The sequence below is a fragment of the Pseudomonas sp. GW822-FHT01E03 genome (genome assembly GCF_058802985.1).
The window spans coordinates 1-115343 of sequence record NZ_JBXAOQ010000003.1 but is presented as its reverse complement, the minus strand read 5'-3'; the positions used below and the strand labels follow the sequence as shown (position 1 = coordinate 115343).

Annotated in this window: 93 protein-coding genes and 1 tRNA gene (1 of these 94 running past the window's edge); 32 read left to right on the top strand and 62 right to left on the bottom strand. The window is 60.4% G+C overall.

All coding sequences use genetic code 11. From position 1 onward, the window contains the following. Positions 1 to 317 carry the start of a LysR family transcriptional regulator gene (locus AC1RP7_RS06625; protein ID WP_429522260.1) on the bottom strand. Its footprint begins 574 nt before the window's first position, so the window shows 317 of its 891 coding nt (coding positions 1–317); it begins with the start codon at positions 315 to 317; its stop codon lies off the left edge, out of view. A 120-nt stretch (positions 318 to 437) separates the two neighbouring features. On the opposite strand from AC1RP7_RS06625, the gene AC1RP7_RS06620 reads away from it, so the two are divergent. Together AC1RP7_RS06620 and AC1RP7_RS06615 are read left to right on the top strand one after the other, a co-directional pair. Next, positions 438 to 1178 (top strand): SDR family oxidoreductase, encoded by a 741-nt coding sequence (locus tag AC1RP7_RS06620; RefSeq protein WP_493181496.1) that lies wholly within the window; start codon positions 438 to 440, stop codon positions 1176 to 1178. Between the two features lie 166 nt (positions 1179 to 1344). After that, the gene (locus AC1RP7_RS06615; RefSeq protein ID WP_090452496.1) at positions 1345 to 1605 is read left to right on the top strand and encodes a hypothetical protein; all 261 of its coding nucleotides are present in this window, start codon (positions 1345 to 1347) and stop codon (positions 1603 to 1605) included. Between the two features lie 9 nt (positions 1606 to 1614). On the opposite strand, the gene betT is transcribed toward AC1RP7_RS06615, so the two are convergent. After that, positions 1615 to 3570, bottom strand: a complete 1956-nt coding sequence (gene betT, locus AC1RP7_RS06610) for a choline transporter BetT (RefSeq protein ID WP_191626061.1) — start codon at positions 3568 to 3570, stop codon at positions 1615 to 1617. Between the two features lie 375 nt (positions 3571 to 3945). Further along, a complete protein-coding gene (gene epsC, locus AC1RP7_RS06605) occupies positions 3946 to 4872 on the bottom strand; it encodes a serine O-acetyltransferase EpsC (RefSeq protein ID WP_090452493.1) in 927 nt (308 codons plus the stop codon). 190 nt (positions 4873 to 5062) lie between these two features. Here epsC and AC1RP7_RS06600 point away from each other — a divergent pair, with 190 nt between their 5' ends. The 13 genes from AC1RP7_RS06600 (at position 5063) to AC1RP7_RS06540 (ending at position 18397) form a co-directional block, all read left to right on the top strand. After that, on the top strand, positions 5063 to 6055 hold the full coding sequence (locus tag AC1RP7_RS06600; RefSeq protein ID WP_493181495.1) for a D-cysteine desulfhydrase: 993 nt from the start codon (positions 5063 to 5065) through the stop codon (positions 6053 to 6055). A gap of 302 nt (positions 6056 to 6357) precedes the next feature. After that, a complete protein-coding gene (gene tcyJ / locus AC1RP7_RS06595; protein WP_090452489.1) occupies positions 6358 to 7158 on the top strand; it encodes a cystine ABC transporter substrate-binding protein in 801 nt (266 codons plus the stop codon). After that, entirely contained in the window at positions 7158 to 7823 is a 666-nt protein-coding gene (gene tcyL / locus AC1RP7_RS06590) for a cystine ABC transporter permease (RefSeq protein ID WP_007983131.1), read from the top strand. The genes tcyJ and tcyL overlap by 1 nt, the downstream gene beginning before the upstream one ends. 4 nt (positions 7824 to 7827) lie before the next feature. Then, positions 7828 to 8583, top strand: coding sequence for an L-cystine ABC transporter ATP-binding protein TcyN (gene tcyN / locus AC1RP7_RS06585; protein ID WP_108216113.1), 756 nt, complete (start codon positions 7828 to 7830; stop codon positions 8581 to 8583). Between the two features lie 480 nt (positions 8584 to 9063). Continuing rightward, positions 9064 to 9828 (top strand): hypothetical protein, encoded by a 765-nt coding sequence (locus tag AC1RP7_RS06580; RefSeq protein ID WP_493181494.1) that lies wholly within the window; start codon positions 9064 to 9066, stop codon positions 9826 to 9828. A 369-nt stretch (positions 9829 to 10197) separates the two neighbouring features. Beyond that, positions 10198 to 11430, top strand: a complete 1233-nt coding sequence (locus tag AC1RP7_RS06575; RefSeq protein ID WP_057712483.1) for an SfnB family sulfur acquisition oxidoreductase — start codon at positions 10198 to 10200, stop codon at positions 11428 to 11430. A gap of 23 nt (positions 11431 to 11453) precedes the next feature. Continuing rightward, a complete protein-coding gene (locus tag AC1RP7_RS06570; protein ID WP_493181493.1) occupies positions 11454 to 12647 on the top strand; it encodes an SfnB family sulfur acquisition oxidoreductase in 1194 nt (397 codons plus the stop codon). Next, a complete protein-coding gene (locus AC1RP7_RS06565; protein ID WP_493181492.1) occupies positions 12647 to 14005 on the top strand; it encodes an LLM class flavin-dependent oxidoreductase in 1359 nt (452 codons plus the stop codon). Before AC1RP7_RS06570 ends, AC1RP7_RS06565 begins: the two co-directional genes overlap by 1 nt. A gap of 129 nt (positions 14006 to 14134) precedes the next feature. Continuing rightward, positions 14135 to 14944: a MetQ/NlpA family ABC transporter substrate-binding protein gene (locus AC1RP7_RS06560; RefSeq protein WP_057712486.1), complete on the top strand. Its 810-nt coding sequence runs from the start codon at positions 14135 to 14137 to the stop codon at positions 14942 to 14944. Positions 14945 to 14946: 2 nt separating this feature from the next. Then, positions 14947 to 16068 carry a methionine ABC transporter ATP-binding protein gene (locus AC1RP7_RS06555; RefSeq protein WP_493181491.1) on the top strand — a complete coding sequence of 374 codons (1122 nt, stop codon included), beginning with the start codon at positions 14947 to 14949 and terminating at the stop codon, positions 16066 to 16068. Continuing rightward, on the top strand, positions 16058 to 16702 hold the full coding sequence (locus AC1RP7_RS06550; RefSeq protein WP_057712488.1) for a methionine ABC transporter permease: 645 nt from the start codon (positions 16058 to 16060) through the stop codon (positions 16700 to 16702). Before AC1RP7_RS06555 ends, AC1RP7_RS06550 begins: the two co-directional genes overlap by 11 nt. Before the next feature lie 523 nt (positions 16703 to 17225). Further along, positions 17226 to 17582, top strand: a complete 357-nt coding sequence (locus AC1RP7_RS06545) for a DUF6124 family protein (RefSeq protein ID WP_493181490.1) — start codon at positions 17226 to 17228, stop codon at positions 17580 to 17582. Positions 17583 to 17767: 185 nt separating this feature from the next. Beyond that, positions 17768 to 18397 carry a class I SAM-dependent methyltransferase gene (locus tag AC1RP7_RS06540; RefSeq protein ID WP_493181489.1) on the top strand — a complete coding sequence of 210 codons (630 nt, stop codon included), beginning with the start codon at positions 17768 to 17770 and terminating at the stop codon, positions 18395 to 18397. A gap of 99 nt (positions 18398 to 18496) precedes the next feature. Here the strand turns inward: AC1RP7_RS06540 and AC1RP7_RS06535 are convergent, their stop codons facing one another. The 3 genes from AC1RP7_RS06535 to AC1RP7_RS06525 are packed head-to-tail and all read right to left on the bottom strand — an operon-like array spanning position 18497 to position 23708. Continuing rightward, complete coding sequence (locus AC1RP7_RS06535) at positions 18497 to 21547, bottom strand: efflux RND transporter permease subunit (RefSeq protein WP_057712490.1); 3051 nt, start codon at positions 21545 to 21547, stop codon at positions 18497 to 18499. Continuing rightward, positions 21544 to 22608 (bottom strand): efflux RND transporter periplasmic adaptor subunit, encoded by a 1065-nt coding sequence (locus tag AC1RP7_RS06530; protein WP_349734803.1) that lies wholly within the window; start codon positions 22606 to 22608, stop codon positions 21544 to 21546. Before AC1RP7_RS06530 ends, AC1RP7_RS06535 begins: the two co-directional genes overlap by 4 nt. Next, entirely contained in the window at positions 22605 to 23708 is a 1104-nt protein-coding gene (locus tag AC1RP7_RS06525) for an efflux RND transporter periplasmic adaptor subunit (RefSeq protein WP_057712492.1), read from the bottom strand. Before AC1RP7_RS06525 ends, AC1RP7_RS06530 begins: the two co-directional genes overlap by 4 nt. A 177-nt stretch (positions 23709 to 23885) precedes the next feature. Here AC1RP7_RS06525 and AC1RP7_RS06520 point away from each other — a divergent pair, with 177 nt between their 5' ends. Next, entirely contained in the window at positions 23886 to 25082 is a 1197-nt protein-coding gene (locus AC1RP7_RS06520; RefSeq protein WP_057712493.1) for an AAA family ATPase, read from the top strand. A gap of 466 nt (positions 25083 to 25548) precedes the next feature. Here the strand turns inward: AC1RP7_RS06520 and AC1RP7_RS06515 are convergent, their stop codons facing one another. The 10 genes from AC1RP7_RS06515 to AC1RP7_RS06470 form a co-directional block, all read right to left on the bottom strand. After that, entirely contained in the window at positions 25549 to 26331 is a 783-nt protein-coding gene (locus AC1RP7_RS06515; RefSeq protein WP_007972924.1) for a MetQ/NlpA family ABC transporter substrate-binding protein, read from the bottom strand. 178 nt (positions 26332 to 26509) lie between these two features. Beyond that, positions 26510 to 31204 carry an RHS repeat domain-containing protein gene (locus AC1RP7_RS06510; protein ID WP_493181488.1) on the bottom strand — a complete coding sequence of 1565 codons (4695 nt, stop codon included), beginning with the start codon at positions 31202 to 31204 and terminating at the stop codon, positions 26510 to 26512. Between the two features lie 44 nt (positions 31205 to 31248). Beyond that, positions 31249 to 32295, bottom strand: a complete 1047-nt coding sequence (locus tag AC1RP7_RS06505; protein WP_493181487.1) for a hypothetical protein — start codon at positions 32293 to 32295, stop codon at positions 31249 to 31251. A 215-nt stretch (positions 32296 to 32510) separates the two neighbouring features. Further along, a complete protein-coding gene (locus tag AC1RP7_RS06500) occupies positions 32511 to 33437 on the bottom strand; it encodes a sigma 54-interacting transcriptional regulator (protein ID WP_493181486.1) in 927 nt (308 codons plus the stop codon). A 55-nt stretch (positions 33438 to 33492) separates the two neighbouring features. Continuing rightward, positions 33493 to 34074, bottom strand: coding sequence for an alpha/beta hydrolase (locus AC1RP7_RS06495; protein WP_090452457.1), 582 nt, complete (start codon positions 34072 to 34074; stop codon positions 33493 to 33495). 290 nt (positions 34075 to 34364) lie between these two features. Then, positions 34365 to 34766: an ExbD/TolR family protein gene (locus tag AC1RP7_RS06490; RefSeq protein WP_007972930.1), complete on the bottom strand. Its 402-nt coding sequence runs from the start codon at positions 34764 to 34766 to the stop codon at positions 34365 to 34367. Position 34767: 1 nt separating this feature from the next. Continuing rightward, positions 34768 to 35493 carry a MotA/TolQ/ExbB proton channel family protein gene (locus AC1RP7_RS06485; protein WP_493181485.1) on the bottom strand — a complete coding sequence of 242 codons (726 nt, stop codon included), beginning with the start codon at positions 35491 to 35493 and terminating at the stop codon, positions 34768 to 34770. A gap of 44 nt (positions 35494 to 35537) precedes the next feature. After that, on the bottom strand, positions 35538 to 36347 hold the full coding sequence (locus AC1RP7_RS06480) for an energy transducer TonB (protein WP_493181484.1): 810 nt from the start codon (positions 36345 to 36347) through the stop codon (positions 35538 to 35540). Between the two features lie 259 nt (positions 36348 to 36606). Continuing rightward, on the bottom strand, positions 36607 to 38967 hold the full coding sequence (locus AC1RP7_RS06475) for a TonB-dependent receptor (RefSeq protein WP_493181483.1): 2361 nt from the start codon (positions 38965 to 38967) through the stop codon (positions 36607 to 36609). 134 nt (positions 38968 to 39101) lie between these two features. Next, positions 39102 to 40022, bottom strand: a complete 921-nt coding sequence (locus AC1RP7_RS06470) for a TauD/TfdA dioxygenase family protein (RefSeq protein ID WP_057712502.1) — start codon at positions 40020 to 40022, stop codon at positions 39102 to 39104. A gap of 183 nt (positions 40023 to 40205) precedes the next feature. Here AC1RP7_RS06470 and AC1RP7_RS06465 point away from each other — a divergent pair, with 183 nt between their 5' ends. Continuing rightward, positions 40206 to 41126, top strand: a complete 921-nt coding sequence (locus tag AC1RP7_RS06465) for a LysR family transcriptional regulator (RefSeq protein ID WP_218495399.1) — start codon at positions 40206 to 40208, stop codon at positions 41124 to 41126. Between the two features lie 105 nt (positions 41127 to 41231). Here the strand turns inward: AC1RP7_RS06465 and AC1RP7_RS06460 are convergent, their stop codons facing one another. Beyond that, positions 41232 to 42245: an ABC transporter substrate-binding protein gene (locus AC1RP7_RS06460; protein WP_102670652.1), complete on the bottom strand. Its 1014-nt coding sequence runs from the start codon at positions 42243 to 42245 to the stop codon at positions 41232 to 41234. 403 nt (positions 42246 to 42648) lie between these two features. Here AC1RP7_RS06460 and AC1RP7_RS06455 point away from each other — a divergent pair, with 403 nt between their 5' ends. From AC1RP7_RS06455 to AC1RP7_RS06445, 3 genes are read left to right on the top strand one after another with little or no spacing between them, the layout of a single operon-like run. Continuing rightward, complete coding sequence (locus AC1RP7_RS06455; RefSeq protein WP_493181482.1) at positions 42649 to 44247, top strand: ABC transporter permease; 1599 nt, start codon at positions 42649 to 42651, stop codon at positions 44245 to 44247. Beyond that, positions 44244 to 45059: an ABC transporter ATP-binding protein gene (locus AC1RP7_RS06450; RefSeq protein ID WP_057712506.1), complete on the top strand. Its 816-nt coding sequence runs from the start codon at positions 44244 to 44246 to the stop codon at positions 45057 to 45059. The genes AC1RP7_RS06455 and AC1RP7_RS06450 overlap by 4 nt, the downstream gene beginning before the upstream one ends. A gap of 15 nt (positions 45060 to 45074) precedes the next feature. Continuing rightward, positions 45075 to 46685 carry an arylsulfatase gene (locus AC1RP7_RS06445; protein WP_090452443.1) on the top strand — a complete coding sequence of 537 codons (1611 nt, stop codon included), beginning with the start codon at positions 45075 to 45077 and terminating at the stop codon, positions 46683 to 46685. Between the two features lie 130 nt (positions 46686 to 46815). Here AC1RP7_RS06445 and AC1RP7_RS06440 read toward each other — a convergent pair whose 3' ends face one another. Continuing rightward, positions 46816 to 47889, bottom strand: coding sequence for a fatty acid desaturase (locus tag AC1RP7_RS06440; RefSeq protein ID WP_057712508.1), 1074 nt, complete (start codon positions 47887 to 47889; stop codon positions 46816 to 46818). A 100-nt stretch (positions 47890 to 47989) separates the two neighbouring features. Between AC1RP7_RS06440 and AC1RP7_RS06435 the strand changes: the two genes are divergently transcribed. Then, positions 47990 to 48994, top strand: coding sequence for an AraC family transcriptional regulator (locus tag AC1RP7_RS06435; protein WP_057712509.1), 1005 nt, complete (start codon positions 47990 to 47992; stop codon positions 48992 to 48994). A 123-nt stretch (positions 48995 to 49117) separates the two neighbouring features. On the opposite strand, the gene AC1RP7_RS06430 is transcribed toward AC1RP7_RS06435, so the two are convergent. Beyond that, positions 49118 to 49804, bottom strand: a complete 687-nt coding sequence (locus AC1RP7_RS06430) for a Crp/Fnr family transcriptional regulator (RefSeq protein WP_492625134.1) — start codon at positions 49802 to 49804, stop codon at positions 49118 to 49120. An 83-nt stretch (positions 49805 to 49887) separates the two neighbouring features. Between AC1RP7_RS06430 and AC1RP7_RS06425 the strand changes: the two genes are divergently transcribed. Further along, positions 49888 to 50412 (top strand): Mpo1 family 2-hydroxy fatty acid dioxygenase, encoded by a 525-nt coding sequence (locus AC1RP7_RS06425; protein ID WP_090452436.1) that lies wholly within the window; start codon positions 49888 to 49890, stop codon positions 50410 to 50412. 90 nt (positions 50413 to 50502) lie between these two features. On the opposite strand, the gene AC1RP7_RS06420 is transcribed toward AC1RP7_RS06425, so the two are convergent. From AC1RP7_RS06420 to dibA, 6 genes are all read right to left on the bottom strand, one after another. Beyond that, positions 50503 to 51492, bottom strand: a complete 990-nt coding sequence (locus AC1RP7_RS06420; RefSeq protein ID WP_057712512.1) for a sulfate/molybdate ABC transporter ATP-binding protein — start codon at positions 51490 to 51492, stop codon at positions 50503 to 50505. Between the two features lie 3 nt (positions 51493 to 51495). Next, complete coding sequence (gene cysW, locus AC1RP7_RS06415; RefSeq protein WP_007972954.1) at positions 51496 to 52365, bottom strand: sulfate ABC transporter permease subunit CysW; 870 nt, start codon at positions 52363 to 52365, stop codon at positions 51496 to 51498. Between the two features lie 12 nt (positions 52366 to 52377). After that, complete coding sequence (gene cysT / locus AC1RP7_RS06410) at positions 52378 to 53196, bottom strand: sulfate ABC transporter permease subunit CysT (protein WP_007972956.1); 819 nt, start codon at positions 53194 to 53196, stop codon at positions 52378 to 52380. Positions 53197 to 53265: 69 nt separating this feature from the next. Then, positions 53266 to 54279 carry a sulfate ABC transporter substrate-binding protein gene (locus AC1RP7_RS06405; RefSeq protein ID WP_102672718.1) on the bottom strand — a complete coding sequence of 338 codons (1014 nt, stop codon included), beginning with the start codon at positions 54277 to 54279 and terminating at the stop codon, positions 53266 to 53268. 68 nt (positions 54280 to 54347) lie between these two features. Continuing rightward, complete coding sequence (gene oscA / locus AC1RP7_RS06400; protein WP_056726967.1) at positions 54348 to 54530, bottom strand: sulfur starvation response protein OscA; 183 nt, start codon at positions 54528 to 54530, stop codon at positions 54348 to 54350. Positions 54531 to 54819: 289 nt separating this feature from the next. Continuing rightward, the gene (dibA, locus tag AC1RP7_RS06395; RefSeq protein WP_493181481.1) at positions 54820 to 56739 is read right to left on the bottom strand and encodes a phosphodiesterase DibA; all 1920 of its coding nucleotides are present in this window, start codon (positions 56737 to 56739) and stop codon (positions 54820 to 54822) included. 146 nt (positions 56740 to 56885) lie between these two features. On the opposite strand from dibA, the gene desA reads away from it, so the two are divergent. Together desA and AC1RP7_RS06385 are read left to right on the top strand one after the other, a co-directional pair. Further along, positions 56886 to 58070, top strand: a complete 1185-nt coding sequence (gene desA / locus AC1RP7_RS06390; RefSeq protein WP_057712516.1) for a delta-9 fatty acid desaturase DesA — start codon at positions 56886 to 56888, stop codon at positions 58068 to 58070. Positions 58071 to 58272: 202 nt separating this feature from the next. Then, the gene (locus AC1RP7_RS06385) at positions 58273 to 59262 is read left to right on the top strand and encodes a GGDEF domain-containing protein (protein WP_493181480.1); all 990 of its coding nucleotides are present in this window, start codon (positions 58273 to 58275) and stop codon (positions 59260 to 59262) included. Positions 59263 to 59452: 190 nt separating this feature from the next. On the opposite strand, the gene AC1RP7_RS06380 is transcribed toward AC1RP7_RS06385, so the two are convergent. The 3 genes from AC1RP7_RS06380 to gabD all read right to left on the bottom strand — a co-directional run bounded on the left by AC1RP7_RS06380 (position 59453) and on the right by gabD (position 63708). Beyond that, positions 59453 to 60667 (bottom strand): HDOD domain-containing protein, encoded by a 1215-nt coding sequence (locus AC1RP7_RS06380; protein WP_493181479.1) that lies wholly within the window; start codon positions 60665 to 60667, stop codon positions 59453 to 59455. A 136-nt stretch (positions 60668 to 60803) separates the two neighbouring features. Then, positions 60804 to 62081, bottom strand: coding sequence for a 4-aminobutyrate--2-oxoglutarate transaminase (gabT, locus tag AC1RP7_RS06375; protein WP_096513965.1), 1278 nt, complete (start codon positions 62079 to 62081; stop codon positions 60804 to 60806). Positions 62082 to 62265: 184 nt separating this feature from the next. Further along, positions 62266 to 63708 carry an NADP-dependent succinate-semialdehyde dehydrogenase gene (gene gabD / locus AC1RP7_RS06370; RefSeq protein ID WP_493181478.1) on the bottom strand — a complete coding sequence of 481 codons (1443 nt, stop codon included), beginning with the start codon at positions 63706 to 63708 and terminating at the stop codon, positions 62266 to 62268. Positions 63709 to 64057: 349 nt separating this feature from the next. On the opposite strand from gabD, the gene AC1RP7_RS06365 reads away from it, so the two are divergent. Beyond that, positions 64058 to 64134 (top strand) — tRNA-Arg (locus AC1RP7_RS06365). Positions 64135 to 64206: 72 nt separating this feature from the next. Here the strand turns inward: AC1RP7_RS06365 and AC1RP7_RS06360 are convergent. From AC1RP7_RS06360 to AC1RP7_RS06345, 4 genes are read right to left on the bottom strand one after another with little or no spacing between them, the layout of a single operon-like run. Then, positions 64207 to 64515, bottom strand: coding sequence for a type II toxin-antitoxin system RelE/ParE family toxin (locus AC1RP7_RS06360; RefSeq protein ID WP_493181477.1), 309 nt, complete (start codon positions 64513 to 64515; stop codon positions 64207 to 64209). Continuing rightward, on the bottom strand, positions 64512 to 64964 hold the full coding sequence (locus AC1RP7_RS06355; RefSeq protein ID WP_256353276.1) for a type II toxin-antitoxin system Phd/YefM family antitoxin: 453 nt from the start codon (positions 64962 to 64964) through the stop codon (positions 64512 to 64514). The genes AC1RP7_RS06360 and AC1RP7_RS06355 overlap by 4 nt, the downstream gene beginning before the upstream one ends. Continuing rightward, entirely contained in the window at positions 64930 to 65199 is a 270-nt protein-coding gene (locus tag AC1RP7_RS06350) for a hypothetical protein (protein WP_493181476.1), read from the bottom strand. The genes AC1RP7_RS06355 and AC1RP7_RS06350 overlap by 35 nt, the downstream gene beginning before the upstream one ends. Before the next feature lie 56 nt (positions 65200 to 65255). Next, positions 65256 to 65816, bottom strand: coding sequence for a YbhB/YbcL family Raf kinase inhibitor-like protein (locus AC1RP7_RS06345; protein WP_493181475.1), 561 nt, complete (start codon positions 65814 to 65816; stop codon positions 65256 to 65258). Positions 65817 to 65955: 139 nt separating this feature from the next. On the opposite strand from AC1RP7_RS06345, the gene AC1RP7_RS06340 reads away from it, so the two are divergent. Next, complete coding sequence (locus AC1RP7_RS06340) at positions 65956 to 67485, top strand: FAD-dependent oxidoreductase (protein ID WP_218495469.1); 1530 nt, start codon at positions 65956 to 65958, stop codon at positions 67483 to 67485. Positions 67486 to 67557: 72 nt separating this feature from the next. Here AC1RP7_RS06340 and AC1RP7_RS06335 read toward each other — a convergent pair whose 3' ends face one another. The 11 genes from AC1RP7_RS06335 to AC1RP7_RS06285 form a co-directional block, all read right to left on the bottom strand. Continuing rightward, positions 67558 to 69063 (bottom strand): YdgA family protein, encoded by a 1506-nt coding sequence (locus tag AC1RP7_RS06335; protein ID WP_218495471.1) that lies wholly within the window; start codon positions 69061 to 69063, stop codon positions 67558 to 67560. Positions 69064 to 69356: 293 nt separating this feature from the next. Continuing rightward, complete coding sequence (locus AC1RP7_RS06330; protein ID WP_057712526.1) at positions 69357 to 69992, bottom strand: hypothetical protein; 636 nt, start codon at positions 69990 to 69992, stop codon at positions 69357 to 69359. A gap of 94 nt (positions 69993 to 70086) precedes the next feature. Continuing rightward, on the bottom strand, positions 70087 to 71535 hold the full coding sequence (locus tag AC1RP7_RS06325) for an efflux transporter outer membrane subunit (protein WP_493181474.1): 1449 nt from the start codon (positions 71533 to 71535) through the stop codon (positions 70087 to 70089). After that, positions 71532 to 72419: an efflux RND transporter periplasmic adaptor subunit gene (locus AC1RP7_RS06320; protein ID WP_493181473.1), complete on the bottom strand. Its 888-nt coding sequence runs from the start codon at positions 72417 to 72419 to the stop codon at positions 71532 to 71534. Before AC1RP7_RS06320 ends, AC1RP7_RS06325 begins: the two co-directional genes overlap by 4 nt. Continuing rightward, on the bottom strand, positions 72416 to 72625 hold the full coding sequence (locus AC1RP7_RS06315) for a DUF1656 domain-containing protein (RefSeq protein WP_007987399.1): 210 nt from the start codon (positions 72623 to 72625) through the stop codon (positions 72416 to 72418). Before AC1RP7_RS06315 ends, AC1RP7_RS06320 begins: the two co-directional genes overlap by 4 nt. Next, positions 72622 to 74694: an FUSC family protein gene (locus AC1RP7_RS06310; protein WP_493181472.1), complete on the bottom strand. Its 2073-nt coding sequence runs from the start codon at positions 74692 to 74694 to the stop codon at positions 72622 to 72624. The genes AC1RP7_RS06315 and AC1RP7_RS06310 overlap by 4 nt, the downstream gene beginning before the upstream one ends. Next, the gene (locus AC1RP7_RS06305) at positions 74691 to 75119 is read right to left on the bottom strand and encodes a MarR family winged helix-turn-helix transcriptional regulator (RefSeq protein WP_493181617.1); all 429 of its coding nucleotides are present in this window, start codon (positions 75117 to 75119) and stop codon (positions 74691 to 74693) included. The genes AC1RP7_RS06310 and AC1RP7_RS06305 overlap by 4 nt, the downstream gene beginning before the upstream one ends. Positions 75120 to 75251: 132 nt before the next feature. Then, positions 75252 to 75533, bottom strand: a complete 282-nt coding sequence (locus tag AC1RP7_RS06300) for a type II toxin-antitoxin system RelE family toxin (RefSeq protein ID WP_057399135.1) — start codon at positions 75531 to 75533, stop codon at positions 75252 to 75254. After that, positions 75523 to 75768: a type II toxin-antitoxin system Phd/YefM family antitoxin gene (locus AC1RP7_RS06295; RefSeq protein WP_079246689.1), complete on the bottom strand. Its 246-nt coding sequence runs from the start codon at positions 75766 to 75768 to the stop codon at positions 75523 to 75525. The genes AC1RP7_RS06300 and AC1RP7_RS06295 overlap by 11 nt, the downstream gene beginning before the upstream one ends. A gap of 82 nt (positions 75769 to 75850) precedes the next feature. Further along, positions 75851 to 76096 carry a DUF2789 domain-containing protein gene (locus tag AC1RP7_RS06290; RefSeq protein ID WP_015092958.1) on the bottom strand — a complete coding sequence of 82 codons (246 nt, stop codon included), beginning with the start codon at positions 76094 to 76096 and terminating at the stop codon, positions 75851 to 75853. 130 nt (positions 76097 to 76226) lie between these two features. Further along, a complete protein-coding gene (locus AC1RP7_RS06285; protein ID WP_007975646.1) occupies positions 76227 to 76688 on the bottom strand; it encodes an aminoacyl-tRNA deacylase in 462 nt (153 codons plus the stop codon). Between the two features lie 199 nt (positions 76689 to 76887). Here AC1RP7_RS06285 and AC1RP7_RS06280 point away from each other — a divergent pair, with 199 nt between their 5' ends. After that, the gene (locus AC1RP7_RS06280; protein ID WP_493181471.1) at positions 76888 to 77421 is read left to right on the top strand and encodes an NfeD family protein; all 534 of its coding nucleotides are present in this window, start codon (positions 76888 to 76890) and stop codon (positions 77419 to 77421) included. A 2-nt stretch (positions 77422 to 77423) separates the two neighbouring features. After that, positions 77424 to 78182, top strand: coding sequence for a slipin family protein (locus tag AC1RP7_RS06275; RefSeq protein WP_057399130.1), 759 nt, complete (start codon positions 77424 to 77426; stop codon positions 78180 to 78182). A gap of 12 nt (positions 78183 to 78194) precedes the next feature. On the opposite strand, the gene cysC is transcribed toward AC1RP7_RS06275, so the two are convergent. The 4 genes from cysC to AC1RP7_RS06255 form a co-directional block, all read right to left on the bottom strand. Then, the gene (gene cysC, locus AC1RP7_RS06270; protein WP_057712532.1) at positions 78195 to 78800 is read right to left on the bottom strand and encodes an adenylyl-sulfate kinase; all 606 of its coding nucleotides are present in this window, start codon (positions 78798 to 78800) and stop codon (positions 78195 to 78197) included. Then, positions 78784 to 80298, bottom strand: coding sequence for a TolC family protein (locus tag AC1RP7_RS06265; RefSeq protein ID WP_057712533.1), 1515 nt, complete (start codon positions 80296 to 80298; stop codon positions 78784 to 78786). The genes cysC and AC1RP7_RS06265 overlap by 17 nt, the downstream gene beginning before the upstream one ends. Before the next feature lie 44 nt (positions 80299 to 80342). Continuing rightward, positions 80343 to 89399, bottom strand: a complete 9057-nt coding sequence (locus tag AC1RP7_RS06260; protein WP_493181616.1) for an Ig-like domain-containing protein — start codon at positions 89397 to 89399, stop codon at positions 80343 to 80345. A gap of 131 nt (positions 89400 to 89530) precedes the next feature. Then, entirely contained in the window at positions 89531 to 90373 is an 843-nt protein-coding gene (locus tag AC1RP7_RS06255) for a sulfotransferase family protein (RefSeq protein WP_090452404.1), read from the bottom strand. A gap of 310 nt (positions 90374 to 90683) precedes the next feature. On the opposite strand from AC1RP7_RS06255, the gene AC1RP7_RS06250 reads away from it, so the two are divergent. Both AC1RP7_RS06250 and AC1RP7_RS06245 read left to right on the top strand, forming a co-directional pair. Continuing rightward, a complete protein-coding gene (locus AC1RP7_RS06250; RefSeq protein ID WP_218495486.1) occupies positions 90684 to 91271 on the top strand; it encodes a phage tail protein in 588 nt (195 codons plus the stop codon). 54 nt (positions 91272 to 91325) lie between these two features. Further along, a complete protein-coding gene (locus AC1RP7_RS06245; RefSeq protein ID WP_493181470.1) occupies positions 91326 to 91637 on the top strand; it encodes a DUF6916 family protein in 312 nt (103 codons plus the stop codon). 23 nt (positions 91638 to 91660) lie between these two features. Here AC1RP7_RS06245 and AC1RP7_RS06240 read toward each other — a convergent pair whose 3' ends face one another. The 8 genes from AC1RP7_RS06240 to AC1RP7_RS06205 form a co-directional block, all read right to left on the bottom strand. Continuing rightward, positions 91661 to 92158 (bottom strand): GNAT family N-acetyltransferase, encoded by a 498-nt coding sequence (locus AC1RP7_RS06240; RefSeq protein WP_057712538.1) that lies wholly within the window; start codon positions 92156 to 92158, stop codon positions 91661 to 91663. An 11-nt stretch (positions 92159 to 92169) separates the two neighbouring features. After that, positions 92170 to 94266: an efflux RND transporter periplasmic adaptor subunit gene (locus AC1RP7_RS06235; protein ID WP_493181469.1), complete on the bottom strand. Its 2097-nt coding sequence runs from the start codon at positions 94264 to 94266 to the stop codon at positions 92170 to 92172. Then, positions 94267 to 95586: an efflux RND transporter periplasmic adaptor subunit gene (locus AC1RP7_RS06230; protein WP_493181468.1), complete on the bottom strand. Its 1320-nt coding sequence runs from the start codon at positions 95584 to 95586 to the stop codon at positions 94267 to 94269. Beyond that, positions 95583 to 96362: an efflux RND transporter periplasmic adaptor subunit gene (locus AC1RP7_RS06225; RefSeq protein WP_090452395.1), complete on the bottom strand. Its 780-nt coding sequence runs from the start codon at positions 96360 to 96362 to the stop codon at positions 95583 to 95585. The genes AC1RP7_RS06230 and AC1RP7_RS06225 overlap by 4 nt, the downstream gene beginning before the upstream one ends. Before the next feature lie 79 nt (positions 96363 to 96441). Beyond that, positions 96442 to 98019: an efflux transporter outer membrane subunit gene (locus AC1RP7_RS06220; protein WP_493181467.1), complete on the bottom strand. Its 1578-nt coding sequence runs from the start codon at positions 98017 to 98019 to the stop codon at positions 96442 to 96444. Continuing rightward, entirely contained in the window at positions 98016 to 99080 is a 1065-nt protein-coding gene (locus AC1RP7_RS06215; protein ID WP_493181466.1) for an HlyD family secretion protein, read from the bottom strand. Before AC1RP7_RS06215 ends, AC1RP7_RS06220 begins: the two co-directional genes overlap by 4 nt. A 26-nt stretch (positions 99081 to 99106) precedes the next feature. Then, positions 99107 to 100639 carry an MFS transporter gene (locus AC1RP7_RS06210; RefSeq protein WP_493181465.1) on the bottom strand — a complete coding sequence of 511 codons (1533 nt, stop codon included), beginning with the start codon at positions 100637 to 100639 and terminating at the stop codon, positions 99107 to 99109. Positions 100640 to 100846: 207 nt separating this feature from the next. Beyond that, complete coding sequence (locus AC1RP7_RS06205) at positions 100847 to 101776, bottom strand: LysR family transcriptional regulator (protein ID WP_493181464.1); 930 nt, start codon at positions 101774 to 101776, stop codon at positions 100847 to 100849. Between the two features lie 242 nt (positions 101777 to 102018). Here AC1RP7_RS06205 and AC1RP7_RS06200 point away from each other — a divergent pair, with 242 nt between their 5' ends. Continuing rightward, a complete protein-coding gene (locus AC1RP7_RS06200; RefSeq protein ID WP_493181463.1) occupies positions 102019 to 102999 on the top strand; it encodes an RHS repeat-associated core domain-containing protein in 981 nt (326 codons plus the stop codon). A 51-nt stretch (positions 103000 to 103050) separates the two neighbouring features. Here AC1RP7_RS06200 and AC1RP7_RS06195 read toward each other — a convergent pair whose 3' ends face one another. From AC1RP7_RS06195 to AC1RP7_RS06165, 7 genes are all read right to left on the bottom strand, one after another. Continuing rightward, positions 103051 to 103917 carry an ABC transporter permease gene (locus AC1RP7_RS06195; protein WP_057712547.1) on the bottom strand — a complete coding sequence of 289 codons (867 nt, stop codon included), beginning with the start codon at positions 103915 to 103917 and terminating at the stop codon, positions 103051 to 103053. 21 nt (positions 103918 to 103938) lie between these two features. After that, on the bottom strand, positions 103939 to 104799 hold the full coding sequence (locus AC1RP7_RS06190; RefSeq protein ID WP_057712548.1) for an ABC transporter ATP-binding protein: 861 nt from the start codon (positions 104797 to 104799) through the stop codon (positions 103939 to 103941). 5 nt (positions 104800 to 104804) lie between these two features. After that, positions 104805 to 105830, bottom strand: a complete 1026-nt coding sequence (locus tag AC1RP7_RS06185; protein ID WP_493181462.1) for an ABC transporter substrate-binding protein — start codon at positions 105828 to 105830, stop codon at positions 104805 to 104807. An 18-nt stretch (positions 105831 to 105848) separates the two neighbouring features. Continuing rightward, entirely contained in the window at positions 105849 to 106736 is an 888-nt protein-coding gene (locus tag AC1RP7_RS06180; RefSeq protein ID WP_493181461.1) for a TauD/TfdA dioxygenase family protein, read from the bottom strand. A 370-nt stretch (positions 106737 to 107106) separates the two neighbouring features. Then, the gene (locus tag AC1RP7_RS06175; protein WP_090452377.1) at positions 107107 to 108471 is read right to left on the bottom strand and encodes an HlyD family type I secretion periplasmic adaptor subunit; all 1365 of its coding nucleotides are present in this window, start codon (positions 108469 to 108471) and stop codon (positions 107107 to 107109) included. Further along, positions 108461 to 110617, bottom strand: coding sequence for a type I secretion system permease/ATPase (locus tag AC1RP7_RS06170; RefSeq protein WP_057712552.1), 2157 nt, complete (start codon positions 110615 to 110617; stop codon positions 108461 to 108463). The genes AC1RP7_RS06175 and AC1RP7_RS06170 overlap by 11 nt, the downstream gene beginning before the upstream one ends. 42 nt (positions 110618 to 110659) lie before the next feature. Continuing rightward, on the bottom strand, positions 110660 to 112012 hold the full coding sequence (locus AC1RP7_RS06165; RefSeq protein WP_493181460.1) for a TolC family outer membrane protein: 1353 nt from the start codon (positions 112010 to 112012) through the stop codon (positions 110660 to 110662). Between the two features lie 361 nt (positions 112013 to 112373). On the opposite strand from AC1RP7_RS06165, the gene AC1RP7_RS06160 reads away from it, so the two are divergent. After that, positions 112374 to 115343, top strand: a 2970-nt coding sequence (locus AC1RP7_RS06160) for a retention module-containing protein (protein ID WP_493183957.1), incomplete at its 3' end; no start/stop codon positions are given.

Below are 115343 nucleotides of genomic sequence, written 5' to 3'. Positions count from 1 at the left end.
ATCACGAAGTGCTTGGCCAATGTCCCGTGCAAGTCCACCCGCAACCGCCCCTTCGGAGCCACACCGCGAAACGCCAATTCCGCTTCTTCCAGCTCTGCCAGCAGTTGCACGCAACGCAGGTAGTACGCCTCGCCATCCAGCGTCGGACGCACTTTACGCGTGCTGCGCTCCAACAAACGCGTACCCAGCCAGGCCTCGAACTGATTCAAGGTGTGGGTCAGCGTCGCGCGTGGCAGGTTCAGGTCATCGGCAGCCTGCGTGAAGCTGCTGCGCTCGTAGATCCGCACAAAAACCCTCATCGCTTTGACTTGGTCCACAGCTCACTCCAGGCACTCGATTGTTGGCGATTATTGAACAGTCAAGGCAACTCTCGTGCATTTATCGTCCTGAGTAAACATGTGAAATTGGCTTCACACCCCATCAACAGGAACACCAACATGGCTCATCAAACTCCGAAAGTTGCCATCGTGACCGGCGCCTCCCGCGGCATTGGCGCGGTCATCGCCAAACAACTGGCCAGCGAAGGTTTCGCCGTTGCCATCAACTACGCCAGCAGCGCCACCGAAGCCTCGAAACGGGTGGTGGAGCTGCGTCAGGCCGGTTACCAGGCCCTGGCGATCAAGGCCGATGTAGCCAACGCCGACGACGTACGCCGGATGTTCGACGAGGTTGAAACCCAGTTCGGCAAGGTCGATGTGTTGGTGAACAACGCCGGCATCCTCAAAGTGCTGCCGCTGGCGCAACACAGCGACGAACTGTTCGAGCAGAACTTCAACATCCACGCTCGCGGTACCTTCAATACCCTGCGTGAAGCGGCGACCCGCCTGAACAGCGGTGGCCGGATCATCAACTTCTCCAGCAGCACCGTCGGCATGAACCTGCCGGGCTACGCGGTGTACATCGCCAGCAAAGCGGCAGTGGAATCTCTGACCCAGGTATTCGCCAAGGAAATGCGCGGGCGCAACATCACCGTCAACGCGGTGGCTCCCGGGCCGGTGGCGACCGAGCTGTTTTTGCACGGCAAGAGTGAGGAGCAGATTCAGAGTTTTGCGAAGATGGCGCCGCTGGAGCGTCTGGGGCAGCCGGAGGACATTTCCCGTGTCGTGTCGTTTCTGGCGGGGCCGGATTCGGGTTGGGTCAATGGGCAGATTTTGCGGGTGAATGGCGGGTTGGTTTAACTGAGTTCACACTGAGACCGCAGCGCCCCCAATCGCGAGCAAGCTCGCTCCCACAGGGGATCTCCTTTGAGCACAAATTTTGTGAGCAACCAAGATCAATGTGGGAGCGAGCTTGCTCGCGATGGCTGCCTCCAAAGCAATGCACATCTGAAGGGCGGGACAGTTCATGCACACCACCATCATCATCACCTTCGGCCTGATTCTCCTGGCGCTGATGCTCTACATCGGCGAGAAAGTCGGCTTCACCCGCCAGACCCTGGCCTACAGTTTTATCCTGCTGTGGCTGGCACTGACGCTAATCAATGGCGCAGTCGGCATAGTGCATGCCGGCCAGCCATTGAGCAGCGAACTGGTGGTCGGTAGCGCCGTGTTCGGGGTCCCGGTGGCGGCGCTGGTGTTGTTCATGGTGTTGACCTCCGAAACGTGAAGGCCTTGATCAACGCACCAGATGCAGGAACTGCATGTGCCGTTCGTACTGGTCGAGGATGTCGTTGATGATCTGTTCCTTGGAGTAGCCCACCAGATCGTAATCCTGACTGCCCTCGCTCAAATGCACTTCGGCCCGGTAGTAGCGGCGATTGTTGAGTTGCTTGGAACCCATGCCGCCACGGGCAAACGATGGCGTGAAATAGCCGCGCATCTGCACCTGATAAACGAACGGATGCTGGTCGCCATGGCCGATTTCCAGGCTGACGCTGTCATTGGCCGGGTCCGGGTGTGTCGCTACGTGCAAACCCTTTTCGGTGAACACGGCAGACACTTCTTCAATCGCCGGACGCACCGTCGTATCGAGGAAACGGTAGACCTCATCCCGCGACGGGAAATGCACCGCCTGACTCAGGCGCTGGCGCCAACCGCCCCGCCGTGAACCGGACACCGGTGCCAAGGAATGCATCTGCGCAATCTGCTTCTGCGATTCCAGATAAAACGCCTTGTGCAGCCCCCACATCATCAACAGCAAGATCAGCGAGAACGGCAACGAGGTCAGGACCACCGCCGACTTCAACGCATCGATACTGCCGGAAAACAGTAGCGCGCTGGTCACCAATGCGGTCATCGCGCCCCAGAAAACCCGCAGCCATTTCGGCCCGTCTTCATCAGGATTGCCGCCCTTGGCGGACAGCGTCGACAGCACCACGGTGCCGGAGTCGGCGGAGGTGACGAAAAACACGAAGCTGATGAACACCGTGACCGCAATGACGGTTTTGCTCCACGGGTAGGTTTCCAGCAACAGGTAGAGCGTCATCGACGGATTGTCGATGGCCGACATGCCGAGCGCGCTCATGCCGTGGTTGAGCACTTGATCGATGGCGCTGTTGCCGAAGATCGACATCCACGCCAGGGTGAAGCCGAGCGGAATCAACAGCACGCCGAAGACGAACTCGCGGATGGTGCGACCACGGGAAATCCGAGCGATGAACAGGCCCACGAACGGTGACCATGCTATCCACCAGGCCCAGTAGAACACTGTCCAGCCGCCCAGCCAGTCGCTGGGTTTGTCGTAGGCGTAGAGGTCGAAACTCTTCATCGGCAAGGCGCCGAGGTAATCGCCAAGGTTCTGGATCAGGGTGTTGAGCAGGTGCTGCGTGGGGCCGGCGAACAGCACGAACAGCAGCAGCGCACAGGCCAGCAGCATGTTGATGTCGGACATGACCCGCACACCCTTGTCGACGCCGGATACGGCAACGATGATCGCAGCGCCCATCATCAAGGTGATCAGGCCGACCTGAACCCATTGGGTGTGGGCAATGCCGAACAGGTAGTCCAGGCCCGAGTTGAGGTGCAACACACCGAAGCCCATATCGGCACCGAGGCCGAACACCGTGGCGATGATGCCGAAGCCATCCACCGCGTAGCCGATGGGGCCATTGATGCGCTTGCCGATCAGCGGATACAGCGCCGAGCGCAGGGCCAGTGGCAGGTTATGCCGGTAGGCAAAGTAGGCCAGCGCCATGCCGACAAAGGCGAACACGCCCCAGCCATGCAGGCCCCAGTGCAGAAACAGAATCTGCATCGCCTGGCGCGCAGCATCTGCCGTACCGGCCTCGCCCTGGGGCGGTTGCAGCATGTGGGTCAGCGGCTCGGACACACAGAAGAAAAACAGGGTGATGCTGATCCCGGCGGCGAACAGCATGCCGGCCCAGGACAAATAACTGAATTCGGGTTCGTCGTGGTCGGCACCGAGCTTGATCTTGCCGTAGCCGGACAAGGCGGTGACCACCACGAAGACCAGATACAGGGTCATCGCCAGCAGGTAATACCAGCCAACCGTGTTGGCCGCCCAGTTTTGCGCCGCCAGCAACCAGGCACCGGCCTGCTCGGGCATGGCGATGACAACGACACCAAACAACAGAATGAAGCTTGCCGAGAACCAGAACACCGGCGGATTCATGCGGATCAGGCCGCTTGGAGGGATGGACGATGCACTCATGTTCGGTGCACCTCGAAGGGGTAAAACGTGGCTGTAGAAATCGGACTCAGCAAAGGCAAGCCTCCTGTTGTGAGCGGGCAGCGAACCGCCGGTTTAACTTGAATGAACGTTCAAGTTAAACATGGATAGGGGGCTAAGGACTAATCGCAGGGCTCGGCGGTACTGGTATTACGCTAGCTCAAGGGAGGGTTCGGCGCAGGATCAGATCAGGGCCACTGGTTCGATTCGGCTTGAAATCCAATCGCGAGCACGCTCGCTCCCACAGTTGACCGCGTCCCCCTGTGGGAGCGAGCTTGCTCGCGATGAGGCCTGAGAAATCAGTGGAGATTTAGAGGCCTACTTCTGCGCCCCATCATCATGCTGCAGATTTGCCTGGGTCAGGTTGCTGCCCGCCGGCACGCTGCGGGTCAGCCAGACGTTGCCGCCGATGGTCGAACCCTGGCCGATGGTGATCCGCCCCAGAATCGTCGCCCCGGCATAAATCACCACGTCATCCTCGACTATCGGGTGTCGTGGCTGGCCTTTCTGCAACTGACCGTCTTCGTCCGCCGGGAAGCGCTTGGCGCCCAAAGTCACCGCCTGATAGATCCGCACGCGCTCGCCGATGATCGCGGTTTCGCCAATCACCACACCCGTCCCGTGGTCGATGAAGAAACTGCGGCCGATCTGCGCTCCAGGGTGAATGTCGATGCCGGTGGCCGAGTGAGCGATTTCCGCGCTGATCCGCGCCAGCAGCGGCAACCCGGCGCGATACAAATGGTGGGCCAGACGATGGTGAATCACCGCCAGAATCCCCGGGTAGCACAACAGCACTTCATCGACACTGCGCGCCGCCGGGTCACCGTGATAGGCAGCCAATACGTCAGTGTCCAACAGGCTGCGCAACCCTGGCAACGCGAGGGCGAAGTCCTGAATGATCTGGATGGTTTTGGCTTCGACTTCAGTCTCGGCCTGGGCACTGTGGCGCGCGGCGTAGCGCAATTCGAGCCGCGCTTGGGCCAACAGCGCATTCAGCGCCACATCGAGGGTGTGGCCGACGTAGAAATCTTCGCTCTCTTCGCGCAGGTCAACCGGCCCCAGGCGCATCGGGAACAACGCACCGCACAGCGCTTCGAGAATCTCCGCCATGGCTGCGCGGGACGGCAATTCGCGACCGCCCTGCTCGCCGCTGGCCCGGCCGTTTTGTGCACGCCACTGTTCACGCGCCGTGCGCAGCTGGCTGACGATGGTCTGCAATTGCCAATGGCTGGAACGCTCACTCACGGTAAAAACTCCTCACGGGCGGCCGGACTGTCTGGCCGCACTGACGGCGATTACTTTACGGCAAGGGTCGCGAGGCAAATTAAGAACCAATAGTGCTGTGCTCAGTTCGATTGGCTATAAGCGATTGGCGGTTGCCCCAGCTTTTGGGCGTGCCTATAGTCCTGAGATCTTCAACCGCCAGTACGGACTCATGATCAAACAACAGCTCGCCCGCTTTAACCGCCTCGACCTGCTCGGTCAGCCCACCGCCCTGGAAAAACTCGAACGCCAGTCGACCTGGCTGGGCCGCGACCTGTACGTCAAGCGCGATGACCTGACGCCGTTGGCGATGGGCGGCAACAAGCTGCGCAAACTCGAATACCTGGCCGCCGATGCCTTGGCCCAGGGTGCCGACACCTTGATCACCGCGGGGGCTCTGCAGTCGAACCACGTGCGCCAGACAGCTGCCATTGCCGCAAAGTTGGGTCTGGGCTGCGTAGCCCTTCTGGAAAATCCTCTCGGTACTGACGACAGCAATTACACCGGCAACGGCAACCGCCTGCTGCTCGACCTGTTCGATGCCAAAGTCGAACTGGTGGAAAACCTCGACAACGCCGACGAGCAACTGCAAGCCCTGGCCAACCGACTGTGCAGCAACGGCAAGAAGCCGTACCTGGTGCCGATCGGTGGTTCCAATGCCTTGGGCGCCCTGGGTTACGTACGCGCCGGGCTGGAACTGGCCGAGCAGATCAAAGACACCGGCCTGAAGTTCGCCGCCGTGGTCCTGGCCTCGGGCAGCGCCGGTACCCACAGCGGCCTGGCACTGGCCTTGAGTGAAGCGCTGCCGGATCTGCCAGTGATTGGCGTGACGGTTTCGCGCAGCGATGCAGATCAGCGACCAAAGGTTCAAGGTCTGGCCGAACGCACCGCCGAGTTGCTGGGCGTCAGCCTGCCGGAGGCTTTCAAGGTCGAGTTGTGGGATGAGTATTTCGCTCCGCGTTATGGCGAGCCGAATGCCGGCACACTGGCAGCGGTGAAGCTGCTGGCGAGTCAGGAAGGCTTGCTGCTGGACCCGGTCTACACTGGCAAGGCCATGGCGGGCTTGCTGGACGGTATCGGCCGTCAGCGTTTCAACGAGGGGCCGATTATCTTCCTGCACACCGGCGGGGCACCGGCGCTGTTTGCCTACAAGGATTTCCTGTAGGAGCGAGCTTGCTCGCGATGGTCGTCAACGATAACGCTGGCAACCTGACACCCCGCGGTGCCCTGTCGTCCATCGCGAGCAAGCTCGCTCCTACAGTAAAAACGCAAGCCATTCCAAAATGGAATAACCAGAAGATTAATTATTATTTTCCAATCTAAAAACGCCATCATATAGTCATGCTACAGGCGAATTTCCCGAGAGACGCATACGCTGCTTTAAGGCAGGATAGCGCTGTCGCTTAATTCCCGATTTCGCCAAATTTTCGCAAAAGCGTCTTCCATAAGAAAACACAGGGGCTTGTCATGAATTTTTCCGCACTACGTCGCAATCTGCTGGTGGGTTCGCTGGGCCTGGCACTGAGCGCCGGCCTGATTGGCCAGGCGGTTGCCGGTGAGCAACTGCAACAAATCAAGGACAAAGGCGTGATCAACGTCGGCCTGGAAGGCACCTACCCACCGTTCAGTTTCGTCGACGCCGATGGCAAACTGGCCGGCTTCGAAGTCGAGTTCTCCGAAGCCCTGGCCAAAGAGCTGGGCGTGAAGGTCAAGCTGCAACCGACCAAATGGGACGGCATCCTCGCGGCCCTGGAATCCAAGCGTCTGGACGCAGTGATCAACCAGGTGACCATCTCCGAAGAGCGCAAGAAGAAGTATGACTTCTCCGAGCCGTACACCGTTTCCGGTATTCAGGCGCTGGTGCTGACGAAGAAGGCCGCCGAGCTGAACATCAAGTCCGCCGCTGACCTGTCTGGCAAGAAAGTCGGCGTAGGCCTGGGCACCAACTACGAGCAGTGGGTGAAAGAAAATGTGCCTAAGGCTGACGTCCGCACCTACGAAGATGATCCGACCAAGTTCCAGGATCTGCGTGTCGGCCGCATCGACGCCATTCTGATCGACCGCCTGGCCGCGCTGGAATACGCCAAGAAAGCCAAGGACACCACCGCCGCCGGTGATGCGTTCTCCCGTCAGGAAGCCGGTATTGCCCTGCGCAAAGGCGAGCCTGAGCTGCTGGCAGCTGTGAACAAAGCCATCGACAAGCTGCGCGCCGACGGTACGCTGAAAAAGCTTTCGGAAAAATACTTCAGCGCTGACGTCACTCAATAATGGAAGAAGCTTTTCAACTCGCACTGGACTCCGCGCCCTTTCTGCTCAAGGGCGCGTATTACACGGTCATCCTCAGCCTGGGCGGGATGTTCTTCGGCCTGGTGATGGGGTTCGGTCTGGCGCTGATGCGCCTGTCGCGCTTCAAACTGGTGAGCTGGATCGCCCGCATCTACGTGTCGTTCTTTCGCGGCACGCCGTTGCTGGTGCAACTGTTCGTGATCTATTACGGCTTGCCGCAATTGGGTCTGGAACTGGATCCGCTGCCAGCGGCCCTGATCGGCTTCTCGCTGAACATGGCCGCCTACGCCTGTGAAATCCTGCGTGCCGCGATCAGCTCCATCGAGCGCGGCCAGTGGGAAGCGGCTGCCAGTATCGGCATGACCCGCGCGCAGACTCTGCGCCGGGCCATCCTGCCGCAGGCGATGCGCACCGCATTGCCGCCACTGGGCAACAGCTTCATTTCGCTGGTCAAGGACACCGCGCTGGCCGCTACCATCCAGGTGCCGGAACTGTTCCGTCAGGCGCAGCTGATCACCGCCCGCACCTTCGAAATCTTCACCATGTATCTTGCCGCCGCACTGATCTACTGGGTCCTGGCCACGGTGCTGTCGCACCTGCAGAACCAGCTGGAAGCGCGGGTCAATCGGCACGACCAGGAGTCCTGACCCGATGATTGTCGTGGAAAAACTGACAAAGCAGTTCAAGGGTCAAGTCGTGCTCAACGGCATCGATCTTGAGGTCAAGGAAGGCGAGGTGGTCGCGATCATCGGCCCTAGCGGTTCGGGCAAGACCACCTTCCTGCGCTGCCTGAATTTTCTGGAAGAACCCACCAGCGGCCGGATCAAGGTCGGCGATATCGAGGTCGATACCAGCCGTCCCCTGAACCAGCAGCAGAGCCTGGTGCGGCGTTTGCGCCAGCACGTAGGTTTCGTGTTCCAGAACTTCAACCTGTTCCCCCATCGCACCGCCCTGGAAAACGTCATCGAAGGCCCGATCGTGGTCAAGAAGACCCCACATGCCGACGCCGTTGCCCTGGGTAAGAAGCTCTTGGCCAAGGTCGGCCTGGCGGGCAAGGAGGACGCTTACCCGCGTCGCCTCTCCGGTGGCCAGCAACAGCGCGTGGCGATTGCCCGGGCGCTGGCGATGGAGCCGGAAGTGATCCTGTTCGATGAGCCGACCTCGGCCCTCGACCCGGAGCTGGTGGGCGAGGTATTGGCGACCATCCGCGGCCTGGCCGAAGAGAAGCGCACCATGGTGATCGTTACCCACGAAATGGGCTTTGCCCGGGACGTGGCCAACCGTGTGGTGTTTTTCGACAAGGGTGTGATCGTCGAGCAAGGCGAAGCGAAGGCATTGTTTGCCAACCCGAAAGAGGAGCGGACAAAACAGTTTCTCAGCAAGTTCCTGAATAACGCCCACAACTAACAACCCTGCTCAACAATGGTCATCTTCCATGGACGGAAGTGACACCCCCGAAAAAACACCTCATCAATACCAAACTAAACCCATCTATTCCATATACATATTTTGTACGCGCGCGAGGTACATATATATGCATCGCAACAATTAACCCCCCTATCTCCACCATGTTCCTTTCGCAGCACCTGGCCAACAACGCCCGCCGAGCCGCCCGACTTCAGCCACTTTCAGCGGACAAATTCGACGCAGCGGCATGGTTTACTTACTTTGCGCCGTAGGAACTTTCTGAATAACATCACGCATCACCCACAACTAATAAATCTTATTGACACTTGCTCCCCCTGACTCTTATCTAGTCTCCGACCAACATCACTCTTCACGCCAAACTCATTATTTCAATTAAAAATAATGAATGGTTTTGCTGTTCGATATTTAGTTTTTGAATTCCCAGAAACGGACTTCGCTGCAAGACTTCAAGGAGACTTCATGAAAAGCACCTCGAACAAATCCGCGCTTGTGGCCCCGACCTTGGCGCAATCCAACAAGACCGGCATCAACGTCACTTGCGCGGCGCACCTGCTGATCGATGTGGCGCCCTACCCCGCCATGGACGAAGGTGACCTGATCGAACTGTTCTGGGACAACTGCTACGTGGCCTCCCGCGTGCTGACGGCCAGCGCTGTCGGCCAACCGGTGCAGCTGCGGGTGCCTGAAAGTTTTGTCGCCAACGGGACCTCGCGCATTCACTACCGGGTCATGCAGGTGGGTCGAGACCCGGTGATTTCGGCCAGCCGAAACGTGCAGATCAAACTCGACTGCCCAGGCGGCCAACCCTCCGCACTGTGCGGCGATGAAAACCAGTGCCTGGCACCGGTGAGCATTCCCGAGGCGATTCGCCGTCAAGGGGTCAATCCGAGCCAGGTCAAGCGCGGTGTTCCCTTGACCATCGAGCCGTATCTGAACATGGCCGTCGACGACGAAATCACCCTGCGCTGGGGCGATGTGCGCATGGATTTGCCACGGCTCAAGGCCGCCGATGTGGGTCAGCCGATTCAGGTCTGGATACCGCCGGCCATCATCCTCGAAGCCGGCGAAGACCTGCGGTTGGAAGTGACGTACTGCATTCTCGACCGGGTTGGAAACAACTCCCGCTGGGCGCCGGCCCGTACGCTGAAAATCGGTTGCGCCAATCCTTATCTGAAAGTCCCCCCGAAAAAAGTGCTCAAGGCCGCCGAATCCCGCAAGCAATGAATACCGCTTCTGTGGCGAGGGGGCTTGCCCCCGTTGGGGTGCGCAGCGCCCCCCATTTCTGCCACCGCGTTGCGTCATATGAACCACGTTTACAGAACTTACGACTGCTGCGCAGTCGAACGGGGGCAAGCCCCCTCGCCACAGGGATTGCGCTCTCCCTCGAGAACACCCTTCTATACATATTCCTAAAAGTTAGTTCATAAAATATTTATACACGTTTAGGGTATATACACCGGACCACCGGACATCCTTGTTTTCATGCGCCGCCACAAGCGGCGCTTCCATAAGATGTGAGGTAGGTATGGTCCGGAACACAATCACCCCAGTGCAGATCGCCAGGGCATTGCGTGCAGCCAAGGAGCGGCACTGATGTCCAGTCTGGCAGATGCAATCGTCCAGAGTGACCTGGACATCGCCCCGCTGTTGTTGCCCGCACAAATCTTGCGCAACGACGCTCAAGCCATCAAGGCGGCCCACGAACTGGCGCAAGTCGCCCGCCAGCAAGCAGCCAAACGAGACCAGCAGCGCAAGCTCCCATGGTCGGAAATCGAGCAGTTCACCCGCAGCGGCCTGGGCAGTATTTCCATCCCCCGCGAGTACGGTGGCCCGCAGGTTTCGTTCGTCACCCTGGCCGAGGTCTTCGCGATCATTTCCGCCGCCGACCCGGCGCTTGGGCAGATCCCGCAAAACCAGTTCGGCATTCTTAACCTGGTGCTCGGCAGCGCCACCGAAGCGCAGAAACAACAACTGTTCAAAAGCGTCCTGGAAGGCTGGCGCATCGGCAATGCCGGGCCGGAACGCGGCACCAAAAACACCCTGGAACTGAAGGCGCGCATCACCGCTGACGGCGTCCTCAATGGCCAGAAGTTCTATTCCACCGGCGCACTGTTCGCTCATTGGGTCGCGGTCAAAGCGCTGAACGACGATGGCAAGCAGGTGCTGGCGTTCATCCGTCGTGGCACACCGGGATTGCGCATTGTCGATGACTGGTCCGGTTTTGGTCAGCGCACCACCGCCAGCGGCACGATTTTGCTCAACAACGTGCAGGCCGATCCCGAACTGGTGGTGGATAACTGGCGGATCAACGACACGCCGAACATCCAGGGTGCCGTCTCGCAGCTGATTCAAGCGGCCATCGACGCTGGCATCGCCCGAGGCGCCATCGACGACGCCATCGACTTCGTGAAAACCCGCGCCCGGCCATGGATCGACGCCAAGGTCGAGCGGGCCAGTGATGACCTGTACGTGATCGCCGATATCGGCAGGTTGAAAATCGAACTGCACGCCGCCGAAGCACTGCTGCGCAAGGCCGGGCAAGTGCTCGATGACGTCAGCGCCGCACCACTCACCGCCGAGTCCGCCGCCCGCGCCTCGATTGCCGTGGCCGAAGCCAAAGTGCTGACCACCGAGATTTCGTTGCTGGCCAGCGAAAAGCTGCTCGAACTGGCCGGCAGCCGCGCGACCCTCGCCGAATTCAACCTCGACCGTCACTGGCGCAACGCCCGGGTGCACACCCTGCACGACCCGGTGCGCTGGAAGTATCACGCGGTCGGCGCCTATCGCCTCAACGGCACGCTGCCTAATCGCCATTCCTGGATCTGACGACCAGACATCTGGAGAAACATATGACAAGTTCTCACCACGTCGCGGTCATCGCCAGCGATGAACAAGCTCTGATCGTCGCCAGCGACCTCGCCGAAGACTTCAAACGCGACAGCGCCACACGCGACCGCGAGCGCCGCTTGCCACACCCGGAACTGGAAGTGTTTTCCCGATCGGGCCTGTGGGGCATCAGCGTGCCAAAAGAGTATGGCGGCGCCGGCGTTTCCAACGTCACCCTGGCCAAGGTCATCGCCTTGATCGCCCGGGCCGACGGCTCCCTGGGGCAGATCCCGCAGAACCATTTCTATGCCCTCGAAGTACTGCGGGTGAACGGCAGCCACGAGCAGAAGCAACGCCTGTACGCCGAGGTTTTGGCCGGTCAACGCTTCGGCAATGCGTTGGCCGAACTCGGCACTAAAACCGCACACGATCGCGTCACCAGCCTGACTCGCGACGGTAGCGGCTATCGCATCAATGGTCGCAAGTTCTACGCCACGGGCGCGATCTACGCCCAGCGCATTCCCACCTCGGTGGTGGATGAAAACGGCGTGCAGCAACTGGCGTTCGTCCCGCGCAACAGCAAGGGCCTGAGCGTGATCGACGACTGGAGCGGCTTTGGCCAGCGCACCACCGGCAGCGGTTCGGTGGTGTTCGAAGATGTCTACGTCGCAGCCGAAGATGTGATCCCCTTTCAAAGCGCTTTCGAGCGCCCGACTCCGGTCGGCCCGCTGGCGCAGATTCTCCATGCCGCCATCGACACCGGCATCGCCCGCGCCGCGTATGAAGATGCGCTGCATTTCGTGCGCACGAAAACCCGGCCCTGGATCGACGCCACCCACGAAAAAGCCACGGACGATCCGCTGACCCTCAAGAGCTTCGGCCACCTGAGCATTCGCCTGCACGCCGCCGAGGCGCTGCTGGAACGTGCCGGTGAATTGCTCGACAAGGCCCAGGCCGACACGCAGGCCGAGACCGTCGCGGCCGCCTCGATTGCCGTCGCCGAAGCACGCGCCCTCAGCACCGAAATCTCCCTGGCCGCCGGCAGCACACTGTTCGAACTGGCCGGCAGCCAGGCGACCCTGATTGAGCACAGCCTGGATCGCCACTGGCGCAACGCCCGGGTGCACACCCTGCACGATCCGGTGCGCTGGAAGTACCACGCTGTCGGCAATTACTACCTCAACGATGAAAACCCGCCACTGCGGGGGACCATTTGATGGCCGCCGCGAAAAAGAAGATCCTGCTCAACGCGTTCAACATGAACTGCATCGGGCACATCAACCACGGTTTGTGGACGCACCCGCGCGACACATCAACCCGCTACAACACCCTCGAGTACTGGACCGAACTGGCGCAGTTGCTGGAGCGCGGGCTGTTCGACGGCCTGTTCATCGCCGACATCGTCGGGGTCTACGACGTCTACCAGAACTCGGTGGACGTGCCGTTGAAAGAGTCGATCCAGTTGCCGGTCAACGATCCGCTGCTGCTGGTCTCGGCCATGGCGGCGGTGACGAAAAACCTCGGTTTCGGCCTGACCGCCAACCTCACCTACGAAGCGCCGTATCTGTTCGCCCGCCGCCTGTCGACCCTGGATCACCTGAGCCGTGGGCGGGTCGGCTGGAACATCGTCACCGGCTATCTCGACAGCGCCGCCAAGGCCATGGGCCTGAGCGAACAGGTCGAGCATGACCGTCGTTATGACCAGGCCGATGAGTACCTGGAGGTGCTTTACAAACTCCTGGAAGGCAGTTGGGAAAACGGCGCGGTGCTCAACGATCCACGGCAACGGATCTACGCGCAGCCGGACAAAGTGCACAAGGTCGAGCACAAGGGCGAGTTCTATCAGGTCGAGGGTTATCACCTGTGTGAACCCTCGCCCCAGCGCACGCCGGTACTGTTCCAGGCCGGCAGCTCGGATCGCGGTTTGCTGTTCGCCGGGCGACATGCCGAGTGCGTGTTCATCAGTGGCCAGACCAAGGCATCGACCAAGGCGCAGGTGGACAAGGTGCGCGCCAGCGCCGTCGAGGCCGGGCGCAATCCCGAGGACATCAAGGTGTTCATGGGCCTGAACGTGATCGTTGGCGCCACCGAAGAGCTGGCCTGGGCCAAGCACGCCGAGTACCTGAGCTACGCCAGTGCCGAGGCCGGCGTGGCGCACTTTTCGGCGTCCACCGGGATCGATTTTTCTCAGTACGAAATCGACGAGCCAATCCAGTACGTGAAAAGCAACGCCATCCAGTCTGCCACCAAGCATCTGCAAAACAACGACTGGACCCGACGCAAATTACTCGAACAACACGCCCTCGGCGGTCGCTACATCACCGTGGTCGGTTCACCGCTGCAAGTGGCGGATGAACTGGAATCGTGGATCGCCGAGACCGGGCTGGATGGCTTCAACCTGACCCGCATCGTCACGCCGGAAAGCTATGAGGACTTCATCGAGCTGGTGATCCCCGAGTTGCAACGGCGGGGCTCTTACAAGACCGCGTACGACGACGGGACCTTGCGCGAAAAGCTGTTTCAGCGGGAGGCGCATCTGCCTGAGCAACATACCGGCTCGACTTACCGACGCTAAAAGCATCGCGAGCAAGCTCGCTCCCACAGGGATTGTGTGAACACCCGAGATCCACTGTGGGAGCGAGCTTGCTCGCGAAGAGGCCCGAACAGACACCACAAACTTAATGCACTGACTGGATAACTCATCATGAAAAAGAACTACCTCTCCCACCCAGTCAAAGCACTGGCCCTGGCCCTCGGCCTGTTCAGCTCGGTGACCTTCGCCGCCGACGCCCCGCTGAAAATCGGCACTACCGCCGCCTTCGCCATCCCCCTGGAAGCAGCGGTCGAAGAAGCCGGCAAACAAGGCCTGAAGGTCGAACTGGTGGAGTTCACCGACTGGATCGCACCGAACGTCAGCCTCGCCGCTGGCGACATCGACGTGAACTACTTCCAGCACATCCCGTTCCTGGAAAACGCCAAGGCAGCATCAGGTTTCGATCTGGTGCCGTTCGCACCGGGGATCATCAACAACGTCGGCCTCTACTCGAAGAAATACAAAAGCTTCGACGAACTGCCCCAAGGCGCCAGCGTGGCCATCGCCAACGATCCGATCAACAGCGGTCGTGGCTTGCAGCTGCTGGCCAAGGCCGGTCTGATCACCCTCAAGCCCGGCGTCGGCTACAAGGCCACCGAAGAAGACATCATCGCCAACCCGAAGCACATCAAGATCCTCCAGGTCGAAGCCGTGCAACTGGTACGTGCCTATGACGATGCCGATCTGGTGCAGGGCTACCCGGCCTACATTCGCTTGTCGAAAACCTTCGACGCGGGCTCCGCGCTGCTGTTCGATGGCCTCGATCACAAGGAATACGTGATTCAGTTCGTGATCCAGCCCAAGAGCAAAACCGACCCGCGCCTGATCAAGTTCGTCGACATCTACCAGCACTCACCGGCTGTGCGCGCCGCACTGGATAAAGCCCACGGCAAGCTCTATCAAGCCGGCTGGGAAAGCTGAGCATGACCGCCGCCATCCAACGGCGACTGGAGATTCCAGAGCCGCAAAGCGCAGAGCGCACTGAGCTGCATCCCGAACTCAACCATGCCCACGTACGCTTCATCGGCCTGGGTAAAACCTACAACGGCCAGCAAGGACCGGTGGCCGCGTTGCACGGCATCGACCTGGCGATCCAGCGCGGCGAAGTGTTCGGCATCATCGGCCGCAGCGGCGCCGGCAAGTCGTCGCTGATCCGCACCATCAATCGCCTGGAACAGCCAAGCAGCGGTCGGGTGCTGATCGATCAAGTGGACATCGGCGAGTTCGACGAAGACCGACTGGTGGCGCTGCGTCGGCGCATCGGCATGATCTTCCAGCACTTCAACCTGATGTCGGCCAAGACCGTTTGGCAGAACGTCGAACTGCCTTTGAAAGTCGCTGGCGTGCCCAAGGAACAACGCGAGCGCAAAGTCCGTGAACTGCTGGAACTGGTCGGCTTGCAAGCCAAACACAAGGCTTACCCGGCGCAGTTGTCCGGCGGGCAGAAACAGCGCGTGGGCATTGCCCGGGCACTGGTGCATGACCCGGAAATTTTGCTGTGTGACGAAGCCACCTCGGCACTGGACCCGGAGACTACGCAGTCGATTCTCGGCCTGCTGCGCGAGATCAATCAACGCCTGGGCCTGACCATTGTGCTGATCACCCACGAGATGGCGGTGATCCGTGAAATCTGTGATCGGGTGGTGGTGCTGGAGCACGGGAGAATCGTCGAGCAAGGCCCGGTCTGGGAAGTGTTCGGCAATCCACAACATGAGGTCAGCAAGACATTGCTGGCGCCGTTGCAACACGCATTGCCGCAAGAACTGCAAAGCCGTCTGTTGGCGCAATCGAGTGCCTGCGACGCCGCTGTGGTCCTGCGCTTGCAGTTCACCGGCAGCCAACGCGACGAACCGGATCTGGCGGCACTGTTCAGCGCCCTCGGAGGCCGCGTGCGATTGCTGCAAGGTGGCGTGGAACGGATTCAGGGCCATGCGCTTGGGCAACTGCTACTGGCGGTGACCGGCTCGTCCCTCGATGCCGAGGAGTTGTGTCAGCGCGCCTCTCATTGGGCGCAACAGGTGGAGGTACTGGGTTATGTGGTTTGATCGCCTGCTGCAGGGCTTTATCGACACCTTCCTGATGGTCGGCGTGTCGTCATTGATCGCGCTGTTGGCGGGCATTCCGCTGGCAGTGATCCTGGTCACCAGTTCCAAGGGCGGCATCTACGAAGCGCCAGCGCTGAACCGCGCTTTGGGCGCATTCGTGAACTTGTTCCGCTCGGTGCCTTTCCTGATCCTGATGGTCGCTTTGATTCCGTTCACCCGGCTCATCGTCGGCACCACTTACGGCGTGTGGGCCGCGGTGGTGCCGTTGACCATCGCCGCTACGCCTTTCTTTGCGCGCATTGCCGAAGTCAGCTTGCGCGAGGTCGACCACGGCTTGGTCGAAGCGGCGCAAGCCATGGGCTGCCGGCGCTGGCACATCGTCTGGCATGTGTTGTTGCCGGAAGCGCTGCCGGGGATTGTTGGCGGGTTCACCATCACCCTGGTGACGATGATCAACTCCTCGGCCATGGCCGGGGCGATTGGCGCCGGTGGACTGGGGGACATTGCCTATCGGTATGGGTATCAGCGGTTTGATAGCCAGATCATGTTGACGGTGATTGTGTTGCTGGTGGCGTTGGTGGCGGTGATTCAGCTGGGTGGGGATCGGTTGGCGCGGGGCCTCAACAAGCGCTAAGCACGTTGCGAACACCCTTTGTGGCGAGGGGGCTTGCCCCCGTTCGACTGCGCAGCAGTCGCAAAACCGGTGTACTCGTTGTTTCTGACATACTTCATTGCATGGTTATGGGGGCGCTTCGCACCCCAACGGGGGCAAGCCCCCTCACCACAGGTGATCACCACCCCTGACAGGGAAGTTTTCGTACAGGGAAATCAGCCGTTCCGCAGGCCTATTCCCTTTCCTTTGCAGGACATTTCCTAGATCATTTCGCTCGCTTGCGCCTGCCAAAACCGGTGGCTAGTCTCGGTTCGTCACTGCTCATCAGTGATCGGGTTTAGTAGCCCGGAACAATAGGCGCATAGCGATTCCATGCTCATGTCCGGCAAATTTTGCCGCATGCAGAATATGGTGGCTGTGCGTGGGGCACCTTCGGGTGCACCGGTTTTCCTATTGACCGGCCTACTAACCTGCGTACAGCCGCCACCCAATCGTTTAGTAGGCGATAAGTGATGGCTCCCATGCAGCAATAGGAGCAACACTCATGGAAAAATCCGTACCCGATCCACCTCCCGAAAATCCCGACAACGAAACCATCACCGAAGACCCGCTCAGGGATCGCTCCGTGCTTTATCGGGCCATCGATTTCTACCTCACCGGCAAGCAACCCGCACCGCCCGATGAAATGCGCTTCTACAACGTCAGCAAAGACGTGAGTTTTGAAGACACTCAGTTGTATGTTGCCGACCTGCTGCGCTGTGCTTCAGTCACGGCGTATCAGTGTGGCGATCAACTCAAGGGCGCCGACCGTGCGATGGTGTACTCGATCTGGCATTTGCTGGAGATTGCCAAGGCGATGGTGGATCACTCCATTGAATGTCTGGGGATGAAAAAGGGCTGAGCCATCTGTTGTCAGTACCAACGCCATCGCGAGCAAGCTCGCTCCCACAGTTGATCCTCAGTGCAGACCAAATTTGTGCACGGCGCGAATCATTGTGGGAGCGAGCTTGCTCGCGATGGGCTGCGAAGCAGCCCCCGGCATGATGGCGTATATTCGACCCATCCCACTTGCCCGCGCAGCCGACCATGAAGCAAACACCTGACGACCTCGAACAGATCACCTCCACGACCCTCGGCCATTACAACGCAGTGGCCGAAGACTTCCGTGAAGGCACCCGCGATCACGACGTCAGCCAGAACATCGATGCCCTGCTGCGGCACATTCAGGGCGATGCGCCTTTCGACATTCTCGATTTCGGCTGCGGGCCGGGTCGGGATTTGCAAACCTTCACCCGTATGGGCCACAAGGCTGTCGGCCTCGACGGTTCGGAAAAACTCGCGCAGATGGCCAGTGAGGACAGCGGTTGCGAGGTCTGGCAGCAGGACTTTTTGAAGCTTGATCTGCCGGCCGAGCGTTTCGACGGGATCTTTGCCAACGCGGTGCTGTTTCATGTTCCGCGTCAGGAATTACCACGGGTGTTGAAGCAGTTGTGGGGAGCGCTGAAACCGGGTGGGGTGTTGTTCAGTTCCAATCCCCGTGGCGAGAATCAGGAAGGCTGGAACGGGCCGCGTTATGGGTCGTATCACGACCTGGCGGCCTGGCAGCATTTGTTGATCGAGGCGGGGTTTGTGGAGCTGGAGCATTACTACCGGCCGACAGGGCTGCCGCGGGAGCAACAGCCTTGGTTGGCGAGTGTCTGGCGTAAAGCTGTGTAGCCCATTCGGACGCCATCGCGAGCAAGCTCGCTCCCACAGTGGATTGCGGTCAACCTGTGGGAGCGAGCTTGCTCGCGATGAGCGCGAAGCGCTCGCTTTTTAAACAGCGTCTTTCTTCGGCTCGCGAATCTTGTACCAGGCCACATACAGCGCCGGCAAAAACAGCAGCGTCAGCAAGGTGGCGATGACGATCCCGCCGATCATCGCGTAGGCCATCGGCCCCCAGAACACTTCCCGGGCAATCGGGATCATCCCCATGCTCGCCGCCGCCGCGGTCAGCAGGATCGGCCGGCGCCGATGTTCGGTGGCCTGCACCACTGCATCCCACGGCGCATAGCCCTTCAGTTCGTATTCCTCGATCTGGGTCACCAGGATCACCGAGTTGCGAATGATGATACCGATCAGCGCCAGAATCCCGAGGATCGCCACGAAGCCCATGGGCGTGCCTGTCGGCACCAGCGCGATCACCACGCCGATCAGCCCCAGCGGCGCAACGCTGGCCACCAGGAACAGCTTCTGCACGCTGTGCAGCTGGATCATCAGGAAGGTCGCCATCAAGAACAGCATCAGCGGCACAACCTTGGCAATCGGTCCCTGGGCCTTGCCGCTTTCCTCCACCGTACCACCGGTGGCGACCTTGTAGCCCGCCGGCAATTTGGCAGCGAAATCGTCGATGGACGGCTTGAGGATTTTCACCAGGTCCGTCGGCTGGATCTCGTCGCGTATCGCCGCCTTGATGGTGATGGTCGGCAGGCGATCGCGACGCCACACCAGCGGCTGCTCCAGTTCGTAGCGCACCGTGGCGAACGCCAGCAGCGGAATCGACGTGCCGCTTGGCGTGACGATTTGCAGGTTCTGCAGGGTTTCCGGCGTACCGCGTTCGGAATCCACCGCGCGACCGACCACGTTGATCAGGTAAATGTCGTCATCGACCTGGGTCACCGACTGGCCGCTGACGATGCCGTTCATCAGGTTGGCCACATCCTCCGAAGACAACCCCAACTGCCGCGCCTTGTCCTGGGCGATGTCGATCCGCAGCACTTTGCCCGGTTCGTTCCAGTCGTAGATGATCTCGCCAATGTGCGGGTTCTTGTCCAGCTCAGTGGCCAGGTCGATGGCATGTCGGCGTACCTGGTCGACGTCCTTGCCGCTGACCCGGTACTGGATCGGACGCCCTACCGGCGGGCCCATTTCCAGTGCCTGGACATAACTGCCGATGCCGACGAAGTCGTTGCGCAAGCGCTCGCGAAGCTTCTGCATCATGGCTTCACGGGTATGGCCTTTGCTGACGATCACCAACTGCGCGTAGAACGGGTTTTGCAGTTGCTGGTCCAGTGGCAGATAGAAGCGGATGGCACCCTGGCCGACGTAGGTGCTCCAGCGCACGATGTCCGGATCGTCCTTGAGCGTGGCTTCAAGGCGATCGACGGCCCGGCGGGTTTCGTCGATCGAGGCGTTTTGCGGCAGGTTCAGGTCCACCAGGATTTCCGGCCGATCCGAAGACGGGAAGAACTGGTTCTGCACGTAGCGCATACTGAACACCGCCAGTACAAAGCACAGTACGGTGATGCCAATAGCCCACCAGCGATTGCGCATGCACCACAGCAGCCCGCCATTGAACGCCTTGCCGATACGCCCGGGTTCGCCTTCATGGGGTTTCACGTTGGTACTGAGAATGTGCACGCCGATCACCGGCGCAAACAATACCGCCACCACCCACGACACCAGCATCGCGCAGGCAATCACCGCAAACAGGGTGTAGGTGTATTCACCGGCCGAGCTGGCGTTCAAGCCGATCGGCACGAAGCCCGCCACCGTCACCAGCGTGCCGGTGAGCATCGGGAACGCCGTGGAGGTGTAGGCGAAGGTCGCCGCCTGCTCCTTGGTCTCGCCCAATTCCAGACGCGTGACCATCATTTCCACGGTGATCATCGCATCGTCCACCAGCAGGCCGAGGGCGATGATCAGTGCACCGAGGGAAATCCGCTGCATGGTGATGCCGCTGTATTCCATGAACACGAACACCATCGCCAGCACCAGCGGGATCGAGCACGCCACCACCAGCCCGGCGCGCACGCCAAGGCTGACGAAGCTGACCAACAGTACGATCACCACCGCCTCGAACAACGCGCTGGTAAAGCCGCCAACGGCCTCCTCCACCACCACGGCCTGGTCGGAGACGTTGTCAATGCCGACACCGACCGGCAGGTCGGCGGTCAACTGGTCAATACGGGTGTGCAGGGCCTTGCCGAACGCCTGGACGTTGCCACCCTTCTGCATGGCAATCGCCAGGCCGATGGCCGGTTTGCCGTTGAAGCGGAATTCCGGCGAGGCCGGATCGACGTAGCCGCGGCTGATTTCGGCAATGTCGGCCAGACGATAGAAGCGGTCATTGAGCTTGAGGTTGACCTCGGCCAGGTCTTTCTCCGAAGCGAACTGCCCCGAAGTGCGCACCGAAATCCGCTCCGGCCCGGCCTCGATGACACCCGCCGGGGTCACGGAGTTCTGGGTTTGCAGGCTCTGCACCACCTGACGCTGATCGATGCCCAGCGCAGCGAGTTTGCGCGTGGAGAAGTTCAGGTACAGCACTTCGTCCTGCTGGCCGACCATTTCGATCTTGCCCAGCCCCGGCACGCCGCGAATTTCCATGCGGGCCTGTTCCACGTAGTCGCGCAACTGACGCATGGTCAGGCCGTCGGCGGTGAAGGCGTAGATCGACCCGAAGACGTCACCGAACTCGTCGTTGAACGACGGCCCCTGTATGCCTTGCGGGAATTGGTATTTGATGTCGTTGATCTTCTTGCGCACCTGGTACCAGATTTCCGGGATGTCCTTGGCACTGGTGGTGTCGCGCAGGTTCACGTACACCGTCGATTCGCCGGGGCGCGTGTAGCTTTTCACATAGTCGAGGGAGTCGAGCTCCTCGAGCTTCTTCTCGATCCTGTCAGTGATCTGTTCGAGGGTTTCCTCCTGGGTCGCCCCCGGCCATTTGCTCTGGATCACCATGGTCTTGATGGTGAACGAAGGGTCTTCTTCGCGCCCCAGGTTGAAATACGAGAACACACCCATCAACAACGCGACGAACATCAGATACCAGATGAACGACTGATGCTTGAGGGCCCATTCCGAGAGGTTGAAAGGCCCTTTCATTGACTGTCCTCGTCGATTTTCACTTGTTGCCCCGGCTTGAGGCTGTTCACACCGGCACTGACCACCCGCTCGCCGTTCTTCACGCCGCCAGCCAGCACCACGGTGCTGTCGGTACGGCTGATCACGGTGATGTCACGGGGGGAGACGGTTTTACTCTGTGCATCAATCACCCAGATGCGTGGCTTGCCATCGACCTCCTGCAGCGCGGTGACAGGCAACTCGATACGCGGCTTGATCGCCGAGCTCAGGGTGACGCTGATGGCTGTGCCGAGGCGAAAGCCATCTGGTGTTTCAGCCAGGCTCAGGCGGGCGCGACGGGTGCGTGTGGCGCTTTGAGCCTGAGGTTCGATTTCACGGATGATGGCGGTGGTGTTGATGCTCGGATCCAGCTGCGCAGCGACCAGAAACACCACATCGCTGGGCAGTTGATCGACCAGGGTATCGGGCAGGTCGATCACCGCTTCCTTGATGTCCGGTTGCGCCAGAGTCACCACTTGCTGACCGGCCGTTACCACTTGCCCGGCCTCGGCGCTCCATTGGGTGACCACGGCTTTATGGTCGGCGCGCAGCTCGGTGTAGCCCAGTTGGTCCTTGCTCTGGTTGACGGCCGCCCGGGCCTGATCGAGGGAGGCCTGGGTGGTTTTGAGGTCCGTGTTGGCCTCGTCGAGTTGCGCTTGCGCGCCGACCCCACGATCAAACAAGGCTTGCTGACGCAGGGCACTGGCCTTGGCATTTATCAGTTGCGCCTGAATTTTCGACAGGTCGCCCTGGGCCGAACGCAATTGGTTCTGCTGGTCGGAAGGGTCGAGGGTAGCGAGCAGCGTACCCTTCTCCACCTCGGCGCCGACATCGACGTTACGGCTGGCGATTCGCCCGCCCACGCGGAAGCCGGTATTGCTTTCATAGCGCGCCTGGATGCTGCCGGCGAAGCGGCCCAGGTCCTCTTCGCTCAAGGTCTGGACCTTGATCGACAACACCGGCCGTACCGGCGCCGGCGGCGGTTCGTTTTTGGAACAGGCGCTCAGCACCAGCCCGATGGACAACGCCCATAAAGGCTTCATGGCTTGGCTCCCCACGTCAGATCCTTGTAAGTGTTTTCGGCAATTTCGACTTCCATGTCCGGGTGCAAGAGTTGTCCGCCGGCGATGATGACTTTGTCCCCGTCCTTCAACCCGCCGCTGATGATGACCTTGCCGGTCAGGTAGCGGCCGACCGTGACTGAATGCAATTGGGCCTTGCCCTTGTCGTCGACAATCCAGACAGCGGGGGCACTGATGTTTTTGGTCAGCGCCGACCACGGCAACTCGATGACCGACTTGCCCGATCCGCTGGCCGTGGCACTCACCACCGAACCCAACTGCATGCCGTCGGGCAGTTTGTCGAGGCCGACCTTGACCTGCACGGTTCCGGATTGCGCCGACACCGCCGGGGTGATTTCGCGTACGGTGCCAGTGGTTTTGATCGCAGGGTTATCGACCAGGCTGAGGACAATGGTGTGATCTCTCGGCTTCTCGGCCAGCAGCGATTCGTAGACGTTGAACACCGCATCCCGGTCGCCGTCACGGGCCAGGCTGAAGATCGGCATCGTCGCCTGCACCACCTGGCCGACTTCCGCCTGGCGCTCGGTAATGATCCCCGGTGCATCGGCAATCAGCGCCGTATAGCTCAACTGATCCTTGGCATTGGCCAACTGCGCCTTGGCAGCGCTCAGGGCGCTCTGGCTGCTGTGCAAGGTTGCCTGGGCCGAGTCGTATTCGCTCTGGCTGGTGTAACCCTTGGGCAGCAATTTTTGCTGGCGCACGAACGCCGCCGCACTTTGCGTCACCCGCGCCTGTTCGGCGACGACTTGCGCCTGGGCCGAATCGACATTGGTCTGCAAATCCTTGGGGTCGAGCCGGGCCAGCACTTGCTTGGCGGTCACTCGATCACCGACGTCGACCGAGCGCTGGATGATCTTGCCACCCACGCGGAAAGACAGCTCCGTCTGTACCCGGGCCTGGATATCACCGGTGAGGGTAACCGGGACCGCGTAATCGGCCGGCTTGACGACTTGCACGAACACCCGTGGCAGGTATTCCTGCACGGGTTTTTTCTCGTCGCAAGCCGTCAGCAGGGTGACGACACTCAAGGCCATGACTACTTTAAATCCGGGAACCACCATGCAAACTCCTTGGCCTTTTCCATGTACAACTCGACAGAGAGCTTAGAACAGGATTGGAACCTTGCACGAGCGTCTTATGAAGAAAAAGCTCACACTCTTTCAGCCCTGAAACACTTGCCATAGACGCCTGTGCATGCCTGACAATGAGCCCCGGTCGATCCCCCCTCAGGAACCCAAATGCTCAAGACCCTCGCGGTGGCCAATTACCGCTCGATCAACAAACTGGTGATCCCGCTGGGACGGTTGAATCTGATCACCGGCCCCAACGGCAGCGGCAAGTCCAACCTGTACCGCGCGCTGCGCCTGCTGGCGGAAACCGCCCACGGCGGGGTGGTCAATGCCCTGGCCCGTGAAGGTGGCCTGGATTCGACCTTCTGGGCCGGTCCGGAAACCATCTCCCGGCGCATGCGCACTGGCGAAGTCGCCATCGAGCCCACCGTGCGCCAGGGCGTCAAACGCCTGCGCCTGGGGTTTGCGGGAGAGGATTTCGGCTACTCGATCAGCCTCGGCCTGCCCGATTCCAATGGCCATTTCATGCTGCCCGGACGCAGCACGCCGATACCGTCTTATTTCAGCCTCGACCCGCAGATCAAACGCGAATGCCTGTGGGCCGGAGCGTTCTATCGCCCGGCCAGTCTGCTGGTCGATCGTGACGGCCCGATGATCCGTGCCCGCGCCGATCGAAAGTGGGATGTATTGGCGCAGCACACGCCGACTTTCGACAGCCTGTTCGATCAGGTCGGCAGCCTGCGCAGTTCGCCGGAAGTGCTGGAGATGCGCGAGTTCATCCGCCGCTGGCGCTTTTACGATCACTTTCGCAGCGATGCCGACGCCCCGGCGCGGCAACCGCAACTGGGCACCCGCACGCCGGTGCTGCACCACGACGGACGCGATCTGGCGGCGGCCTTGCAGACGATCATCGAAATTGGCGATCCCGAGGCCTTGCGGGCGGCGATCAGCGACGCCTTCCCCGGTGCACGACTGAACATCGAACCTCTGCCGGGTGGGCGCTTCGCCATCGAGTTCTTTCAGGAAGGCTTGTTGCGGCCGCTGTCGGCTGCCGAATTGTCGGACGGAACGTTGCGTTACCTGCTGCTGGTCGCGGCGCTGCTGACGCCACGGCCGCCGACGCTGATGGTGCTGAACGAACCGGAAACCAGCCTGCACCCGGATCTGCTGCCGGCGCTGGCGCGCTTGATCATCCGCGCGTCCGAGCAGTGTCAGGTGTGGGTGGTGTCCCACGCCCGACGTTTGATTTCGGCGCTGCAGGAGGACCCGGAGTGCAATTGCATCGTGCTGGAGAAGAATCTCGGACAGACCGGGATTGTCGGGCAGCGGATGCTGGATGAGCCGGCGTGGTATTGGCCGGAGTGAACGGCGCGTAATTTGACGGGAGATGGAAGACGTCTATTTTCCCTTGCGCCGTAGGAAGGATCTTTTTTTCGAAGCGCCTCTCCAAGGACGAACCACTTTTGGCCAGACTCCCGGCCAAAATCTCACAAGGACGAGAACATGGCAGACGTACAAACGCCGCAACGGCTGGATCCGCAGGACATTCTGAAACTCTTGATGGCGTTGCGCAGGGCCTTGAAGGCCACGCCGGCCTGAGCAATCCAGAGTCAACTGGCTCCCTGTGGCGAGGGGGCTTGCCCCCGTTGGGCTGCGAAGCGGCCCCGAACAGATCTCCCGCGCTCCCCTGGGCAAATGCTGCGCATTCGAACGGGGCGATGCGGCGGCCCGACAAGCCCCCTCGCCACAGTTAAATCGAGCACCCATAAAAAAACGCCGACGCTAAATCAGCCGTCGGCGTTTGAAACCTTGAAGGGGTTTGCTTCGCGAATCAGAACGCAGGCAGTACCGCGCCGCTGTACTTCTTCTCGATGAAGGCTTTCACTTCCGGGCTGGTCAGGGCCTTGGCCAGTTTCTGGATGGCAACGCTGTCCTTGTTGTCCGGACGGGCCACCAGGAAGTTCACATAAGGCGAATCGGCACCTTCGATCACCAGGGCGTCTTTAGCCGGGTTCAGACCCGCTTCCAGCGCGTAGTTGGTGTTGATCATGTCCAGGTCGACCTGATCCAGCACACGCGGCAACATCGCGGACTCAAGCTCCTTGAACTTGAAGTTGTGCGGGTTCTTGGCGATGTCTTTCGGCGTGGCCAGGGCGTTTTTCGGGTCTTTCAACTCGATCAGGCCAGCCTTCTGCAGCAGGATCAGGGCACGGCCGCTGTTGCTGCCTTCGTTCGGGATGGCGATGGTCGCGCCGTCTTTCAGCTCAGCCAGGGTTTTGACTTTCTTCGAGTAGCCGCCGAAGGGTTCAACGTGAACACCGATCACGGTTTCCAGGTGAGTGCCTTTGCCTTCGTTGAAGCTCTTCAGGTACGGCAGGGTCTGGAAGTAGTTGGCGTCCAGACGCTTCTGATCGACCTGCACGTTCGGCTGAACGTAGTCGGTGAAGACTTTGATTTCCAGGTCCACGCCTTCTTTGGCGAGGGTTGGCTTGATCAGCTCGAGAATCTCGGCGTGTGGAACCGGGGTCGCGGCAACCACCAGTTTCTCGCCAGCCTGGGCCAGGCCCGCGGTCAGGGCAGCCGCCAGTGCGGTGAACAACAGAACCTTTTTCATGCAGTGTCCTTATCGAAAATCACAGTCGCTTGTGGCGACGGCTTGAACATGAGAGTGCCAGTGAAGTGCTATCGCTGGCGTGAAGCGGACAATACCGGGATTTTTTATTCCCGAACAATAACTTTTATTCAAGTTGATATTCCATTTTGAAATAATCTAGATCTCTGCTCATCGTTGTTCAAACACCGCGCAGCTTGATGATCTGCTCGCCAATCTCATGGGTGAATGACTCCAGAGCGTCCAGCGCATCGCTTCGAAATTTCTGGGCACTGAAACCCTCAGTCAGTGATGGCCAGTAGTCTTGAAGCAATGCGTCGGCTTTGGCAGCGTACTTTTCCGAATTCGCGACCACGAATGCTGATTTGGCAGCGATACCCACCCCACTGGTGACCGTTTTTGCCGTCAACACGTTGTTTAGCCGGCTTTGTAATTTGACCGTGCTTCTCAATGCCTCATTTGCCGTGGAAACAGCGCCGTGTAGACGCCGCCCCACCGCCACCCGCGCTGCCCCTCGCTGTGCAGCCACCACGTCTGCCAGGGAGCCGACACTTTTCGTCAACGCAAAGCCAATGCCTTTACTGCCAATTTTTGCAACCGCGGTGGCCCCCAACGACACCACTCCCAGCGCCAGCGACGAGTAGGTCAATATCTGGGCGCCAAGGCTATCCGGGGCCAGTTCATCGACAACCGCGGAGGCAATTGAAACTGTCGCGGAAATGACCTCCAGGGTTAAAAAGGCCAAGGCGTTGGCCGAGATCGGCACGAGTGGTGCGGTTGCACCCATGGTCACGACGGTGAGGGCAATCGCGGCGGCGGCCAGGGCGGCAGTCACTCCGATTTTCACCCATCCCAGGGTCGGGATATGCCCGGTGGGATCCTTGAGATTGACCGGATCCCCCAGACAATAGGCATAGGCATTGAGGCCGCCACCCTCAAAGGGGCTCCAACTGTCGGGGCTGTGAAATCGCATCAATCGGGGGTTGTAGGCCCGATACCCCCTGCCGAGCAGGTAACACCCGGTTGAAGGGTCCAGTCGCTCACCCTGAAACCCCAGCAGGGCGCCAAGTCCGCTCGATGCGGGGCGATCACCATAAGGAAGGCAGGACAAAACAGATTCGTCTTGAGATCCAAGGCGAGCAAGGGCGGTGCCCTGACCATCCGTGACAAACAAGACAACATCGTCACCTTGCTGCTCGGCCAAGTACTTGCCGTCGCCTGACAACAGACTGCGTCGATGGTTACCCGCCACTTCGCTGCACAGCGCATGTTCGCTATGGAAAAGCCTGATCAACTCTGCGGATTCGGCAGCCACCGCATGCAATTGATCTTCGCCGTCGAATTGATAGTGCGTGCGACCGCCAGCGCTGGCGACACTTTCGAGCCGACTCAGCGTGTCATACCTGAACGTGCGCCCCTGGTTATCATTGAGCAGATTACCGTTGGCATCGTATTCGAAGCTCACTTGCCCGGGCTGATAGTGCGCGTGACTGTGAGTCATTGAACTCAACTGGGTTTTGTCAGGACGATCGTAGGAAAACCTGCACAGGTTCTCCTCCCCATCGAACCCCGTACGCACCGTCAACAGGTTGTCGAGGTAGTCGTAGGTGAACGCCTGAAAATCAATGCGTTTTCCCCAGGCATCGATCGGTGCCTGCGTGCCTTCACAGTCATAGCGCGTCAGACGCCCGCGGCTGTCGTAGGCGAAGGTTTCTGTACGTGACTGTGCACCGGACACCAGCGATCGTTGCTGAAGTTTGTCATCGGCCCCAAACGCTTGAATGACCTCCAGGCGAGATCCGTCGCCGAACTGCGAAATACGCTGAATCTCACGACCGAACTCATCGTGAACCAAGGTGGTCGTCAGCGAACGTTTCGAGGCGGTGTCCTCGACACTCAATGTCAGCAACTGGCCCCGGGCACCGTAGGCGTACTTCGCCAGAACCGGTCCCTGCCGTATTTCCGCGGGCCGCGCCGCAGCGTCATGGATGTAAGCAGTTTCTACATCGTTGACATCGATAAAGCTGATGGGCAGCCCATTCAATGAACGGGTAGTGGCAGTGCCGAAGCGGCCTTCGCTGGAGATCCACTCCCGGGACTTTTCTTTGCCCGACCTGGAGTACTCAAACCGGCGCTGAATGGCAGGGCTGGAAGTTTCGACGAGTTGCCCGGTCAATGGATCAAATCGATGCCTGGCTGATTCCGCGTGGCCGCCCATCCGCGCGGTCACTGCCCCGTTGAGCATGGGATCAAGGGCGAACCTGAAAACATCGCCCGCCGCCGTCACTTGCTGCAAAGCTTGAGCGCCACCACCCTCATAGGTCCTGGTTTCGGTTCTGCCGCCGACGGTCGTACGAGTGACACGCAACAAACCGTCGTAAGTCCGGGTGCCCAATACGTAGTCATCGGCACTGATTTCGATTGGATGATCACCCGTGCTCAGGGGGTCATACTTTTTTTTTATCGAAGTGCCATCCGGCAGAATCGTCTCGATCAGACGCCCGTAAAGGTCATAACGGAAGCTCGTTTCGAATCCCGCCTCGTTGGTTTGCGTCAGGCAACGCCCAAGTCCGTCGTAGGTAAAAGTCGCGGTGATAGTGACCGCACCTTCGGAGTCGATGCGTTCTTCCCGGTCCGGCTTACCGAACACGTTCAATACAGAACGGGTTTTTCCAGCGCCGTCGAGCCAGCAAGTTCGAGTCAATGAAACCGGGTCAAACACATCGTTTACCGGGACACCGTCAGGACCTACCGTTCTGCATACGCGCCCCCAGCCGTCGTGGCTGTAGGTCGTGGTTGACTCGGTGGCCTTGCCCTCGGACCAGTCCTGGCTGACTTCGCTCACCAGTCGCCCAAAATTGTCGTAGTGGGCCTCATAGGTCAGACGTAATGGTCTGTCGGCTGAATCGAAATCCTGAACCTTGACCTTGGTCGTGCGCCCGACCCCGTCGAGCCAAATCTTGCTCAGCACTCCCCGTATGTTGGTGATGCCGATGGTTGCGCCGTCCTCTGACTGGCTTTCGCCGTAGAATTCAGTGATGCGTGACGCGATATCCGTTCCATCGAATGCCGCTGTCTCGCGAACGACACGGTTCAGATTGTCGTACTTCTTCAACAACTCATTGCCGCCCCCATCCCGAAGCTTGACTTCCTGTCCGATAAATCGGTCATGCCAGACATTGCGATCATGCCTTTCACTACCCACGAACAATCGTTGAAGGGTTTTTACCCAATCTCCATCAATTGAATATTTGAATTCGAGACGGCGGTGACCGTTGTGCCCGGTTTGCGAGCGACTCTTGAGGCGTCCGTAAAATGCATCGCTGGCATCATCGATGTACTCGAATCGAGTATCCACGCATGGCTTGTTGTTCCCGCCTTCAAACAACCTTTCGCTTTGAGGCAACAAAAACCGATGACCGCCTTCGCGCAAGGAGGGCAAGTCGATGTAGGAAAAACGGACAATGACTGTCGGCGCCGGGGCAAAATCAGGTGAAGGCGTGACCGATCGCTCCTTCAATGCCGTGATGAAGCCCAGTGAATTGGGGGGGCAACCCTCGGCACCTTCGGCCGGATAATAGACGTAGTCCTCCCGGGCTCCGCTCGGATTGATCTGGGTTAGCAGATTGCCGAATTCATCATAGGTCGTATGGGTGGTTTCGGTTCGGCGCGTGGCGCTCGCGGAAATATCGACATAACTGACGACAGCTGTTTTCTGCAGTTGGAAATGGGCGGGCTGACCGGAGAAGTCCAGACCGTCAACATCGTGATAAACAACCGTTTTTTGCTGAACCTTGCCGTTGGAAATGGATTTTTCCGAGATCATCAGGTGAAAGCGGTTGTAGGTTCTTTCGATGCGACTCAGTTCAACCGCACTAACACCCTCCCCTGCAACCAGGCGTTCGGTGCAGGAGTAGGTGTAAGGTCCTTTGTGCCCGTGCAGATGGTCCCCGTCCTGCACCCAACGAAGTCCCGATTGATAGCCGAGGAAATTTTTGTCGGAGTATTCATAGACACGGGTGATCGTCGGCAACCCTGTACCCGGCACCAGAACACTGCGCCGCACCGCCGGCAAGGCATTGATCGGCGCCCCGAGCGGCAACCGATGCTTCTGAGGAGCGTACTCGATACGCTCGACACTGCCGCCCGGCGCGCGGACGTCCGTGATGACCAGAAAACCATCGAGTAACTGGTAATTGAATGACCATGCAAGGTGCTCGGCAGAACCGTGATCAAGGGTTATCTGCCGAAGCCAACCATCACGAACCCGCAAAACAAATTTCAAGCGTCTTGGCGGATGATCAGGCCATACGGTAATGCTGGCGGGTTGATCTTTCGTTTCATGACTCAGGGCCACGACGCGTTGTTGCTGATCGTGAATTTCGTGCAGGACGCGACGGCCCCGCACCAACATGTATTTCAGATTGATCGAGCGCCCTTCGTTGGAGAAGACATGTTCGGGCAACCATTCATCATAAGTTTCATCCGGCCTGACCAACCTCTCGATCAGACCGTTTTTATGGCTGACAACCAGGTTGTCGCCGTCGAGCGTGACCCGAGTGTCTTGAAGCTTTTTATCCCGGACGATGAGCTGCCCTCTGCTGATGTAGACACGATAAGAAACTCCGCTAGCAAGGGTCAGCTTACGGGTCTTTCGATTGTAGGAGCTCAAGCCCAATGACCAACCGCGTCCCCAACCGAAATCCGTTGTGCGGAAACTATCGAATGAAATACTGAAGGGTATCAGCGGACCGTTGATATTGTTGGCCACCCACCCCGCGAGATTAATGCTGGTACTATAAGAGCCGGTACGGACGTCCACTCCAGACTGTATAAATTCAGAAAAATTGAACGCGCTGGATTCCACTTCTGGCATAGCTGTACTCATCATCATTCCTTGACGCTGCAGATACAGTAAAATTAAACAACTTCGATCATCGAAGGGCTTTGGGTGTTCATTGCGACGTCGACTTCATGCCCGTTCCCATACATATCCCGAACAAACATCTTCACCGACAATTGATCATATCGAACTGTGGACTCTCCGCCCTTTCTGGCAAAGTGCATCAAAAAAGTTATTTTGCCTTGCTCATCATGGTAGGTCGCAATTTGATCGGCTGTTTCCCACAATGCCTCCGCGCCGTCATTAGACTTGAGCCCATTAAAATAGCCAACGGCGTAGTACCCGAGATAGTCAGGATGTTCACTGCGTGCCCGCAACACGCCGGTAATCGAGCAATCGACGAATTTTATATGGTGCTGGTCCACTAACAGGTCCAGGACATATCGATCAACCTTGGCAACGTTCTCTGTCGGTTTCCAGTTGGCGGACAGGTGTTTGACCCTGAACTGTTCTTTTCGATAGATCGGCGGTGGCACGGTCCTCAGGCTTATTTCACCGAATTCCGAGGTTTCTTCCGAATAGAACACCTTACCGTCCGAACGGGTAATGGCCGCAATCAGCTTGACGGGGTCGGGTGAGTTGCTGCTGACGTAGAACTCCTTGAGAAAGATGCCTTTCCCCCGCACAACCGGGCCATGCAGTTCACCCGTGTGAGGAAACGGCGCGTACGACAAGCGTCGCTCCAGCATGCACTTCCACACCGGTTCCTCGCCGTCTCGAATGGTGTCTATCGGCAGGGCTTTTCCGGAATAGGCATCCAGCAGTTGAATGCTGTCGAGTTCGCTTTCGGAAATTCCAACTACCTTTTGCCCTTCGTCGACAGCTTGTACAACTACCATCAATCTCAACTGCTGGTATCCGTTGGCGTAAATTATGTTTCCGCCCGAAGTCGAGAAAACCTGAAGTCGTTTGAGGTCTATCCACTCAGGAGAATCAGCCTCTTGAAAAGACTGGGGCGCCATCTCCGGGTTAGCAGGCATATAACCGTCGACAAGGAGATTGATATCTTTCAACTCATCGTCGACACTTGGAGCTATCGCAGCATTATTTCCAACAAACTTCACAGAAAAATCCTTTTTCATATGATATTTAACAATGACGGATATTAATGTATCCAGGGAGAAATAAGAAGATATGTCAAAACCTATCAACCCACAAAACAGAAAATTGTTACAGCTACACTGCAAATAGTACAAAATATAACAGCAAGAATCAGCGCCCATAAAAAAACCAGGCAACCATCAATTGCCCGGTTTCGTTATAACGCCAACAAACGTGCTTATATATTGATGCTTGTGAAATACTCTTTCAGCGCCCGGGCTTCAGCGACATCCCCTTGTTGAATAAGTAGATCTATCCATCCTCGTACAAGAACCGCAGATGGACGGACAACCGGCAAATTCAAATGCTCCGGCAAGATCTCGTCGCCGGTACTCACCAACAGCGCAAAGTGGATGACGTTTTCCAGTTCCCGGGTATTGCCCGGCCAACTGTGGCGTTCCAGCACAAGCTGCGCCGCTTCGCTGATCAACGGCACTGGCAAGTCGAGACGCTGGCTGTAGATACCGAGGAAGTATTCGGCCAGCGGCAGGATGTCACCTGTGCGTTCGCGCAGTGCCGGCAACTCGAGTTGGCCTTCGCTGAGGTAGTGATAAAGGCGTTCATGGAATTTTCCGGCGGCAACCGCCTGGGCCAGATCGATGCTGGTGGCCGCCACCAAACGCACATCCACCGGGCTCGGCTGAAGGGCTCCGACGCGGGTGACTTCGTGGTTCTCCAGGGCAGCGAGCAATTTGGTCTGGATCGGCAGCGGCAGGTCGCCGATTTCGTCCAGGTACAGCGTGCCGCCATTGGCCGAACCGAACCACCCGGCGCGGCTGCTCGCCGAGCCGCTGTAGCTGCCCGCCGCATAGCCGAACAATTCGGCGTCGGCGTAGGTCGGGCTGATGGCGCCGCAGTTAACCGACACGAATAACCCGCCGCGATCACTGGCGCGGTGGATATGGCGGGCCAGCAACTCTTTGCCGGTGCCGGTTTCGCCACGGATAAGCACTGACACTGAACGCGTGGCCAGTTGCTCAAGGTCTTCACGTAATTGTCGTGAACGCGGATCGACAAACACCAGCGCCTTGGCGCGGATGCTCAGGGGACTTTTTTCCGCATCGGGAAAGGTCAGCAGCGGCTGGCCGAAGGTTTCAAAGCTCATGGCAGACTCCCGCCCAAAACCGCCGGGAGACGGGGGCGTTAAATAAAGAAAGTGTTCAAGCGCGGCGCAGGGCGTGGTGTTCCATGCGGTTTTGCAGTCGATAGAGGTAGGCAAAACCTTGCTCCCAACGCTGGTGACCGGACTTCACGTTGATGTGCCCGGCCCCCGACAGAATCCCCGCCTCGGCGCCCCAGTTACGCGCCAGCTCCAGGGCCCGCGGTGCACTGACGGCGCTGTCGTTGTCGGAGCTGACAACCTGGCTGGGGAACGGCAGCAGATCCGTCGGTATCGGTGCGAAGTTGCGCAACGCCGGCGCGCAAGCCGGGCGTTCGACATCTGCCGGTGCGACGAGCAAGGCGCCGCGCACTTGACGCAAAAACTGCACGGGGGCACTCGCGGCCCAATGGGCGACGGTGATGCAACCCAGGCTGTGGGCAATGAGAATCACCGGCGTGCTGTCGGCGGCAATCGCCTCGGCCAGCGCCGCGACCCAGTCTTCACGGCGCGGCGTCAACCAGTCGGCCTGTTCCACCCGTGCGCTATTCGGCAGGCTGTTCTGCCAGTGGCTTTGCCAATGATCTTCTGGCGATCCTTGCCAGCCCGGCACAATCAGGTAGCGAATTGATTCGTTGCGCATGGGGGAGCTCTCCTGCTGCGTGTCTGTTCCAGGTCGAGTATAGGGAGAGGATTTATATTCGTTAAGGAATAAGAAGCTATTTATTAAGACCTATATCGAATATAAAAAACTTACCCTGTGGGAGCGAGCTTGCTCGCGATAGGGTCCGGACATTCAACATCGATGTCGTTTGATCCACCGCCATCGCGAGCAAGCTCGCTCCCACAGGGGTACCGCGGCGTTGCGAAAATCGAGGCATAAAAAAAGGGCCGCACCCTGCCAAGGAGACGGCCCCGGAAAACGAAAATCCGTTAACGCGCAGTAATCACCGACAGCTTGGTAATCCCTGCCCGTTCAATCGACGCCATGGCCCGTGCCACTTCGCCGTAATTCACCCCATCGTCCGCCTGCAACTGCACGCGCACCTCGGGGTCCTTGGCCTTCGCCGACTTGAGGTTGAACTCCAGCAAGTCCGGCTGTATCTCGTCCTTGTTGATAAACAGTTTGCCGGCACCGTCGATGCTCACCACCAACGGGTCTTTCTGCTCCACCGGCGCCACCGCTTCGGTCTTGGGCAGGTTGATCGGAATGGCGTTGGTCAGCAGCGGTGCGGTGACGATGAACACCACCAGCAACACCAGCATCACATCCACCAGCGGCGTCACGTTGATCTCACTGAGCACCTCATCGGTGTCTTGCGTGGAGAAGGCCATATCAGGACGCCTCCTTCACTTTCTGCACGCTGCCCTGGGCCGCCACTTTGTGCGCCGTCGGGTGGATCAGCACACGGAACGAACTCTTCTGCGCCAGGCTGTAGAAGTCGTGGGCGAAGTCATCCAGGTCCGCCGCCGTCAGTTTCAAACGACGCAAAAAATAGTTGTAAACCAGCACCGCCGGCACCGCGGCGGCGATCCCTACGCCGGTGGCGACCAGTGCCGCGCCAATCGGCCCGGCGACCGTTTCAAGGCTTGCCGAGCCCGCCGCGCTGATGCCTTTCAACGCTTCCATGATTCCCCACACCGTGCCGAACAAACCAATGAACGGCGAGGTGCTGCCAATGCTCGCGAGTACCGCCAACCCGGTTTCCAGCGACCGGCGCTCGCGCACGATCTGCTGTCGCAAGGCACGCTCCAGACGATCCTGATGATTGATCGCCTGGCTCAAGTCCGCCGCCTGCGGCGCCTCGCCCACCTGGATGGCCGCATAACCGGCCTGTGCAACCCGGGCTGCCGCTCCGGGCCGGGTTTCGCTCAGCTCGGCCGCCGAGTCGAGACTCGAAGCGGCCCAGAACTGTTGATGAAACTTTCGATCCTGTGCCTTGAGGCGACCGAACTGCACGCCCTTGAGCAATGCCAGACCCCAGGTCGCGACGGAAAAAACCACCAGCAGCCAGATCACCGCGCTTTCGATGGATTCAAGTGGAGATGCCAGTAACGTCATGATGTATTCCTCGTGTAAACGTTTCGCGCGAATTTGGTTTCGGTTTAATGAATCTTGAAATCGATGGGCACGCTGACCCAACCGTCCTGGGCGACATCACCCTGCTTGGCCGGTACGAAACTCCAGCGCTTCACTGCGTTCAGAGCGGCTTCGTCCAGTGCATCGCGGCCGCTGCTTTTCTGGATCTGGACTTCGCCGGGCTTGCCGCTGGCCAGCACATGTACGCGCAACAGCACCGTGCCTTCCCAGCCACGACGCTGGGCCAGCGAGGGATATTCCGGTGCCGGGTTTTTCAAGTAGCCCGCGTTCGCTGAAGCAGGTGTCACGGGAGCTAGGGCCGGGGGAGCAGGTGGCGCAGGAGCCGCTACGGGCGCTGCCGGTTTCGGCGGCGCGGGTGGTTGCTCAACGGCCTTGGGCGCCGGTTTCGGTATCGGCTTGGCAACCGGTTTGGGCTTGGGAACCGGCTTCGGTGGCGGCGGCTTCACAGCCAGTTCGTCTTCCACGGGCGCAGGCGGCTCAACCACTGGCTGGACAGGTTGCGGTGGCGGCGGCTCGACCACCGGTGGCGTCGGACGCGAGAACTCGATGGTCATCGGCGGAATCTGCGGTGGCACGATGGGCAGCACGGTGGTCGGTTGCTGATTGACCCAATAGATCACCGCGCCATGCACCAGCAACGCCAGCAAGCCCAGCACGATCGTTTCCCGTCGGCGAAGGACGCCTTGTGGCGCGCGCTGCAAACGCAACTGGCCCAAGGGCACCCGGTGCGGTCGGCCGAGGTCGACCAGCTCACCACCGGGTGCCTGGCGCCACAGCACTTCATGTGCACCGGCGGCGGTCTGGACATTGCCCATTGTTTAACTCCCTGCGGTCTCTTTGCGGATTACCGGAACGTCGTGCTGAACATCCCCCGACGACGTTCTGGTAGAGCAATCATTGGCTTGAACGCTTAGTTCTGAAAGTAATGTTTAAATTTATGTTTAGATCTTTAGCGAATATATAAAACCATCAACCCACCGCCAGAGCCCGCCGCTCAAGGGCTCCGGCGTAGTGGAAAAAAACCGATGCCTTGCCCGCATTGAAAGTATTCATTCAAGGCATGGTTTTTTGCCGTCAGAAGTCGTATCGACCGGTCACGCCCAGCGTCCGCGGTGTGCCGAGCAGGCCTTCATAACCGCCATTGGCGGCCGTCCACAGCGTCGTGTAGTAGGTTTTGTCGAAGGCGTTTTTCAGCCACAGCGAAACGTCCCACTGCCCCTGGTTGAAGTCGCCGCGAAGGCCAGTGGACAAGTTGACCACCGCATAACTCGGGATCTGCCCGAAGTCGGAATCTTCCACCGTGCCCACCGCTTTGGAGCGGAACGCATAACTGGCGGTGACGTACTCTTCGAAGCCGTTGCTCAGGTTCCATTTGTATTCGCCATTGGCGTTGCCGATCCATTTCGAAGCACCGACCACTTGATGACCGCTGAGGTCGCAGGACGCTGGAGCGCCCGGCGCCAGGCTGACTTCCGGTGGGCAAGGCGCGTCCTTGTAGGAGAGGTAGCTGACGTCGTTGTACGAGCCGTTGATGTTCAGCGTCAGGCCACGCAGCGGGATCAGGGTGCTTTCGAACTCCACGCCACGGGAGCGCACGGAGCCGGCGTTCGTCAGGTATTGCACGCGATTGACGGCGTCGTAGGCGTTGGTCTGATAGCCGTTGACCTGGGTCCAGAACAGGTTGGCATTGAGTTGCAGGCGACGGTCCCACAGGGTGCTCTTGAAACCGAGCTCGGCGTTATTGGCGCGCTCGGTGCCGATCAGCAGCGAGTCGGCGCCGGCAACCGCTGCCGTGCCTACCGCCAGATTGACCCCGCCGGACTTTTCTCCATGGGACAAGGTGGCGTATGTGAGCAGGTCGTCGGTGATGCGGTAGCTGAGGCTCAACAGACCCGAAGGGCTGGAGCTGTACTGATTCAGATCGCCGGAATCGAAAGCGCCGGCACGACCGCGCCGTGCTGCGGCGGCCGCACCGGTTACCGCAACGCCACCGACCGGTGCCTCGCGCGTGACATTGGCGTTTTTCTCTTCATAGGTGCCACGTAGCCCGGCGGTGAAATCCAGGCGTTCGGTCAGGTGCCAGGTGCCTTGGGCGAACAGCGCAAAGCTGTTGGTTTCGATATGACCGTTGCCGACGCTGTCGATGTTGTTCAGCGCACCGTTAGGTGTACCGCTCCAGATGTCCGCTTGCGGTCCGTAGAAGGTGAAGGATTTGTTGTCCAGGTCGGAACCGAAGTAGTAGGCGCCGAGCACGTAATCGAAGAATCCACCGGTAGGCGACGCCAGGCGAAACTCCTGAGAGTACTGCTTATCCTCCACCGAAACGCCAGCGTTGTGGAAGGCGGATACATTCAGACCATCATCGTTGCGCGGGGTGAAATTCCACCAGCGATAGGAGCTGATAGAGGTCAAGGTGAAGTCGCTTGGCAGCGTCCAGTTGGCCTCGACCGAAGTACCGCCCTGATGCACGGTGACGTGCTGTTCGTTGTTCAGGTTGACCTTGCGGTGCGTGCCGTCGACCAGTGTCGCGCCCGCTGCGTTGGCCCGGGTCTGATACAGGTTGGTGCCATTGATGGTTGGGCCGGTGTTGTACAACACACGTGTGCCGGCGCTGGAGTCTTCCTCGTTGTAGTCGCCGATCCAGCGCAAGTTGAACGACTCGTTAGGCTTGAACAGCAACTGCCCACGGAAGCCTTCGCGGGAGCCACCGTTCAAATCGTGGCCGTCGAATTCATTCTTGATGTCACCGTCGCTGCGGGTGCGATACGCGGAAAAACGTCCCGCCAGTTCGTCATTCAGCGGGCCGGAAATCGTGCCCTTGGTCTGGAAGTAGCCATCCTCGCCCACCGAAGATTCGATGCTGCGTTCAGGGGTAAAGGTCGGCGCGCGGGTGCTGATGTTGATCACGCCGGCGGTGGTGTTCTTGCCGAACAAGGTGCCTTGCGGGCCACGCAGCACTTCGAGCTGCTCGATGTCCATCAGGTCGAATACAGCCATGCCGGGGCGGCCGAGGTAAACGTTGTCGATGTACAGGCCGACACTGCCTTCCAGGCCATCGCTGGCCGGGTTGTTGCCCAGGCCACGGATCGACACGCTGGATTGGCGCGCATGCATGTAGGCGACGTTGACGCTCGGCACCAGTTGCTGCAGATCCTGGATGCGATAGACCCGCTGGGTTTCCAGAGTCTGGCCGCTGACCACGCTCATCGGCGTCGGCACATCCTGAGAACTTTCTTCGCGGCGGCGAGTGGTGACCGTCACGGTTTCCAATTGCGCGCTGTCGGCCGTGGCGGCCTTGGCCGGAATGGATTCCGGGGTGGCGCTGTCGGCTGCATAGCCTTGGGTCCAACCGGCGCTGCCTGCCAGCAACAAGGCCAGTGGCAGGCGTTTGAGCCGTTGGGGTGAAGAGGTTGAAGCGAGGTGCAACGGACTCATAAGGCGGGGTTCCCGATCAAAGTAAATGCTGTGTTGCTTGCCAGGCCGCCATCGCGAGCAAGCTCGCTCCCACACTGATCCTGTGAACTCCGAAGATCCCCTGTGGGAGCGAGCTTGCTCGCGATAGCGTCAGTTCAGACGCCGTCGATATCCGGCCCTTTCACGGTCTGGCTGACCTGCCCGTTCACCCCCACCGGCACTTCCCCCTTGAGCGTCACCCGGCGCACGATGCGATCCTGGGTCCCGTAGTCATCCACTGCGTAATGCTGGGTGGAGCGGTTGTCCCAGATCGCCACATCACCGGCCTTCCAGCGCCAGCGCACGATGTTTTCCTGGCGGATCACATGGCTCTGCAACAGACCGAACAGGTGCGCCGAATCGGCCTGGGAATAACCCTTGATGCGTTTGACGAAATGCCCCAGCAACAGGCTCTTCTCACCGCTGATCGGGTGCACGCGAACCACCGGGTGTTCGGTCTCGTACACGGTCGAAGTGAAAATCTTGCGATAGCGCTCCAGCTTCTCGGCCGAGACGTCAGGCCTGGTGCCGGCGTAGTCGTATTCGTTGCTGTGCACGGCGACCAGCTTGTCGGCCAGCTCACGCAGCTCCACCGACAACCCGTCATAGGCAGTGGCGGTGTTGGCCCACAGGGTGTCGCCGCCGAAAGCCGGGGCCACCACCGAGCGCAGGATCGAGGCTTTTGGGTAGGCTTCGACGAAGGTCACGTCGGTGTGCCAGGAGCTGGCACGCTGGCCCTCGGCACCGTCCAGCTCCAGCAGAAAGCGCGTGCCTTCGCGCACCGGTACGGTCGGGTGCGCCACCGGTTCGCCGAGCAGATGGGCGAACGCCTCCTGGCGTTGGTCGTCGAGCTGGGTCTGCTCGCGGAAGAAGATCACTTTGTATTGCAGCAGTGCCTGTTGAATGGCTTCAACAGTGGCGGCATCCAGCTCGCCTGAAAGCTGTACGCCACGGATTTCGGCACCGATGCGACCGGCCACCGGATGGATTTCAAGCGCGTGAACAGCGGGTTGTACTGCGAAAGCGGCATTGCTCATGGGTAGACCCTCATCAGACTGCTTGCGGTTGAACCGGCCGCGAAACACTGCTCTATCTATATTCTATTTAGATCTAATAGATATTTACATGCTTCGTTGACGGAATAAGAGGTTGCATTTAAAACCTCAGTCAACCCTCGTCGCAAATGCCTTCGAGCTATTTTTAGGATGCCGGAAAAGCATATGGATCTTCGCCAGTTGCGTTACTTCATCGCCCTCGACGAACACCGCAGTTTCGTGCGCGCGGCCGAGGCCATGGGCATTACCCAGCCGGCCTTCAGCCGCAGCATTCAGGGGCTGGAGCAGGAGTTCGGCTGCGTCCTGGTGGACCGTGGCAACAAGGATCTGCGCCCCACCCCCGAAGGCCTGGTGGTGCTGCAACATGCCCGCAGCCTGGTGCAGGGTGCTGCGCTGCTCAGCTGCGAAGTGACGCAGATGACCAAGCTCGATGCCGGTGAACTGCGCTTCGGTTGCGGCCCGGCACCGGCGGTGAAACTGGTACCGGATGCGGTGGCGCAGTTCATCAACGCGCACCCGAAAGTGCGCACCTGTTTCGAGGTGGATAACTGGGAGAAACTCAGCCGCGCCCTGAGCCGTGAAGAGATCGAATTCTTCATCGCCGACATCCGCCATTTCGAGTCCGATCCGAACTTCCAGACCCAGGCTCTGACGCCCAAGCGCGGCGTGTTTTTCTGCCGGCCAGGGCATCCGCTGCTGGCCAAGGAGAGCCTGTCGACCAACGACATGTTTGATTACCCGCTGGCGACTACGAAGATCCCGCCGGGCATTCGCAAACTGCTGGCGAACCTCAGTGGGCGGGTGGATTTTTCACCGACCATCGAGACCGAACATTTTCCGGCACTGGTGAAAGTGGTGCTGCAATCCAATGCCATCGGCGTGGGGACTGAAGAAGCGTTTGTTGAAGACATTGCCCAGGGCTCGCTGGTGCTGCTGCACTGGCGCAACCTGCCGCAGAACATTGAGAGCATGAATGCGCGGTGCGGGATTGTCAGCCGCACGGGGTTCCGGTTGTCACCGGCGGCGCGGGCGATGATCGAGACGTTGGTGGCGGTGGACAGGCAGCAGATGCCCGTTGCGGTTTAGGGCCTCATCGCGAGCAAGCTCGCTCCCACAGGGGATCTCCAGTGTTCACACGGTCAGTGTGGGAGCGAGCTTGCTCGCGATGAGGCCAATGAATTCACTAAAGATTCAGAGCTTCGCAGCAGCCAACTCCGGCACCACCCAATCACTGACCTTGAACGACTTGCGAATCAGCTTCTGCTGCGAAGCCAGGTCCACGGCATCCTGCAATTTGCCGAGGAACACCGGGTCAAGCGTCGAGGGGAACACCTCGCTCAGTTTCTGATCCTTCAGGTCCTGCGTGAGGATAACCGCCGGATAGCTCGCCAGCCCCGACACCAACTGAATGTAGGCGTCCTTGTTGCTGTCCTGGGTCAGCCACTCCACGGCCTGCTGTTGGGCCTTGAGCAATTTCGCCACCGCCTCCGGATGCGCATCGACAAACTTTCCAGTCCCTATCAGCACCGCCTGCACGCTGCCCGCACCGCCCAGATCCTTAGTGTTTAGCGGTAACTCGGCCAGCCCCTTGGCTTGCAACGCCGTCAGCCCGGAACCGCCCCACGAGGCATCGATCTGCTTCGCCGCCAGCGCCGCGACTGCCGCGTTGAAGTCGAGGTTGATGACTTTCACATCCTTCTCGCTCAACCCCTGGCTAGCCAGCGCCGCGTCGAAGGACAGCTGGCTGGCGGTGCCACGGAAGATGGCCACGCGTTTGCCCTTGAGGTCCTGCAGGGTCTTGATCCCTGAACCCGGCACCACGCCGAGGTAATGCTTCACCCCGCGCGCCGAGGCGCTGAGCAGTCGCGTGTCCAGACCATTGGACTTGCCGATGATGGCCGCCAGATCGCCGAGGTAGGCCAGGTCCACTTGACCGTTGGCGAACGCCTCGTTGATCACCGGGCCTGCGCCCTTGAAGAAGCTCCACTGAATCTTGATGCCTTGATCGGCGAAAGCCTTTTCGAAGATCTGTTGATCACGCAGCACATCCACGACACCGCCACCACTGTGCTGGGTACCGGCACTCAGGTCCGGCACGGCGATGCGGATTTCCTTGAGTTCACCAGCGTTGGCCGTGAAAGCCAGCAGACCCGCCAGGGCCGGTGCGGCGAACAGACTGATGACACGTTTGAAGGGAAGGTTCATGGGTGCGGCTCCTTGAGGCAACGGGCGTTGAGGAGCCGAAAGTAGGCCCAAGTAGAACCAACACTTAAATACTATAAATTCACATTTTTAGACTATTTGGATCTATATCAACGCCTGCGGACCTCTCCGTGGCGTATGCCTTGGCAGCATCAAAAATATTCTTCGAATGCATTGGATGCAGTGGCTTATGGAGGCCTTAAATGGTTTCGCTTATCTCTCAATAGTATTGATTTTAATTTTTATAGATCAATTTTGCATACGCCTTGGACCCTGTGGGAGCGGGCTTGCTCGCGATAGCGGTGTGTCATCCAGTACATGAGTCGCCTGACACGCCCTCATCGCGAGCAAGCTCGCTCCCACAAAAAAGCAGGCCTGTATTGCAACCCGACAACGGAGGTCACCCATGGCCCGTGTTTCCCTTCTGAGCCTACCGCTGGCCGCACCTCGGCTTGATGGTCGACGGCGTTGGCCGACGCTGAGCCAGCGGCTCTTGCCCTGGCTATTACCCCTCAGCCTGTTTGCGCTGTGGTGGCTCGCCAGCCGCAATCACTGGATGAGCGAGCAGATCCTGCCGGCGCCGAGCCTGGTCTGGAGCAGCGCACTGGAACTGTCCCAAGGCGAGTTGTGGAGCCATTTGTGGATCAGCCTGCAACGCTTGTTCTGGGGGCTGCTGGCCGGGATCAGCGCAGGTGCGGTTTTGGGTGCCGCACTGGGCTTCAGTCGTCGACTGGAGCGCCTGGTATTTCCAACCTTTGCCGGGTTGGCGCAAGTTCCGACCCTGGCCTGGATTCCATTGTTCATGGTGTTTTTCGGCATTGGCGAAGTGCTGAAACTGGTGGTGTTGATCAAGGCCATCGTGGTGCCGGTGACCCTGCATACACTGGTCGGTGTGCGCGATGCACAACCAAAACTGCGCGAAGCCGCCGCCGTGTTGCGCCTGCCCAGGCACCTGTTGATCCGACGCCTGGTGCTGCCTGCCGCACTGCCGGCATTCATGGCCGGTGTGCGCCTCGCACTGGCCGCCGGCTGGACTTCACTGCTCGCTGTTGAACTGCTCGCTTCCAGTGAAGGCATCGGCTACCTGATGGTCTGGGCGCGGCAGCTGTTCATGCTCGACATCGTGTTCGTGTGCATCGTGCTGATCGGCTTGATCGGTGTGGCGATGGATCGCGGCATCGGTTTGCTGGACAGGAAACTGGTGCACTGGCCGCACCCGGCCACGGCCGAAATCCGTCGCGGGCCGCGTTATCAAGGTTGGCAGCGATTGCAACCGTGGCTGCTGCCACTGGCGCTTCTGGCGTTGTGGCAACTGACCTCGGATCAGCAATGGATTGACGCGAACATTCTGGTCAGCCCGCTGGCCGTCCTGCAGACCACTCGGGATGGTTTGCTCGACGGCACATTGCTTGGTGGCATGGCCCTGAGCCTAGGCCGAACCCTTGGCGGGTTGCTGCTCGGCGGCGGGCTCGGGTTTGCCTTGGGATTGCTGCTGGGGTTGTCGCGCACCAGTGAACGCGTGCTCGGCCCAACCCTCGCCGCCATCCGTCAGATCGCCATATTCGCCTGGGTGCCACTGCTCACCGCGTGGTTCGGCCTGGGGGAATTGGCCAAGTGGGTGTTCGTTGCCCTCGCCGCCTTTTTCCCGTTGTTTATCGCCACCCAACGCAGCGTCGCCCACCTCTCGCCGCAACTGAACGAGGCAGCGCAGGTGTTGCGCCTGAGTCTGCGTCAGCGCCTGGTTCGACTGGTACTACCGGGCGCGGCGCCAGGGATTTTTGCAGGGCTTCGGCTGAGCCTTATCTACGCCTGGCTCGGCACCATTGGCGCTGAATACTTCATGCCGTCCAACGGCGGCATCGGCAGCCAGATGATCGGCGCCCAGCAACTGCTGCGCATGGACCTGATCATGGCCGGCATGCTGCTGGTGGGCCTGACCGGCGCCCTGCTCAACCTCATTGGCCAACGCCTGGAAATCCGCGCCACTCGCTGGAGACACGCATGAACGCACCGATTGTCAGCTTCAATCACGTGGGCAAAACCTTCGACGTCGACGGCTTCACACTTGAGGCCATTCGCGAATTCAACCTGGACATCGCCGAGGGCGAGTTCGTCGCCATTGTCGGCTCCAGCGGTTGCGGCAAATCCACTTTGCTGCGGCTGCTGGTGGGCCTCGATACGCAGTTTCGCGGGCAAATCAGCGTGGACGGAAAAGCCGTCACCGGCATCGGCGGCGAGCGCGGCATCGTCTTTCAGGAACACCGCTTGTTCCCGTGGCTGAGCGTGGCCGACAACATCGGCCTGGGCCTGGTCAACGAGCCATTGAGCGCTGCGCAAAAGCACAGGCGCATCCATGATTTCATCGAACTGGTGGGCCTGGGCGACTTCGCCCGCGCCTATCCGCACCAACTCTCCGGCGGCATGGCCCAGCGCGTGGCCATTGCTCGCGGCCTGGTGGCCAGCCCACGGATTCTGCTGCTGGATGAGCCCTTCGGCGCCCTCGATGCACTGACCCGCCAGCAGATGCAGGACGAACTGTTGGCGATCCGCGCCCGGGCAAAAATCACCACCGTGCTGGTCACCCACGATGTCGAGGAAGCGATCTTCCTCGCCGACCGTGTCGTGGTGATGGAGCCGCGTCCGGGGCGGATCAAACAAGTGGTCGACATTGCCCTGCCCCATCCGCGCCAGCGCAGCAGTTTCGACTTCCACCAGTTACGCGAGGAACTGCTTCACGAACTCACCAGCGACGATCACTACCAGCCCCCCGTGCCGGTGCAGGTCCGCGATCTGCCGTTGTCCTTCATTGCCTACTGAAAAAGGAAATTCTTGATGCCGCAACGTCCCAACTTTCTAGTGATCCTGGCCGATGACCTGGGCTTTTCCGACATCGGCGCCTTCGGTGGCGAAATCAACACGCCGAATCTCGATGCACTGGCCAACAATGGCCTGCGCCTGACCGATTTTCACACCGCGCCGACCTGCTCGCCAACCCGCTCGATGCTGCTCACCGGTACTGACCACCACATCGCCGGCATCGGCACCATGGCCGAAGCACTGACCCCGGACCTGATCGGCAAACCGGGCTACGAAGGACACCTGAACGACCGCGTGGTCGCCCTGCCCGAACTGCTGCGCGAGGCCGGTTACCAGACCTTGATGAGCGGCAAATGGCACCTGGGCCTGACCGCAGAGCTGGCGCCTCACGCCCGGGGTTTCGAGCGTTCGTTTTCGCTGTTGCCCGGCGCGGCCAACCATTACGGCTTCGAGCCGACCTACGATGAAACGACGCCACGGCTACTGAAATCCACCCCGGCGCTGTACATCGAAGACGACCAATTCATCGATGAACTGCCGAAGGATTTTTATTCATCCGATGCCTTTGGCGACAAGCTGCTGCAATACCTCAAGGAGCGCGACCAGACCCGGCCGTTCTTCGCCTACCTGCCGTTTTCCGCACCTCACTGGCCGCTGCAGGCACCGGCCGAGGTGGTGGAAAAATACCGCGGGCGCTATGACGCCGGCCCTGAAGTACTACGACTAGAGCGTCTGGAAAAACTCAAGAAACTGGGGCTGATCGAGGCCGATGTCGAGCCGCATCCGTTGATCCAGTTGACTGCACAATGGGACGCCCTGAACGACGAGCAACGGCAGATCTCCGCGCGGGCCATGGAGGTTTATGCGGCGATGGTCGAGCGCATGGACTGGAACATCGGGCGGGTTGTCGATTACTTGCGCCAGCAAGGGCAACTGGACAACACCTTCATCCTGTTCATGTCCGATAACGGTGCCGAAGGGGCGTTGCTGGAGGCCTTTCCGAAATTCGGCCCGCAGTTGCTGACCTATCTCAACCAGCATTATGACAACAGCCTGGACAACATCGGTCGCGCCAACTCCTACGTCTGGTACGGGCCGAACTGGGCGCAAGTGGCGACCGCGCCGTCGCGGCTGTTCAAAGCCTTCACGACCGAAGGCGGGATCCGTGTTCCGGCACTGGTGCACTACCCGCAGCTGCCGCTCAAGGGCCAGATCAGCCATGGGTTTGGCACGGTGATGGACATCACGCCGACCATTCTTGATCTGGCCGGCGTGCGTCATCCAGGCAAGCAGTGGCACGGCAAACCCGTGGCGGAAGTTCGAGGCAAGTCGTGGCTTGGGTTCTTGTCGGGCGAGACGGCGCAAGTGCATGACGAGCACACCGTCACCGGTTGGGAATTGTTCGGACGACGGGCGATTCGGCAAGGGCAATGGAAGGCGGTCTACATCCCGGGACCGGTGGGGCCGGCGACCTGGCAGTTGTATGACCTGGGCAATGATCCGGGGGAGATTCATGACCTGGCGTCGAGCCAACCGCAGAAGCTCAGTGCCTTGATCGAACATTGGCAGCGGTATGTGGATGAGACAGGGGTGATCTTGAGTGAGTCGCCGTTTCAGCCGGATTGATTCAACCTGAACCACCGCTATCGCGAGCAAGCTCGCTCCCACACTGGCCGATGTGATGCAAAGATCGCATTCACACCGACACACCCTGTGGGAGCGAGCTTGCTCGCGATGAGGCCTTAACAAACAACCATCAAGCCCGAGCCGTACGCACCTTATCCCCGACCAATTCGTCCTTGCGCTCAAACCGGTTGGCCCGCGCAAACGTGCCGAAATCATTGAACCGCACACCCATCTCGCGCATCACCTTGTGTCCCACCGGCACGGTGAGCTGCCGGATGTAGAACGGTTCCTTCACCACAAAGTGATGGATCCCGTGGCTGCTGCCGAAGTTGAAGCAGAACGCCTGCAACGGCCACAGCCACCACGCGTTCAGCACTTGCGTCTGCTGCATCACGTTGCCCGGCTCCACGTCACCGTAGTAGTGCATGTTCGAGCTGATGAAGTGCAGGCAGAACGTGCGCAACACGTTCGGGCCGATGATCACCACTGCCGCGATGTCGATCACCTGCATCACCGACAACGTGGTCGCCGACCACTCGATCGGTGCACCCATCAGATGTGCAACGCCGTTCGCTGCGTGGAAACCGAGAAACACGTACCAGGCGCCCCAATGCATCAGCGCCAGCGGTGCGTAGACCTTCAGGGTGCGCTGGACGATGCTGATCTTTTGCGCCCAGGTCTTGGCCCGCAGCATGCGGATGAACGACGACATCATGTTGTCGCCAATCATCAAGAATCGCGCGATGCCCCATGGTTCGCCGTTGGTAATGGCGCGTTCTTCCATATCGGTTTCAGAGCCCGACACCTTGTGGTGATTGAGGTGCAGATGGCGGCGAATCCACGGATTGATAGTGCTCGGCCGCGCCAGCCACACCAGCCCCATCATCAGGTTGTGCGGCACCTTCTGCTTGCGGAAGTACATGCTGTGGATCAGGTCGTGCTCCAGCTCATGGGTCAACGAGGCGAAAAACGCGTTGAGCAGCAGGCACGCCCACCACGCCATGTGCCCGCTCATGTAGAGCGCCGCTGAGCCGACCATACCGGCGATGGCGAAGGTCAGAATGCCTGCGCCGAGGGCGTCCTGATGCTTGAGAATCGGGTATTGCTCGCGCAGCTCGACGCCTCTGGCCAGCACCACTTCGCGGATATGGGCCGATCGTTGGGCTGCATTCAGTCGTTGGGGGCTTGCAGAAGTACCGCTCATGCTTCCATCCTCTGGTTATTGATGGTTGCATCCTGCCTTGGAAACCTCTGCAAGGCGGTAGCCGAGAACGCCAACCTGTTGACCGGAAGCGCCAATCAGCATGACTGAACCGACCTCCCTCGCCAGCTGGACCCGCGCCCTGCGCAAGCAACTCGATGCCCTGGGCATCGACAGCACCGCCCTGTGCCAGCAAGCGGGGCTCGACCCGCAACTGATGGACGACCCGAACGCGCGCTATCCGCTGTCGGGCACCACGCACCTGTGGAATCTGGCGGTGCAGACCAGCGGTGACCCGGCGATCGGTTTGCGGGTTTCGCGTTTCGTCAGCCCGACCACCTTCCATGCGCTGGGTTATGCGCTGGTGGCCAGCGGCAGCCTGCGGGAAGTGTTCGAGCGCATCGTGCGCTATCACCAGGTGGTCAGCGATGCCCTGGAACTGGAACTGACCCGTGCCGAGGATCGCTACCGTTTCAGCCTGAAAATCCCGGCCGGTAACCCCGCCCCAGCCTTCGAAGCCATCGATGCGTTCATGGCGATTTACGTGCGCACCTGCCGCAATCGCCTGGGTCGCGACTACGCGCCACTGGCGACCTACCTGCGTCGCCCGGAGCCGACGGACGCGCACCAATGGCATAAGGTCTTCCGCTCGCCCATGTACTTCGGCGCCGACGAAGACCGGCTGGAGTTCGCCCTCGTCGACTTCGACAGCCACCTGGATGACGCCAACCCGGAACTGGCCGAACACAATGAAACCGTGCTCAAGCGCACCCTGGCGCAACTCAAGCCGCTGACCTGGGAGCGCAAGGTTCGCGATGCCATTGAAGAACAACTGCCCGAAGGCGAACCCAGCGCCGAACACATCGCCAAGGCCCTGCACCTGAGCCTGCGCAGCCTGCAACGGCACCTGGCCGATGAAGGCTGCCGGTTCGACACGTTGCTCAACGAAAGCCGCGAAAACCTCGCGCTGCTGCACCTGCGCGACCCGCAGGTGTCGCTGAGCGAAATCAGTTATCTGCTCGGATTTGCCGACACCAGCAGCTTCAGCCGCGCGTTCAAGCGCTGGACGGGGATGACGCCGGGGCAGTTTCGGGATGGGTTGCGGTGATTGATCCGGATCCCCTGTGGGAGCGAGCTTGCTCGCGATTGCGGACGGTCAGTCGACACACCTGGAGACTGACACACCGTCATCGCGAGCAAGCTCGCTCCCACAATGGGCCTGCGTAAACAGTTAAATCGAGGCCAGCTCCCGCAACCGGGCGGCATCGAGGATTTCAATTTCGCCGTAACTCAGCCCGATGATCCCCTGCCCCTGCAACTCCTTGAGAATCTGGTTGGTGGTCTGGCGCGACAGCGACAGCATTGAAGCAAGCTGCTCCTGGGGCAGTTGCAGGACGCGGCGCGCAGGAATGGTCTCGCCATAGCCTTCGGCGATCATCAACAAGCGGTGCGCCAGCCGTGCCGGGGCCGGCAACAGGCTCAGTTGTTCGAGGTTGATGAAGGTCATGCGCAACTTCTGGCTCATCAGCAATGCCAGTTGCCGCCAGTGCTGCGGATGCTCGTCGAGCAGCGCCAGCAAGGTGTTCTGGGGAATGTGCAGCAGCGTGCACTGGCCCACGCCGTACGCATCGTGGGTGCGTGGCTGGCCATCGAACAGGCAGATTTCGCCGAACCAGTGCGGCGGCTCCACCAGGCTCAGCAACGCTTCCTTGCCTTGCTCGCTGACGGCACCGACGCGCACCGCGCCTTCAAGCACCGCGTACAGGCCACAGGGCGGATCGCCACGCTTGAACAGCCGCTGGCCCGCAGACAAGCGCCGCAGCCTGGCCGCCGACAGCAGGCTATCCTGTAGGGAAACAGGCAAATGGCTGAACCACTGACCGCTCATCAGGCGTGGACGCCAGACCTGCATATCCATGAAAACTCCTAGAGATTGTCGCCTGGCTGACAGAGTGGGAAATGGCCCCGGGGCATGATCAATCACCCTACAGGAGAACAACAATGAAAAGCCTGGTCGACCACCTCAGTCAATACGCCGCCTACCACCGTGACCCGCGCAACATCGCCTCGCACTTTATCGGCATTCCGCTGATCGTGGTCGCCGTCGCGGTGTTGCTGTCCCGGCCGGAGTGGTCGCTGGGCGGCGTGTGGATCTCACCGGCGGTGCTCGTCTCGCTGGCATCGGCGTGGTTTTACCTGCGCCTGGAGTTGCGCCTGGGCGTGTTGATGACTGTGTTGCTCGGGCTGTCCGTGTGGGCCGGTCATGCGCTGGCGCAGCAAAGCACGCTGGTCTGGCTGGGCAGCGGCGTGGCGATGTTCGTGATCGGTTGGGCGATTCAGTTTGTCGGCCATCACTACGAAGGGCGCAAACCGGCGTTCGTCGATGATGTGACGGGATTGATTGTCGGGCCGTTGTTTGTGGTGGCCGAGCTGGCGTTCATGCTGGGGATGCGGCATGACCTGAAAGAGCAGATCGAGGCGCGGGCGGGTGGGGTACGGGTCAATCCGAAACGTGCCGCTGTTTAGATAGCAATCGCGAGCAAGCTCGCTCCCACAGAGGATCTATGGTGCACATAGAACCCCTGTGGGAGCGAGCTTGCTCGCGATGCTTTTGCTTTAGATATTCGCGAGTTTCTGCCAGACCTTCGGCTTGAAGAACAGCGTCTCTCCCTTCGCCAACCCGATCAGGCTATCGTGATCCTTGACCACTTCGGCTTCGATCAGATCGCTCTGCCCTTCAACCTTCAGCGTCACCCGTGTTGTCGCGCCCAGCGGACGAATGTCCCGCACTTCCGCCGCGTGGTGGTCTTCCAGTTCATGGCGTGACAGCGACACCTCGTGCGGGCGGAACAGCACGTGCCTGTCTTCGCCCAGGTGCAGACGGTTCGAATCACCGAGGAAGTGATAGACGAAATCGCTGGCCGGGTTTTCGTAGACGTCACCCGGTGAGCCGATCTGCTCGATCACACCCTTGTTCATCACCACGATACGGTCGGCGACTTCCATCGCTTCTTCCTGGTCGTGGGTGACGAACACCGAGGTCAGGTTGATGTCTTCGTGCAGGCGCGCCAACCAGCGACGCAGCTCTTTACGGACCTTGGCGTCGAGGGCGCCGAAAGGTTCGTCGAGCAGCAGCACTTTCGGCTCCACCGCCAGCGCCCGGGCCAGGGCGATGCGCTGGCGCTGACCGCCGGAGAGTTGTTCCGGATAGCGATCCGACAGCCAATCCAGCTGCACCATATTCAGCAGTTCGTGGACTTTGGTGGCGATCTGGCTTTCGCTCGGGCGCTGGTTTTTCGGTTTCATGCGCAGGCCGAACGCGACGTTGTCGAACACCGTCATGTGGCGGAACAGGGCGTAGTGCTGGAACACGAAACCGACGTTGCGATCACGCACGTCATGCCCGGAAACGTCTTCACCGTGGAACACGATGTTGCCCTGGTCCGGGGTCTCCAGGCCGGCGATGATTCGCAGCAGCGTGGTCTTGCCGCAGCCCGACGGACCGAGCAACGCGACGAGTTCGCCGCTCTGGATGTCCAGGCTGATGTTGTCCAGCGCCTTGAACGCGTGGAAGTTCTTGCTGACATTACGCACTTCGATCGACATGAATTATTCCTCCGCGGCGCTGGCGCGCAGGCGGTTAATACGGTTTTCGCTCCACTGCTTGAGCAGCAGGATGAAGAGCGCCAGGATCAGCAACAGGCTCGCCACGGCGAACGCGGCCACGTGGTTGTATTCGTTGTAGAGGATCTCAACGTGCAACGGCAGAGTGTTGGTCACCCCGCGAATGTGCCCGGAAACCACCGACACCGCACCGAACTCCCCCATGGCCCGCGCGGTACACAACACCACGCCGTAGATCAGGCCCCATTTGATGTTGGGCACGGTGACGTGCCAGAACATCTGCCAGCCGTTGGCCCCGAGCAGGCGCGCGGCCTCCTCTTCCTGGGTACCTTGCTCCTGCATCAGCGGGATCAGTTCACGGGCAACGAACGGCACGGTGACGAAGATCGTCGCCAGCACGATGCCCGGCAGGGCGAAGACGATCTGGATGTCGTGGTCCTGCAACCATGGGCCGAACAGGCCTTGGGCGCCGAACATCAGCACATAGACCAGACCGGCGATCACCGGCGACACCGAGAACGGCAGGTCGATCAGTGTCACCAGCATGCTCTTGCCGCGGAACGAGTACTTGCTCACACACCACGCGGCACTGACACCAAACACCAGGTTCAGCGGCACCGAAATCAACACGGCGATGACCGTGAGTTTCAGCGCCGACAGCGCGTCCGGCTCAAAGATCGCGGTGAAAAACGCACCGAGGCCGAGCTTCAGCCCTTGGGAGACCACGATGAACAGCGGCAGCAACAGGAAGAGCGCAAAAATCAGCCAGCCAAGGCCGATCAGGATTCGCCGCGAGGTCGCGCTGCCACGGCGGGCAGCGTTCGAGGAAGCGGCAGCAATAGACGATTGGGACATGGGTGCGCCTCCTTATGGGGTTTCGATGCGCCGCTGCAACAAGTTGATCAGCAGCAACAGGACGAAGGAAACCACCAGCATCAGTACACCAATGGAGGTAGCGCCGGTGTAATCGTATTGGTCGAGCTTGACCATGATCAACAGCGGCAGAATCTCGGTTTTCATCGGCATGTTGCCGGCGATGAAAATCACCGAACCGTACTCGCCGACCCCGCGGGCAAAGGCCAGAGCGAATCCGGTAAGCCATGCCGGAAGCAGTGCCGGCAGCAGGATATGGCGGAAAACCTGCAAGGGTTTTGCACCCAGGCACGCCGCCGCTTCCTCGACTTCACGAGGAATATCCGCCAATACTGGCTGTACGGTACGTACTACGAATGGAAGTGTCACAAAAGTGAGGGCAAGGGTGATGCCCAGAGGGGTGTAGGCGATCTTGAAACCCAGATCCGCCGCAAACTGACCGACCAGACCGGTAGGGGTGTACAACGCCGTCAGCGCAATACCGGCCACCGCCGTGGGCAATGCGAACGGCAAGTCGATCATTGCATCGATCACTTTTCGCCCAGGGAAGGTATAGCGCACTAATACCCAGGCCAGCAGCGTGCCAATGATGCCGTTGATGATCGCGGCACACAGGGCGGTGCCGAAGCTGAGCTTCAACGCGGCCAGCACCCGTGGTGCCGAGATGATTGCCCAGAACTGATCCCAGGTGAGTTGAGCGGCATGCACGAACATCGCCGCCAGTGGTATGAGCACAATCAGGCTGAGGTACACCAAGGTGTAGCCCAGCGTCAGCCCGAAGCCGGGTATGACGGGGGAAATACGACGCGACATAAAAGTCCTTGGTTGAGAACGCACTGAGCCCCGGAGGTGAATCCGGGGCTCGTTGATGGCTATTTAAGATTACTGCGCCTGATAGATCTGGTCGAACACCCCTCCATCGTTGAAGAATTTCGGCTGTGCGGTTTTCCAGCCGCCGAAGTCCTTGTCAATGCTCACCAGCTCCAGTTTCGGGAACTGCTGGGCGTACTTGGCAGCCACGTCCTTATCACGTGGACGATAGAAGTTCTTCGCCGCGATTTCCTGGCCGGCCGGGCTGTACAGGTGCTTGAGATAGGCTTCGGCGATCTGCTCGTTGCCCTTTTTCTCGGCATTTTTGTCGACTACCGCCACCGGCGGCTCAGCAAGGATCGACAGCGAAGGCACGACGATGTCGAACTTGTCGGCGCCACCCTCTTCTTTCAGGGCCAGGAAGGCTTCGTTTTCCCAGGCCAGCAATACGTCGCCCTGGCCGTTGTTGACGAAGGTAATGGTCGAGCCGCGGGCGCCGGTATCCAGCACTGGCACGTGCTTGAACAGGGTTTGCACGTATTCCTTGGCCTTGGCTTCGTCGCCGCCATTGGCTTTCAGGCCATAGGCCCAGGCCGCGAGGAAGTTCCAGCGCGCACCGCCGGAGGTTTTCGGATTTGGTGTGATCACCGAGACATCATTCTTGATCAGGTCGCCCCAGTCCTTGATGCCTTTAGGGTTGCCCTTGCGCACCAGGAACACGATGGTCGAGGTGTAAGGCGTGCTGGCGTCCGGCAGGCGCTTTTGCCAGTCCGCCGGCAGGGACTTGCCAAGCTTGGCGATTTCGTCGATATCGCCGGCCAGGGCCAGGGTCACGACGTCGGCACGCAGGCCATCGATCACCGCCCGACCCTGCTTGCCCGAACCGCCGTGGGATTGCTGGATTTTCACGGAGTCACCGGCGTGGTCCTTTTGCCAGAACTTGATGAATTCGGCGTTGTAGTCCTGATACAGCTCGCGGGTCGGGTCGTATGACACGTTGAGCAGCTCATAGTCCTTGGCAACGGCGGAACCGGCAAAAAGGGCGCTGGCCAGGGCGGCCAAAGCGAAATGACGAATCGACGACATGGTGAAAGCTCCTGGAATTCTTGGTTTGTTGGCTTTTTCTTATGGGATATCGCGTTGCCTGATTCGCCTCAGCCCGACTTGTTGCCCGGCTGCTGCAAACGGAATTTTTCCTTGCGTTCGATCTGCACCACCTGGGCGTTGTGCACGGTGATTTCCACGGCGCCAAAGCGCAGATCGCGCAGGGCACTCTGGATTTCACGCAAGATGGTGGCTTCGTCTTGACCGTCGACGCTACGCAGGGATGCGCTCATATTGCTGCTCCTTCAACTGAGAGGTTGCCTCGCAGTGTCGGCACTGCTTGCGGCTTGAGAGCAATACTAGAGAGGTGTAGATATTCTTAAAAAGACTATTTAAGAATGTTTATATAACCAAAAGAGATTAACTGTGGAGACAAGAGCTTGAGGTGAATCACCCTCTTTCAGGCACACCAAAAAAAACCCTGTGGGAGCGAGCTTGCTCGCGATGAGGGAGTGTCAGCCACCAGAAATGTCGACTGATATTCCGCTATCGCGAGCGAGCTCGCTCCCACAGGTTTTGCTCCTACACGATCACCGGCTCATGCATCCAGTCAAGCTGCTCCGCCGGTACCGGCCGCCCGAACCAGTAGCCCTGACCCAGATCGCAATCGTGCTCGAGCAGAAATTCCGCCTGCTCAGCCTGCTCGATCCCCTCGGCATGGACCTGCATGCCCATGCTCTGGGCCAGCGCAATGATCACCCGCGAGATCGCCGCATCATCCTCATCCCACGGCAATCCGGCGACGAAGCCCTGGTCGATTTTCAACTTCTGCACCGGCAGACGCTTGAGCCGCAGCAACGATGAATAACCCGTGCCAAAGTCGTCGATGGCCAGGCGCACACCCAGCTCGCGCAGGCGATGCATCTGCTCCAGCGCGACTTCCGGGTCTTCCATCACCGCGCTTTCAGTGACTTCCAGCTCGAGAAACGCCGGCTCCAGCCCGGTTTCGCGCAGAACCTGCGCCACCTGCTGATACAGCTCACGACGGGCGAACAGACGCGAAGAAACGTTGACCGCGACGAACGACAGCACCACCCCGTCCTGCTGCCACTGGCACATCTGCCGGCACGCCTGCGCCATGACCCAGGCGTCGATTTCTGCAATCAGACCGGTTCGTTCGGCGACCGGAATGAATTCCGCCGGCGACACCAGGCCCCGCTGCGGGTGCTGCCAACGCACCAGCGCCTCGACGCCGATCAGGCGACGGCTCTTGAGGTCGTGAACCGGCTGGTAATAGACCCGCAGCTCTTGTCGATCCAGGGCGCGGCGCAATTCGAAGGCGATCTCGACCCGTTGCTGGGCGTGGGCCGTCAGCTCTTCGGTGTACAGGGCATAATCATTGCGCCCCGCGCTCTTGGCCTTGAACAGTGCAGAGTCGGCATTGCGCAGCAGTTGCTCGACGCTCAACGCATCGCTGGGGAACAGGCTGATGCCGATGCTGGTGTTTATGGACAGCTGGTGCCCATCAATAAGGAACGGCTCTTTAAGGCCCTCGATGATCCGCTGGGCCAACGCAGCGGCCTGAACCAGTTGCGGACAGCTTTCGGCAAGTATGGCGAACTCATCCCCGCCCAACCGCGCCAGGGTGACGCCCGGACCGAACATGGCCCCCAGGCGCTCGGCCACAGCCTTGAGCAACTGGTCGCCAATGGTATGCCCGAGGCTGTCGTTGATCATCTTGAAGTGATCGAGATCGATCATCAGCAGCGCGCAGCCACGCTTGTGGACCTGTGCCGAGGCCAGGGCCTGTTCGGCGCGGTCGATGAACAGCAGGCGGTTCGGCAGATCGGTCAGCGGATCGTGGTGCGCCAGGTGCATCAGTTCGTGTTCTGAATTCTTGATTGCACTGATGTCGGAAAACACCGCCACGTATTGGCTCGGCCGGCCGTAGTCGTCGTGGATCAGGCGGATCGTTTGCCATTGCGGGTAAATCTCGCCGCTTTTGCGCCGGTTCCAGATTTCTCCACTCCACTCCCCGACACTGGCGAGCGTGGCAAACATCACCTGATAGAACTCAGGAGAGTGTCGCCCGGACTTGAACAGGTTGGGCCGCTGCCCCAGCACGTCCTCACACCCGTAACCGGTGATTTCCATGAACGCCCGGTTCACATGGACGATCAGACCTTCCCGATTGGTGACCAGCACGCCTTCGCGGGTGCAGTCGAATACGGCTGCCGCCTGGCGCAAGCGCATGCGGTCGGCGTCGCGCTCACGCAGTTTGGCGCCGATACCCAGACACCGCAGCAGCCGCGCCCGGGCAATGAAGATCAACCCGGCACTGAACAGCACCCAGACATAACCGTTGATCAGTTGCCATCGCAATCGCTCGGCAGAGCTATCGAAGAAACTGTTTAATAAATAGCCACTCATCTGCAGCCAAACCACAGAAAGCAGCAGATAGAGCAGCGCTGCACGCAAGGCATCGCGATAGGTGGCAGACATCCGGCGATCCATGTCCCTACAAAAAGGTTGGAATTATAGTTTAAAGACACATCCAGCCACTCTTATCTGAAAGGGTGACTGGTTTTCTGTGTGGGCTTAGTGATAATGCAACGGCTGTTTTTTCTTTATCGAGGGCCCTACAGCCTATGTGGTACGAAGGTTTTCTTGGCTTGTCGCCCTGGTCGCTGGTAGCAGTCACCCTGCTGATGACCCACGTCACGATCATCGCCGTCACGGTCTATCTGCATCGTTACTCGGCCCATCGCTCCCTGGAGCTGAATGGCGGCCTTAAGCATTTTTTCCGTTTCTGGCTGTGGCTGACCACGGCGCAGAACACCCGCGAGTGGACCGCCATCCACCGCAAGCATCACGCCAAATGCGAAACCGTCGATGACCCGCACAGCCCGGTCATCAAGGGTTTGTCCACGGTGCTGCGCAAAGGCGCCGAGCTGTACCGCGCCGAAGCGGAAAACCCCGAGACGCTGCGCATCTACGGCAAGAACTGCCCCGAAGACTGGATCGAGCGCAACCTCTACAGCCGCTTCCCGCTGCTGGGCATCGCGATCATGGGCGTTATCGACCTGCTGCTGTTCGGCACCATCGGCATCACCATCTGGGCCATCCAGATGATGTGGATCCCGGTGTGGGCCGCCGGCGTGGTCAATGGCCTGGGCCATGCCATCGGCTACCGCAACTTCGAATGCCGCGATGCGGCGACCAACCTGGTGCCTTGGGGCATCCTGATTGGCGGCGAAGAACTGCATAACAACCATCACACCTACCCTAACTCGGCAAAACTGTCGGTGAAGAAGTGGGAATTCGACCTGGGCTGGGCGTGGATTCAAGTCTTCAGCTTCCTGCGCCTGGCCAAGGTTCAACGGGTTGCGCCGATTGCCCATCGCGTAGAAGGCAAGGGCAACCTGGACATGGACACCGCCATGGCGATCCTCAACAACCGCTTCCAGATCATGGCCCAGTACCGCAAATTGGTGATCGGCCCGCTGGTCAAGCAAGAGCTGGAAAAGGTCGATCACTCGGTACGTCACCAGTTCCACCGGGCCAAACGCCTGCTTTCGCGGGAGACCAGCCTGCTGGATGACAAACACCATGTACGCATCCAGAACATGCTCGAGCACAGTCAGGCGCTGAAGGTAATTTACGAAAAACGCCTGGCCCTGCAACAGATCTGGGTCAAGACCAGCTCAAATGGTCACGACATGCTGGCGGCCATCAAGGACTGGGTACACGAAGCCGAAGCCAGCGGGATTCAATCCCTGCGCGACTTCGCCGATCAGTTGAAGACCTACTCCCTGCGCCCTGCCGCCGTCTGAAAAAACCTGTGGGAGCGGGCTTGCTCGCTCCCACATGGTTATGTGGCGTGCCATCAGTACCGCCCGGCGGGAGCCAGCTTCCTCGCCACACAAGGCGGGAACTTCATCTAAAAAGCCCTATCTCAAAGACACTTCGCCATTCCCGGCAGGCTTGGTGTTGGCCGCTATCGAACACGCGGCATGCCCTTTGAGATTTGTGTCGATGGCCCCAAAAAACCTGCAAGACTCATCTCCGTCGCATTGGCCCGAGGCCGCGCAGCCCCTGATAGCGCTGATGCATGCCCAACGCGAAGTCGCACGCCTGAGCGAACGTGAACAGTTGTTCAGCACCTTGCTGATGAGCGTCAATGCAGTGCTGTGGGCATTCGATTGGGAAACCCGCAAGGTGCTTTACGTCAGCCCCGCCTATGAACGGATCTTTGGCCGTTCGGCCGATCTACTGCTGGCCGACTGCAATCAATGGTGCGACAGCATTCACCCTGACGACCTGGACTATGCCGAACGCAGCCTTGCCGAAGTGCTGGACAAAGGCGCCGTCGAAGACCGCGAGTATCGAGTCATCGCCGCAGACGGCCAGGTGCGCTGGCTAAGCGACAAATGCTACATCAACCGCCAGCCCGAGCCGGGGCAACCGGTGATCATCGTCGGCATCGCCGAAGACATCACCGACAAGAAGCAGATGGAAACCGAGCTGCATCGCCTGGCCACCATCGATGCGCTGACCCAGAGCAGCAACCGCCGTCATTTCTTCGAATGCGCCCACCGCGCGTTCGCACACACCCGGCAACAGGGCGAGCCGCTGTCGTTTCTGATGCTGGACATTGATAACTTCAAGACGATCAACGACACCTACGGTCACCAGGAAGGCGACAACGTGTTGCAACGCATTGCCGAAAGCGGCCGCGCAGCGTTGCGTCGTGGCGACCTGTTCGGGCGTATTGGCGGTGAGGAGTTTGCAGCGGTGTTTCCCGGGTGCACGCCACAGATGGCCCTGCAAGTGGCTGAACGCTTGCAACAACAGATTCAGCGATTGAGTTTCAACCATGAGGGCCAGACGTTCGGCATCACCGTCAGCCAGGGCCTGACCAGCCTGACCGCCGCGGACGAAAACGTGGAAAACCTGTTTTCCCGGGCCGATGCGGCGATGTACCAGGCCAAGCGCGAGGGAAAGAACCGGATTGTGACGGGCTGAGATTTCGCTGGCACCACCGGATACCTGTGGCGAGGGGGCTTTGCCCCCGTTCGGTTGCGCAGCAGCCGTAAACCAGCGAATGCGGTTGTCCTGACAATGCTGGAACACCAAATGCAGGACTGCTTCGCAGCCCAACGGGGGCAAGCCCCCTCGCCACAAAAGCTCGCTCCCACAGGGGTTGGTGGTGTGCTTACTTTTTGCGCAAACGCATCAACTCCGGCAGGCCGATCTTGAGTAACCTCGCCGTCCGGCTCTTCGCCAGCGCCTCGATGCCCTCATGCTCGCTCAGGCGCGCCATCTGCGCCGCCATGTTCATCACCAGCGCTTCGCGCGAGTAAACCCCGCCACCGAGCTGGTAGGCCGCCGCAATCAGTTCGCGCAACTCCAGTGGCAGACGCCAGCGCGTGCGCAGGGCCGAGCCATAGGCCGCGCCAAATTCAACCAGCGCTTCGCCCACTTCCTCCTGCTCGTCCAGTTCGCCACCGGCCTGTTTCCATTCCTGCAAACACCGCAGCAACGCCAGATCGCCGAGACGATGCAACATGCCGGCGCAATAGCAGCGCTCCTGATCCAGATCGAGCAAGCGCGCCAGGGTTCTCGCGTATTCGGCGGTGTGCAGGGACAGATCCCAGTAACGCTCGGCATAGTCGGCCAATTGCGGATCGCTGAGCCGGGCACTGCGCTTGAGCGCCAGCCCGAGAATCAGGTTCATGCTCTGCCCGGTGCCCAGGCGATGCAGCGCCTGGGACAGGTTTTGCACAGCGGTGCCGTGGTGCTGGGCCGCGCTGTTGGCGGCGGCGATCAGCACAGCGGTAACCTGCGGATCGGTGCGGACTTCGTCTTCCAGCACCGTCAAATCGAGGCCATTGGGATTGAGGCTGCGCTTGACCGCCACTTGCACGTCGGTCATCAGCGGCGCACCGTCAGCCAATTCCCGTCGACGCTCCAGAAACACCGACAACGTCATGCCCGGTGCCAGCGACGGCACTTCGCACGAGACTTCTTCGCCAGCATTCAGCAGCAGCCCCTGCAACCGATGGGTCAGGCTTTCCATATTCAGGGGTTTGGTCAGGTACGCGGCCGGCGCCAGCGGCAAGGCCTCGCGCACGCTGGCACTGTCGTTGCGACTGCTCATCAGAATGAACGGCATGGGCGGATTGCGTTTGCGCTGGCGGATGTTGCGCAGGACATTCAGGCCATCGACGCCCGGCAACTCCCAGTCGGCGATCACCAGGTCATAGGGGTTGGCAGCCAATAGCTCCAGCGCTTGCTGACCATCGGCGCACAAATCCAGCCGCGCATCGCAGCGTACGTTCAACAACACTTCCTTGAGCAAATCCCGGGACCAGGGGTCGGCCTCGGCGATCAGGACTCTTGGAACGGCGGGTAAAATGACGGTTGTCATACAGCTCTCCCTGGCAATGCGCAAACCTTAGCCAATGCTGGCCATCCGATACAGCGCTAATGGGCGGGATGTGTTTCAAGGGGCATGAAAAAACCCGCCGAAGCGGGTTTTTTGTGGATCAGGTCACACTGGGTGATCAGAGCTCGGAGAAGCACTCTTCGATGATCGCCAGGCCTTTGTCCAGTTGCTCGTCCGGCGAGGTCAGCGGTACCAGAACGCGCAGAACGTTGCCGTAGGTGCCGCAGGACAGCAGGATCAGACCCTTGTCGCGAGCCTTGGCCACAACGGCTGCCACGGCGGTCGGGTTCGGCTTGTGGCTGTCGCCACCTTCGAACAGCTCGACAGCGATCATCGCGCCCAGGGCACGGACTTCACCGATCACCGGGTACTTGGCCTGGATGGCCTTCAGGCCGGTTACCAGACGCTCGCCAACAGCCTTGCAACGATCCAGCAGGTGTTCTTCTTCGAACACTTCCATCACGGCCAAGGCCGCGGCGCAAGCGATCGGGCTACCGGCGTAGGTGCCGCCCAGGCCGCCTGGAGCGATGGCGTCCATGTATTCGGCCTTGCCACACACACCGGCCAACGGGAAGCCGCCAGCGATGGATTTGGCGAAAGTGGTCAGGTCGGCGGCAACGCCCATCTGTTCCATGGCGAAGAAAGTACCGGTACGGCCAGCGCCAGTCTGTACTTCGTCAGCGATCAGCAGGATGCCGTGCTGGTCGCACAGGGCACGCAGACGCTTCATGAATTCTTTCGGAGCGACGTAGAAACCACCTTCGCCCTGAACCGGCTCGATGATGATCGCAGCGATGTCTTTCGGCTCGGCGTCGTTCTTGAAGATGCGTTCGATGGAAGCGATCGAATCGTCGATGCTCACGCCGTGCAGTTCGTTCGGGTACAGCGCGCGGAAGATGCCGCCTGGCATCAGGCCCATGCCGGCCGAGTAAGGCACGACTTTACCGGTCAGACCCAGGGTCATCATGGTGCGACCGTGGTAGGCGCCGGTGAAGGCGATCACGCCGGCACGGCCAGTGGCGGCACGGGCGATCTTGATGGAGTTTTCCACGGCTTCGGAGCCGGTGGTCACCAGCAGGGTTTTCTTGTCGAAATCACCTGGGACCTTGGCGTTGATTTTTTCGCACACTTCCACGTACGGCTCGTAGGCCAGTACCTGGAAGCAGGTGTGGGTCAGCTTGTTCAGCTGCTCGGTCACGGCGGCGATGACTTTCGGGTGCACGTGGCCGGTGTTCAGCACGGCGATACCGCCGGCGAAGTCGATGAACTCACGACCTTCAACGTCGGTCACGGTAGCGTTCTTCGCGGAATCGGCGAAGATCGGGTGAATCTGGCCAACACCACGTGGAACAGCAGCGGTACGGCGGGCCATCAAAGAAGCGTTAGTCTTGCTCATACATTCCTCATTCACCGCTCATCGGGCGGCGTGGTTCAAGGATAAAGCGACGGGGAGCAACGGCGGCAGCATGCGATGATCGACTGCCACTGCGTTCCCGGCCACCGAGAAAATTCCGGTTTGAAGCGGCGCAAAGGGACAGCGCTCTCGTGCCCTTTGCGCTTGAAACAATGCTCTTCCCGGCTTAGATGCCCAGGCAGAGGTATTTGATTTCCAGGTAATCTTCGATGCCGTACTTGGAGCCTTCACGGCCCAGGCCCGAGGCCTTGATGCCGCCGAACGGCGCGACTTCGTTGGAGATCAACCCGGTGTTGACGCCGACCATGCCGTATTCCAGGGCTTCAGCCACACGGAACACACGGCCCAGATCACGAGCATAGAAGTACGAGGCCAGACCGAACTCGGTGTCGTTGGACATCGCGATCACATCGGCTTCGTCTTTGAAGCGGAACAGCGGAGCCAATGGACCGAAGGTTTCTTCCTTGGCCACGGCAGCGTTATTCGGCACGTTGGTCAGGATGGTTGGCTCGAAGAAGTTGCCTTCCATCGCCTTGCCACCCGCCAGCACGGTCGCGCCTTTGCTCAAGGCATCGGCGATGTGTTCTTGCACCTTGGCCACGGCTTTTTCGTCGATCAGCGGACCAGTGGTAGTGCCTGCTTCCAGACCGTTGCCGATCTTCAGTTTGGCGACAGCCACTTTCAGCTTCTCGGCGAATGCGTCGTAAACACCGTCCTGGATGTACAGGCGGTTGGCGCAGACACAGGTCTGGCCGTTGTTGCGGTATTTGGAAATGATCGCGCCTTCGACGGCCTTATCCAGGTCCGCGTCGTCGAACACGATGAACGGCGCGTTGCCGCCCAGCTCCAGGGACACTTTCTTGATGTCCTTGGCGCATTCGGCCATCAGTTGACGACCGATTTCGGTCGAACCGGTGAAGGACAGCTTGCGCACGATCGGGTTGCTGGTCAGCTCGGTACCGATGTCGCCGGCGCTGCCGGAAACAACGCTGAACACGCCAGCCGGAATGCCGGCGCGCTGGGCCAGTTCGGCCAGGGCGAAAGCGGAGTACGGGGTTTGCGAAGCAGGCTTGAGCACCATGGTGCAACCGGCGGCCAGGGCCGGGCCGGCTTTACGGGTGATCATCGCAGCCGGGAAGTTCCACGGGGTGATTGCAGCGGTCACGCCGATTGGCTGCTTGATCACGATCAGGCGCTTGTCTGGCTGGTGGCCCGGAATCACGTCACCGTAGATACGCTTGGCTTCTTCGGCGAACCATTCGATGAAGGAAGCGGCGTAAACGATTTCGCCCTTGGCTTCGGCCAATGGCTTGCCTTGTTCCAGGGTCATCAGGCGAGCCAGGTCGTCCTGGTTCTCGATGATCAGTTCGAACCAGCGACGCAGCTTGGTCGCACGCTCTTTGGCGGTCAGTGCACGCCAGGCCGGCAGCGCTTTGTCAGCAGCTTCGATCGCACGGCGGGTTTCGGCAGCGCCCATTTTCGGCACGGTGCCCAGAATTTCGCCCGTTGCCGGGTTGTTGACCTTGATCGTCTGACCATTGTCCGCATCGACCCACGCGCCATCGATGAAGGCTTGCTGGCGGAACAACTGGGTGTCTTTAAGCTGCATGTCGGCTTTCCTTAACAGCACCGCAACGAATGCGGAGCAAATTATGATTGTAGAAAGGCGCCTCGATAGGCTGCCGTCAGGGAAATCATTCACCGGGCTGAAGCACATAAATAGCGCACTGATTGAACTCGTGCGGTTCAGCACCCAGACAAGAGCGTTTGAAATCTCAAACGAATCCTAGGATCAAAGGGGGTAAAGGACAATAGCCTGTTCGAAAAAAAGAACGAAAACGACGCTTTTGCCCATTTTTTCTGATCAACGTAGCAAACGCGCGTTACAGCTTTAAAAAAACGCAGGCGATTCAGCAGCATGGACGCCCGCAGCGCATATGAGTATCATGGCGCCCGCTGCACCAGTAGCTCAGCTGGATAGAGTACTGCCCTCCGAAGGCAGGGGTCGTGGGTTCGAATCCCGCCTGGTGCACCATACCGCTGTTACAAGAAAGCCTCGGGCCTTATGGGTCTGGGGCTTTTTTGTGGGTGATTGCAAGCTTCGCGCCTAATAATCAATGCTGCTTTTTTCAAACAGCCGGCCAATGTCTCTCGCGCTATGCAGCACGCGTTCGACCTTGATCTCGTCATCCATCAAACAGTAGAAAATCAGATATCGGCCATGGGGAAGCATTCGCAATCCCTTGGCGCAATCGTCTCTTGAAACACCCAGATTCGGTTGTTCGATTAATCGCGCGCACTGCATGCGCAGCTCGCCCACAAACGTCCGGGCCCGTTCAGGATTGTCTCGGGCGATAAAACGAGCGACTTGCAGCAGATCGTCCCGTGCCAATGCAGAGAAAAGCACTTGCCTCATGGACGGTGTTGCTCTGCTTCTACCTCATCAATCAGCGCATCAAGCTCGGCAAACATTGTATCGGCAGCGACGGCCGGACGCGGATCGTTGCGGCTCGCCGCAATGGCTTCACGAAGTTCGGCAGCGTGCAGCCGATCCAGCAGCTGTTGATAGGCCGCGTGCGGTAAAAGATAGGCGGCTGGACGGTTGTGGTTGAGCACGGCAACAGGCTCGGAACCGGCTTGCTCGATTACAGTACTCGGGCTGCGCTTGAGCTCGGTGATGCTGACCGAACGACTTGCAAGTAGCTGCTCCATGGCGGCTCCAAAGGTACGTAAAAAAGTACCTGATAGTGTGCCATTTTCAGCATGGGGGTCAACGAGTCTCCGACCGGTGCTGTCCTGGCCCACAAAAAAACCGCCGAAGCGGTTTTTTTCATTCTGTAGTCCAGTCGAATTCGTCGTACTCATCATCGTCCTCGTCGTCCTCGAAAAACTCCTCTTCAAGGTCGTCGTCTTCAACAACATCCTCTTCCGGCTGATTCAGCAGAAATTCCTTGCGACTCTCGGTAATCGCTCGCCGCAGTTCTTCACCCTTTTGCGGGCAGTTGAGCATTTGGGCGATGCGGTCGATCTTTTTTGCCACGGCATCCTCCAACGCATCGGCTATAGCCTGATAGTGCGCGCTTTCGGGGGTGGATGCCAAATCCCCGGAATGCCGCGCACTTCAGTTTTCTGCAAATCCGCTGGGGCGATCAGCCTTTAGCGGTGATAGCGCCGCACCACGCTGCTGTTCTTCAGGACGTGGCCTTTGATTTTTTCCAGCAGCTGCGCGCGGGTCAGGCCGGCGGGCAAAGCGTCCGGGGGCAGGTCCAGGGCGTAGATCTGGATGATGTAGTGGTGCGCGCTGTCGCCAACGGGCGGGCAAGGGCCGACATAGCCGGTGGTTGCCTTGCTGTTGGTACCAGCGACGCCCTCGAGGCCGGGTTTGCTCCCGGCGCCGGCCGGGATCTGGTGGGTGCCGGCCTTGATGCCGTAATGCACCCACTGATCGATGCCCTGGCCCTGCTGGCCGTCAGGGTCGTGCATGACGATGGCGTAGCTTTGGGTGGCTGCCGGGCCGGCGTTCCAGTTCAATGCCGGGGAAATATTATGCCCGCCGCAGCCCGCGGAATCGCTGGCGGCGGTCGACGTGAACAGGCGGTCATCGGAGACTCCAGGAATGTTCAGGGTGAAACGTTCCTGGGCCTGCGCCGGGAACTGCACGCAAAGGGCGACTGCCAAGGCCGCAAGCCAAGGGTTCATTGAGGTCAATCGGGGCATACCGGAGCACCTTGTACGTGTTGGGCCGTCGTCGGCGTGCAAACTATAGCCGGACCGTTCACGCCGTGGCAGGGGCAATTGGCTGAACCTCGCGATAAGTACCAGACTCATAAGTGAAACGTCTGTCTGGAGAGCAATCATGACTCTGCATCGCGTTGCGCGTGTCGCCAATGTGCCCGAAGACCGGGGTCTGGAAGTGCAGGTCCAGGACAGCAAGATTCTGCTGTTGCGGGCCGGCGAACAACTGCGCGCTTATCAGGCCGAATGCCCGCATGCCGGAGCCCCGCTGGCGGACGGCGCGATATGCCACGGGCGCCTGACGTGTCCATGGCACAAGGCGCAGTTTCGGGTCGAGGATGGCGGGCTGTGCGAACCCCCAGCCCTGGACAGCCTCAAGCGCTATCCCCTTGAAGTCCGTGACGGCGACATCTGGGTCGGCGACCAGCCGATGCCGGACGCCCACGCGCCACCGGCCGACGATCCACGTACCTTCATCATTGTCGGCGCCGGCGCGGCAGGCACGGCGGCGGCAGCATGTTTGCGCGAGAAAGGTTTCGGCGGCCGGTTACTGTTGATCGACCGCGAAGCCGATGCCGGATACGACCGCACGGCGCTAAGCAAATACGTGATCGCCGGGGAGATGCCGCTGAACGAAGTCCCGCCGCTGCGCGACGAGGATTTTTACCGCGAGCAGCGGATCGAACGCCTGCGAGGCGAAGTGGCAAGCCTGGACGCGCCAAACCGGACGCTGCGGCTGACTGACGGCCAATCACTGACATACGACGCCGCGCTGCTGGCCACCGGCGGCGTACCCAACCCGCTGACGCTGCCCGGCGCCGACCTGCCGCAAGTGTTCGTCCTGCGCTCCAAAGCCCATGCGCAGCAGATTCTGGACAGCGCCAGCGCCGGCCAGCGGGTGGTGATCATCGGCGACAGCTTCATTGCCATGGAATCCGCCTCGTCCCTGCGCCAGCTTGGCCTGCACGTGACCGTACTGGCCCGCCACGAGGTGCCGCTTGCCAAACAGTTCGGCGACACGGTCGGCAAGGCCATTCGCGCACGACATGAAGCCCATGGCGTCGTGTTTCATACCCAGGGCAATGCGGTACAGATCGAAGGGACGGACAAGGTCGAAGCCGTGCGCCTGGACAACGACCAACGCCTGGCGGCCGATCTGGTGCTGGTCGGCATCGGCGTAACGCCAGCCACTGCGGCCTTTACCGGGTTACCGAAGGAGCAGGATCACTCGCTGCATGTCGATGGCGCAATGCGCGTGGCCGACGGCCTCTGGGCGGCTGGCGATATCGCAACGTTCCCGCTGAACAACCAATACCTGCGCATTGAACACTGGCGACTGGCCCAACAGCAGGCGCGGATCGCCGCGGCCAATATGCTGGGCGGTGACGAGCATTACCTCGACGTGCCGTTTTTCTGGACCTGGCATTTCGGTAAAACCTATGACTACCTCGGCCACTCCGAGGCCTGGGACGAAGTCGAGTTCAAGGGCGACCCTTACAACCCGCCGTTCATAGGCCTGTTCGGAAAAAACGGCGTGGTGTCGGCGGCGGTAGCCTGCGAGATGGACCGGGCAATGGCGATGCTCGCCGAGCGGATGAAACAACCGCTGCCATGGGAAGAGGCATGGCGCCTGATCCGTGACGTTCCCTAGAGTTGCCAGACAGCAAAACGCCCGGCGCCTGCGCGATGCAGAGGCCGGGCGTTGCGGGGTAAACGGCCGCCGTTATTCGGTGGCGCCAGCATCCGCAAACTTGCTCATCACAAAACCGGCAAACTCTTCGACGGTCATTTTCTGGCCGTTGAAGTCCACCTGATTGTTGGCGTAACGCAGGTTGGTGACGATGTTATTGCCGTCCAGTTTTGCCAGTTGGCTGCCGACCGCCATGCTGCTGAACATGTCCGCGGTGGCGGTGGCCTGATCGGCAATCAGCTTGGCGTCGGTCTGACCGTCGATTTGCGATTGCACGGTGAGCACATCGACCAGCATGGGTTTGGACACTTGCAGCTTGAAGTCCAGCAGCGCGATCAGCTGTTTGACCAACTGATCGGTCGGCAGATCGATAGCTTGTGGCTTGGTCAGGTCGAGCACCATGTTGGCGCGGCTCTCACCGTTGGCGGTGTTGAACGACAGGTTTTCCAGGGCCACTTGTGGTCCGGCCGCCAGCAGTTTTTCCAGGCTGGACTTGAGCAGCGCCTCTTCGGCTTCGGTCAGTTTCAGCTCCGGTGCCGGCAGACCGGCCGCCGTTGCTTCGGCCACCGCCCTTTCATACGGCTGCAGTTTGCTCTGGTAAATCTGCATCAACGACAGGGTCGCCGGAATGTCGAGGTTCTTCAGGCTCATGGCCAGCGAACCGGAACCAATGGTCTTGCCGTTCAGGGACACTTCGCCAACCTTGTAATCGGCACGCCCTGAGGCGTTGCTGCCCTTTTCTTCAGTCAGGTTTTTCATCTCGAATTTCTTGAAGTCCAGCACCGACTGCTTGACGCCAAAAGTCGATTTGCCGCTGGCCAGTTCAACGACGTTTTCGCCGGTGTAGAAACCGTAGGTACTTTTTGTCAGGTTGCTGGCCAGGGTCAGGCCATTGAATTCAACCTGCACCGGCGTCTGGTCTTCGGACACGGTGGTCACCTTCAGGCTGTCCATGTAGCCGTTGGCCTTGACCTTCTGCGCCTTGGCGCTGGCGTCGACGTCCATTTTCAAGCCGGAGAACTTCATGCTCGACTTGTCATCCAGTGCCATTTCCAGCGGCTGCAACTCGAAGGTGCCATTGGTAGCGTTGTCATAGCCGATATTGACCACGCCGGTCAGCGGGGACTTGTCCTTGGCGGCGGCAAACCACTTCTCGGTGAACGGAGTCTTTTCCAGCTCGTAGTGACTGGTCGCCAGGACCGGCAGCCACTTGAGCGACATCAGGCGCGAGAATGGTAACGGGCCGTGTTCGATGTGATCGACAAACAGCAACTCGACCGGCGCTTCACCGAACATTTCGCCTTCGCCCTTGAGGCGATAGTGCGCGGTGCTGCTGAATACATGCCGCTCCAGCGACACCAGCTCCAGCGACGCCGTGCCGTTGGAACCAACCATCGCCGCCTGCAGTTCCTTGTTGGCATCGGCAATCGAGGTGTTCAGCACACCTTCGATCCTGGTGCTGGTGAACCAGGCCCCACCTGCGCTGATGGCACCGATGGCGACAACAATTCCCAGTAGCACGCCTGCTGATTTATTCATGTATGACCCGTTCAGTATCCGTTGTTGAAAGTGAGGTCGTCTTCCCTGAACCCATGACGGGTTGCGGCTCGACTGTGCTGAAAGTGGAATGGAGATTAGCATCAGGGGCGACGAACGGCCCAATGATTAAAGGTGAAAGAGTGTCTTGGGGGGGCGCAGGATTCGAGATCTTCGCAATCCTTTCGATCGCTATCGTCGGAACGCCGCCCGGAGCAAGCTTGCTCCCACAGGGATCACGCTATACCTGTGGGAGCGGGCTTGCCCGCGATGGCGGCATAACAGCCACCAAAAAATCAGGAATACTGGACTTCAATCTCATCCAGCTGATGATCAAAGCTTTTGAGCCGCGCAGTCCAGGTGTACACCAGCACTTCGAAGTCACGGTTGATCACCGCCCCGCCCGTCACTTCCGCGCGCGGGTCGCAGACGTCCAGTTGATAGCGTTCGCGGGCCATGGCCGTGGCGACATCGGCCAGTTCGCGGGCATTGCTGAGCCAGTGCCGGCCGTCGTCAGCTACCTGCCGGTCCAGCGCCAGGCACTGTTTTTTCAGGCTCTCGAGGCTTTTTTCCAGCGGCGTGCCGGTCAATTCGCCCATGACTTCCTGAAAGGTGCGCCCCGGTTGCCAGTAACTGCCCCAGAAATAGCGGTCGAACACCGTTTCGACACGACGCAACGCCACCTTGGTGTCCCAGATCAGGACCAGGGTCTTGCCCTGTTCGAGTTGTCTTTTCTTGATGCGTTGATTCTGGACCGAGGCCCAGGCCACCACAGCAATGGACATCACGGCAATCAGCGCGGCGGCACTGTCGAGGAACGCCATGGCCTTGTCGATCTGGTGGGCCAGCATGATGCCGTAGAAATAGGTGGCCGACAGCAGCACCAACGCCACGATGGCGCACCAGAAGCCGAGAGCATAAGGGTTTTTCATTATTGGTTTCCCCCTGACCTGCGCGAGCCTTGTGCGAAGAAAGGGCGCTTTTGCACCGGGTGCCCCTCCAACACTTCAAAGCATAGCAACGGCCTCAGGGTTTGCCGGAGTTCGACGCTTGCGTTCGTCCGCTTTCCCAACCGCCGCCCAAGGCGAGGAACAAATCGATCTGGCTGGCGGCAACCTGGGTGTTAGCGGCCGCCAGCTGCGCCGTGACGTCGATGTAGGTGCGGGTGGCTTGCAGGTCGGCCAGGAACGAGGCTCGGCCGGCCTGGAAGAAGCGGTGGGTCTGGTCGGCCGCCAGTTTTGCCGATTGCTCGGCATCGGCCAGTGCATCGCGGCGTTGCAGCAATGCCGTGTACTGGGCAAGACCGGTCTGGGTCTCGCGAATGGCGTTGAGCACCACCCCGTCGAAATGCGCCAGGGTCGCCTGGGTCACCGCTTCGGCTTCGCGGATGCGCGCCCGGGCGCCGTTGGTCGGCACGTTCCAGGTCAGCGACGGACCGAAGCCCCAGCGATTGGTAGACGGGTCGCCGAGATCGTCCAGGATACCGACGGTACCGATGGTCGCGCCGATGCTGATGTTCGGATACAGCTCGCCCGTGGCGACGCCGATACCGGCCGTCGCGGCCGCCAGCCGACGCTCGGCCTGCCGCACATCGGGACGACGCTTGAGCAACGCGGCGCCATCGCCCACCGGTACCAGTTGCGCGATTTTTGGCAGCTCATCGCAGGTGGCGGTGCCGGCCGGCAGTTGGTCCACCGGCTTGGCCAGCAACATCGACAAGCGGTACAACCCTGCCTGGCGCGACGCTTCATAGCGCGGCATGTCGGCGCGCAGGGATTTGAATTGGGTCTGCGAGCGGGTGACCTGGGTTTCGTCGCCACGCCCGGCATCGCGCAAGCGCTGGATCAGCGTGGTGCTCTGGGCTTGCAGGTCGAGGGAATGCTGGGCGATTTCCCGCTCTTCATTGGCTGCACACACCTGGGTGTAGGCGCGAACCACGTCGGCCACCACGGTGATGCGTGCAGTATCGGCAGCTGCCTGTGTCGCATCGGCATTGGCCTTGGCCGCTTCGATACCGCGTTGCAAGGTGCCGAACAGGTCGAACTGGTACGACGCGCTGATGCCGATATCGCCGATGTTGGCCACCGGCACTTTTTCCGGCAGCAGGAATGCCTGGCCAGACTCCTGCAAGCGCTGGGCGCCCATCTGCACGCCGCCGCTCCAGCCACCCGCAGCTTGCGCCTCATCGACCTGAGCGCGAGACCGCGACAGGCTGGCCGCCGCCACACGCAAATCGGTGTTGGAGGCCATGGCCTGCTGTACCAACTGGTCGAGTCGCGGGTCCTTGTACAGGCGCCACCAATCGGCCGGCACCGGCGCGGACACCGCCGTTTTACCGTCGACCGCCAGATCGCCCTGGAAGTCTGGACGATGGACAGCCGCCTCTTCGGGCAGATGATAATCCGGCCCGACCATCTGACACGCCGACAGCAGCAAACCTAATCCGGCGACCGCCAAACCCGAGGCCTTGCTCATTGCGCCGGCCCCCGTTGCTGATCGTCGATGATCGATACCGTGGCGGTGCGCCCGGCGATCATGCGGAAGTCGTCCGGCACGTCATCGAAGGCGATCCGCACCGGAATCCGCTGGGCCAGCCGCACCCAGCTGAAGGCCGGGTTGACGTTGGGCAGCAGGTTATTGCCGCTGGTGCGGTCGCGGTCTTCGATACCGGCGACGATGCTCTCCACATGCCCGCGCAGGCGTGCATTGTCGCCGATCACCCGGATGTCGACGCTCTGGCCGATATGGATGCCGTTCAGTTTGGTTTCTTCGAAATAGCCGTCGATGTGGAACGAGTTGCTGTCGACCACCGACAACACGGGCCGCCCGGCGCTGACGAATTCCTGGGTCCGTGGCGCGCGGTCGTTGACGTAGCCGTCCACCGGGCTGCGGATCACCGAGCGGTCGAGGTTGAGCTGCGCGCTGTCCACCGCCACCTGGGCTTCCATCAACGCCACTTGGGCACGAGCCACTTTCGATTGGCTTTCTTCCAGTTGCTCACCCGGCACCAGGTTGCCAAGACCCTTGTTCCGCTTGGCCTCGCGCTGGGCCTGGGCCAGGGTTTCTTCACGGTCGGCGACTGCCGCTTTCGCCTGGCGCAGGGCCAGCTTGAAGCGGTCCGGATCGATGCTGAACAGCACCTGGCCGCGCTTGACCAACTGGTTGTCGCGCACCTCCACTTGCTGGATCAGCCCGGAGACATCCGGCGCGATTTGCACGATGTCGGCGCGGATGTGCCCGTCGCGGGTCCAGGGCGCGAACATGTAATACATCACCATGCGCCAGACCACGACCACGGCGAAGCTCACGATCAGCAGGGTCAACACCACGCGACCCAGGGTTAGAAACGGTTTTTTCATGTCATCAGGTATCGACTGAGTGAGTCCACGGCGCCAAGCAGCAAGGCGTAGAGGGCCACGTTGAACAATGCCCGGTGCCAGACCAGACGGTAAAAGTGCAGGCGCGTCAGCACCCCGTGCACCAACAGGTACAACACATACGTAATGCCCATCAGCACCAGCAGCGTGGGCAGGAATACCCCGCTCAGATCCAGGTCACCGATCATAAGGGCGCTCCATCAATGCCATGGGGAAGCGGTTCTTCGGGCTCGGCGGAACCGACGAATTCGACGCCGGGCAACAGTGCCAGGCGCAGGCCGCTCAGGGCGTGCAGCAGATGCCGACGGGTTTCATCATCGCCGGCACCGCTGAGGGAGCGCCGCGTGCGGTCGAGGGTCATCAGCAACGGGCTCGGTGCCTGCAAGCGCTCACCGGCCTTGAGACAGGCCTTGAAGTACTCGCCAACCTCGGCCACCACCTGGTGCAGCAGCACCTGCGGCACACCAAGGACCCGCGGCGTATAAGCGAGCAGGTCCAACAGATTCAGCGCCACCCGCACTTCCCGCAGCGCCACGCCGGAGTCCTGGCCGGTCATGGCCAGGCGCGGCAGATGCTGCATCAGCCGATCGAGCATCCGTATGCCCAGAAGCCGATGCTCAGACAACGTGGCCGGCTCGGAGAGGCCGACAATGTCACGCCAGCTGAAACGGGTCAGGCGCTTGGCTGCCAGTTCGGCACCGAACGGCCGGGCGATCAGGGTCCAGATGAACGCGAACAGCAACCCCATGGGGCCGGCCAGGTTGGAGTTGGCGAAACTGAGGAAGTCCGCGTCGTAAGCGCCCTGAATGCTGATGAAGGACGAGGTGTTGACCAGGGTCAGCAGCATGCCCAGGTAAAATTGCGGCTTGACCGTCAGGGTGCCGACACAAATGAACGGCACGGCAAACGCCAGTACCAGCATCGGAAAGTCATGCAGGTTGGGCAGCACCAGAAACAGATAAAGGCTGGCGAACACCACCGACATCGCCGTCCAGAAAAAGAACCGGTAAATCTGCGGCGCAGGGTCGTCCATCGAGGCAAAGAAACTACACGCCACCGCCGCCAGGATCACTGCGCTGCCGCCATCGGTCCAGCCGAGCAGAATCCACAGCACCGAAGCGACGATTATCGCGGTGACGGTGGAAGCAGCGGAATAAAACATCAGGCCGCGATCCATAAACGGGGACAGCCGCCCCAGTCGCCAATGCCGATACACCGCGCGCCAATTGTCCTGGCTTTCGCACTGGATGGCGTATTGCAGGCTGCGGCAGTCCTGCCACAAATCGATCCACTCGCCGAGACGGTAAATCGCGTTGGAGAACAGCAGTTGCTTGCGGTCATCCAGCGCTTCGGGAGCCGGTTGCAGGGCCTCGAGTTTATCCTTCAGTGCCTGCCAGCGGGCGAGGTCGGCATCCTTGTGCTCGAGCCACTCGGTGGTGGCCGTCAGCAATGGCGCGAACTTGTCCACAAGCTCGGGGGTGCGCCGTTCCAGGGCGTAAAGCGCATCGTCGAGGGCATCGATCACTGGCAGCAGGTGAATCATCCGTCCGCGCAACTCCTTGGTGTTGCGCACCGTCTGCGGACGCGAGCCTTCGTGGGGCAACTGGCCGATCATCAACTCCAGGGAGTTGAAGGTAGCGACCATCGATGCCCGCAACGCGCTGACCTCTTCAGGCTGCACGTTGCGGCTGAGGAAGCGCAGGCTGTAGGTCGATGCATCGGTAAACCATTTGCTCACCGAATCATTGAACACCGGCGCCAGGCGCCGGGGCCAGAACATGGCACCGACCACTGCCGCCACGGCGATGCCCAGAAAGATTTCTTCGGTCCGCGCTTCGGCCACGTCCCACACCCCCAGCGGGTTGTTCACCACCGGCAGGGCGATCAGCGGCAAGGTGTAACCGGCGAGCATCAAGGCGTAGTTGTTGGCCGTGCGCAAATGCAGGGACAGAAACAGCAGCGTCCCGGTCCACAGTGCAATCACCACCACCAGCACGTAGGGGCTCTGCACGAACATCGGCACGAACAAAACCGCAGCAGCAGCGCCGATAAAGGTGCCGACCGCCCGGTACAGCGCCTTGGAACTGGTAGGACCGAGAAACGGACTGGAAACGATGTACACCGTAGCCATCGCCCAATACGGACGCGGCATTTGCATGAGCAGGGCGATGTACAGCGCGATCATCGATGCGGCGAAGGTGCGGACTCCGTAGAACCAGTCCCGCGCCGGGGGCATGCCAGAGAAAAATCCGCTCAAGAGTTGACCACCGATGGCGGCGTGGCCGCTTCAAATGCTCTCAGTACCCGCAGCGTAGCTTCCAGATCACACTGGTCAATGCCTTCAAGGACTTCGTGGCGCAAGCGCACCAGTTCCACTTCGACCGCCTGCACCAGCTCCCGACCGGTTTCGGTCAGGCTCAGGCATTTGGCGCGGCGGTCCTGTGCATCTTCGGTGCGGCAGACGTAGCCGCCATGGCACAACTGATCGAGCAGGCGCACCAGCGACGGGCTCTCCATCCCTGCTGCCTGGGCCACCGTCACCTGGCGCACACCCTCGCCCAGCCGCCCGATCATCAACAACGGAACGGCGCAGGCTTCGGAGATTCCATAGTTGGCCAGCGTGGTCTGGCAGATTTTGCGCCAATGCCTGGCGGCCACCACCATGGCGCTGCTGATGTTCATCTGGAGAATGGCAAGGTTATTCGGCACGAGGGAAAATACACACTGTTAGTTTGCTAACTATCAATATCGCATTGGAGGGGATTTTCCGTCAAGTTTTGAAACAATTGCGTAACAGCGACCTGCCGAGAACCGTCAACGTTTCCTGGCACGCTCGTACACTTCACTTCGTTCCCGCTTTCCTACTGCAACGACAGAAACGACAACGCGCTCATCTATCACCTCGTAGACGAGTCGGTAGCCAGATGACTTCAATTTGATTTTGTAGCAGTCGGGCATGCCATGGAGTGAGTCAGACGGGATTCGAGGCATTTCGAGCCGTTCGGCCAACTTCTTTTTGAATTGCTCACGCAGCGTATGCCCCAGCTTGTCCCACTCTTTGCGTGCAGATGGCAGAAATTCGAGCTTATAGGTCATCCAGCGTTACCGGAATTGGCGTTTCATGACGACGAGAACGCACGATTTCCGCCAACTCCAAATCGTCGAGACGCTCCACCATGGCCTCGAAAACATCTGCCGGGACCATGTAGCCCATGACACGATTGTGATTGAGCACTGCGACGGGCCCTCCATGGGCGCCATTCAAAACGGCAGAAGGGTTTTTCTTTAGTTCAGACACGCTGACAGCCATATCAGCCAAAACACTTTGCATAATTAAGACCTCAAATAAGGTCTTAATTCTGGTCAATTACCTTGATCAGAGCAACCTCTGCGGACCGCCGCCTATCAGTTATTTACACCCCCCGCCCCTTCCTCAACATCACATCCAGTTGATCCACCACCTCGGCCCAATCCGCGTCATCGAGAATCTCCTCCCGCAGAAGCTCCGCCTGGCTCGGGCTCCAGAAAAACGCATCCGCAAGGTGCAGCTCCGGTTTGAGCGGTGAATGGGTGGCGATGAATTTATCGATGCTTTCGGCGTCGTCCGGCAGTCCGAGTTGTTTGAACAGGGATGGAAGGTTGTGGGTCGGGCTTTCCATGTCGAACTCCTGGGGACCAATTCAAGGACCGCTGCGCGGTCATCACGAGCAAGCTCGCTCCCACAGATTTATCGCAGTTCCTGTGGGAGGGAGCTTGCCCGCGATGACGTCAGCATTGACGAAACAAAACTCAATGACTCAATTCCCGCACCTCGGCATGCGGCACCATTTTCAGAAACTCGGGCATGTCCATGCGCACCAGGTTGACGTGGTTTCCAGCCTCCAGATAGATGTCTTTTTGCCGGGTCAGCAGCGGATCGATGACCACCTCCAACCCATAGGACTCACCCAGCGCCGGTACGGCACCGCGTTCGCAATCATCGAACAGGTGCGCGAGGTTGCTTTCGCGGGAAACCTGCCACTCACCGCTACTGCGGACTTTGCTCAGGTCAAGGTGACGGCTGGCGGGCAGCACGGCCATCAGGTAATGCCCATGGTGATCGTCGAGGATCACCGATTTGGCCACCCGTTCGGCAGGAATACCTGCGACCCGCGCCGTTTCAAGGCTGCTGGCCGAGTGTGGGTGGCTGACGATGTCATATTCGCATTGAGCCTTTTCCAGGCTTCGCTGCACGGTTCTTGCCATACGCATGATGCACCTCGGTGTCCGCCATGATTGCTTGCGGACGATGATTAAAGCTTGGCTTGCGTAGTAAAAGTCTAGGCCCGTCAGCGCGTTCCGGTGGGAAATCCGCTCATCGGCTGCCGACGGTAATTGAGCAAAATTCATACCGGTCGAGGCTCAACTAAACTGTATTCAGAGCCACTCCACGACTCTCCCGGAGGGTCAAGTGAACATGCGTTGCTGTGCAGTTGCGTTGCTATTGGCGTTGAGCGGATCGGCCTGCGCCACCGACACAGTTGTGTTGCTGGTGCCCAACCCCATCGGGATCTGGCTGATCACCTTCGGCCTAGCGTTCCTGATCGCCGAGGCGGCCCTGCCCAATTACGGCGTGATCGGCCTGGGCGGCATCGTGATGTTCGTGATCGGCGCGGTGATCCTGTCCAACACCGAAGTGCCCGTGCCGTTGATGATCGGCCTGGGCCTGGTCAGCGCGCTGTTGCTGATCTACCTGGTGATTCACGCCATGAAGACACGACCGCGCGACATCGTCAGCGGTGATGCCGGGCTGCTCGGCAGCGTGACGGCGGTGACGTCATTGCAGACCGGTAACGCCTATGGCGGCTGGATTCATCTGCAAGGAGAACGATGGCAAGTGCTTAGCGCGACACCGCTGCAACCCGGGCAGCGGGTGCGGGTGGTGGGGCGCAAGGGTTTGCTGCTGCAAGTGGCCGCGGCTGACGCGGTGCCGGGCGGAGAATAGTCATGGGTTTGCAATTGGGTCTTGTCGCGCTGCTATTGTTGATCATCGCACTGGCAGGGGCGACGTTCCGCATCCTGCGCGAATACGAGCGCGGCGTCGTGTTCCAGCTCGGGCGCTTCTGGCAGGTCAAGGGCCCTGGCCTGATCCTGCTGATTCCGGTGGTCCAGCAAATGGTAAGGGTCGATTTGCGCACCGTGGTGCTGGACGTGCCACCGCAAGACGTGATCACCCGCGACAACGTGTCGGTCAAGGTCAACGCAGTGCTGTATTTCCGCGTGCTCGATCCGCAAAAGGCGATCATCCAGGTCGAAGACTTTCTGATGGCCACCAGCCAATTGGCGCAAACCACGCTGCGGGCGGTGCTGGGTAAACACGAACTGGACGAACTGCTGGCCGAACGCGAACGCTTGAATCTGGACATCCAGCAAGTACTCGACGCCCAGACCGACGCCTGGGGCATCAAGGTCGCCAACGTCGAGATCAAGCACGTGGACCTCAACGAATCGATGATCCGCGCCATCGCCAAGCAGGCCGAAGCCGAACGGGAACGGCGAGCCAAGGTGATCCACGCCGAAGGCGAATTGCAGGCCTCGGAAAAACTCATGCAAGCCGCCGAAATGCTGGGCCGCCAGCCGGGGGCCATGCAGCTGCGCTACATGCAGACCCTGAGTTCGATTGCCGGCGACAAGAGCTCGACCATCGTCTTTCCACTGCCGATCGAGTTGCTCAAGGGCATGGCGGACTTGTCGTCGAAACCTTGAACACCAACCGGTTCAAGGTCGGGGCAGCACCGCGGATTCACCGAGCCAAGTCAACAGTCGATCAAGACAGGCCTCCACAGACTGTATCCCGGTGTCGAGCACCAGCGCCGCATCGACCGGTGCCTGATACGGTGCGGACACCCCGGTAAACCCGGTCAATTCGCCGCGTCGGGCGCGGGCATAGTGACCTTTTGGATCACGTTGCTCGCACACCGCCAGGGTCGCACTGCACCAGACTTCGCGATAATCGTCACCGAGCCGCCGGGCGAACACATCGCGCAACTCCACCAGGGGCGCGATCATCGCCAGGATCACGATTTGTCCGTTCTCCACCAGCAACGATGCCAGTTCGCTGGCGCGACGGATGTTCTCCTGACGATCGCTGTCGCTGAAGCCCAGATCTCGATTGAGCCCCACCCGCAGCCCGTCACCATCGAGCACCACGCTCTGCAGTCCGCGGGCAAACAACTCGGCGTGCAGCGCTTGCGCAAGGGTCGACTTGCCCGCCGCCGGCAGGCCGGTCAGCAGGATAGCCGCGCCGCGATGACCGTTGCGCCGCTCCCGCTGAGCTCGGCTGATGCTGGCGGTCGGGGCCTTCACATCAACGTGCTGGGGCATGGGTCACCGGCACCGTAATATCACCTGCCGCCCAGGCTGCTTCACGATTGGCCAGGGCCGTGGCGATGGACTGGACCTGTGTCGATTGCACCTGATCCGGCAACGGATCGAGGCCGGCGCTGGCGAAAATTTGCCCGTAGGCGTTGCGCAGGTCGGCGTAGGACAGGTCACGACGCAGATCGGCCTGCAAGGTATTGAGTTCGCCCTGGATCAGATCCAGTTCACCGATGCCATCCGCCTGGTGGCGGTTGCGCAACTGACCGACGATTTGCCCGTCGATGTCCGACAATTGCTGGTTGGTCTTGAACTGGCGCAAGGCCTCGCGGTAGTTGGCATTGGCCACATACAACTGCGCCAGCACCGCAATCGACATCGCCTGACGGCGCGCGGTGGCGACTTCCTCACCGGCCTTGGCCACGTCGATCGCCGCAGGCGCCGAGATCACATTGAACAGGTTCCAGGTGACCTTGACGCCGTAATCGGCCCAGCCCTGCTCCACCAGGAACGAGTTGCTGTCGTAATGTCCGCCAGCGGAGAACTCCAGGCCCGGCAGCAGGCGCAACATGGCTTTGCGGGTCTCGGCAGCGCTGATGCGGGTCTGATAATCCTGTTCGCGCAGTTCCGGACGGCTGGTCAGGGCTTCCTGTTCAAGACTGGCCAGATCGACCTTGAGTTCGGGAATCTCATAACCGTTATCGGTCGCCAGGGTTAGCTCCGTGCCCATCGGCAGGTTGATCAGGGTCGCCAGTTCGGTCTTCGCCAGTGACAACGCACGGCGTTGCTCTTCCAGTTGGCGGGTCGCTTCGATCAGCGAGCGTTGATAACCGAGGGCTTGCACCGGATCGCCAATGCGTTGCTGGCTCATGCTCTGGCTGTCGTTGCGCGCGGTTTCCACCCGTGCCATCAGGCTGTCGATCTGCGTGAGCAGGCGTTCGGCGGCCATCGCCCGCCAATACGCCGAGCGTACGTCCTGGACGATGGTGTTGATCACCTTGCGTCGGCGCTCCTGAACGATCAGGCGCTGGTCGCCCTGCTGCTTTGCACTGATGTAACTGACACCGAAATCGAGCACGTTCCAGACCATCGTCAGGTCCGCTACATCACGGTCGCGGTCCTGGGAGGTCGAAGGCTCCAGGGACTGCGTGCCGGTCCGCACGCTCTGGCTACTGGAGGCGTTGACGTTGTTGCGGCCCACGTATCCGGCGTCCAGCGCCATGCGCGGCAGCATGTCGAAACTGGCGAGGTCGAGTTGACGCTTGGCCAGGGCCTCCTCCATGATTTTCAACCGGCCTTCGAGGTTGTACTTCACCGCACGGGCCATGGCCTGGTGCAGGGTCAATGGGCCGCCAAGAGGCTCCTGCCCCTTGTACATGCTTTGCAGGTCACTTTTGGCCCGCTGCTCACTGACACTGCGTTCGATCGGCTCACTGGTGACTGCGCATCCGCTGATCGCCAGTGCCAGCAGGCTGGCGCCGAATAACTTATGACTTCTATTCATCCTTGCATCGCCCCTGGGTGCCGCATCACAAGTGGAGGTTTTCATCAGGCCTGCATTTCGCTGATGCCGGCCAGTTTCAAAGCGGCGGCCAGGTTATCCACCTGCTGCTGCTCGTTGTCTTTGAGCTGTTGCAATTGCTGGCCCAGGGTCGGTGCGCCAAACACCCCGCGCAGGCCCTGGGAAACATCGCCGGACTTGATCGACTGACTGCCAAAGGCGTTCAACGAATCGCGTTCGCTACTGCTGTCCTGATTGAACAGGCTCGATAGCGTGCTGGTGCTGAACACACCGCCATCGCCGCCGCCGAAACCGAGGAAACCATGCCCCGAGCCATCGCCTCCGCTGTCATTGCTGCTGAAAACCTGTGCGATGAAACTCGGGGCCAATGCACCGTGGTTCATGAAAATATCGCCCAACGGCCGGATACCGTTGCCGATCACCCGTTGCTCGAACAACGGCTGGAAGGTCAATGGTGAGCTGAGGTTGCCCGTCGGAGGCGTGAAAATGGTCGGTTGCAGCGGCACGTTGGGCACATCGGACAGCGTCACCGGGGGGTTGCTGCGCAAATCCGGGTCTGCCGACACGAAAACGACCGAGGAAGTTGGCACCGTGTTGATGACAAAATTGTCGGAATAGCTCACGCCGCTGCCACTGTTGCCGGCCATGTCGCTGATACCGGCATAGTCGATGCTGATCACGTTGCTGGCGATATTGACGTTGGCGGTCGGTGTCAGGGTCGCGGTCCAGGTCTTGCCGCCATCGCTGCTGCTCAGGTCGGACAAGGTGCCGTTGGCAATACTGATGTCGGACAAATCAAAACCACTGACCGCTTCGTTGAAGGTGATGGTCACCTGCGAAGTCTGACCCACGCCCAGGTTCGGATTGGCGACCACGACGGTGGCGCTCGGCAGTTCGCTGTCGAGGGTGTAATTGTTCGACACCGCTACCGTGTTGCCAGTGTTACCCACCAGATCTGTGACGTTGCGGGTGTCCAGGGCGATGAAGTTGCTTGGGTCGGTGACATTGGCCGTCGGCGTGAACGTCGCCATCCAGGTCTTGCCGCCATCGCTGCTGGCGAGATTGCTCAGGTCGCCGTTGGTCACGCTCAGATCGGACAGGTCGAAGTGGCTGACGGCTTCGCTGAAGGTGAAGGTCACCGTAGTGGTCTGGCCGATACCGAGGTTCGGGTTGGCAACCACGATGTTCACCGTTGGCCGGGTCGCATCAAGCGCGTAATTGTTGGAGATGGCGATACTTGCGCCGAAGTTGCCGGCAACGTCCTGCACGCGACCGGTGTCGAGCACGATCAGGTTGGTTGTGTCGTTGACATTGGCGGTCGGCGTCAGGGTCGCGGTCCAAGTCACGCCGCCATCGCTGCTGCTCAGGTTCGACAACACACCATTGGCAACGCTGATGTCCGACACATCGAAACCGCTCACCGCTTCGCTGAAGGTGATGGTCACGGTGGTGGTTTCGCCGATGCCGAGTTGCGTGTCGGCAACCACGATGGTCGCGGTCGGCAGCGCGGTGTCGATGGCAAAATTGTTCGAGTCGGTAGTGCCCGTCCCCGCGTTGCCCGATGCATTGGCCACGCCGCTATTGTCGAGCGTGATCAGGTTGCCGGCGTCGGTAACGTTCGAGGTTGGCGTAAAGGCCGCTGTCCAGGTAATGCCGCCATCGCTGCTGCTGACGTTGCTCAATGTACCGTTGGCGATGGTCAGGTCGGCGTTGCTGAAACCGGTCACCGCCTCGCTGAACGTGATGGTCACCAGGGTCGTTTCGCCAGCCTTGAGCGCCGTGTCGGCGATCACGATGCTGGCGGTCGGCACACTGGTTTGCACCAGGTAATTCGCCGAGTTGGTCACCCCGCTTCCGGCGTTGCCAGCTGCATCGGTGACACCGGTGTTGTCCAGGGTGATCAGGTTGGTGGTGTCGGTGATGCTGGCGGTCGGCGTGAAAGTCGCCGTCCAGGTGACGCCGCCGTCGCTGCTGCTCAACCCGTTCAGAGTGCCGTTGGCGACGCTCAGATCGGAACTGTCCAGACCACTGACCGCTTCGCTGAAGGTGATGGTCACCAGGGTCGTTTCGCCTGGACGCAGGTCGGTGTCGGCCATGACAATGGTCGCGGTCGGGCGTTGGCTGTCGATCGCGTAGTTGTTCGAATCCGTGGCCCCGATGCCGGCATTGCCTGCCGCATCCTGAACACCGCTGTTATCGAGCTGGATGAGGTTGCCGGTGTCGGCGATACCCACCAACGGTGTCAGAATGGCCGTCCAGGTGATGCCGCCGTCGCTGCTGCTCACCGCACTCAAGGTGCCATTATCGATGGTCAGGTCGGCGTTGCTGAAACCGCTCACCGCCTCGCTGAAGGTGATGGTCACCAGCGAGGTTTCGCCGACGCTCAGGGCCGTGTCGGCGACCACGATGGTGGCGGTCGGACGCTCGGTGTCGATGGCGTAGTTGTTGGAATCGGTGGTACCGCTGCCCGCATTGCCGGAGGCGTTCTGCACGCCGCTGTTGTCCAGAGTGATCAGGTTGGAGCTGTCAGCGATGTTGGCGGTCGGCGTGAAGGTTGCCGTCCAGGTGACGCCGCCATCGCTGCTGCTCACCGCGCTCAGGGTACCGTTGGCAATGCTCAGGTCGGCGTTGCTGAAACCGCTCACGGCCTCGCTGAAGGTGATGGTCACCAGCGAGGTTTCGCCGACGCTCAAGGCAGTGTCGGCGACCACGATGGTGGCGGTCGGCAACACGGTGTCGATGGTGAAATTCGCGGAATTGGTCGTACCCGCACCGGCGTTGCCTGCCAGGTCCGCGACGCCGGAGTTGTCCAGGGTGATCAGGTTGCTCGTGTCGTTGACCGCGACGGTCGGCGTGAACGTCGCCGTCCAGGTGATGCCGCCGTCGCTACTGCTCACCGCACTCAACGTGCCGTTGGGAACGGACAGGTCAGCGTTGCTGAAACCGCTCACTGCCTCGGAGAAGGTGATGGTTACCAGCGAGGTTTCACCGGCGCTCAGCGTCGGGTCGGACAGCACAATGGTTGCGGTCGGGCGCTGGCTGTCGATCGAAAAGTTGTTCGAATCTGTGGTGCCACTGCCGGCGTTGCCCGCCAGGTCAACAACCCCGGTATTGTCCAGGGTCACCAGATTCGTCGTGTCAGTGATGCTGGCGCTCGGCGTGAAGGTCGCTGTCCAGGTGATACCACCGTCGCTGCTGCTCAAGCTGCTCAAAGTGCCGTTTTCCACGATCAGGTCGGCGGTAGTGAGCCCCGTCACCGCTTCATTGAACGTGATCGTCACCAACGAGGTTTCACCGATGGCCAGCGTGTCGTCGGCCACGACGATGGTCGCCGTCGGGCGCTCGGTGTCGATGGCATAGTTGTTGGAATCGGTGGTGCCGCTGCCCGCATTGCCGGAGGCGTTCTGCACGCCGCTGTTGTCCAGAGTGATCAGGTTGGAGCTGTCAGCGATGTTGGCGGTCGGCGTGAAGGTTGCCGTCCAGGTGACGCCGCCATCGCTGCTGCTCACCGCGCTCAGGGTACCGTTGGCAATGCTCAGGTCGGCGTTGCTGAAACCGCTCACGGCCTCGCTGAAGGTGATGGTCACCAGCGAGGTTTCGCCGACGCTCAAGGCAGTGTCGGCGACCACGATGGTGGCGGTCGGCAACACGGTATCGATGGTGAAATTCGCGGAATTGGTCGTACCCGCACCGACGTTGCCTGCCAGGTCCGCGACGCCGGAGTTGTCCAGGGTGATCAGGTTGCTCGTGTCGTTGACCGCGACGGTCGGCGTGAACGTCGCCGTCCAGGTGATGCCGCCGTCGCTACTGCTCACCGCACTCAACGTGCCGTTGGGAACGGACAGGTCAGCGTTGCTGAAACCGCTCACAGCCTCGGAGAAGGTGATGGTTACCAGCGAGGTTTCACCGGCGCTCAGCGTCGGGTCGGATAGCACAATGGTTGCGGTCGGGCGCTGGCTGTCGATCGAAAAGTTGTTCGAATCGGTGGTGCCGCTGCCGGCGTTGCCCGCCCCGTCGACCACACCGCTGTTGTCCAGGGTGATCAGGTTGGTGGCGTCGGTGATGCCAGCCGTCGGAGTAAATGTCGCGGTGTAAATGATGTTATCGCTGGTGCTGAGATTGCTCAGAGTACCGTTGCTCACCGTCAGATCGGCCGTGGTAAAGCCGGTCACCGCCTCGGAGAACGTGATGGTCACCACCGATGTCTGACCCACCGCCAGCGCCGAGTCCGCGACCACAATGGTGGCGGTCGGGCGCACGGTGTCGATCACGTAGTTGTTGGAGTCGGTGGTGCCGCTACCGGCGTTGCCCGAGCCGTTTTGCACACCGCTGTTATCCAGGGTGATGACGTTACTGGTGTCGGAGATGGCATTGGTCGGCGTAAAGGTTGCGGTCCAGGTGATGCCACCATCACCGCTGGTCACGGAGCTCAAGGTGCCGTTGGCGATGGTCAGGTCGGCGTTGCTGAAACCGCTCACCGCCTCGGAGAAGGTGATGGTCACCAGCGAGGTTTCGCCGACGCTCAAGGCAGTGTTGGCGACCACGATAGTGGCCGTCGGCAGCACCGTATCGATGGTGTAGTTACCGGAGTTGGTAGTGCCGCTGCCGGTGTTGCCCGCCAGATCGCTGACTCCGGTATTGTTCAGGGTGATCACGTTGCTCGAGTCATTCACGCCGACGGTTGGGGTGAAGGTCGCGGTCCAGGTGATGCCACCGTCGCTGCTACTCACCGAGGTCAAGGTGCCGTTGGCGATGCTCAGGTCAGCGTTGGTGAAACCCGTCACTGCCTCGGAGAAGGTAATGGTCACCAGCGAGGTTTCGCCGGCACTCAGGGTGGCGTCGGCCAGGACAATGGTCGCAGTGGGTCGGACCGTGTCGATAGCGTAGTTGTTGGAATCGGTGGTGCCGCTGCCGGCGTTCCCCCCCAGATCAGCCACGCCGGTGTTGTCCAGGGTGATCAGGTTTGTGGTGTCGTTGATGCTCGCCGAAGGCGTGAAGGTTGCCGTCCAGGTGATGCCGCCGTCGCTGCTGCTCACCGCTGTGAGCGTACCGTTGGCGATGGTCAGGTCGGCATTGGTGAAACCACTCACCGCTTCGCTGAAGGTGATCGTCACCAGCGAGGTTTCGCCGATTCTCAGTGCCGTGTCCGCAACCACAATGGTGGCGGTCGGGCGCACGGTGTCGATGGCGTAGTTGTTGGAGTCGGTCGTGCCGATGCCCACGTTACCGCTGGCGACAGCCTGCACACCGGTGTTGTCCAGCGTGATCAGGTTGGTCGTGTCGGTGATGCTGGCAGTCGGGGTGAATGTCGCGGTCCAGGTGATGCCGCCGTCGCTGCTGCTCACCGCTGTGAGTGTACCGTTGGCGATGGTCAGGTCGGCGTTGGAGAACCCACTGACGGCTTCGCTGAAAGTAATGGTCACCAGCGACGTTTCACCGATTTTCAACGCATTGTCGGCGACCACGATGGTCGCCGTCGGCAGCACCGTATCGATGGTGTAGTTGCCGGAGTTGGTGGTGCCGCTGCCGGTGTTGCCCGCCAGATCACTCACTCCGGTGTTGTTCAGGGTGATCACGTTGCTCGAGTCATTCACGCCAACGGTAGGGGTGAAGGTCGCCGTCCAGGTGATGCCACCGTCGCTGCTGCTGACGGATGTCAAGGTGCCGTTGGCAATCGTCAGGTCGGCGTTGGTGAAACCGCTCACCGCCTCGGAGAAGGTGATGGTCACCAGCGAGGTTTCGCCCGCGGTCAGCGTTGTATCGGCCAGCACAATCGTGGCAGTCGGACGAACAGTATCGATGGCGTAGTTGTTCGAATCGGTGGTGCCACTGCCGGTGTTGCCCGCCAGATCGCTGACCCCGGTGTTGTTCAGGGTGATCAGGTTGGTCGTGTCGTTGATGCTCGCGGAGGGAGTGAAGGTCGCCGTCCAGGTGATGCCGCCGTCGCTGCTGCTCACCGCAGTGAGCGTACCGTTGGCGATGGTCAGGTCGGCGTTGGTGAACCCGCTCACCGCCTCGCTGAAGGTGATCGTCACCAGCGAGGTTTCACCGATTCTCAGCGCCGTATCCGCGACCACGATGCTGGCCGTCGGGCGCACGGTGTCGATCGCGTAGTTGTTGGAGTCGGTGGTGCCGCTGCCGGCGTTGCCCGACAGATCGCTGACCCCGGTATTGTCCAGAGTGATCAGGTTGGTCGTGTCGGTGATGCTGGCGGACGGGGTGAAGGTCGCCGTCCAGGTGATACCGCCATCACTGCTGCTCACCGCAGTGAGCGTACCGTTGGCGATGGTCAGATCGGCGTTGGTGAACCCGCTCACCGCCTCGCTGAAGGTGATGGTCACCAGCGAGGTTTCGCCGATTCTCAGCGCCGTGTCCGCCACCACGATGGTCGCGGTCGGACGAAGCGTATCTATCGCATAGTTGTTCGAATCAGTGGTGCCGCTACCGGCGTTGCCCGCCAGATCGCTGACCCCGGTGTTGTTCAGGGTGATCAGGTTGGTCGTGTCATTGACGCTGGCGGTCGGGGTAAAGGTCGCCGTCCAGGTGATGCCGCCATCGCTGCTGCTCACCGCCGTGAGCGTACCGTTGGCAATCGTCAGGTCGGCGTTGGTGAACCCGCTGACCGCTTCGCTGAAGGTAATGGTCACCAGCGAGGTTTCACCGATTCTCAGGCTGGTGTCGGCCACCACAAGGGTCGCGGTCGGGCGCACGGTATCGATGGCGTAGTTGTTCGAATCGGTGGTGCCGCTCCCGGCATTGCCCGCCAGGTCGCTGACCCCGGTGTTGTCCAGGGTGATCAGGTTGGTCGCATCGGTGATGCTGGCGGTCGGCGTGAAGGTCCCCGTCCAGGTGATGCCGCCATCGCTGCTGCTCACCGCCGTGAGCGTACCGTTGGCAATCGTTAGGTCCGCGTTGGTGAGGCCAGTGACCGCTTCGTTGAAGGTGATGGTCACCAGCGACGTTTCGCCGACCTTGAGGGCCGTGTCGGTAAACACGATGCTAGCGGTCGGGCGTACGGTATCGACGGTGTAGTTATTGGAGTTGGTGGTGCCGACGCCGGCGGTGCCCAGACCGTTTATCACCCCGGTGTTGTCCAGGGTAATGACGTTGGTCGTATCGGAAATACTGGCGGACGGCGTGAACGTAGCCGTCCAGGTGATGCCGCCATCGCTGCTGCTTACCGCACTCAAGGTGCCGTTGGCGATGGTCAGGTCCGCATTGGTGAAACCGGTCACGGCCTCGGAAAAAGTGATCGTCACCAAGGACGTTTCGCCGATGCTCAGTGTGGTGTCAGCAACCACGATGGTCGCGGTCGGTGGTGGCGCATACGCGGTGTTGAGTACACCCCCGTCGTTGTAGATGGTCGCGAAGGAGGTCGGCGAGGTGCCGGTTGTACCTCCGCCCTGCGCGGTACCGCCTGCACCACTGGCCGCGGCATTACCGGCCAGGGCGGCGAAGTTGGCGGCCGTCATCAGCAGCGTGCCTTTGTTCCAGATCGCACCGACGCCCCGGCCGCCCAGGCCGCCATTGCTGGCATTGCTGCCTTGGCCACCGCCACCGCCACCGCCGCCACCGGCGCCGATGTTGTTGCTGATGGTCGACGTGCCGATGACGGTGATGGTGCCGCTGCTGGCGTTGTAGATCCCGCCCACCGCGTTGCCGCCGGCGCCACCCACCTTGTCCCAACCGGCCCCGCCGCCGCCGCCGCCAATGGATATCGTGCCATTGGTGGCCGTCGCACCGTTACCGCCGTTGCTGTAATAGGAAACGCCCACCCCGCCAGCACCGCCAGTGGAGGTACCGCCACGACCGCCCATGTGGGTGGCGTCATAACCGCCGCCGTAACCACCGACGCCACCGCTGCCCGCCTGGCCGCCCAACGTGCCGGTGCCTGGCCCTGCCGAACCGCCATGCCCACCGCCCTGTCCGCCCAGACCGCCGCCGCCACCGCCGCCGCCGCCGTAAAAAGCGCCCGTGACACCGCCGCCGCCACCGCCACCGGAAGCCCCGTTGGAGGTCACGGTAACGTTGTTCAGGGTCAGAATCCCAGCGTTGAAAATACCTCCGGCCATCGCGCCCGTGGCACCGTAGCCACCGTTGCCGCCATTGCCCGACACCAGGCCACGGGTGATCACCAGGCCATCGAGCGTGACGATACTGCCTGAGCTCACTTCAATCACTCGGGTCCTGTACTGACCATCGAGAATCACATCCGCCGCACCGTCGTTGTTCAAGTCGCCATCAACGGTGACGTTCTTGTTGATCAGCAATTCGGAGGTCAACTGCACCGTCATGCCACTGCTGAAGGTGACGATATCGCCGTTCTGCGCCGAGGCGAGGGCGGCACGCAACGAGCCGACGCCCGTATTGGCGTTGTTGGTGGCGGTCCAGGTGGCCAGGCCCCACTGATAGTCGCTCATGGCTGTGGTCGAGAGCACGTTGGCGCTTTCGATGTTGCCGGTGGCGATTTCCAGATCCCAGTCGCCGCCCACGCCGGTACGGTTGCTCGAAGCCGCTACATCGCGGCCGGTCATTTGCGCCAGCGAGTCGACAAAGCTCAGGCCACGCTCGCCTTCGGCGGTGTAGCAGCCGTAGATCAGGATGTCGCCGCCAGCGTTGATGTCCTTGCCGATTTCCGCCAGCACCGCGCTGCGAGCGGCGACGTTGTCAGCCGACAGATAGCTGTCGCCCAGCCACAGGTCGCCAGCGTTGCCGTGGGCGATGATCTGCACCGAGCTGATGCCCTGATGCTGATCGAGGTAGTCGGCAATTTGTTGCAGTCCATCCTTGCCCGTGTCCAGCTTCACGATCTGGGTCCCGGGGGCTACGCCCCGGAGCAGGCTGTCGGCATCTTTCACCCGAGAGTCGACGAACACCACGCTCTGCCCTGGCACCGCAACCGGGCTGACAGCCGGCGCGGCATCGGTCTGGCCGTGGGTGTCCTTGCTGATCGTCGGGTGATCGGCAGTCGGTGTCTTGGCGGCATCGGCTGTGGAATGGCTATCGGCCTGGGCCGCGGTATCGGCCACCGTGGCGGCGACGGCGCCGTCGAACAGCATGCGTGGTTCAAGGGACATGATCATGGGCGCCGCTGGCGTCCGTTGACCTTCGGTTGCCCGTGACGTTGCCTTTACCCCGCCAAAAATGGTCCACCACATGCTGCTCACCCGGATTCGAACGAATATACGTAAGGCATCAATGAAAAACGCCGCGATCAAATGTTCGCGGCGTCGGACTTCATACGAATGACATTGGCGGCGCTGGCAGAGCCATCGAGCCAAAAGGACAAGTCTGAGTATTGCTTGAACAGATCCGGCGGCAGGATGGTGCGTCGTGCCTGCACGGCGACCTTGGGTCTGACCTTGTGCAGGCCGGCCACCCCGAGGGCTTGATCGAATTCCGGGGCGTCGTACGCCAGGTGTTCGAAGTCGTGCTCGAACCAGGGTTCGTCGATAAAGTCGTAGACCAGCCGCAGCACCCGCTCCGGAGCCTGGGTCAGCAAGTCATAGTCGATGATCAGCAAGGAGTCGGCATGCTCGCCGTAATAGGCTTCCTTGAGCGCCGCCCAGGCAAAACCCACCAGGCGATTGCGCTGGGCCAGGGTTTCGCAACGGCTGTAGACGGTGTTGCGCTCGACGGCATCGCCGAAGAGTTTGGTGTTTTCATAGGGATTGGCGCGGTACAGACGCTCGATGCTGTCCATGACCCAGGCGACGTTGCGCACGCAGGCAATGACCTTGGCCTTGGGAAACAGATCGCTGATGGCCGGCAGGCGCGAACTCCACAACCGATTGGTGTCGAACACCACCGATTTGTCGGCCTTGTCGGCGTAAAAGGAATCAAACAGGCCGCGCAACAGGCGACGGCGCATATCGGTGTCGATAACGGCACCAAACTCGCTGCCGGCGCTGCACTGCTCCAGAACACCGGAAAACAGGGAACCGACGGGGCTGGTCATTCCGGCATGGAAACGCGGATTCTGCAACAGGATTGCAGAAAGCAGGGTCGACCCCGAGCGCGGCAAACCGGAAATGAAATGAAAATGGTGCAAGTCCATTCACCGTATTTGATAGTCCTTTTGTAGGACAAAGCGTAGTCGATCGATAAAACTTCGACTAGTGGTCTTTTGATATCAATTTGAAGCTAAATCGACTTGATACCGAGCTTTTCGTAAACAGCGAAGGACATTAGCGACGACAGCGTGGGAAGCGCGTCCATCGGACAAACACAACCTCGCCACGACACCCACAATCTACGTCTACGCTGTGGCGTGGCGTGACCGAGCCACGTAAAGAAAAGGAGTCGACACCCCCAGGTGTCTGGCAGCCGCGTGGCGCGCCAACCACCAACCTGAAGGATGAGGATTAATGGAAGTATTTATCGGCACTATCCAGCCTTTCGCCTTTGATTTCGCCCCCCAGAACTGGGCCCTTTGCAATGGCCAGACGTTAAGCATTTCGCAATGGAGTGCATTGTTCTCGCTGATTGGCGTGAACTACGGCGGCAACGGCCAGACCACCTTCATGCTACCCAACCTGCAAGGTCGATTACCGATGGCCCAGGGCACCGGCACCAATCTCAGCACGCGCACCATTGGCGAGATTTCCGGTACCGAAAACGTCACCGCGACCATCGGCAACATGCCCAACCACACCCACCAGATGTCCGGACTGACCGCCACCACCACCCTGCAACTGGCCAACCCGCCGAGCAATCCCGTAAACGTGCCAACGGCAACCAACGCCTTCATCGGCGCTTCGAGCGGCGGACCGGGGACGGCGAATATCTACTCCGATCAGCAAGGGGCAACGGCGGTGGCACTCCAGGGCGTGAGCACCACCGTCACCGGAGAGATTGCCTCCACTGGCGGGACCCAGCCCATGAGTGTGATGAACCCGTTCCTGGTCATCAACTTCAGCATCGCCCTGCAAGGGTATTTTCCATCGCGTGGCTGAAGGTTCGCCGGGGGCCGCGCGCCCCCGGCACTGTTCACTTTTCGGAGGCTGATCATGTTGCAAGCGGTTCAAAGTCATCATTTCCAGACCCTGCTGGGCCAGACCGTTGTCCTTCGCCTGCCCGACGGCAGGGAACTGCCGGTGCAGTTCGAACACCTCGAAGAGTCACCCCGCGCCCGCATGCGCAACAGTGAGCGCATGCCATTCAGTGTAGAGTTCAACAGCCTGGTCCCGACCGATTTTGTGGACGGTTTATGCACGCTGCAATTGCCGGAACTGGGCAAAGTGGAAAACATTTTCGTTTCCCGGGTGCCGTCGATGGGACGTGATCCGCAACGAGGCTACTTCTACATCGCCTTCAACTGACCCTTTTCTGGCTCGCAGTGCCCTCAGCCTTGCGGATACCACACCAGCCTTTGTGCCGCGACGTTGTACTCCTGCACTGCAAAGCCCAGCGCCAGGTAATGTTCAAGCGCATGGGGATTGCTGGCCCAGACCACCGTCGCCACCGGGCAACGAATCTGTTGGGCGGCCTTCTGCACCCCCTGCAATACCGCCCGCCCATACCCCTGCCCCCGCGCCGCCGGGATGAAGGCCAGATACAGCACGCGAATCTCATTCGGTCCGAAATCAGTGCTCAACGCGCCGATCGCAGTGCCGAGTTTCTCAACCACGTAATGCATGGCATTGGGGAAGTTCTCACCCAGTCCTTGCTCCTGTACCTGGAACTGCTGGGCCACAATCTGCTCGACCACCTCCACGCTGTCGTCGATCCATTGCAGGTCCGGTCGGGCCGATTGATACAGGCGTTGCAAAAAAGGCCCATCGCTGGCTCGCGAAGGCCGCACCACTAAACCTTCGGCTGCCACAGCACTGCTGTTCGCCATCGTCGCACTCCTTAAAAACCGCTTTCCCTGACCCCCAGCGCCGCCATGCGTCGCCAGGCGACCCCCAATAACGACTCGCCGCTGCCCTGCAACACCACCACGCCGCGCAACGGCTGCACCGGCGTCGGCGCCGGTTCGAGGGTACTCAATCGCGCGCCATACTGCGCCTGTACCGGCTCGGCTCGTTGATACTGATCGCGACGCACGGCAATCGGTCCGTGGTGATCGGAGGTCAGTGCCTCCTGATCGACAAACGCCACGCCGTTGGTGTCGATTTCGCTCAGTTGCACCGCAATCGCCGGATGCATCGGATCATCGGCGATAAACCGTCCAGTGGCGCCCGGTGCCACGCGCCAGAGTTCTGCCTCGGCCAGATAGCCACGCAAGCGCACGCCGTCCTCGACCACCCGCGCCAGCGGCTCCCGGGTCGACAGCCAGCGCCCCACCGCCCATTGCGGCAGCAGATCTCGCACGGTGCCGGCATGGGGGGCGCGCAATAGCAATCGCTCGCGCTGAGCCGCCAGCCCCCGGTAGTCGGCGACCGCTTCGGCCAGGCGCTGCTCGACGATTGAGGCATCGGAGGCCGTTTCGCTGCGGCTGGCCTGACGGCGCATTTGCAATTGCTGAATCTCGATTTCCCGGCGCGCAATGGTCTGGCGCGAATCGAGATCCGGTGACTCCAGTTCGATCAGGACATCACCCTGCACCACCGACTGCCCGTCATGCACCTTCACGGCTTTGATCCGTGCCGCCACCGGCGCATGCAAGGTGTTGACCCGGCCCGCTTCCAGCATGGCCGGCACCTCGACGGCACTGCGCCACGGCAGGATGAGCACCAGCAACAGCCCGAGCAATGCCAGGCTGCTGAGCAGCACCCGCGGTCCATGCGCCTGCTCGCGGCGGCCCCACCACTGGTGCCACTCACTCATGATGGGCAGAAAGATGAACCAGACCAGCTCCACCAGCATCAGGAAAATCCCCAACACCTTGAAGAACAGGTGATAGACCGCCAGAGCGATCCCGAAAAACAATGCCGCGCGCCATAACCACGAGCCATACCCCCAGATCAGCAAACGCCGTTGCATTGTCGGCGACCAAGGCTCCGGCGTCGCTGCGCCGTAGCCGAACAAAAACTCGCGCAGGCGCCAGCGGCACAGGGCAAACGCCCGACCTTGCAGGTTATCGACCTGCCAGAAATCGCTGAGCAAAAAATAACCGTCAAAACGCATGAATGGGTTGAGATTGACCACCAGTGTGGTGATCCAGGTAGCACTGGCGAGCATGAACGCGGCGGTGCGGGCGGGACCGTCGGGCAGAAACGACCAGGCCAGCAAGGCAATGCACGCCAACAGCAACTCCGCCAGCACGCCGCCAGCGCCAATCAGCAATCGGGCCTTGCGATCATTGACCCGCCAGGCATCGCTGACATCGGTATAGAACATCGGCAGCAGCACCATGAACGCCACGCCCATGCTCTGTACCCGGCACCCGGCGCGCTTGGCCATGAACGCGTGACCGAATTCGTGGCAGAGCTTGGCGAAGAACAGGGCCACGCCAAACGCCATTGCGCCGCCAAGGCTGAACAGATGCGGAAACGTCGCGATAAATCGCTGCCAGTCCCGCGACACCAGAAACACCCCCACCCCCAGCACGGCGGGTAATCCGTAGCGCAGCGCTCGCGGACCGAAGCGCTCCAGCCAAGGCCAGACACGGTTGAGAAAACGCTCGGGGCGCCACAACGGAATTCGAAAAAACAGGTACTGATGCAGCAACACTTGCCACAGGCTCCGGCGCTGGGCATCCGCTTTAACGCTGTAACTGGCACGCTGCTGGGGGTCGAGGGCGGTAATCAGGTCGTGGCTGCGCAAAAAAACCAGCAATTGCTCCAGATCCGTACCGTCCAGCGCCAGTCCCGGCTCACGATTGGCCGCTTGCAGGACCTGCTCGGGTTCACCCAGCGACCAGTGACGTAACAAACGCATCGCCGTCGTACCGAGCTTGAAGTAATGCCCTCGCACCGGGTCGGCCAGCGTCCAGCTGGGCGCACCGTCCAGCGCCGGCGCTGCCGGGGACAGTTGCAGGTCGGCACGCAGGCCGGGCAGGCTCATTTACAAGCCCACGCTCTGACGCAAACCGGCCAACGGTCGACGCAGCAGGTACAACCCCAGCGGCGCCCGGTCACCGAAGATTTTCGCCGTGCCGCGCAATCCGATGCGCGGAGGTGGCGCGTCGAAATTCGCATCCAGCCGATAAGCCAATTGCCCGCCCGCTGTAGGTTGCGCTTCATAAGCCGAACGTTCGAGTCTGGCCAGATGCCGTTGCAGCGGGTCACTGTCGAGAAACAAGGCGACTTCAGCGCCGGGCTCCAGGGATATCGCGTCCCCCACAGCCAGCTCGATACGCAATTGCGCCTGGGTCGGATCGGCGATCTCCATCAGCCGCTCGCCGGTCTGCACCGGCTTGCCGGTCCAGCGTTCGGCATCGGCAAATACCGCGATGCCATCGCGCTCGGCGCGCACTTCGCTACGCTTGAGCAGTTCACGGGCGTAGTCGCGCTCGGCGCGTTTCTGTTCAACCCGGGCGGCCAGCAAATCCAGTTTCGAGCTGGACTCGGCATCGGCGAACGAACGCTGGGAGTTGGCTTTGAGTTCCGCCTCGGCGACCCCGAGGGCGCGTTCGGCGACATCGGCCTGAGCCTTGAGCGTGGTGCTTTCGAAGCGCAGCAGCAATTCGCCGGTCTTCACCGTCTGATTGGGTTTGACCAGGAACTCGGCAATGACACCGTCCAGCGGTGCCGCCACTACCCGCCCGCCCAACGGCACCACTTCGGCCGGTGCCAATACGGATTGGCGCACCGGGATCAACAGCCCGAGCAATAGCACTGCAACCAGCAAGCCCCGGCGTTTGCGGGTCCAACGCAGACGCCAGGGCTTGCGCGGTTGCAACGCCTGCCAGGCGTGGCTGTAGGTATCACCCAGTTGCGCCAGCAGCACCTGTTCGGCAGGGTTCCACGCAACGTCCCGGGCCAGCCACAACCCACCGAACACCTCGCCCTGACGATCGACCAGCGGCAGCCAGAACACCTGCGCCGCCGACAGGCTTTGCCATTCAGCCCGCAGCGACTCGCCGAGGTCATCGGCGGCAACGACCCGCGCCTGTTGCAATTGTTCGCGTTTGAACAACTGAGCCACCGCCTGCTCGACGAACGCTACAAAGGGTGAGTTCGGCTCCACCGCGCTGACACCGGTCACGGCCTGCACCTTCCCGGCGATCAACAGTGCCGCATGGCGAAAGCCAAACAATGCCTGTCCATCATTGACCAGGCTGTAAGCCAATTGGGCGGACGTTTGGGCTGCGCGGGTCTGGCGCTCAAGATCAAGAAAACGTGCGAATACCTGTTCGGCACCGCCGCTCACAGGCGCGTTCACTTGAACTCCGCGAAATGCGCAGTGCCGCTCATGCCCGCCAGCAACCCGCTGGCGTCGGGCACGCTGGCCACCAGCAGCAGGGTCTGGCTGCCTTCATCGATTCGTGCGCCCAGGCGTTTGACTGTCGCATCCAGCGGCTTGCCGGTTTCATCGGGGACAAAACTGAAGGTCTGGCCGGGCTTGAGTCGGGCCATCCAGCGCGAGGGCACCAGCAAATGGATTTCCAGGGTGCGATTATCGACCACGTCCAGCAAGGGTGCGCCGGCAGGTACGCTTTCATAGCGCTGTACCTTGCGCTCGACGACCTGGCCATCGAACGGCGCCTGCACGCTGCAACGCTTGACCTGCACTTGATACACCTGGGACTGCGCCTGGGTTTCGCTGACCTTGGCCTCGGCACGTGCCACTTCGAAACGCCCGACCGAATTCAGCGCGGCCAGTCGCCGGTTGTGCGCCAGTTCTTCACCCGCGCCACGGCTGGCCGCTTGAGCGGCATTGAGCTGCGCCTGATAGGCCGAGCAATCGAACCGCGCCAGGGTATCGCCCTTCTTGAACGATTCCCCCTCGCTGAACGGCAACTCGACAATCCGCCCAGGGACCTCACTGGCCAGTACGGCCTGGTCCCGGGCCCGCAGTACACCGCGGGCCTCGGTGCTGGTCGCAGTACTGGCGCCTGCATCCATTTGCGCAAGCGGGTCGTCTGCCCCAGGCGTTTGCGCCTGGACAGCGCTCGCGACGAGGACCGATCCCAACCCCAACACACAGAAAATCCGCATGACCGCACTCCCTTTCGGATCAACCGAGTCTACGGCAGCGGTGACTAGCGTCAAGCAGATGGCCATCATTGCCTGCGTATTAACGCTGCGCCGTCACGGCCAACGGATACACCGACTCCCAACCCCCACCCAACGCCTTGTACAACCCGACGGCCGCCAGCGACACGCCGGTCGAGCTCTCGACCCACTGCTCCTGCGTCGCCAGCAACGCTCCTTGCACGGTGAGCACCGTGACGAAATCCACCACGCCCTCAACGTACTGCTGTTGCGCGGTGTCCAGCGCAATGCGGTTCTGACGTACGGCTTCGGCCAGACTGTCGCGGCGCAACTGGCTGGCGTTGTAGGTGGTCAGTTGATCATCGATTTCATGCCAGGCGCGCAGCACGGTTTGCTGATAGATGATAGCGGCTTCCTGTTGTTGTGCTTCGCGCAACTCGAGCACGCCACGCAAGCGGCCGCCGTCGAACAACGGCAAGCTGAACTGCGGGCCGATCCCGAACGAACGCGAACCCCAGGAGCCGAAATCGCTCAATTGCATGGCCTGGGAACCGATGTTCCCCGACAGGGTGATTCGCGGATAGAAATCACCCTTGGCCACGCCAATACTCGCGGTCGCGGCATGCAGCCGTGCTTCGACCTGGCGAATGTCCGGCCTGCGTTCAGCCAGTTGCGAGGGCAAGCCAATGGCGACCTGGCGCGGCGTTTGTGGCACCGGTGCGTCTGTGGATAACTCCGCCGTCAATGCCTGGGGCGCTTCGCCCATCAACAGACTCAAGGCGTTGATCAGTTGCCACTGGCGCTGCTCCAGTGCGGGCAGACGTGATTCGATGGCCGCCACCTGCGCGGCGGCTTCAGCGACATCAAGATCCGTCGCGACGCCGTCGGCCAGGCGCAATTGCGAAAGCTTCAGGCTATGGCGGGCGACGTCGAGGTTCTGTTCGGTGACGAGCCGGGTGTTCTGCACGCCACGCAGTTGAATGTAGTCCTGGGCGGTTTCGGCCAGCACCGACAACAGCACACCGCGTCGGTCGTTCTCGGCGACTTCAAGGTTGGCGTCGGCGGCTTCGGTTTCCCGACGCACACGCCCCCACAAATCCAGCTCCCAGGACGCGGAAAAACCGGCATCCCACAGGTTGAATGCGGACTGGCCGTTGTGCCCTGACGGGTCGCTCAGGCCTTCACTACTGTTACGTTTTCGGGCGTAACTTCCCGTGGCCGCGGTATTCGGATAGCGGTTGGCGGTGATCACCTGGCGAACGGCACGGCTTTGCTGCAAACGGCTGCTGGCCAGCTTCAGGTCGAGGTTGTCGGTCAGGGCGCGTTGCGTGAGGGCCGAGAGCTTCGGGTCGTTGAACACCTCCCACCAGCGCTCGTTCATCGTTTCGGCGATGGCTTGGCTGGCGGCTGCCTTTGATGGTTTCGACCACTCGGTGATTTGTGTGGGCTGAGGTTTATGAAAGTCCGGGCCGACGGTGCAGGCGGACAGGCTCAGCATAAGCAAGGCAGAAAAAGTCAGGCGAGGCTGATGACCTCTTCGCGAGCAAGCTCGCTCCCACATTGGACTTTCTGTGATGCGAAAATCTTGTACATCGCGCATAAACCTTGTGGGAGCGAGCTTGCTCGCGATGGCGTCCGCACCGTCAACACAGGTTTTCATCGCTGAGTCACCTCACGCGAGACACCACTGCCGGTATCGATGCTCGCCTCCACCGACATCCCCACCCGCAAGCGCTCGGCCAGCGACTGTCCCGGCTCCAGCACGATTTTCACCGGTATCCGCTGTACCACCTTGGTGAAGTTGCCGGTGGCGTTGTCCGGTTTGACCGCAGCGAATGTCACCCCGGTGGCCGGTGCAATGCTTTCGACACGACCGCTCAGTGCCGCACCGCCCAGGCTGTCGACGCGCACTTGCACAGCCTGCCCAGGCTGCACATCCGTCAGTTGGGTTTCCTGGAAATTGGCCATCACATAAGCCTGTGCCAACGGCACCACTGCGAGGATTTTACTGCCCGGTGTGACGTAGGCGCCGACCCGCACCGCGCGCTCGCCGACCATGCCGTCCTGCGGCGCGACGATCCTTGTATAGGACAACTCGTAGCTGGCCATTTCCAGCTTCGCTTGCGCCCGTTTCAGGCCACCTTCGGCTGCGTCGCGCTGGGCCGTAAGTATCTCCACTTGCTTGCGCTCCGCCGCCAGTACCGCCGTGGCATTGGCCAGTCGCGCGGAGGCCTGGTCGATGCGCGTTTGCGCCTGTTGCGCATTCTGCACCGTGCCGGCGCCCACCCCGGCGAGGTGCTTGTAGCGGTTCAATTCATGCTCGGCAAACGCCATTTCCGCCTTGGCCGAAACCACCGAGGATTGCGCCTGGGCAATCACCGACGCCTGGCGCTCGAGGGTCGCCCGGGCGTTTTGCAGTTGCGCCCTGGCCACCAGCGTTTCGGCATCGGCGGCTTCGGCGGCGGCGCGTAGATCCCGGTCATCGATCAGTGCCAGCAACTGCCCGGCCTTGACCTGCTGGTTGTCCTCGACCAGCACTTGCTTGATAAACCCGGCAACCCGCGGCACGACCAGGGTGAAATCCGCCGAGACATAAGCATCATTGGTGTTCTGCTGCGTACGCTTGCCGAACAGGCCGGGCATCGCTAGGTACAGCAACACGCCGACGGCCAATGCGGCGGCCATGGCAACCGCGACTTTCTGCTTTGCTTGAGTGTTCATAAAAACCTTCTGTATCAGTGGAGCAATCAGGTCGGTGCGCGCGGTGGATAAATCCGCGTCGGCAGCCAGAAAATCAGCAGGATCAAGATCACCGCGATACCCGCCATGCACAGGTAAAGATCAGAGGAAGTGAGCACCACCGCTTGCTCATGCAGCCGATGAGCGAGGCTTGTGCTGTCGCGCTCGGCCAGCGGTGAGTTGCCGAGACGGTCGACCAGCATGGTCGAGTGGAAATGCAGGCGTGCCGTGGTCAACGCCTCGATCACCCCGGTGGCGATGACCGCCGACAGGCCTTTGACGGTGTTGAACCAGGCCGATGCGAACGGCCCTTCCATCGGGTTGATGCTGCCGGTGGACAGCATCAGCAATGGCAACACCGCCATGGGCTGACCGAAAATCTGCAGCCATTGCAGCACGTAGAAATCGTCGCGAATCCACGCGGACGTCAATTGCGAGCCGCCGACGCACGACAGCGCCAGCATGCTCAGGCCAATGCCCAATACATAGCGGCAATCGACCCAGCGAAAGTTGCACAGCGCCGCCACCAACGGCAGCGCAATCAATTGCGGCAGCGCCGCCAGCAGCATGATCGGCGCGGTCTGCACCGGGCGATAACCCTGGACCTGCGCCAGGTAGCTGGACGGAATAATGATCACCGCCTGCAACACCACCAGCACGCCTGCCAGGGTCAGCAGGGCGAAAGACAGGTTACGGATGCCGAGCATCTGCATCTTGAAAAACGGAATCGGCTGCGACCACTCGCCGGTCAAGAACAGCACCAGCAACAACAGCCCGCCGCCGAGCAATCCACAGATCAGGTTCGACTCGAACCAGTCCAGGCGATTGCCCTGCAGGATGCCGATCACCAGCATGCAGATGGCGGGAAAGCCCAGCAGCACACCGCGCCCGTTGAAGGACTTGAAGCGCTCCAGGCGGAGGGGGTCCTGGGGTAAGCCATACGCCACTGCGGCCATGGCAATCAGGCAAGGCGCGATGATTTGCCAGAAGGTCCATTGCCAGCCGACATACTCGGTCCACAACCCCGCCAACGGCGTGCCCAGACCCGGGCCGAACGTCGCCGTCAGGGCATAACCGGCCAGGCCATACAACTTCACATTGGCCGGCAGAAAGCGCAGGGCCACGGTCATCAGCATGGGTGGCAATGCACCGCCCGCCAGGCCTTGCAAGGTGCGTAGCAACAACAGACTTTCGTAATTCGGGGCGAAGGGGGACAACACACCCAGCAGGGTGAACAGGCTGATGGCGCACAGAGTGAAACGCCGCAACGAGAACGTCACCGCACACCACGGCGCGAACGCCATGGCCGCCACCGAAGTCGCGGTATAACAGGCGACCAGCCAGGTGCCTTCGTCGTAGCCGATGGCCAACGCACCACGGATGTCGGCCAGGGCGACTTTGGTCACCATCTCGTTCAGGCCCGACATCAGCACCGCCACCAATACGCCAACCAGGCCGATAATGATCCGCGGGCCGAAGACAGGTGGAGCGGCTGCCGTGCTGGCCGCAGCAACAGGTGCCGTGACCGTAAGGGAAGTCATGTACTGCAAGCTCCGGCGTGGAAAGACCGAAGCATTCTAAGAAGCGTAATGCCTGACGAAAATCAACTTATTGGCAGGTTATAAGTGCGCCAAACGCAATAGTACAAAACTCTGTGGGAGCGAGCTTGCTCGCGATAGCGGCAGGTCAGCCAATAAAGATGTCGAGGCTGCCGGCCTCATCGCGAGCAAGCTCGCTCCCACAGGGGTTCAGCGGTGACTTTCAGGTTGCGCGGCCAACCATGTTTCATCGCAGCAGGATTTCAGCGTTTCACGCAGCCAGCGGTGGGCCGGATCCTTGTCGAATCGCGGATGCCAGGCCTGTGTCAGCATCAAGGTCGGCAACGGAATCGGCAGGTCGAACGAGCGCAGCTTCAGTCCGAGCCGCCGCACACTCAGCAAAGCTTCCTTGGGCACTGGCAGAATCAGGTCCGAATCGGGCAAGGCAAACATCGCCGCATGAAAGCTTGGCGCGATCACCGCCACCCGCCGCTCCAGCCCCAGGGCATTGAGCGCGGTATCGATCGGACCTCGGGCAATGCCGCGCCGGGACATGCTGATATGCGAGAACCCCGCGTAACGCTCCGCCGTGATCTCTTCGTCGAACAGCGGATGATCCTCGCGCACCAGGCCGACAAAGTGGGTGGAAAATAGGTTCTGAACCTTCACTTCCGGGGTCAACGGCCGGGTGTTGCTGACGCTCAGATCGATCCGCCCTTCGCGCAACGCCTCATCATCGCCATCGCCTTCCGGGACGAAACGCAATTCGCAGTGCGGCGCCTGCCGGTCAAGGGTGTCGAACAGCTTGCCGCCGTAGACGCCGACAAAGAAGTCGTTGGCCCGAATACTGAAACGCCGCCGCAGCGAACTCAGCTCCACCGCATCGGCCGAACGAAACAGCAAACCAGCCTGTTCCACCACGCTGCGAACCTGTTCGCGCAACTCCAGTGCCTTGGGGGTCGGTACCAGGCCACGGCCGGCACGCACCAGGATCGGATCGCCAATGGCCTCGCGAATGCGCGTCAACGTCCGGCTCATGGCCGCCGGGCTGAGGTTCATCCGCCGCGCGGCGCCCACCACACTGCCCTCGTCGAGCAAGGCATCGAGGGCGACCAACAGGTTCATGTCTGGGAGTTGCATTGTGAGCACTCGTGTTTGATCTGGATTGATTCAGACGCAATGCTAGCAAACAAACTGCCGAATCATGTGTTGGCAGCACCGACCTCTTCGCGAGCCTGCTCGCGAAAGCGGTGGAACCGTCACCACATCCATTCGCGCTAGCCCATAGAAACAACTCACACCACTATCAGTTCTGATAGTTCGCAAACCTGGCTCAAGCGAGTAAAACTCAAAGCCTGCCCCATTTCCGCGAAGATCCCGGCATGAGCCAACCTGCTGATCAAGACAACCGCAGCCGGCCACGCTTAGTACTGCTGGCAACCGACCGCAGCCAATCCATCATTGGCGAAATCGTCGATGGCCAGTCCCAGACCATCGCCTACTTAGCTTACGGTGAGCAGTCCGCGCAGCAGAAAATCGAGACACGACTGGGGTTCAATGGCCAACTGCGTGAAGCCAACATTGGCTGGTACTTGCTGGGCAACGGCTACCGCGCCTACAACCCACGATTGATGCGTTTTCACAGTCCGGACAGTTGGAGTCCATTTCGTGGGGGTGGGTTGAATGCGTATATGTATTGCGTGGGGGATCCGGTGAATCGGGTGGATCCGACGGGGCATTTTTGGGAGGTCATCAAGCTTTTTGTACGGGAGAACATTAGATACCGAACTCCCCAAAAACTCGCCATTGCCAACGTCAAGGCAAACGCAAGATACAAAGCCATGTCTACTCTTGGCCGAAGCTCACGTCCAGATTCTCCCTCGCCACCGAGTCGTCAGGACACCGCTAGGTCTCAGATAGGCGGCTTTATCATGGGAGCGCCAGGCCCTAGAAATCGCGTTCCGTCGCGAGGCGGTGATATCGCGCCCCAAAATGTGGGCGGCTGGGAATCGCAAAATGGAGGGACTCCTTGGCGTGTGAGTCGTACCGCACAAGACGGTCCGTCATTCAAATCACCATCGAGACCAGGACCGAGTAGTTCTGGAGGACCAAGTAATTTTTATGACCAAAAGTATGGCTCATCTTTTAGTAAGTCTAAATCCTCACCTGATGTTGAACTTAAACCATTGTTTGTGCCCGGTAGTAACAATGCTCCCGCGAACAACGCTGCATCGGATGCCTATCGAATACATGCAGCTCACCAAAAGTATCACGACGCGCAATTGCCCGGCCCTCCTCCCTCTTACGCCCAAGTAACGCAAGAAATGGCGATGGAAAATATCAGAAAAGCCGGCAAAAAATAGCGTCTGTCGTCCATCTGCCATAGGGCAATCAAACTCAGACGCTAGCCCTCATTACCGCACCATCCCCCACCGCCTAACCGTCACCCGCTCCAACGAATCAAACACCAGATTCTCCACCAACAACCCAATCAAAATAACCACCGCCAACCCGGCAAACACCTTGTCCGTGTACAGCTCATTGCGATTCTGAAAGATGTACCAGCCCAACCCACCCTTGCCGCTGGTTGCGCCAAACACCAACTCGGCAGCAATCAAGGTCCGCCAGGCAAACGCCCAGCCGATTTTCAGCCCGGCGAGGATTGACGGCAGCGCTGCCGGAATCAGGATGAACAGCACGAAACGCATGCCCTTGAGGCCGTAGTTGCGCCCGGCCATGCGCAGGGTTTCCGAGACGCCGAGGAAGCCAGCGTAGGTGTTCAGCGCCAGCGCCCAGAGCACCGAATGCACCAGCACGAAAATCAGGCTGTTCTGGCCTAATCCAAACCAGAGCAGCGCCAACGGCAGCAGGGCGATGGCCGGCAAGGGATTGAACATCGAGGTCAGGGTACTGAGCAGATCACGACCGAATTGCGTCGACACCGCCAGCGTGGTCAGGGCAAACGCCAGAACGATGCCGATCAGGTAGCCCTTGAGCAGTACCACCAAAGAAATCCACACCTTGCCCAGCAACTCGCCGCTGAGCAGGCCGTCGTAAAGCGCGTGAGCGGTTTGCACAAAACTCGGCAGCAGCAGGTCGTTGTTTTGATAACGGGCAACCGCTTCCCATAGCACGGCAAGCAAAATCAGGATCAGGCTTTTACGTAGCCAGCCCTGTTGCCACAGGCGTTGGCCGAGGGGCAGTTCGCGCTCCAGCGGCACGCTGGTCAGTGGCGGCAATACGGTTTCGAATTCTTCACGCGGGGATGATAAATGGCTCATCGGGCCCTCCTTTCAACTGGCTCAATAAGCGATGCGGATATCAGCGAAATCCAGTTCATGCTCGGCTTGCGGTGATTGACCTTCGTCGAACAACAGTCGATGAATACGTCGCGCCGATTCCTGAAACGCCACACCGCCGAGGCTGTGCAAATCGTACTGGTGGCTGTGGACTTCCGCCCTCACCCGTCCGGGATGGGGTGACAGCAACAGAATGCGATTGCCCACCACCAGTGCCTCTTCGATAGAGTGCGTGACGAACAGCAGCGTGAAACGCACTTCCTCCCAGAGCAGCAGCAATTCTTCCTGCATCTTGCGCCGGGTCAGGGCATCGAGCGCGGCAAAGGGTTCGTCCATCAACAGGATTTTCGGCTGCATCGCCAGCGCCCGGGCGATGGCGACCCGAGCCTTCATGCCACCGGACAAGGTGTGCGGATAGGCATCGGCAAACGCCGCCAGGCCGACTTTTTCCAGATAGTGCAGCGCTCGCTCTTCGGCCTCCCTGCGCTTGAGGGTTTTCGAAGCCAGAAGCGGAAACATCACGTTCTGTTTGACGGTTTTCCACGGCGGCAGTTGATCGAACTCCTGAAACACCACGATCCGGTCAGGTCCCGGCGCATCGACGCGCTGGCCTTGCAGACGGATCTCGCCTTCCACTGGCTGGATGAAGCCGGCGGCGGCTTTGAGCAACGTCGACTTGCCGCAACCGGACGGGCCGAGCAGGACAAAGCGGTCCGCCGGATCGATCTCGAAACTGACTTGATGGGTCGCCCGCACCACGCGCTGCGGTGTGCGGTATTCGAGGCTGACGTTATCGACCGACAGCAGCGCCTGGGCTGCCGCGATCGGTTTGCTGACCGTGTGGCCTTGCAAAGGAGCGTTCATTTCGGTCAGCTCCCTTGCAGTGGTTTGGTGTCCTGGAAGAAGTAATCCTTCCACGAATCCGGTTTGTTTTTGATCGCGCCAACGCGGTACAGGAACTCGGCCAACGGGTAGGTATTTTTCGGCGTGACGCTGAACTCGAACTGCGGGTTGTCGATGATTTTCAGCAACGCCGCACGATCGATTTTGGCCTTGGTAACGCGGATGTAAGTGTCCGCCGCTGCGCCTTTGTCGTTCTGGGCAAACGTGGCCGCTTCGGTCAGCGCGTCAATGAATGCCTTGTAGGTTTTCGGGTTCTCATTGCGGAATTTCTCGGTGGCGAACAGCACCGTCGGCGAGTTCGGACCGAGCAGGTCATAGGTGTTCAGTACCACGTGCACGTTGGGATTTTCCAGCGCCTGATCCTGGAATGGCGGGTTGGAAAAGTGCCCGGTCAACTCGGTTCCGCCAGCGATCAGCGCAGCCGTGGCATCAGGATGTGGAACAGCGATGGTGTACTTGTCGAGGCGATTGAAGTCCTTGTCACCCCACTGTTTGGCCGCCGCGTATTGCAGGAAGCGCGACTGCACCGACACGCCCACCGCCGGCACTGCGATTCGGTCTTTCTCGGTGAAGTCGGCAATGGTTTTGACATTGGGATTATTGCTCACCAGGTAGTACGGGAAGTTGCCCAGAGAAGCCACGGCCTTGACGTTCTGCTTGCCGTGGGTGCGATCCCAGATGGTCAGCAGCGGGCCGACACCAGCGCCGGCAATGTCGATAGAGCCCGACAGCAACGCGTCGTTGACCGCTGCACCGCCGGAGAGCTGGGTCCAGTCGACCTTGATGTCGATGCCTTCCTGCTTGCCGTACTTCTCGATCAGGTTCTGATCGCGCACCACGTTCAGCAGCAAGTAAACGATGCCGAACTGTTCGGCAATGCGGATTTCACCTTCGGCGTGGGCCACGGTCGGTGCCACCAGGCTGCCGGCGATCAGGCTGAAACCCAGACCGATGGCCGCGGCCAGAGGTGCGAATGGAAGACGTTTGGACATGATCAGATCTCCGACAAATCAGAAAGGCGCGTCGCCCTGGATGGTGGTGCGATATAGCTTGCGGCGCAGATGGCTGGGGCATCCGGCGGCGAGGTGGATCAGCGAACGGTTGTCCCAGAACACCAGGTCATGGGGCTGCCATTGATGGCGGTAGATGTTTTGCGGCAGCACGCTGTGGGCGTAGAGCTCGGTCAGCAGTTGCTGGCTCTCGTCTTCCGGCAGGCCAACGATGCGAGTGGTGAACCCCTCGCTGACGAACAACGCCTTGCGACCGTTTTCCGGGTGGGTACGCACGACCGGGTGGACGACTTCGGCGACCTGGGCGAGTTGCTCCGGGGTCAGGGTCGGACGCCAGTTGCCTTCGAATTTGGTCTCGCTGTAACGCGCGGTGTAGGAGTGCGCGGCCGAGCGACCTTCAACGGCATTGCGCAACGCGAGTGGCAGGTTGTCCCAGGCTTTGTGCATGTCGGCGAACAATGTGTCACCGCCTTCTGACGGCAGCTCCTGGGCATGCAGCATCGAGCCCAGGCTCGGCAGTTCTTTGTAGGAGAGATCGGAATGCCAGAACTTGCCGGCGTCACCCAGGCCGATGTTCTGGCCGTTTTCGACGATGTTGGAGACAATCAGGATTTCCGGATGCCCTGCCAGCAGGAACTGCTTGAGCACATGGATCTGCAACACGCCAAAACGACGGCTGAAATCGATCTGATGCTCAGGGGTTATGCGCTGGTCGCGGAACACCACCACGTGATGATCCAGGTGCGCGCGGTGAATACGGGCGAAGTCCTGATCATTGATCGGGCGGGACAGGTCGAGACCGATGATCTCGACGCCCACCGCTCCGCTGAACGGGCGGACTTCAAAGAATTGTGGCGCGATGCTTGGCGAAGCTGAAGCTGCAGACATAAATCACTCCCACGCACGGCACGCTCAAAGGCGCGCGCGTCGATCAGAAACTCACGGAGGTCCCGTGTTGGTTCGTGTCGTGCGGCGCGCCGATTGGTCGACAGGTACGCAGGAGACTGACTTTATAGATATAAAAATTGAAATTTAAATACCGTTAACGAATAACGATATGGCGATTGCTAAGGGAGTGGAGGAATCGTGGTGTGACGTTATTTGTCACTTTCTGACAGGATTGTGGTGTTTTGGCGGACGCTATCGCAAGCAAGCTCGCTCCCACAGGGGTCAGTGGAAACACAAAAATTGCGTTTCAATACAGATCCATTGTGGGAGCGAGCTTGCTCGCGATGGGGCCAGTGGCCCCGAAGGTGGATTACCGCTCGTGCAGCGCCTCGGCCCGAGCGCGGATGATCGGCTTGAGCAGGTAGCTCAGCACGGTCTTCTTGCCGGTGATGATGTCCACGGAAGCCACCATCCCCGGAATGATCAGCAATGGTTTTTCGTCGGTGCCCAAGTGACTGCGGTCGGTGCGCAGCTTGATGATGTAGTAGGTGGTCTTCTTGTCTTCATCGGTGATGGTGTCGGCACCGATCTGCTCCAGCTTGGCCTTCATCCCGCCGTAGATGGTGTAGTCATAGGCGGTAAATTTCACCGTCGCTTCCTGGCCCGGGTGCAGGAACGCGATGTCCTGCGGGCGGATCTTCGCCTCGACCAGCAAGGTGTCGTCCAGCGGTACGATTTCCACCAGGTCGCTGCCCGGCTGGATAACCCCGCCGATGGTATTGACCAGCAACTTGTTGACGATGCCACGCACTGGCGAAGTGACCAGCGTCCGGCTGACCCGGTCTTCCAGGGCCTTGCCGGTGGCCTGGGCCTTGTTCAGGTCGGTGCGCGCTTCATTGAGTTGGGTCAGGGCTTCGCTACGGAACTTGCCACGGGTTTCATCGACCTTGCGCTGCACTTCCTTGATTGCCGATTCGGCTCGTGGAATTGCCAGCGTGGTGGCGTCGAGCTGACCACGGGTCTCCGCTTCGGCACGCCTGAGGCGCAGGACTTCCACCGGTGATACCGCGCCTTGGGCCACCAACGGCTCGGACATGCTGATTTCCTGACGCTGGAAGCCCAATTGCTGGCGATACTGCGCCTGTTTGGAGGTGAATTCGCGCAGCTCTTGCTGGCGCTGGATCAGCTGCTCCTGCAAGCCACCAATCTCATCGTGCAACTGTTGGCGACGACTGATATAGAGCGATTCTTCACTCTTGGCCTGACCCGGTACGGCCTTGAGCACATCCTCGGGGAAGTTCAGCGGGCGATCTTCGACCTCGGCGCTCAGGCGCTCGACCCGCAGCAGCATCGACAACCGATCGGCCTCTGTTTCACCGACGTTCGAAGCAAATCGCGTGTCGTCCAGGCGAATCAGCGGTGCGCCGGCTTCGACAATCTGACCTTCCTTGACGAACAACTCGGCAACGATACCGCCTTCAAGGTTCTGGATCTTCTGGATCTTCGACGATGGAATCGCCTTGCCGTCGCCCTTGGTCACCTCGTCGATCACCGCGAAGTTGGCCCAGAGCATCAGGAACACAAAGAACGCGATGATCGCCCAGATCGTCAGCCGCACCACGCGGGGCGCATCCTCGATCAGCGCCTTGTTGACCTCCGGCAGCGGCTGCCCCTGAAGTGAAGCAGAGCCTTTGAAGTAGCGAAGGATCGAACCCTTACCCGACTTAAGCAACACTGATCTGCCCCTTCTTCAACGCTTCCATCACTGCGGCTTTCGGGCCGTCGGCGAGTATCTGCCCGCGGTCGACCACGATCAGGCGATCCACCAGCGACAACAACGATGCCCGGTGCGTTACCAGCACCATGGTCTTGTTTTCGATCACCGCTGCCAGGCGCTGTTTGAGGCGCTCTTCACCGGTGTTGTCCATGGCGCTGGTCGGCTCGTCGAGCAGCAGGATCGGCGGGTTGAGCAGCAATGCACGGGCCAGGGCGACGTTTTGCCGTTGACCGCCGGAGAGGTTCTGCCCGCGCTCGCCGACTTGCAGCTCATAACCCTGCGGATGCAGGCGCGCATACTCGTGGACGCCGGCCAGTTCTGCGGCTTGCAGCACCAGTTCGTCCTCGACATACCGCGCGCCGGAAACCAGGTTGTCGCGCAAGGTGCCGGCGAGTAACTGAATGTCCTGGGGCACATAGCCGATGTTGTAGCGCAGCTCGCTGACGTCGATCTGGCGGATATCCACACCATCGACCAACAACGCGCCGTCATCCGGCTGGTACAGCCCCACCAGCAACTTCGCCAGCGAGCTCTTGCCCGAGCCGCTTCGGCCAATGATGCCGACCTTCTCGCCGGGACTGATCGACAGGTTGATGTTCTTCAGCGCCAGATTCTGCTGTTGCGGGTAGGTGAAGTTGAGCTGGCGGCACTCAATGCCACCCTGCAGCACCTTGCGGCTGAGCGGACGCTCTTCGAAATTGCGCTCCTGGGGCAGCTCCATCATCTGGTCGACCGAGGTCATGGTCACCCGCGCCTGCTGATAACGAGTCAGCAACCCGGACAGTGACGCCAGCGGGCTGAGCGCACGACCACTGAGCATGTAGCAGGCAATCAGGCCGCCCATACTCAGGTGACCGTCGATGATCTGGTACACGCCGAAGACGATCATGATCACGCCGGCCAGTTGCTGGATCAGCAAGGTGATATTCATCGCCAGGCCGGAGAGCATTTTCACCCGCAACTCAAGGCGACTGAGGGTGCCGATGGTCTGCTCCCACTGATACTGGCGTTCGCTTTCGGCGTTGTTGACCTTCACCGCATCCAGGCCGGCCAGGGTCTCGATCAGGCTCGACTGACGCTCGGCCCCCAGCGCCATGGTCCGTTCCATGGTCGCCACCAGGGGTTTCTGCAAGGCATAGCCAATGGCCAGGGCGATCGGGAATGCCAGCACCGGTATCCAAACCAGATGCCCGCCAAGGATCGCGATGACGATAAAGATCAGAATTGTGAACGGCAGGTCAATCAGGCTGGTCAGTGTCAGCGAGGCGAGGAAGTCCCGCAGGCTCTGGAACTCATGGATGTTCTGGGCAAAGCTGCCGACCCGCGCCGGCCGGTATTTCATGGCCATGCCAACGATGCGCTCGAACAGCGTGGCCGAGATAATCAGGTCGGTTTTCTTGCCGGCCAGATCCAGGCACAGGCTACGCAGGCTTTTCAGGATCAGGTCGAACAGGTAGGCGCCCGTGATGCCGAGTGCCAGCACCCAGAGCGTCGCTTCGGCCTGGTTTGGCACGACACGGTCGTAGACGTTCATCACGAACAACGGCGCGGCCATGGCAATGATGTTGATCAGAAAACTGGCGGCGATGGCATCGGCGTACAACCAGCGCGAACGCTTGAGAGTGTCGCGGAACCACGAGCGCGCACGCGGAATCAGCGTGCCGTGATTGACGTCGAACTTGTGCTGCGGCTGGGCGAAAAAGACTTTGCCGGTGTAGTCATCGGCCAGCAGGTCACGGCTGACCAGGGACTCACCGCCGTCGCTTTCGCTGAGCAGCACCCGTACCTGATCTTCGCCTTGCCAGCCGAGCAGGACGGCACTTCGACCGTCCCTGAGCAACAACAATGCTGGCATCGCAATCGCCGGAATATCCTCCAGCTTGCGTTGCAGCACCCGACCTTGCAGCCCCGCGCGAGCGGCCGCACGAGGCAGCAACTCGACACTCAAGCGTTGCTCGGGCAGCGGCAGGCCGGTGGTCAGCATTGCCGCGCTGGCAGGTTTCTGGTGCAGCATGCAAAGAGCGAGCAGACCATCCAGCAACGGATCGTCATGCAACGCGCGCGGATCATGGATGAGTTGAACCCGACTGACTTCTGATTCCACGCTCTGCACTCTTGGCTAACAATTGAACAATGAAGGTCCTGCTTAATTCATACCGGGCAATTGGACCTTGGGCTTCATGTCGTTCTGCACAACGGATGCCAATGGTGCGACCACTCCCTGGCTCTTGAGCAATTCGCCCATGGTCGCCTTGATTCGGTACTGAGTAAATAACTGAATGTTCTTGATCTCCGCCAGACGGCGGGAGGAGGAAAACAGTTCGTTCTCACTGTCGAGCAAATCGAGCAGGGTGCGCTCGCCGAGACTGAACTGACGCTGGTAAGCGGTACGCACGGCGGTGCTGTGGTCGACGTATTGCTGGGCGATCGGCACTTGCGCGTTGGCGTTGTTCAGGGCGTTCCAGGCCAGGCCCAGCTCTTCATTCAATTGGCGCAGGGCGTTGTTGCGGATGTCCAGCGCCTGGTTCGACAGGTAGGACTTGGATTCCAGATCGGCCTTGTTGCTGCCGCCGGCATACAGATTGAAGCGCATGCGCAGCATGGCCTGCCATTCGTTGTTGTGGCCGTTCTGACCATCAATGTCGTTGTCCGCGGAGCGACCCAACTCAGCATCGAAGCGCGGGTAGAACGTCGACTTGGCAGTGTCGTACTGCTTCTCGGCAGCGGCGATATCGGATTCGGCCGAACGCAGGATCGGGCTGTTTTCCAGCATCTGTGCACGGGCTTCATTCAGGTTGGCCGGCATCAGCGCCATGAAACTCGCCGGGCGTTCCAGTTGATCGGGCATCTGGCCAACAGCGGAGAGGTAGTTGGTTTCGGCGTCAGCCAGGTTGGTCTGCTCGGTGATCAGGTTGTTGCGCGCCTGGGCCATCCGCGCCTCCGCCTGATCAAGGTCGGCGCCACTGCCAATGCCACGCTGGGTGCGCAGTTGGATCTGGTCGTAAATGCGCTGGTGGCTCTTGAGGTTGTCCTCGGCCAGACGTACGAATTCGCGACGAGTCAGCACGTCGAGATAGACCTGGGCCACGGTCAGCCCGGTGCGCTCGGAAGTACTCAGCAGCGAGTAGGCGCGGGAGTTGACAGTGGCTTGTTGACGCCCCACTTCGCTGGACGTCGCAAAACCGTCAAAAACCATTTGGGTCAGACGTAAATTTGACTCACTGCGATTCAGGGTTTGCCAGTGATTGTTGCTGCCGTCCGTTCGCGTCGTCACGCTATCGGTGCCTTCACGACCATAACCGCCCAGCAGGTCGACCCGTGGCAAATATCCACCTTTTGCAGCCTTCAACTGATAATCCGCAGCCAACCGACTGTTGACACCCGCCTGAACTTCCGGATGGACATCCAGCGCTTGTTGCATGGCTTCTGGTAAGGACTGCGCCTGCACAAAAGACGCGGCGAGGACGAAAGGTATTGCCATGAACAAAGGCGAACGCATTGTAGGAATTTCCCAGAACTTCTTGTCTTGAATCACAGCAAAAGAACGCGCTGCGTCGGAAGATGGCAAGCGGAATGACCGTATGTCGGAAAGTTCAAAAAACGGAACTGGATCACATACCGAGGACGAGTCACAGCTGAAATATCAATGTGACATTACTGGGACGATTGTTTAGGATGGCTCGAAGAAGGTCAATAGTTTGGCATAAAGTTAATAACGAAAAAATATAGCCAATATATTGACGATTTGATGCGTCAAATTTGTGCATCTATTTTGCAATGTACGTCCAGACTGGTCGGCACAGACAGATGCCATCAGGTCCATGGAAGTCAACTGAACGTGACACCCCGGAGAGTCTTCAATGAGCAGTGTTGTTGCCATCGTCAAAAGCATTGTTGGTCAGGTTTTCGTGGTGTCCCCCGAGGGCATCCGCCGCGTTCTCGTTGAAGGCGACAAACTGTTTGCCGGCGACCAGATCGACACTGGCCTTTCCGGCGCCGTGTCCCTGGAACTGGCCGATGGCCGCACCCTGGATCTGGGTCGTGACACTCAGTGGAGCGCTGACGCTCCAGACTCCAGCACTGACCTGGCAGCTGCCACCGCGCAAGCCGCGCCTTCGGTAGAAGAGCTGCAACAGGCCATTGCTGCCGGTGCCGACCCGACAAAAGACCTTGAAGCCACCGCTGCCGGCCCGGTTGCCGCAAGTTCTGGTGGTGCCGTCGGTGGTGGTCACAGCTCCGTGATGCTCGACGCCACCGCTGGCCGCGTCGATCCGACCATCGGCTTCCCGACTGCAGGTATCAAAACTGCCGGGCAAACGACTCTGGAAATCCCGGGTGGCCAGGCCACCAACGCCAACATCAACGCCAATACCAACGCTAATACCAACGCCAATACCCCGAGTGAGTCAGCCCTCAGCCTCAGTGCCACGCCGACCATCACCGAGGCCGGTGGCGTGCTGGTGTACACCGCGACCCTGACCCAAGCACCACTGACCGACCTGACTGTCACGCTGTCCAACGGCGCCGTGATCGTGATTCCCGCAGGCGCGACCACCGGCACCGTCAACGTGCCATTGGCTGCGAACGACACTGTCTATAACGACGCGACCCAGATCGATGTAACTGTCACCGGCACCAGCGGCGGCAGCGGCGGCAGCGGCGGCAGCGGCGGCAGCGGCATCACAGTGACGCCGCCGACGACCCCGGCCGTGACCCAGGTCACCGATACCCTCGACACCACCACGGTCACCCTGACGGCCGGTAACACCGTCACCGAAGGCGGCCAGATCACCTACACCGCGACCCTGACCAATCCAGCACAGACGCCAGTAACCGTCACTCTGTCCAACGGCTCGACCATCACCATCGCCGCCGGCCAGACCAGCGGCTCCGTGAACGTGCCGACCTCGGCCAATGACGTCTTTAACAACGGCAGCACCGTCAGCACCACCATCACCAGTACCACCGGCGGCAACTTCGAAAACCTGGTGCCCAACACCACGCCAGCCGTGACCACCATCACCGATTCCGTGGACAACACCGGGCTGACCCTCACCGCCACCGGCAACATCACCGAAGGCGGTCAGATCACCTACACCGCGACCCTGAGCAACCCGGCCGGCACGCCGATGACCGTGACTTTGAGCAACGGCTCGGTCATTACCATCGACGCGGGCCAGACCACCGGCACCGTCGTCGTCGAGACTGCGGCCAATGATGTTTATGTCAACGGCAGCACCGTCAGCACCACGATCACCGGCACCACCGGCGGCAACTTCGAGAGCCTGGTGCCGAACACCACACCAGCCGTGACCACCATCACCGACTCCGTGGACAACACAGGGCTGACCCTGACCGCCACCGGCAACATCACCGAAGGCGGTCAGATCACCTACACCGCGACCCTGAGCAACCCGGCCGGCACGCCGATGACCGTGACTTTGAGCAACGGCTCGGTCATTACCATCGACGCGGGCCAGACCACCGGCACCGTCGTCGTCGAGACTGCGGCCAATGATGTTTATGTCAACGGCAGCACCGTCAGCACCACGATCACCGGCACCACCGGCGGCAACTTCGAGAGCCTGGTGCCGAACACCACACCAGCCGTGACCACCATCACCGACTCCGTGGACAACACAGGGCTGACCCTGACCGCCACCGGCAACATCACCGAAGGCGGCCAGATCACCTACACCGCGACCCTGAGCAACCCGGCCGGCACGCCGATGATCGTGACCTTGAGCAATGGCTCGGTCATTACCATCGAGGCGGGCCAGACCAGCGGCAGCGTGAACGTGCCGACTGCGGCCAACGACGTCTATAACAACGGCAGCACCGTCAGCACCACCATCACCAGTACCACCGGCGGCAACTTCGAGAACCTGGTGCCGAACACCACGCCGGCTGTGACCACCATCACCGACTCCGTGGACAACACAGGGCTGACCCTGACCGCCACCGGCAACATCACCGAAGGCGGCCAGATCACCTACACCGCGACCCTGAGCAACCCGGCCGGCACGCCGATGACCGTGACCTTGAGCAATGGCTCGGTCATTACCATCGACGCGGGCCAGACCAGCGGCAGCGTGAACGTGCCGACTGCGGCCAATGACGTCTATAACAACGGCAGCACCGTCAGCACCACCATCACCGGCACCACTGGCGGCAACTTCGAAAACCTGGTGCCCAACACCACGCCAGCCATGACCACCATCACCGATTCCGTGGACAACACCGGGCTGACCCTGACCGCCACCGGCAACATCACCGAAGGCGGCCAGATCACCTACACCGCGACCCTGAGCAACCCGGCTGGTACGCCGATGACCGTGACCTTGAGCAACGGCTCGGTCATTACCATCGACGCGGGCCAGACCAGCGGCAGCGTGAACGTCCCGACTGCGGCCAATGATGTTTATGTCAACGGCAGCACCGTCAGCACCACGATCACCGGCACCACCGGCGGCAACTTCGAGAGCCTGGTGCCGAACACCACGCCGGCTGTGACCACCATCACTGACTCGATTGACACCATAACGGTGACCCTGACCGCGACCCCGAGCGCGGACGAAAACGGCACCATCACCTACACCGCGACCTTGACCGACAAGAACGGCGCCCCGGTCACCGCGCAGAACGGTCCGGTCACCGTGACCCTCGACAGCGGCAAGGTCATCACCATCGCCGCAGGCCAGAGCTCCGGCACCCTGCCGGTGACGGTCGGCAACGACCTCTACAAGGGTCCGGCCACCGTCACTGAATCCATCAAGGACGCGGTGGGCGGCAACCTGGAATTGGTGTCGCCAAACACAACGCCAGTAACC

Excerpts from the sequence above, each read along its gene's own strand:
- AC1RP7_RS06620 (WP_493181496.1), top strand. The coding sequence starts at position 438 with ATGGCTCATCAAACTCCGAAAGTTGCCATCGTGACCGGCGCCTCCCGC.
- AC1RP7_RS06615 (WP_090452496.1), top strand. The coding sequence starts at position 1,345 with ATGCACACCACCATCATCATCACCTTCGGCCTGATTCTCCTGGCGCTG.
- betT (WP_191626061.1), bottom strand. The coding sequence starts at position 3,570 with ATGAATCCGCCGGTGTTCTGGTTCTCGGCAAGCTTCATTCTGTTGTTT.
- AC1RP7_RS06600 (WP_493181495.1), top strand. The coding sequence starts at position 5,063 with ATGATCAAACAACAGCTCGCCCGCTTTAACCGCCTCGACCTGCTCGGT.
- tcyJ (WP_090452489.1), top strand. The coding sequence starts at position 6,358 with ATGAATTTTTCCGCACTACGTCGCAATCTGCTGGTGGGTTCGCTGGGC.
- tcyL (WP_007983131.1), top strand. The coding sequence starts at position 7,158 with ATGGAAGAAGCTTTTCAACTCGCACTGGACTCCGCGCCCTTTCTGCTC.
- tcyN (WP_108216113.1), top strand. The coding sequence starts at position 7,828 with ATGATTGTCGTGGAAAAACTGACAAAGCAGTTCAAGGGTCAAGTCGTG.
- AC1RP7_RS06580 (WP_493181494.1), top strand. The coding sequence starts at position 9,064 with ATGAAAAGCACCTCGAACAAATCCGCGCTTGTGGCCCCGACCTTGGCG.
- AC1RP7_RS06575 (WP_057712483.1), top strand. The coding sequence starts at position 10,198 with ATGTCCAGTCTGGCAGATGCAATCGTCCAGAGTGACCTGGACATCGCC.
- AC1RP7_RS06570 (WP_493181493.1), top strand. The coding sequence starts at position 11,454 with ATGACAAGTTCTCACCACGTCGCGGTCATCGCCAGCGATGAACAAGCT.
- AC1RP7_RS06565 (WP_493181492.1), top strand. The coding sequence starts at position 12,647 with ATGGCCGCCGCGAAAAAGAAGATCCTGCTCAACGCGTTCAACATGAAC.
- AC1RP7_RS06560 (WP_057712486.1), top strand. The coding sequence starts at position 14,135 with ATGAAAAAGAACTACCTCTCCCACCCAGTCAAAGCACTGGCCCTGGCC.
- AC1RP7_RS06555 (WP_493181491.1), top strand. The coding sequence starts at position 14,947 with ATGACCGCCGCCATCCAACGGCGACTGGAGATTCCAGAGCCGCAAAGC.
- AC1RP7_RS06550 (WP_057712488.1), top strand. The coding sequence starts at position 16,058 with ATGTGGTTTGATCGCCTGCTGCAGGGCTTTATCGACACCTTCCTGATG.
- AC1RP7_RS06545 (WP_493181490.1), top strand. The coding sequence starts at position 17,226 with ATGGAAAAATCCGTACCCGATCCACCTCCCGAAAATCCCGACAACGAA.
- AC1RP7_RS06540 (WP_493181489.1), top strand. The coding sequence starts at position 17,768 with ATGAAGCAAACACCTGACGACCTCGAACAGATCACCTCCACGACCCTC.
- AC1RP7_RS06535 (WP_057712490.1), bottom strand. The coding sequence starts at position 21,547 with ATGAAAGGGCCTTTCAACCTCTCGGAATGGGCCCTCAAGCATCAGTCG.
- AC1RP7_RS06530 (WP_349734803.1), bottom strand. The coding sequence starts at position 22,608 with ATGAAGCCTTTATGGGCGTTGTCCATCGGGCTGGTGCTGAGCGCCTGT.
- AC1RP7_RS06525 (WP_057712492.1), bottom strand. The coding sequence starts at position 23,708 with ATGGTGGTTCCCGGATTTAAAGTAGTCATGGCCTTGAGTGTCGTCACC.
- AC1RP7_RS06520 (WP_057712493.1), top strand. The coding sequence starts at position 23,886 with ATGCTCAAGACCCTCGCGGTGGCCAATTACCGCTCGATCAACAAACTG.
- AC1RP7_RS06515 (WP_007972924.1), bottom strand. The coding sequence starts at position 26,331 with ATGAAAAAGGTTCTGTTGTTCACCGCACTGGCGGCTGCCCTGACCGCG.
- AC1RP7_RS06510 (WP_493181488.1), bottom strand. The coding sequence starts at position 31,204 with ATGCCAGAAGTGGAATCCAGCGCGTTCAATTTTTCTGAATTTATACAG.
- AC1RP7_RS06500 (WP_493181486.1), bottom strand. The coding sequence starts at position 33,437 with ATGAGCTTTGAAACCTTCGGCCAGCCGCTGCTGACCTTTCCCGATGCG.
- AC1RP7_RS06495 (WP_090452457.1), bottom strand. The coding sequence starts at position 34,074 with ATGCGCAACGAATCAATTCGCTACCTGATTGTGCCGGGCTGGCAAGGA.
- AC1RP7_RS06490 (WP_007972930.1), bottom strand. The coding sequence starts at position 34,766 with ATGGCCTTCTCCACGCAAGACACCGATGAGGTGCTCAGTGAGATCAAC.
- AC1RP7_RS06485 (WP_493181485.1), bottom strand. The coding sequence starts at position 35,493 with ATGACGTTACTGGCATCTCCACTTGAATCCATCGAAAGCGCGGTGATC.
- AC1RP7_RS06480 (WP_493181484.1), bottom strand. The coding sequence starts at position 36,347 with ATGGGCAATGTCCAGACCGCCGCCGGTGCACATGAAGTGCTGTGGCGC.
- AC1RP7_RS06475 (WP_493181483.1), bottom strand. The coding sequence starts at position 38,967 with ATGAGTCCGTTGCACCTCGCTTCAACCTCTTCACCCCAACGGCTCAAA.
- AC1RP7_RS06470 (WP_057712502.1), bottom strand. The coding sequence starts at position 40,022 with ATGAGCAATGCCGCTTTCGCAGTACAACCCGCTGTTCACGCGCTTGAA.
- AC1RP7_RS06465 (WP_218495399.1), top strand. The coding sequence starts at position 40,206 with ATGGATCTTCGCCAGTTGCGTTACTTCATCGCCCTCGACGAACACCGC.
- AC1RP7_RS06460 (WP_102670652.1), bottom strand. The coding sequence starts at position 42,245 with ATGAACCTTCCCTTCAAACGTGTCATCAGTCTGTTCGCCGCACCGGCC.
- AC1RP7_RS06455 (WP_493181482.1), top strand. The coding sequence starts at position 42,649 with ATGGCCCGTGTTTCCCTTCTGAGCCTACCGCTGGCCGCACCTCGGCTT.
- AC1RP7_RS06450 (WP_057712506.1), top strand. The coding sequence starts at position 44,244 with ATGAACGCACCGATTGTCAGCTTCAATCACGTGGGCAAAACCTTCGAC.
- AC1RP7_RS06445 (WP_090452443.1), top strand. The coding sequence starts at position 45,075 with ATGCCGCAACGTCCCAACTTTCTAGTGATCCTGGCCGATGACCTGGGC.
- AC1RP7_RS06440 (WP_057712508.1), bottom strand. The coding sequence starts at position 47,889 with ATGAGCGGTACTTCTGCAAGCCCCCAACGACTGAATGCAGCCCAACGA.
- AC1RP7_RS06435 (WP_057712509.1), top strand. The coding sequence starts at position 47,990 with ATGACTGAACCGACCTCCCTCGCCAGCTGGACCCGCGCCCTGCGCAAG.
- AC1RP7_RS06430 (WP_492625134.1), bottom strand. The coding sequence starts at position 49,804 with ATGGATATGCAGGTCTGGCGTCCACGCCTGATGAGCGGTCAGTGGTTC.
- AC1RP7_RS06425 (WP_090452436.1), top strand. The coding sequence starts at position 49,888 with ATGAAAAGCCTGGTCGACCACCTCAGTCAATACGCCGCCTACCACCGT.
- AC1RP7_RS06420 (WP_057712512.1), bottom strand. The coding sequence starts at position 51,492 with ATGTCGATCGAAGTGCGTAATGTCAGCAAGAACTTCCACGCGTTCAAG.
- cysW (WP_007972954.1), bottom strand. The coding sequence starts at position 52,365 with ATGTCCCAATCGTCTATTGCTGCCGCTTCCTCGAACGCTGCCCGCCGT.
- cysT (WP_007972956.1), bottom strand. The coding sequence starts at position 53,196 with ATGTCGCGTCGTATTTCCCCCGTCATACCCGGCTTCGGGCTGACGCTG.
- AC1RP7_RS06405 (WP_102672718.1), bottom strand. The coding sequence starts at position 54,279 with ATGTCGTCGATTCGTCATTTCGCTTTGGCCGCCCTGGCCAGCGCCCTT.
- oscA (WP_056726967.1), bottom strand. The coding sequence starts at position 54,530 with ATGAGCGCATCCCTGCGTAGCGTCGACGGTCAAGACGAAGCCACCATC.
- dibA (WP_493181481.1), bottom strand. The coding sequence starts at position 56,739 with ATGTCTGCCACCTATCGCGATGCCTTGCGTGCAGCGCTGCTCTATCTG.
- desA (WP_057712516.1), top strand. The coding sequence starts at position 56,886 with ATGTGGTACGAAGGTTTTCTTGGCTTGTCGCCCTGGTCGCTGGTAGCA.
- AC1RP7_RS06385 (WP_493181480.1), top strand. The coding sequence starts at position 58,273 with ATGGCCCCAAAAAACCTGCAAGACTCATCTCCGTCGCATTGGCCCGAG.
- AC1RP7_RS06380 (WP_493181479.1), bottom strand. The coding sequence starts at position 60,667 with ATGACAACCGTCATTTTACCCGCCGTTCCAAGAGTCCTGATCGCCGAG.
- gabT (WP_096513965.1), bottom strand. The coding sequence starts at position 62,081 with ATGAGCAAGACTAACGCTTCTTTGATGGCCCGCCGTACCGCTGCTGTT.
- gabD (WP_493181478.1), bottom strand. The coding sequence starts at position 63,708 with ATGCAGCTTAAAGACACCCAGTTGTTCCGCCAGCAAGCCTTCATCGAT.
- AC1RP7_RS06360 (WP_493181477.1), bottom strand. The coding sequence starts at position 64,515 with ATGAGGCAAGTGCTTTTCTCTGCATTGGCACGGGACGATCTGCTGCAA.
- AC1RP7_RS06355 (WP_256353276.1), bottom strand. The coding sequence starts at position 64,964 with ATGAGTACGACGAATTCGACTGGACTACAGAATGAAAAAAACCGCTTC.
- AC1RP7_RS06345 (WP_493181475.1), bottom strand. The coding sequence starts at position 65,816 with ATGCCCCGATTGACCTCAATGAACCCTTGGCTTGCGGCCTTGGCAGTC.
- AC1RP7_RS06340 (WP_218495469.1), top strand. The coding sequence starts at position 65,956 with ATGACTCTGCATCGCGTTGCGCGTGTCGCCAATGTGCCCGAAGACCGG.
- AC1RP7_RS06335 (WP_218495471.1), bottom strand. The coding sequence starts at position 69,063 with ATGAATAAATCAGCAGGCGTGCTACTGGGAATTGTTGTCGCCATCGGT.
- AC1RP7_RS06330 (WP_057712526.1), bottom strand. The coding sequence starts at position 69,992 with ATGAAAAACCCTTATGCTCTCGGCTTCTGGTGCGCCATCGTGGCGTTG.
- AC1RP7_RS06325 (WP_493181474.1), bottom strand. The coding sequence starts at position 71,535 with ATGAGCAAGGCCTCGGGTTTGGCGGTCGCCGGATTAGGTTTGCTGCTG.
- AC1RP7_RS06320 (WP_493181473.1), bottom strand. The coding sequence starts at position 72,419 with ATGAAAAAACCGTTTCTAACCCTGGGTCGCGTGGTGTTGACCCTGCTG.
- AC1RP7_RS06315 (WP_007987399.1), bottom strand. The coding sequence starts at position 72,625 with ATGATCGGTGACCTGGATCTGAGCGGGGTATTCCTGCCCACGCTGCTG.
- AC1RP7_RS06305 (WP_493181617.1), bottom strand. The coding sequence starts at position 75,119 with ATGAACATCAGCAGCGCCATGGTGGTGGCCGCCAGGCATTGGCGCAAA.
- AC1RP7_RS06300 (WP_057399135.1), bottom strand. The coding sequence starts at position 75,533 with ATGACCTATAAGCTCGAATTTCTGCCATCTGCACGCAAAGAGTGGGAC.
- AC1RP7_RS06295 (WP_079246689.1), bottom strand. The coding sequence starts at position 75,768 with ATGCAAAGTGTTTTGGCTGATATGGCTGTCAGCGTGTCTGAACTAAAG.
- AC1RP7_RS06290 (WP_015092958.1), bottom strand. The coding sequence starts at position 76,096 with ATGGAAAGCCCGACCCACAACCTTCCATCCCTGTTCAAACAACTCGGA.
- AC1RP7_RS06285 (WP_007975646.1), bottom strand. The coding sequence starts at position 76,688 with ATGCGTATGGCAAGAACCGTGCAGCGAAGCCTGGAAAAGGCTCAATGC.
- AC1RP7_RS06275 (WP_057399130.1), top strand. The coding sequence starts at position 77,424 with ATGGGTTTGCAATTGGGTCTTGTCGCGCTGCTATTGTTGATCATCGCA.
- cysC (WP_057712532.1), bottom strand. The coding sequence starts at position 78,800 with ATGCCCCAGCACGTTGATGTGAAGGCCCCGACCGCCAGCATCAGCCGA.
- AC1RP7_RS06265 (WP_057712533.1), bottom strand. The coding sequence starts at position 80,298 with ATGAATAGAAGTCATAAGTTATTCGGCGCCAGCCTGCTGGCACTGGCG.
- AC1RP7_RS06260 (WP_493181616.1), bottom strand. The coding sequence starts at position 89,399 with ATGATCATGTCCCTTGAACCACGCATGCTGTTCGACGGCGCCGTCGCC.
- AC1RP7_RS06255 (WP_090452404.1), bottom strand. The coding sequence starts at position 90,373 with ATGGACTTGCACCATTTTCATTTCATTTCCGGTTTGCCGCGCTCGGGG.
- AC1RP7_RS06250 (WP_218495486.1), top strand. The coding sequence starts at position 90,684 with ATGGAAGTATTTATCGGCACTATCCAGCCTTTCGCCTTTGATTTCGCC.
- AC1RP7_RS06245 (WP_493181470.1), top strand. The coding sequence starts at position 91,326 with ATGTTGCAAGCGGTTCAAAGTCATCATTTCCAGACCCTGCTGGGCCAG.
- AC1RP7_RS06240 (WP_057712538.1), bottom strand. The coding sequence starts at position 92,158 with ATGGCGAACAGCAGTGCTGTGGCAGCCGAAGGTTTAGTGGTGCGGCCT.
- AC1RP7_RS06235 (WP_493181469.1), bottom strand. The coding sequence starts at position 94,266 with ATGAGCCTGCCCGGCCTGCGTGCCGACCTGCAACTGTCCCCGGCAGCG.
- AC1RP7_RS06225 (WP_090452395.1), bottom strand. The coding sequence starts at position 96,362 with ATGCGGATTTTCTGTGTGTTGGGGTTGGGATCGGTCCTCGTCGCGAGC.
- AC1RP7_RS06220 (WP_493181467.1), bottom strand. The coding sequence starts at position 98,019 with ATGAAAACCTGTGTTGACGGTGCGGACGCCATCGCGAGCAAGCTCGCT.
- AC1RP7_RS06215 (WP_493181466.1), bottom strand. The coding sequence starts at position 99,080 with ATGAACACTCAAGCAAAGCAGAAAGTCGCGGTTGCCATGGCCGCCGCA.
- AC1RP7_RS06210 (WP_493181465.1), bottom strand. The coding sequence starts at position 100,639 with ATGACTTCCCTTACGGTCACGGCACCTGTTGCTGCGGCCAGCACGGCA.
- AC1RP7_RS06205 (WP_493181464.1), bottom strand. The coding sequence starts at position 101,776 with ATGCAACTCCCAGACATGAACCTGTTGGTCGCCCTCGATGCCTTGCTC.
- AC1RP7_RS06200 (WP_493181463.1), top strand. The coding sequence starts at position 102,019 with ATGAGCCAACCTGCTGATCAAGACAACCGCAGCCGGCCACGCTTAGTA.
- AC1RP7_RS06195 (WP_057712547.1), bottom strand. The coding sequence starts at position 103,917 with ATGAGCCATTTATCATCCCCGCGTGAAGAATTCGAAACCGTATTGCCG.
- AC1RP7_RS06190 (WP_057712548.1), bottom strand. The coding sequence starts at position 104,799 with ATGAACGCTCCTTTGCAAGGCCACACGGTCAGCAAACCGATCGCGGCA.
- AC1RP7_RS06185 (WP_493181462.1), bottom strand. The coding sequence starts at position 105,830 with ATGTCCAAACGTCTTCCATTCGCACCTCTGGCCGCGGCCATCGGTCTG.
- AC1RP7_RS06180 (WP_493181461.1), bottom strand. The coding sequence starts at position 106,736 with ATGTCTGCAGCTTCAGCTTCGCCAAGCATCGCGCCACAATTCTTTGAA.
- AC1RP7_RS06165 (WP_493181460.1), bottom strand. The coding sequence starts at position 112,012 with ATGCGTTCGCCTTTGTTCATGGCAATACCTTTCGTCCTCGCCGCGTCT.